The following is a 115,343-nucleotide window of genomic DNA, read 5'->3' as shown; positions in this document are numbered from 1 at the left end:
ATTTTTACTGTAAGCGGGACACTTTGTATTCACTCAGCATTAGATGACCTCTCTACGATTGAATTGTATCTCTGTTCTGAGTGGGATAATAGCTTCTTTGCTATGAATGTAAAAGTGAATGACAAAAAGGAAATTCCGTTAACGGAACAAAATATCTCAGGCTGGCGAATCACTTTGGATGAAGAAAATAATCATTTGCTAATTCACACAGCTGAAGGATTTAGGAGAAAACTAATCAATCGTCTGTTTGTTAAAAAGAATCAATAGCAGCGAAAGGTTTTACAAGAAGAAGGAGCTTGAAGATGAGAAGGATCTTTTCACTAATTTATGAAATAGACATTGAAAAAGGCGGCATTACAAGCTCTATGATGTCAAGGTCGTATACTTTTGCAGAGCATGGCCATAAAATTGACTTGGTTACACTTGATTATAAAGACAACTATGATCAGATTGAGCAAGAGCTGAAAAAGGCTGGAAGGCTGCATCCTGATGTGAATCTTATCAATATCTATGATTACTATAAAGATCAGCACACCGATATCAAAATAGGTGTTGAGCAGCGAAATGGCTATGAACAAATTCTTGAACGCTTCGAAGAATCTTATGCTGTTTTTCATAACAAGGCAAAATTAGAAACTGAATACTTCAAAAATGGTTTATATATAAAAAAGAAAAAGTGGGATGAGTCGGATCATCTTTTATATGTGGACTATTTCAATGAAAATATGCAAATCACAAAGCGGGAATATTTTAATGGTGAGTATATAAATAAAACTGTCTTCTTCGATACGAGAACAGCAAAAATAAATCAAGTTTGTTACACAGCACCTGATGGCTTTTGTTATTTAACGGAATGGTATCATTTTCAAACAGGAGCCAGCCAGGGAGTTGTACTGTTTGAACGAAATGAGAAAGAAGCTGCGTTTTTTAAAAACAAGCATTCATTTCATACACATTGGCTTGAAGAACTGTGTGAAAAAGAAACAGACCCTATTATCATCTGTGATGGAGTCGGGAGTGCTTCAAAAGTAAATGAAATGCGTGAAGGATTGGCAAAACGCTTTTACTGTGTTCACTCAAATCATTTAGATTATCCTTACACATTGGGCAGCAAAGTTCGGAAAAATCATCAATACGCTATGGAGCATATTAAAGATTACGACGGGCTGATCGTATTAACGAATGAACAAAAAGATGATATCATGAAGGATTTTGAATCAAGCAATAATATTTTTGTGATTCCTCATGCTCCAAGAAGGCTTGAAAAATTACAAACCTATGAAAAAAAGAAAAACGAATTTGTGATGGTAGCAAGATATCATGAGGAAAAAGGGATAGATAAGGTTATAAAAGCAATGGAAATCGTGAAAAAATCCCGGCCTGATGTTGTTCTTAATATATATGGAAGCGGTCCTGGCCACGAGCAGTATCAACATTTAATTGAGGAGCTTCGGCTTGATAATGTGCATCTAAAAGGCTATGTAGCCAATCCTGCTCCCTTTTACCAGCAAGCGCTTGCCACATTATTAACATCAAAATTTGAGGGGTTCAGCCTTGCCATTTGTGAATCGTTCTCTTGTGCAACCCCAGTGATTAGTTTTGATGTGAAATACAGCCCAAGAGAGCTTATAAAACAACATAAAACAGGAATACTTGTAGAACCTGATCATATTGAAATGCTTGCTGAAAGTATTATTTATCTCTATGACAATCCTGAGCAAGCGATTCAATACGGAAAGAATGCAAAGCAATTAATGGATACAGAATACAGTGAGGAACGATTGTTTGAAAGATGGGAAGAAGTATTTGAAGTGACGAAATAATACATTTCTATACCATTTTTGTTCACTATATGAGCTTTCTATAAAAAAAGAGCGGATAAGGATAGAGGTGTAATGTTGAAAATTACTGCAGCAGTACCCACATACAACTCAGAACATTTTATATCCCGCTGCCTGGATAGTCTTGTTCAACAAACCATGCCGAATGATGAATACGAAATTATTTGTATAGATGATTGTTCTCAAGATGGCACGGTTTCGATACTAAAAAAATACGGTGAACAGTATCCTAATATAAAGGTTATTGAGAGAGAAAAAAACTCGGGTGGCCCGGGAGAACCAAGAAATCAGGCAATTCGTGCGGCCAGCGGTGAATATATATTTTTTATCGATTCTGATGATTATCTCGGAATTGAAGCCTTTGAAAGAATGTATCAGTTTGCAAAGGTTCATGATTCGGACATCGTGCTTGGGAAAATGGTTGGTGTAAACGGCAGACCAGTGCCGCAAGCAATTTTTAGGGAATCGAAAGCTGAAGCTGATCTGATAAAATCACCGCTTGTCTACTCAATTGGCCCGACGAAGCTTTTTAAAGTTTCGCTGCTGAGAAAATATGACATAATGTTTCCCTCTAATATACAGGCAACAGAGGATCAGGTTTTTGTCATGAAAGCTTATTTAAAAGCAGACAAGATTTCTGTTCTTGGCGATTATGATTATTACTATGCTGTACAGCATGACGGCGAGCATATGACATTTGCATATGTTGCACCTCAAGACTATTACGGTGCTATGAAAGTCATCATTGATATGATTTATGAGAGCCGTCTTTCTCGTACCGATAAAATGAAATTTATGGCGAAGTTTTTAAATCGCCATTTTGACTTTTCCAGAACTACGGACTTTACCATAACAATTGAGGATGAACAGGAACAACTAGAGTGGATGACGGAGCTGCATCATTTTGTTGAGCGAAATATTCCGCGGGAAATTGATAAGCTTGTTCATTCGCATACACGTTTAAAATTATATTTCGTACGTAATAATGACCTAAAGGGTTTAAAGCAATTCGAATCTGATAAAGAGAATATGATTCAATTTACATCTGTTAAAAACGGGCATATCATCGCAAACTATCCTAGTATAGTGCCGTATCACTTATCTGAGAATGAACTTGTCATTGATGACAGAAACAAGATCAGTCATTACGTGAGCAAATTTCAAATCAAGAACAATTCTTTTTCAATAAAAGGGTCAGTTACTCATACAGCTTTAAAACAAGAGTATCAATCTCTGCAAAAATTATCAGGTATTTGGGTTCATCGTGAAAGAAAAATTGAAAAAATCATATCTCCGGTGTATTCAAAGGATGGCGAGTTTGAATTCCTCACGAAGTTTACTGATTTAGCTATTAATGAAGGGGATATTGGTGTATGGGATTTCTTTATCGAGTCGGATATTGATGGGTACAAAAAACGTGCCAGAATTGGCAACAGCAGAGAAAAGTACCCCTATTCCAAACATGCTAAATATATTGGAAATAACGGAAAATATGCATACAGCGCAAGGCCGTACTTTACAAAGACATTTGATAATTTGTCAGTAGAGATAAAAAAACAAGAGATGCTGAAAGTCGAATTTCGAAATCATGATTCTGACCAGTATTTAACATTCATTTTCCCTGGGAGCCAGTTGTTTTTCCCAAAGCAATCTTTATTGTTGCTTGAATGTAATAAACAAGAGTTCTTAATTCCTATAAAAAAACAAATAAGTTCGGCTGAGGGGACGGTTATACAAGTTGACCGAAACTTAGTTGAACAAAAATTTGTCCCATCTTATTTACAAAGCACAGATATCGTTTTATCAATAAATTCATACCAAACTGTACTGGTTCCTAAAAAGGATGTCAGCGTGTATTTTTGCAGTAAAAATATTGAAAAAAAACTATGGTGTTTTAAAATAAGAAAGAAAGTAGATCTATTTATACAATCAGACCAATCCAAATTCTATCTAACAGCCCGTTAAACAAAGAAACCAGGTGACAATTATGAAAAAACTAAAAGTCATGACCGTCTTCGGAACCAGGCCGGAAGCGATAAAGATGGCGCCGCTCGTGCTTGAATTAAAAAAATACCCTGAAATAGAGTCCTATGTAACGGTGACTGCCCAGCACAGACAAATGCTGGATCAGGTGCTTGAAGCGTTTCGGATTAAGCCTGATTTCGATTTGAACATTATGAAGGAGCGGCAGACGCTGGCAGAAATTACGTCCAATGCGCTTGTGAAATTGGACGAGCTGTTTAAAGACATCAAGCCTGATATTGTGCTTGTCCACGGTGATACGACGACGACATTTGCCGGAAGCCTTGCCGCGTTTTATCATCAAATTGCTGTCGGGCATGTGGAGGCCGGTCTTCGCACAGGCAATAAATATTCTCCGTTTCCTGAAGAGCTCAACCGCCAAATGACCGGTGCTATTGCTGATTTGCATTTTGCACCGACAGGACAGGCAAGAGACAACTTGTTAAAAGAAAACAAAAAGGCTGATTCTATTTTTGTAACGGGCAATACAGCGATTGACGCGCTTCGCACAACAGTTAGGGAAGGTTATTCACACCCTGTTCTTGACCAAGTGGGTGAGGATAAGATGATTTTACTGACGGCTCATCGCCGTGAAAACTTAGGCGAGCCGATGGAAAACATGTTTAAGGCCATCCGCAGAATTGTAGAGGAATATAATGATGTACAGGTCGTTTACCCTGTGCACCTTAACCCTGTTGTCCGGGAAGCGGCTCAGAAGCATTTTGGCGACTCTGACAGAGTGCATCTGATTGAGCCTTTAGAAGTGATTGACTTCCATAACTTTGCGGCAAAATCCCATTTCATTTTGACTGATTCCGGCGGAGTGCAGGAAGAAGCGCCATCGCTCGGGAAACCGGTTCTTGTGCTTCGTGATACGACTGAGCGCCCTGAAGGAGTGGAAGCAGGGACGCTTAAACTTGCGGGGACAAATGAGGAGAACATTTATCAGCTTGCAAAAGAGCTCTTAACTGACGCCGATGAGTATCAGAAAATGTCCTTTGCTTCAAATCCGTATGGTGATGGACAGGCCTCCCGCCGGATTGTAGAGGAATTGCTGTTTCACTGCGGATATCGGAATGAACATCCGGACTCTTTTACGGGTAAATAAAAAAGAAGCTTTGCACATAGGTGCGAAGCTTCTTTTTGTTTTAGCTTTTTAAGCTTTCTTTCAGTTCATTTGTGATGTCAGCTAGCTCGCTCTCATCTGCTTTATAGTAATAGACGTCATTGATTCTTGTGCCTTCGCCTTTCAGTTCGTGCTGCTTGATATGTTTTCGGGCGCCTTTGTAATCGGACTGGATATCCCACATATTATCAAACGTCAAATTGGTTTTCACATTATTTTCAACAACCTTAAACATATCTCCAAACTTTGTAACGGAAGAAATATTTGCCCCTTTGTTAATGATTCCTTCGATCACTTGGCGCTGGCGGTCCTGACGTCCGAAATCTCCTCTTGGATCTTCTTTTCTCATTCGTGTATACGCTAATGCTTCTTTTCCGTTCAGTGTGATTTCTCCTTTGCCGAATGAATAACCGTCATAGCTGAACGCAAATGTGCTGTTAACTGTGATGCCGCCGAGTGTATCAACCACGTCTCTAAAGCTTTCCATGTTGACTTTTACAAAATAATCGACCGGAACATCGAGGAAGTTTTCAACCGTGTCAACTGTCATTTGTGTACCGCCATATGCGTACGAATGGTTGATTTTATCCACCGTGCCTTTTCCGATAATTTTTGTATACGTATCACGGGGAATACTGACCATATCTGTGGTGTTCGTTTTTGGGTTAACGGTCATATAAATGAGCGTATCGGCGCGTCCTTTATCGCCTGAACGTTCATCCACCCCCATAATTAAAACAGAAAACGGGTCTTTTTTATTGATATTAACCTCTGTATCTCTCTTTTTGGATTTATCAATACTTTCATGAATACTTGCCACAGTTGAAGCGGCTTTATGCCATAAGTAGTATGCATAACCGCCTGTACAGAGGACGAACACTGCCAGTATGGTTAAAATGACAAGTAAAACCTTTCTCTTTTTCTTTCTTTTTTCAACTCTCATAAATAATGTCCTCACTTTTTTGTAATCTAGTTCGATTATAAGTTTCTTAATATTTGAAAACAACTAAAATTTGTCTGATTCTTTACAATAGACGACAGCTTGTAACAAATGTTTCGGTAATTTAAGAAAATCCGCAAAAAATTTTCGTTGTTTTGAAAGAAATCTTAAAATAAGCTTAAAATTGTCGATAAAAAGAGGAGAGGTGATATAGGAATGAAAAAAATCGCTATTTTAATGTTCTCAATGCTGCTTCTTTTATCTGCCTGTGGCACAGCTGAGAACAAAACAGGTTCAGAGACAAATTCAGAAAGCCAGGATTCGGCTGCTGAAGAGACTGTAACGAAGGAAGGCACGTTTGCCGGTTTAGCAGACAGCCATACGATTGCAGTCACTATTGATGGTAAAGAAACTTCGATTCAGGTTGGTTCAGACCTTCAGGACAAAATGAACAGCATTTCAGAAGGACAAAAAGTTGTTGTCAAATATACTAAAGGAACAAATGGCGTCTTAGAGCTTAAAGATTTAGAGACGAAGTAATTTAACTTCTTAGGGGGTTTACATGTTTTGAAAAAAATGAAGCTTTTGCTTCTATCGTCAGTCACTGCAGCGGCTTTTGCATGTCCGGCATTTATGCAGTCTGCAAAAGCCGCTGATAAAACCATTTCGGTAAAGCTGAGTAATTATGTAGGCAGTAAGTCAAGTCTGGATGTGGATATAACAGGCGGTTATGAGATCTCTGGTTCAAGAATTGCAGATACAGAGCGGTATGGGGGAGCTACTCGTTTTGATGTTGCCAATAATGTTGCTTCAGCGGGCTGGACAAACCCTACAACTGTAGTCATTGTGAACCGAGATGCCTTTGCGGATGCGCTCTCAGCAACACCGCTGGCTAAAAAATACGATGCTCCGATTCTGTTAACAGATGCGAATTCTTTAACACCTAAAACAGAAAGCGAAATTGCGAAATTAAACCCTGATAATATCCTCATTATTGGCGGGACAATAAGCGTTTCTAAAAATGTAGAAAACACATTGAAAAAATATGGTTCTATTGATCGGATTGGCGGGGCTACCCGTTATGAGGTTTCTAAAAACATCGCCGACCGCATGGGGAATTACAGTCAAGCTGTAGTGGCAACCGGCATGGTCTTTACAGACGCCCTGTCAATTGCGCCATATGCTGCAATGAACGGTTATCCGATATTACTTGCGGGAGACAATAACATCCGCAGCGATTATAAAATTCCGAGCAAGGTTACAATCGTCGGCGGTCCGTTGAGTGTCAGCACTGGCGTGGAAACCACATTAAAAAAACAAGCGACTGTGAAACGGATTGGCGGGGTTTCCCGTTATCAAGTATCTGCCAATATCGTAAAAGAATTAAATATGAAAGCGACAAAGGTTTTCATGTCGAACGGCCAAACCTTTGCGGATGCATTGACGGGATCTGTGCTTGCAGCAAAGCAGGGAAGTCCTTTATTGCTTGTTGAATCCGGCAGCCTGCCGTCACCAGTCGCTGATGTAGTGGCGGAAAAAGGGACACAGTCATTTGCTCTGCTTGGAGGAAGCATCTCCATCAGTGATTCGCTCAAAAATAACCTGGCTGATACCTTTGCGGGGACAGGTTATTCAGTTAAATTGTCCGGCGGGAACCTAGTACTCTATAAAAACAGCACTGCCATTAAAACTTTGGGCACTTCTTTTACCGCAAAGCCTAAAAAATACGCAACAACAAATTCTATTAGCTTGAATGGAACGCCGTATCTCGGAAACATGAAATTTACGATTGAGTCCGGCAAGTACGTTCGCCCGATCAACGTGGATATCCCTTTTGAGGATTATTTAAAGGGTGTTGTTCCGCACGAAATGCCGGCAAGCTGGCAGAAAGAGGCGCTAAAGGCTCAAGCTGTCGCAGCGAGAACCTATTCCATCAGCTCGGCCGGAAAAGAAGTGAAGGATACTACTGCTTTTCAGGTATACGGCGGCTATGACTGGAATTCGAAGACTTCTGAAGTGGTAGAATCTACAAGAGGAAAAGTCTTGAAATACAATGGGAATTTGATTTCAGCTACGTATTCATCAAGTAACGGCGGATATACAGAAGCAAGTAGCGAGGTCTGGAGCAGCCAGCTTCCTTATTTAATCGCCAAAAAAGATACGTACGACCCGCAAATCAGCTGGTCCCTGTCATTAAACAAAACTCAGCTGGATAAAAGCAGTCTGAATCTGAAAAGCCCGGGATCGTGGTGGAGCTCTAAAAATGAAACAAACTCTGCTTATTTAAGCGGTTTGAAAAGCTGGTTTATTAAAAATAAATACAGCAATGCCGAGTCTATCAAAATCACGAAAATTTCCAGTGTGAAATTCAGCACGGCAAAAACAGCCGGCCAGCGTCCGGAAACAGCAGATGTAACATTTTCATATTTCGCAAAAGAGAAATCAAATGGTTACATCCTTTCGAATGGAAGTTTGAGTGAAAAAACAGCGACAATTTCTGTACCGACGACACAGCTTAGAACAATGCTTGGCGCTTCAAATATGAAGAGTACATATGCGTCTGTCTCAAGCAATACAAGTGCTTTTATCATTAGCGGTAAAGGTTACGGACACGGTATAGGCATGAGTCAGTACGGGGCCAATGCCAGAGCTGCTGCCGGGCAATCATATACAACGATTTTAAGTTTTTACTATCCGGGAACGACTCTATCAAGCTATTAAAAGATTGATAGAAGTTCAGGGAGGCGCTGCTGCCTCCTTCGTTCGTTATTTGATGTATGAATCATTATCAATCTTTGGAGGGACTATCTTTGCGGATCTTTCTTAAAAGCATACCAATCCTGATATTAGGAGTCGTGTTGTTTGTACCAGATGCTTTTGCGGCCAATTCTGTCACAAGACTGGATGGGGCAAGCAGATATGAAGTTGCTGTGAATGTTTCAAAACAAGGCTGGAGCAGCGCGGGCACAGTTGTTGTGGCGAATGGAACAGCCTATGCCGATGTATTAACTGCAGCTCCTCTGGCTTATAAATACAATGCTCCTATTCTATTAACTGAATCATCTAAACTGACTGCGCCGACTAAAAACAGAATCAGCCAGCTCAAACCGAGCAAGGTCATCGTAATTGGCGGAACGATCAGTGTTTCCAACAATGTTGTAAATGAAATGAAAAACCTGGGTGTTTCCACAGTGGAACGTATTGGCGGAAGAAGCCGCTATGAGGTTGCCCAAAATATATCTAAGAAATTGTCTTCAAATTCTAAAGCAGTCATCGCCAATGGAACGGCATATGCTGACAGTCTGGCAATCGGTTCTTATGCTGCACGCAACGGAATTCCGATTTTGTTAACAACGGCAAGCTCAATCCCGACACCGACAAAAAATGCGATGAGCAGTAAAGGAACGTCATCGACTATTGTAGTCGGTGGTGAAATCAGTGTCTCAAAAAGTGTTTACAGCCAGCTTCCTTCTCCAACAAGAATCGGCGGAAACAGCCGTTTCGAGGTCGCTGCAAACATAGCGAAAAAGTATTATTCTTCATCAAAAGCCGCTTTTGTCAGCAATGGCTATACATATGCCGATGCTTTAGCGGGTTCTGTCCTGGCGGCCAAGCAAAATCGTCCGATGTTATTTACGGATGCCGGTTCACTGCCGACTGCTACAAGAGCAGCCATTGGGTCAAATAGCAAGAATACGTTCACTGTACTTGGGGGAACCATTTCAGTTACAACAAATGTTGTCAACCAGCTGAAAAATGTAATGGTAGGTAAAAAGGTATTTGTAGATGCTGGACACGGAGGATACGACAGCGGAGCGGTCGGGAACGGATTAAAGGAGAAAGACGTTAACCTTGCCGTTGCAAAGCTCGTAAACAGCAAACTTTCTAAAGGTGGAGCTATACCGATTATGGCTAGATCAACGGACGTATTCTTAGAGCTTTCTGAACGTGTTGCAAAAGCCAAAAGCAACAATGCAAACCTGTTTGTAAGTATTCACTCCAATTCAGCGAGCCCGGCTGCTACTGGAACAGAAACATACTATTATACAAAGTATGAGTCAGACAACAGTAAACGCCTTGCGACAGAAATACAAAACCGGCTCTATAAAGCGCTGAATACTCAAAACCGCGGCGTGAAAATCGGAAACTTCCATGTGATCAGAGAGTCGACGATGCCAAGCAGTTTAGTGGAGCTGGCATTCATATCAAATGCAAATGACGCTAGTAAGTTAAAGAGTGCTTTATACCAAGAAAAAGCAGCGCAAGCGATATATGAGGGAATTATCGGCTATTACTAGAAAGATAAGTACTTACTTGGATACGGCTTGTCGGCAAACCTATCAGGAATTGCTGGCAAGCTTTTTTATACGATAAAATGAATTTGAAATGAGCCTATCTTGTAAAAGTTTAACATAATTTAAACTTAGGTATATTTTTTTTGATATTTGTTTTTGCTATAATGAAATGAATCAAAATATTTATTCTGACCCAGTAGGGTAGTGAGGTAATCGATGAAAATAAGCATTGCTATACCTGTATATAATTCTGAAGATCTTATTTCTGAATGTCTTGACAGCTTAGTTAATCAAACAATGCCTAAAGAGGATTATGAGATTATATGTGTCGATGATAAATCTACGGATTCGTCTTTAGACATATTGAATCAATATAAACAGAAATATGAAAACATTGTTGTTGTTGAAAGAACGGAAAACTCAGGCGGACCAGGTGCTCCGCGGAATGACGCAATAAAAATTGCCAAAGGTGAGTACATTTTATTTGTTGATTCCGATGATTATTTAGGCAGTGAAGCATTATTGAGATGGTATAATTTTTCAAAAGAGAATCAATCTGATATTACTTTAGGAAAATTAAAAGGGATAAACGGAAGAGGAGTACCGAAATCGATGTTTAAGGAAACAAATCCGGATGTTGATTTGGTTGATTCCAAAATCGTTTTTACCCTTGGACCTCAAAAACTATTTAAAGCTTCACTTTTAAAAGAGAATCACTTAACGTTTCCTACTCACATAAAAGCAGCAGAGGATCAAGTCTTCACGATGAATGCTTATCTGAAAGCAAAGAAGATATCTGTTTCAGCTGACTATGATTATTACTATCTGGTCAAAAGAGACGGCGAACATATGAGTGTTGCTTATGTTCCTCCAGAAAATTTTTATGGAGCAATGGAAGATATTATCTCTGCAATCAAAGAAAGTGATTTGGAAGAAGAGAGAAAAATTAAGCTGATGGCAGTATTTTTAAATAGGCATTTCGATTTCTCTCGGACAAAAAATGTCACGATCAAAATGAAAAATGAGAAAGAAAGAGCAGAATGGTTTCAATATCTCTCATCATTTATTCATGCAGTACCTGAAGAGGCTGATCAGTTTTTATTACCGCATATCAAATTACGGCTTCTTTTTATTCGGAATAATGATTTACAAGGGTTAACCCAGTATGAGCGTGAGGAACAAGACATCAAAAAGTTCTGTACGGTGCATGAAGGTAATCTTATTGCACGTTACCCTAGCTTAGAGCGTTATCAAGTTTCTGAAGAGCTATTAAAAGTAAATTATAAAAACAAACTTGAACATTATCTGAAGAATATTGAATTTAGTGACCGTATGCTCAGCATTCAAGGAACAATTAAACACAAATTGTTGGATGATGAAACGAACAAAAACCAATCTCTTACTGGCGTATTTGTTCATCGCAATACTAAGGCGGAGAAGTATATTTCGCCAGTTTCATTTGATAATTCAACATTTGCATTTGAATGTCTGTTTGATGAGATTGCATCTGCTGAAGAAGATTTAGGAGTTTGGGATTTCTTCATTGAATCATCAGTAGACAGCTACAAACTTAGAGCAAGAGTAGGGAATAATCGAGCTTCTTACAAATATTCAACAAAAGCTATGTATCTGGGTCATAATGCTTTGTTTGTCTATAGCGCCAGACCATATTTTACAATGAATTATGATAATCTTTCGATTGATATAAAGAAACATGCCTATACAGAAGCTGAACTTTCTTATGAAACAGAAACAAAAGATTTATCATTTATTTTTAGCGGTAAACAAATCTGTCTGCCAAATCATTCAAAAATTATTGTAAATACCGGCCAGTCTGAAATCTCATTGCCGATAAAACGTGTTGATTTAGAGCCTGATAGCACTAAATTAACGATAAATGTTCAGGGTTTGCTTGACCAATTGTCTAATGTTAAAAAAGATCAGCAATTAGTTGAATTTGCGATAAATACATCAAATAATAAAATCAGTGCAAAAGAGGATAATCAAGCGATTATCCTAGACAAAAAGAGTGCGGAACAAAGCTTTATGTTGTTTTTTAGAAAAACGGTTGAGGTTCAATACAAGCTGACAACCTCTAAATCAAAATTTTACTTTCAATATTAAAATGCTTCTATTGAAGAGACAAATCGATGTAAAACGATTTGTCTCTTTTTTTATACAAAATGCTTAGTTTTTAAAAAAAGTGTCAAAAACAATAAAAAGTTAACAAAGAAATGTCAGAAAAAATAACAAATTCACACTTCTTAACAATCCATTTACAACCAATTAACATCCGTCTGCTAAACTGACTGGCATAGGTCATCATAACATCCCAAACAAATCGTGAGGTGTGTGTCAGTGGGTGCAGAAAAAAGCATGAATGTGAGTCGCGAATTCTCAGTGCAGCAAGCATCATTTGCATTATCTGAAAAAACGGCTCGTTATTTGGCAGTAAAGCGCGTGATGGATATTTGGTTTGCGCTGATTGGATTGGTGGTTGCGCTGCCAATGATTGCGGTATTTTCAATATTGATTTGTTTGGAGACGCCGGGGCCTGCCATCTATACGCAGGAGCGTGTAGGAAAAGGCGGGAAACCTTTTAAGCTTTATAAGCTTCGTTCCATGAAAATAGATGCCGAGAAGTCTGGGGCGGTTTGGGCGCAGAAGCAGGATCCGCGGGTGACACGAATTGGAGCATTTATCAGAAGAACGCGAATTGACGAGCTTCCTCAGCTGTTTAATGTGCTGAAAGGCGATATGAGCATGATTGGACCTCGCCCGGAACGTCCAGTGTTTACGGAAAAGTTCCAGAATGAGATTCCGGGGTTTACACAGCGTCTGGCTGTCAAACCGGGATTGAGCGGCTGGGCGCAGGTGAACGGCGGTTACGACATGACGCCGAAGGAAAAGCTTATATTTGATTTATATTACATTCGCAATCTGACTTTCATGTTGGAATTAAAAATTATGTTAAAAACTTGTAAAGTAGTCTTGACAGGTGATGGTGCAAGATAAACATCTGCATTCGCCATCAAACTGAGCTTAAAAAGAAGTAGGGAATATGATGCCAAGTATTACAAAACAAATCATGAGCGGCGCAAAGTGGACAAGTGTTTCAACAATCTGTATTACAATCATTCAAATCGTTCAGTTTGCCTTGCTTGGAAATATGATGACCTTAACGGAATTTGGACTCGTCGGCATGATCACAACGGTTACAATATTCGCCCAGATTGTGCTTGATATGGGTTTTGGCGCCGCGTTAATTCAAAGAGATGACGCCACGGAGCGCCAGCTGTCAACATTGTATTGGCTGAACATTATGACCGGCATTTTGCTGTTTGTGCTTTTATATGTGTGCAGTCCCGTCATTGCGGGATTTTATCAAAGAGAAGAGCTAGTGTTTCTCATCAGGATTTTGGGGATTATGTTTTTGGTAGCTCCGATCGGACAGCAGTACCAGTATATGCTGCAGAAGGAGCTGCAATTTAATACGTTAAGCAAAATAGAGATTTTTTCAAATGTATTGTCCTTCGGATATTTAGCGATAGCGGTTTTTATGACGGATGCGATTTTGGCGTACGTGGTTTCTCAGGTGCTGCTGCAGTCCAGTAAAGGGATTTTATTCTGGGCTGTATACCAAAAAAAATGGCGTCCATCCTTTGTTTTTGATCTAAGGGGAATGAAAGAGTTCTTCTCCTTTGGAGCCTTTCAGCTTTCATCCCGTCTTGTGAACAGGCTGGGAGCGAACATCGATATGATCTTAATCGGCCGGTTTATCGGTGCCGAAGCGCTGGGCATTTATAATCTTGCCTACCAGATTGTCACCATTCCGGTTTTGAAAATTAATCCGATTGTGACACGGGTCGCGTTTCCCATTTTCGCCAAAAACAAATACGAAAACAGCGTGATCAGAGAAGGCTTTCTGAATATGACAAAAATGCTTGCGCTTGTATCGTTCCCGCTGTTAATCGGGCTCGTATCCGTGTCAGACGCCTTTATCGCAGCTGTTTTCGGAGAAAAATGGCTTGCTGCTGTCCCTGTTCTGAATGTTCTTGCCATCGTCGGGATACTCAGGGTGCTGATGAATCCGAATGGTTCTGTGCTTCTTGCTAAAGGAAGGGCGGATTTGGCTTTTTATTGGGACTCCGGCGTCATGCTGCTGTATGGTTTGTCGCTGTTTGCAGCTGTTCAGACGGGCAATCTTCTGACTGTCGCTTGGGTATATGCCGTCATCAGCGTTTTCAATTTTCTAATCGGTCGCTGGCTGCTGGCATATGTTATTAAGCTCAATCTTTCAGCTTATTTTAAAGCCGTTATGAAGCCGTTTCTGATCACAGCGGGTATGGCCGTTATCGCATTCGGCGCGAGTTTAGGAACAGAACGCTTCAGCATGCAGGCGGAAATGAGGCTGGCAATTTCGGTGGCGGCCGGGGCGCTCTGCTATCTCTTTCTTTTGGGTAAAGCGTACCCTCAGATGAAAAGCAAACTACTAAGAAAAGGACGTTTGTCATGAAGATTTTGTGGATCACAAGCGTATATCCAAGCAGTCTGAAACCCGGCGAGGGAGTGTTTCATGAAACACAGGTGCAAGAGCTGCTGAAGCTCGGGCTGGATATCACCGTGATATGTCCAAGACCTTTTCACCCTGCGCCTGTCCGTATGCTGAAAAAGGTATACCGAAAAAAGGATGCCAGACCAGAATATGAGATACGGAAAGGAATCCCGGTTTACCGGCCTTTCTATCCCGCTGTTCCCGGCCAGCTGAAATGGGCCCAGCCACACGGGCGCATTGGGGCAGCTGTTTTAAAAACCATTAAACAGCATGACTTGAACCCTGATCTGATCCATGCGCACTTTGCTATGCCGTCGGGCGGGGCTGCGGCAGTCGTGTCAAAGACAATCGGGATTCCGTATATTTTAACTTTGCATGGAAGTGATGTGAATGTCTATCCTCACTACAGCAAAGGCGCGTTTAAAGCCTTCAAAACTGCGGTTGGTTCCGCATCCGCAGTTCTTACAGTCAGCGAAAAGCTTCAGGAAGAAACCAAAAAACTTTCTGGCTTTGACAGTACGGTTTTGCCGATCGGCATACAGCTCAGCCGTTTTCAGGAAAATGATCAGACAAAAGAAGAAATCAGAAAAAACCTTGGGCTCCCGCTTGACCAGCGCCTTGCTGTCTATGTGGGCAGGCTCGTTAAGGAAAAAGGCATTTTTGAATTGTCAGAAGCCATTGAGATGATGGAGGAAGCGCCTCGAGCTGTTTTTGTGGGAGACGGCCCCGCAAAATCTTTGCTGATGCAAAAGGGACATATTGTAACAGGCCAAGTGCCGAATCACAGGGTGAGAGAGTATTTGCTCGCCGCAGATATGTTTGTGCTCCCTTCTTATAGCGAAGGAATGCCGACAGTTGTGATCGAGGCGCTGGCACTGCGGGTTCCTGTCATCTGTACAGATGTCGGTGGAGTGGCTTCATTATTCGGAAAGCACCGGCATTTGCTGATTGAACCGAAATCAGCTCAAGCCTTAGCAAACACGATCTCTTTATACGCACAAGATCAAATATGGCAGCCGGAAGTGGCAGATGAATTATATCAAATCATTCACACTCAATATGACGCCGGGAAAAATGCCAGGGCGCTGCATGATCAGTATCAGATGGTTCTGACAACACCTGTTTAATCGTAAGTAACTGCGACCAATATAAATAGGAAGATGAATTTACAGGAGAGGGATGAGGGCTGTGAAAAAAATTGCTGTCATTGGAACAGGATATGTAGGACTCGTATCAGGCACCTGCTTTGCGGAAATCGGAAATAAAGTGATTTGCTGCGATATCAACGAATCAAAAATCAGAAGTCTGAAAAACGGAGTAATCCCAATCTATGAACCAGGGCTTGCAGATTTAGTTGAAAAAAATGTGTTAGAACAGCGTCTGTCTTTTACTAACGATATTCCGTCTGCCATTCGGGCATCAGACATTATTTATATTGCAGTCGGGACCCCGATGTCTAAAACAGGCGAAGCTGATTTAACGTATGTCAAAGCGGCTGCGAAAACGATCGGTGAACATCTCACCGGCTACAAAATCATTGTCAATAAAAGCACAGTCCCAGTCGGTACCGGAAAACTGGTTCAATCTATCATTCAAAAAGCTTCGAAGGGAAGATACTCCTTTGATGTTGTATCCAACCCTGAATTTCTTCGGGAGGGCTCAGCGATTCATGACACGATGAATATGGAGCGTGCCGTCATTGGGTCAACCAGTCATAAAGCCGCTTCCATCATAGAGGAACTGCATCAGCCTTTTCATGCTCCTGTTATTAAAACGAATTTAGAAAGTGCAGAGATGATTAAATATGCTGCAAATGCATTTTTGGCTACAAAGATTTCGTTTATTAACGATATCGCGAACATTTGCGAGCGAGTCGGCGCGGACGTCTCAAACGTTGCTGACGGCGTCGGGCTCGACAGCCGGATCGGCAGAAAGTTCTTGAAAGCGGGTATTGGGTTTGGCGGCTCCTGCTTTCCTAAGGATACAACCGCACTGCTTCAAATTGCCAAAACGGCCGGTTATCCATTTAAGCTCATAGAAGCCGTCATTGAGACAAATGAAAAGCAGCGCGTTCACATTGTAGATAAGCTCTTAACTGTGATGGGAAGCATAAAAGGGAGAACCATTTCCGTGCTCGGATTGGCCTTCAAACCGAATACAAACGATGTGAGGTCCGCTCCAGCTCTCGATATCATTCCAATGCTGCAGCAGCTGGGCGCACAAGTGAAAGCATATGATCCGATTGCCATTCCGGAGGCATCAGCAGTCCTTGGCGACCAGACCGAGTATTACACAGATGTGTATGCTGCGATGGAGGGAACCGACGCATGCCTTATTTTGACCGATTGGCCGGAAGTAAAAGAAATGGAGCTTGTAAAAGCAAAAATGCTTTTAAAACAGCCAATCATCATCGATGGCAGAAATATATTTTCACTCGAAGAAATGCAGGCTGCGGGATACATTTATCACTCCATCGGCCGTCCTGCGGTTCGGGGAACAGAACCTTCCGACCGCTACTTTCCGGCTTTACCAATGGAAGAACTGGCTAAGGATTTGGGGAGTGTCAATTTATAAAAAGAAAAAGGGTTACTTGTTTGAAGTGCCGGCTGCTTAGGCTCGGCCGCCGGCTCCTGAAACATCAGGAAAGGGGTTAAGCATGTGAGTATCAAACGTTCAGCGGTTCATACGCTTGCGTTACTGGCCGCTGTCATATTGGGGATCGTCCTATTGCTGGGAGCCATCCGCACAGATACAGGTCTTATGCAGATGGCTGCCGTTCTCGCTGTATTGGCTATCGGCCTGTTTGCGCTGACGCTTACAGCATCATTTACAACAAAAGAACAGCTGTTTATGGCCGTCATCTATATTTTGATTGCCTGCACTTTTTTAAATAATGCTTTTTTCGCGATTCATCTTGGATTCTTTAGTTTGTTTCTTTATCGGCTTTTGCTCATTGCCGCCGGCTGCCTCCATCTTGTGGGGGTACTGCGGAGCCGAACACATATTGAAAGGTGGAACGGGCTGCAAGTAAAAGGGATTTTGCTCTTTTTCGCCTTTTGGTTTTTATATGGCCTCGTTTCCTTGCTATGGGCCAAATCAGTTACAGACGGTCTGAAATATTTAGCACTGCTGGCGATGGGGATATTTTTTATTTATCTTATTGTGATGTATGTGCAAAAAATGGAACGTTTGATGATTATTTATTCTATCTGGCTGGTGATGACAGTATTTCTGATGATCATCGGTTTTTACAATCATATCACGCATCATCATCTCCCGAGTTCGACTTTGTACAGCGGACCGGAATATAAGCAGCATTATCCGACCTCAGTCTTCTTTAATCAAAATGATTTTGCGACATTTTTGTCGATCAGTTTCTTTTTTTACATCGCAATGGTGAAAAACATAAAGAACGGTTACTTAAAGGGAATTGGCCTTGTGCTCTCGCTTGGTGCATTGTATTTAATCTTTGCGACTGGTTCCAGAGCCAGCCTGCTGGGCGTTTTTGCGGGAATAGCCGTCTACATGTTTATTGTCTTGCCGCCTGTTCTGAAAAAAATCGCTATTTGGCTGTCGGCAGCAGGAATTGCGGTCTTTGCGGCTCTTTTTGCCAGCCGGATTTTCGCAGTGTTTTGGAAGCTGTTCCTGGCTCCTCAGACGTCTCATTCATTCCATGAGACGCTTCCGTCCAATGTGGCCAGAGCCAATCTGTTAAAAAACGCATGGCACTTCTTCCTTGACTCATACGGATTCGGAGTGGGCGCAGGAAATGTGTCTTATTATCTTGAGCATCATGCTTTATATGATACTGACAATGTGACAGAGGTGCACAATTGGCTGGTAGAGATTCTGGCAAACTTCGGCTTGCTTATCATGCTCGGCTATCTGGCCATTTATTTATACCTGATGTGGGTGCTTTACAAGTTTTATGAAAGAAAAATGGAAAATCAGTCAAAACTGATCACAGAAGGGCTCATCACAGCTATGGTCAGTTTCCTGGTATCCAGCATCAGCCCAAGCACTGTCTCAAATTTATTTTTCCATTGGGTATTTCTGGCGCTCGTCATCGCCGCGGTGAATGTCTTAAGGCGATCCAGGCAGCAGCTTGAGCCCATATACCGGTAAACAGACTACAAAAAAGCAGGGAGACTTATATGAAGGATATAGTGATAAGATTAGCCCGGCGCATAAAGAAAAATATCATCTGGATTATATTAGTGCCGCTTATTTTAGGTGCGGTGGGATATATACTGCCGTCCCAAATCGCGGATAAAAAGAGTTACACAGCTGAGGTTACTTTAGCTGTGGGGAGCTATGATCATCCGGTTTATAACAGTACAGAAGAGATTCCGCTCCTGCTGAGGAGTGATGCTTTTTTGAAGGAGGCGCTTCCTGACGAAAAAGATGAAGATCTTGCGGAGATCAAAGAGAAGCTCACCGTGAAATCGGAGTCTAAGTCTTTACTGTCTTTGAGCTATGCCGATCAGGATCAGGAAAGAACCGAATCGGTGTTAAACGCTGTTTCCTCCACCTTTCTCAAAAACGACCAAAAGCTGTTTGAGGAAAGAGAAGCCGTCATCCGCCGCAGCCTAGACGCGCTGGAAGGTGAATCGGTGAGCGAGGATTCCAAGGTGGATAAAGAAAGATTTTTGTATGAGCTGAAAAACACACAGCTTAATCTGAAAGCGGCCAGTGCCGTTGATTCTGAAACCGTAAGTGAGGCATCAGGCGGAGGAATGTCCCCGAAAAAGAAAGCGGTTCTGGGTGTTCTGATCGGCATAACGATTGCCTTTATGTTCGTTGTCATTCCTGAATTTTTCAGAGAGTCCTTTTAAAATCATACGATGGAGATGTGATCATGACCAACTGGAAACCTCTCGTATCTGTCATTACACCTTCTTATAATGCGCGTGACTATATTGAAGACACGATTCATTCAGTGTTAGATCAGAGCCACCCTCATTGGGAAATGATTATCGTGGACGATTGCTCAACGGACGGCACACGCGACATTTTAAAGCAGTATGAGAAGATAGATGAAAGAATTCATGTGATCTTTCTGGAAGAGAACAGCGGAGCCGCGATAGCAAGAAATAAAGCGCTGGAACATGCCCAAGGACGCTATGTGGCATTTTTGGACAGTGATGACAAATGGAAAAAAGACAAACTGAAAAAGCAGCTTAATTTTATGATGGAGCGGTCCTGTGCGTTTTCCTTTACAGGCTACAGTTTAATGTCGCAGGACGGGGTGCCGATGGATAAATTCATTCACGCTCCCGAAAGCCTGACATATGACGATGCTCTTAAAAATACCATTATCGGCTGTCTAACGGTGATGATTGACAGGGAACAGACGGGACAGATCCAAATGCCGAATATTAGAACGAGGCAAGACTTGGCAACATGGCTGTCTCTTTTAAAAAAGGGTTTTACAGCATACGGAATGAATGAGTGTTTAGCTGAATACCGGCTTGTCAATAATTCGATTTCAAGCAACAAATGGAAGGCTGCAAAAAAAACATGGTTTGTCTACAGAGAGATCGAACGGCTCCATTTAATGAAAGCGACATGGTGTTTTGTTCAATATGCGAAAAACGCGGTGAAAAAAAGACTGTAACCGCAAACAGAGAGAAAAGGTGATGAAGGTGGAAACAAAAGCAATGATTCACGTCATCGTGGCTACTGCTGAATGGGGAAAAGATCAATTGAGGTACAGACGGCATCGATTGGCTGAATTTTTAGCTGCTCAGGAAGAAACAAAGGAAGTCATCTGGGTCTGCCCGGCTCCGCGCACCCAAAGGATGGAATTGCAGCAAGTTCAATCCGGCATCCGGCAGTTTGCCGTAAAGGACTTGCTGCAAAAGAAAATGTTTCGCTTCGGACGGTATACCGATGTGTTTTATAAGCATAAGCTCTCACCTTTATTAGAAGAGCTGAAATCCGCTTCAGCCAGAGGTGAACGCTGCTGCTTATGGTACACGTTTCCCGGATTCCCGCTGCTATCTTCCCTGTATCCTTGGGATCAGGTGATTTATGATTGCAGTGACTTGTGGGCGGCGCCGATCAGCGGACGTTCCAATATGCTTTCCGAGTTCAGGCGGAAAGTCATCAAAACAGCGGAGCTGCGAATTATCGAGCGTGCCGATTCCATTACTTGTTCATCGGAGTACCTGCACAATGAAGTTGACAAAAAGCTGACAGCGGGACAAGAAAAGGTTCATACCGTTGAAAACGGTGTTGAATATGACCTGTTTTCAGAACATAAAGCGGTTCCCGATCGAAGCATCTTGCGGGGAAGAGAAGGGGCTGTACTGGGGTTTATCGGCGGGATTAAACCAAAGCTGGATTTTAAATTGATTGAAGAAGCAGCTCTGAGAAAACCTGATTGGACATTTTTATGGGTCGGCCCGGACGCCACCAATGGTGACACAGCGTTTCAAGAGCTTTTGAAGCTTTCCAATGTGATATGGACGGGGCCGGCAGATCCGAAAGAAGTTCCGCACTTTATGGAACTGATTGATGTCGGTATTATGCCTTATAAAAAGTCATCCTATAACCAAGCGGTTTTCCCGCTTAAGCTATTTGAATTTTTAGCAGCAGGAAAGCCGGTCGTCGGCTCTAACCTTCCGTCAACTTCTAAAATGCAAAAAACGTATATTTACGAATATATGGAAGGCAATGACCATAATGATTTTATAGCTGCGTGCGAGAAAGTGCTTGAAAAAGACGGAGACGAGACTTACAAAGAGATGCGGCGAAACATTGCCCGCACACAAGACTGGAATGTTTTATTCAAACAAATCATGAAATATACAGGTATTCAAAAACATGCGTAGTCCTTTAATTGGGATGCGCGTTTTTTGATTATACGTGTTTCTTTTTGATGAAGCTTGTTATAATAACTAAGGAGAAGGTATAATGGAAGGAACGGTTCTCTATATAAATAAAGACTTCATATAATTCCAAAGGAGACTTCTTTATGCTTGACGAACGCATGATTCGCATTGTTGTTGCGTTTATTGTCTCGCTGCTAACGGTTTTAATCATAACCCCAATCGTAAAAAGGATTGCGATTAAAATAGGTGCAGTTGATCAGCCCGGCAATCGAAAAGTACATGATAAAATCATGCCCCGAATGGGCGGGCTGGCCATATTTATCGGGGTGGTTACAGGCGTGCTTGTATCCGGTATATACACAGAAACAAGAATGACGGCTATCACAGTCGGGGCATTTATCATTATTGTGTTGGGAATTCTTGACGATAAATATCAATTAAGCGCAAAAGTTAAATTTATCATTCAATTAGGCGTAGCTATTATGATTGTAAGCACAGGCTTAAAAATGGACTTTTTCTCAGTGCCTTTTTTAGCTGAACGATTTGAATTGGGCTGGATGGCATATCCGCTGACTGTATTATGGATTGTCGGCATCACAAACGCGATGAACCTGATTGACGGATTGGACGGCCTTGCGGCAGGTCTTTCTGTTATCGGCCTGTCCACGATTGCAGTTATGGCGCTATCTGGCGGAAAAATACTCATTCTGTCACTTTCATTAGTTGTTATCGCAAGTACGCTCGGATTTTTGTTCTACAATTTTCATCCGGCAAAAATCTTTATGGGGGATACGGGATCACTGTTTTTAGGGTATGTCATTTCCATTCTCTCATTGTTAGGGCTGTATAAAAGCGTAACATTGTTTAGTATTGTCATTCCGATTATTATATTAGGCGTGCCGATTTTTGACACAACATTTGCAATCATAAGACGGATACTAAACAAACAGCCGATTTCAGCGCCCGATAAATCACATATTCACCATAGGCTGATGGCCTTTGGCCTTTCACATCGGATGTCGGTCATTGTCATCTATCTGATTGGATTTATTTTCAGCATCAGTGCTATCGTGCTGAAAAGCGCTACAATTTGGCTTTCCCTGTTTATTATCTTTATCTTAATTATATTTATGCAAATAATAGCAGAAGTTACGGGACTCGTGAATGAACGCTTTAAGCCATTTACAAAATTCTATAAACGTCTTGTGAAAAGAAATTAAAACACCGGCTCATAGAACCGGTGTTTTTTCTGCGAAAAAAACCCGATCCGTTAAAGGACCGGGCTTTTTTTCAATAAGATGAGTCAGTTGTTGAATTTGTTGTGCCGTTTGAGTTTGTGCTGCTGTCATTTGTGTAGCCGCTTCCGCTCGTAGTGCCGTCTGTTGCAGTGCTTCCGTCAGTGCTTGAACTGCCAGTGCTGTCTGATGTTGAGCCATCAGTACTGGAGCTGTCAGTGCTTGAACTGCTCGTATCAGGAACATAATCTAGATGTTCTTGAAGCGTTTTTCTGACGTTTTCCAGATTCGCAGCATCCGGTTCAAAATAATACGTGTTGTTAGGCCCTAAATACAAATCAGAACCAGTAATTGACAGCGTGTCAATTTTCTTGCTGGTAAAGCCGCTGTAAATTTGCTGTAAGGCTAAACCTTCAGTAATGCGAATATTGGTTTCAACGTTTTCACTGGCTGTTTCTGCGATTTTATCAATTTTTGCAATATTGCTTGCGCTGGACATCCGATCGATCAACGCGTTTAAAATTTGTTTCTGTCTGTCATTACGGCCGAAATCTCCGCGTTTATCCTGTTTTCTCATGCGGGCATACGCCAAGGCTTTTTCGCCATTTAAATGCATCTCGCCTTTTTTGAAATAAATCCGTTTGCTTTCGTCCACATCGCTTTTTTCATCAAAGTCGAAAGGTACATCTACATCAATACCGCCAACTTCATTAATAACATCTTTAAATCCGTCAAAATCGACTGTTACATATTTATCGATTGGGATTTGCAAGAAGTTTTCAACAGTTTCAACAGTCTCATCTTTTCCGCCTTTGCTGTAAGCGGAATTGATCTTTGTTTTGCTGCCGGTTGTGTCACTTGCTAATTGCACACGTGTATCGCGCGGAATGCTCAGCATTTTCATGGTTTTATTTTTTGGATCAAGGGTAACTACAATAAGAGAGTCAGATCTCCCTTTTTGTCCTTTTGTCGCGTAATCTTCGATTCCCATAAATAAAATAGAAAATGGTTTTTTCTTCATATCTACAACTTCACTGCGAAGATTTGATTTATCTCCGCGGGAAAGCGCATCGTATGAATCATCCGCAGCGTTAATGGTTTTATATAGTTTATATCCTCCGAGACCTACAACTACCAATAATGCAAGGACGAACAACAACATAATCCTTTTTAAAATTTTTCTGCGTTTGCTCTTTTTCTTTTTGCGCACACGCACTCTAACGCGTTCAGCCATTATTCAGTCTCCTTTATGTGATTGACGGCTTTTTCAAGATACGTCAACTCTCCCTCTGTAATATCACTTTTTCCATTTGTTAACTCTGTCATCCACTCAGAAAACGATTGTGTTTCTTTTTCTTCTACATATGCTTCGAATTCTACGTTTTCTGCATAATGAATTTCTTTTAATAGAAAAGGTGATTCCCTTAATTCATTTTCAATCTTGCCAAGCCAAGTATAATCTGCGGAAGTATGCATAACCCTCATAAGCTTCCGTTCTACAACACCTATATGGTTTAATCCTTCAGACACTGACTTCCCATAAGCGCGGATTAAACCGCCTGCTCCCAGCTTTATGCCGCCGAAGTAACGCGTAACAACAGCACAAGTATCCTTAAGTCCGCGTTTTTTTAGCACCTCGAGCATAGGTACTCCTGCGGTGCCGCTCGGTTCTCCGTCATCATTGGCTTTTTGGATATGATCGTTTTCGCCAATTACGTAAGCTGAGCAATTATGAGTTGCATTCCAGTGCTGTTTCTTTATTTTCTGTATAAATTCCTGTGCTTCTTGTTCGGTAGAAACACGGCTTAAATGACAGATAAAACGCGATTTTTCTATAACAATCTCGTGTTCTCCTGCTTCTTTCACAGTAAAATAGCTGTGCAGCATGCTTGCTGACCCCCTGCTAAGCATAAAAGACCGCCTATACAAATTCGTACAGTCTTTAGAATTTTTGTGCGTATTTTGTTATCATAAAGAGTAAGAAGGTACATAAAATTGTTTTTTTCTAGAATATACGCATTCTTTCATTATAATTCGACACAATTTGCAGATCAATTACATTTATAATAAAAATATATGACAACACCGTGACGGAGGGAAATTATGAATAAAACAAAGATGGATTCCAAAGTTCTGGATTCTATTTTGATGAAGATGCTGAAAACCGTTGACGGGAGCAAGGATGAGGTTTTTCAAATCGGGGAGCAGTCACGCCAGCAGTATGAACAGCTGGTCGAAGAATTGAAACAAATTAAACAGCAGGTTTATGAAGTCATCGAGCTTGGTGATAAACTTGAAGTGCAAACCCGCCATGCGCGAAACCGTTTATCCGAGGTCAGCCGCAATTTTCATAGATTCAGTGAAGAAGAAATCCGCAATGCTTATGAAAAAGCCCATAAGCTGCAAGTAGAACTGACGATGATCCAGCAGCGTGAAAAGCAATTGCGCGAACGCCGGGACGATTTGGAACGCAGACTGTTAGGCCTTCAGGAAATCATCGAACGCTCAGAATCACTAGTGAGCCAGATTACGGTCGTGCTGAACTATCTGAATCAGGATCTTCGGGAGGTTGGGCTGCTTCTTGCCGATGCGCAGGCAAAACAGGATTTTGGCTTGAGAATTATTGAAGCGCAGGAAGAAGAGAGAAAAAGAGTCTCGAGAGAAATTCACGACGGCCCTGCACAAATGCTGGCAAATGTTATGATGAGATCGGAATTAATTGAACGGATTTTCCGAGACCGAGGCGCTGAAGACGGATTCCAGGAAATCAAAAATCTCCGCCAAAATGTGCGGAATGCTCTTTACGAAGTGAGACGGATTATATATGATTTAAGACCGATGGCCCTTGATGACCTAGGCCTGATTCCAACTTTGCGGAAATATCTATATACAACCGAAGAATATAACGGTAAGGTGAAAATACATTTTCAGTGCATCGGCGATACGGAGGACAAACGACTCGCGCCTCAGTTTGAAGTTGCGCTCTTCAGACTCGCACAGGAAGCTGTATCCAATGCGTTAAAGCATTCTGGATCTGAAGAAATTACAGTCAAAGTTGAGATTACAAAGGATTTTGTAATTTTAATGATAAAAGATAACGGCAAAGGATTTGACCTGAAGGAAGCGAAAGAGAAGAAAAACAAATCATTCGGCTTGCTTGGAATGAAAGAAAGAGTAGATTTATTGGAAGGGACCATGACTATAGATTCAAAAATAGGTCTTGGGACATTTATCATGATTAAGGTTCCGTTATCTCTTTGACTATGATTTGTAAAATAGAGCCAAAAGGCATATTGACCGAATACCAGAGTATATAGAACAATAATACAAGGAGGCGTGGCTTGTGACTAAAGTAAACATTGTTATTATCGACGACCATCAGTTATTTCGTGAAGGTGTTAAGCGGATATTGGATTTTGAACCTACCTTTGAAGTGGTAGCGGAAGGAGACGACGGAGATGAAGCGGCTCGTATCGTTGAGCACTATCATCCTGATGTCGTGATCATGGATATCAATATGCCGAACGTAAATGGCGTGGAAGCTACAAAGCAGCTTGTAGAGCTGTATCCTGAATCTAAAGTAATTATTCTATCAATTCACGATGACGAGAATTATGTAACACATGCCCTGAAAACAGGTGCAAGAGGTTATCTGCTGAAAGAGATGGATGCTGATACACTAATTGAAGCGGTTAAAGTAGTTGCCGAGGGCGGTTCTTACCTTCACCCGAAGGTTACTCACAACCTCGTAAACGAATTCCGACGTCTTGCAACAAGCGGAGTTTCTGCTCATCCTCAGCATGAGGTCTATCCAGAGATTCGCAGACCATTACATATCTTAACAAGACGGGAATGTGAAGTGCTGCAAATGCTTGCAGACGGAAAAAGCAACCGCGGCATCGGTGAATCATTGTTTATCAGTGAAAAAACTGTTAAAAACCATGTCAGCAATATCTTACAAAAAATGAATGTAAACGACCGGACGCAAGCCGTGGTGGTCGCCATTAAAAATGGTTGGGTAGAAATGAGATAGCATGAAATTGGACTTGCCTTTTTGAGGCAGGTCTTTTTTTAGGCTTCTGTTTCCCTTACAATAGAGTCATAAAGTGATAAGGCAGGTAACGAAGCTATGAATATTGCAGTAGTAACAGATAGTACGGCATATATTCCCAAAGAAATGCGTGAACAAAATCATATACACATGATTCCTCTCCAGGTTGTTTTTGGGGATGAAACATATCATGAAGAAACAGAAATGGACTGGAAAAGCTTTTACCAAGAAGTGAAAAAGCATACAGAGCTTCCATCCACTTCTCAGCCTGCGATCGGCGAGCTGGTTGCTTTGTATGAAGAGCTCGGCAAGTCATATGATGCGGTGATCAGTATTCATCTTTCTAGCGGAATTAGCGGAACGTTCAGCAGTGCAGCTGCAGCGAATACAATGGTCGATAATATTGAAGTATACCCGTTTGACTCAGAGATTAGCTGTCTGGCTCAAGGTTTTTATGCTCTGAAAGCAGCTGAATTGATCAGAAATGGAGCGTCATCGCCGGAAGATATTATGAAAGAACTGGAAGGAATGAAAAAAACCGTTCGGGCATATTTTATGGTGGATGATTTAACACATCTTCAGCGAGGCGGACGATTAAGCAGTGCTCAAGCCTTTATTGGGAGTCTTCTCAAGGTAAAGCCTATTCTGCATTTTGACAATAAGGTAATTGTGCCTTTTGAGAAGATCCGCACACGCAAAAAAGCAATTTCACGGATTTACGAGCTTTTAGATGAAGACGCGAGTAAGGGCATCCCGATGAAAGCTGCCGTTATTCACGCTAATCGAGAAGAAGAAGCATCGAGTACTATTGAAGAGCTCTCTGCAAAATATCCGCATGTTGAATTTTATAACAGCTACTTTGGTGCGGTTATAGGCACTCATCTTGGTGAAGGTGCAATAGGAATCTGCTGGTGTTTTAAATAAATGATGAAATCTCCGTTTTAGAAGCGGAGATTTTTTTATATTCTTTTTTTAGCTGTTAGACAGATTATTTTCATTCCGGCATAATATCTCGCAAGGAGGCCGTACTATGCAGACTAAGACATCAGAATCGAACAGCCTATTCTCTAAAGAACTGCAGCAGCAGCTTCAGGGCCGTCATCTGCTTAGAACAGAAATCCCATTTTCTGACGAGATCATTGATTGGCATATCGAGCATGGTTATATATCTGCCGAGGAGTCTATATCAAAAAATAAATGGGGATATAGATGCAATAGATGCGGTCAAAATTATCAACAGTATTTTTCTTCGTATCATTCATCAGGAGAAGATAAAGTATACTGCCGCTCTTGTGTCATGATGGGCAGAGTGAGTGAGGATGTTTCTTTATATTCCTGGCGCAAGGAGGCAGAGGCAAACTGGAAGCCTATAAAACTGACTTGGGATGGAAAGCTTTCAAGCGGACAGCAAAAGGCCGCTGACGTCTTAATTGAAGCAATTTCGAAGCAAGAAGAGCTCCTTATTTGGGCTGTTTGCGGCGCAGGTAAAACTGAATTATTATTCCCGGGTATAGAATCGGCATTAAATCTAAGACTGCGTGTTTGTATAGCGACCCCGCGCACCGATGTTGTATTAGAGCTTGCTCCGAGACTGAAGGCTGCATTTCAGGGTGCTGATATTTCAGCTCTATACGGAGGAAGTGATGACAAAGGGCGTTTATCTCCGCTTATGATTTCCACAACCCATCAGCTTTTGCGCTATAAAGACGCATTCGACGTCATGATCGTTGATGAAGTGGATGCTTTTCCATATTCCGCTGATCAAACTCTTCAATTCGCTGTTCAAAAAGCGAGAAAGAAAAACAGCACTCTTGTTTATCTAAGTGCAACACCTCCTAAAGAATTAAAAAGAAAAACGTATAAAGGTGAGTTAAAATCCGTTCGCATACCGGCCAGATACCATCGGAAACCATTGCCTGAACCGCGCTTTCAGTGGTGCGGAAACTGGAAAAAGAAATTAACCCGAAACAAAATCCCAAATGCAGTAAAAAGATGGATAGAACAGCATGTGAAAGAAGGAAAGCCCGTTTTTTTATTTGTTCCTTCCATTTCTGATCTGGTAAAAGCTGCTTCCTGTTTTAAAAACATGAATTATCGAACAGCGGCTGTACATGCGGAAGATAAGCTCAGAAAAGAAAAAGTGCAGCAATTTCGAGACGGTCAGTTTGATCTGTTAATCACAACAACAATATTGGAAAGAGGTGTCACAGTTCCTATGGTCCAAACAGGCATCTTAGGGGCAGAATCGCCCATTTTTACGGAAAGCGCGCTTGTGCAAATCGCGGGAAGGACAGGACGGCATAAAGAACATGCAGACGGCGATGTCATTTATTTTCACTTCGGAAAAACAAAGAGTATGATAGAGGCTAGAAAACATATAAAAATAATGAATGAATTGGCTTTAAAAAATAAATTGATAGACTAGTTAATATTTAAAAACATGATACAGTATACTCATATAACTAATGAGGAGCTGTAAAAATGCTTGTCAATTCAAAAGAAATCATGATGCAAGAACTTCTTGACCGATATATGGGTCAGCTTCATATGACCTGCACTTGCCAAGTATGCAAAAATGATGTACTTGCACTTTCTTTAAACCAAGTAAGACCAGCTTACGTCACTGATTTAAAAAAGATTGCATATACGAAAGCTGAGCTGGTAGATAAACAGAAAAACACGGCTATGCTTGTGATTTTGGCTGAATCAGCTGCTGTGGTATCGGGGAATCCGAGTGATCAATGCGAAACGAGACAGGAGGAGGCTCTAAAAAACTGATCTGTCTATTATGTGATTCACAATTTTCTCAAGCTGTCTCTTGGTGCTCACTATTCTTATTAAAACCTGATGACAGGATCTGTCAGTCCTGCAGAAACAAATTACAGATCATCAAAGGGGCCATCTGTCCGCTTTGCGGCAGGCCTCAAACCGCTCATGAAGTGTGCGCGGATTGCGAGGCATGGAAATCAAGAATAGATGACGGCTTAAGGCTCAGTCAAAACCGTTCTGTTTACTTATATAATGACATGATGAAAGAAACGCTCGCCCGAATGAAATTCAGGGGAGATGCAGCGATAATAAGCGCTTTTAAAAATGACTTTTCCTCAGAATTCTCTGCTGTCTATCCAGATAAACGCCTTGTGCTCGTTCCCATTCCGTTAAGCGAAGAACGGAAAGCAGAACGCGGCTTTAACCAGTCACAAATGCTTGCTGAATGCTTAAACCGGCCCATCCTCAATCCTCTCATCCGCCTGAATAATGAAAAGCAGTCTAAGAAAAAGAAAACGGAGCGCCTGCTTTCAGAGCATGTTTTCGAAACAAAAAACAGCTCCGTTGAGGGTATGGATATCGTTTTAATCGACGATCTTTATACTACGGGCGCCACTTTGCACTATGCTGCCCGCTGTTTATTGGAGAAAGGCAAAGCTGGTTCTGTGTCATCTTTTACCTTAGTGAGAAGCTAAATGATTCAATTTTTGTGCCGATATAATGTCTAGAAATTACTGCAGGCATATTAATGAATAAGGAGTAAACATGATGGGTGAACTGGCGAATTGTCCGAAATGCAATGCTTTATTTTTAAAAACAAAGCTGCAAACCGTGTGTCAGGCGTGTATTAAGGAAGAAGAAAAATCATTTGAGACTGTCTATAAATTTTTAAGGAAACAGGAAAACAGGCAATCAACACTGAGCCGCATAACTAAGGAAACAGGTGTGGAGGAAGAGCTGATTTTAAAATTCATCAGGCAAAAGCGAATCCAAATCACTCATCTGCCGAATTTGGCATACCCTTGTGAAAGGTGCGGGACATCGATTAGGGAAGGCAAGATCTGCAAGGCTTGCCAGTCCGATATAAAGGATCAAATAGATCATCTGAACCAAGAATCCGCATTGAAAACAGAACGGGAAAATAGTAAAAAAGACACATACTATGCCTATAATACCAAAAACAGCTGATTCCCTAAACTAACTGAAAACGCAGTCGATAAAAGGGTTAGATTGTTTAAAGACTGCAACGGAAAGCGAGAGGAATCCTATGAAAATCAATCAATTTGGAACACAATCCGTTAATCCATACCAAAAAAATTACGAAAAGCAAGCAGTGCAAAAAAATGCTGCACAGCCTAAAGATAAAATCGAAATTTCATCGCAGGCTAAAGAGCTGCAAAATGCATCCGACGCAGTCACTGGTTCACGCCAGGAAAAAATCGCGCAGCTAAAAGCGCAAATTGAAAACGGGTCATACAAAATAGACGCAAATCATATAGCAAAAAATATAATTAATTTTTATAAAAAGCAGTAAAAAAGGAGAAAGCCATGTCAGCAAAGCCAATTATCGAACAATTGAAGCGACTTTGCGTTCTGCATGAGCATTTGCTCACGCTGTCTGAGGAAAAAACGGAAGCGCTCAAAGCCGGCAAAACAAAAGAGCTTTCTAACATTTTGACAAAAGAACAAAAATATATTCAAGCAATCGAACAGACAGAAGATGACCGGATTAAAGCGGCTTCCGCTTTTCTTGGATACAGCGAAAATAACACTATTTCTGCTTGTATCGCCAAAACTTCAGGCCGTGAAAAGGAAGAGCTTGAACTTTTGTTCGAATCTCTTACTAAAGTTCTCGGGTGTCTAAAAGAAGTGAATAAGCTGAATAGACAGCTGACAAGAGATGCGCTGCAATTCATCTCTATTTCGTACGATATGCTGGTTCCTAAGGAAAATAACTTTAATTACAGCAGATCAATTAAAGCTGAGCTTCCGAAGAACAGCCGAATGAAACTATTCGATTCGAAAGCTTAGCAGAAAGGAATTCAGAATATGACATCTACCTTTATGGGGCTTGAAACTGCAAGGCGGGCGTTAAGCGCCCAGCAGGCAGCGTTAAGCACGACTGCAAATAACGTGGCAAATGCCAACACTGACGGTTATACAAGACAGCGAGTCTCGTTGGAGGCAACTGACTACTTCCCTGCTGTATCAAAAAACGCAGAAAAAACCGCGGGGCAAATGGGAACGGGCGTTCAAGGGAAGTCAGTTGAGAGAATAAGAGATATCTTTCTAGACTACCAATACCGTCTTCAAAACAATAGTGCCGGATACTACGACACGAAGGCTAAAGCTCTCTCCCAAATGGAAGGCATCTTAAATGAGACGGACGGCAGCGGCTTAAACAGTGTACTCAATTCGTTTTGGAATTCCCTTCAGGAATTATCGAATAATACAAACGAAGACAGTGCGCGTTCTGTTGTCGCTGAAAAAGGAAAAGCTCTAGCAGAAACGTTTAATTATCTTTCCGAATCACTTGCAAATGTTCAATCGAACTTAAAAGCAGAGCTAGATACTACGGTGTTGGATGTCAATTCGGTGCTTTCCCAATTAAACAGTTTAAATAAGCAAATAGCTCAAGTAGAGCCGGTCGGGCTTCTGCCAAATGGTTTATATGATCAGCGAGATTTGCTGATCGATAAATTATCCTCAATGGTTGATATTAAAGTCAGCTATAACAAATCAGGCGGTAATGCACTTGCTTCTGCCGAAGGAACCGTATCAATTGAAATCCTTGATAAAAATAAACAGTCGCTGGGAACTGTTTTGGACGGTGAAAATTACGAGGTTTCAGAACTTGCAGCCAACTATGATAATGAAACTGGTTTAGTATCAAGTATTTCAATCGGAAACACTGCTCTACAGGCTGAGTCATTCAGCAGTAAGGGATCTCTTTTAGGATTTATAGAGTCTTACGGGTATGTATCAGCAGGCGGTGAAGAAAAGGGCATATATCCGGACATGCTATCTGATCTCGATAATATGGCACTTGAATTCGCGAAAACTTTCAATGAGGTGCACCGAAATGGTTTGACCAAGAGCGGCGAACAAGGCGGGGACTTTTTTGATTTTACCGGCGGTGAAACTGAACCGGCAAAAGGAGCGGCGGGCAAGATTAAAGTAGCTGCCAGCATATCAGATTCAAGCGGCGCGAATATTGCTTTCTCACTGACTGGTGCAGCCAACGATAATTCAAATGCAACAAAATTAGCGAATGTGTTAACAGGTGATATAACCATTAATGGTAAAAAGACAAGTGTGCTAGATTACTATTCAGGTCTGATTGGCGAGCTGGGAATTAAAGCGCAAGAAGCAAATCGGCTTTCGTCTAATACAGAAACACAGCTGAATGATGCAGACATAAACCGTCAGCAAATGAGCGCTGTTTCTTTAGATGAAGAAATGACCAATATGATTCAATTCCAACACGCATACAATGCTGCCGCAAGAATGGTAACGTTACAAGACGAAATCCTTGATAAAGTAATTAATGGCATGGGTGTCGGGGGAAGGTAGGTAGATCAAATGAGAGTAACACAAGGGATGATTCAGCAAAACTCATTGAGATATATCGGTTCAAGCTACTCAAAGCTGGATAAACTTCAATCACAGATTTCTTCCGGAAAAAAAATCTCAAAAGCTTCCGATGATCCAGTAGTAGCTATGAAAAGCTTAAAGTACAATACGCAATTATCTCAAGTTCAGCAATACCAAAGTAATGCTTCTCAAGCCTTTACTTGGCTTGAAAACACAGAAACAAACATTACTGAAGGAATTGACATTATGTCAAAGGTCAGAGAGTTAGCTGTTCAAGCTAAGAATGACACAAATGGTGGAGCAGAATTGCAAGCTATTGGTGTAGAAGTAAAACAATTAAAAGAACAGCTCTTAAATATTGCTAATACACAAGTGAACGGCAGATATATCTTCAATGGCACTAATTCAGATACACCTCCAGTTAAAGACAACGGTGACGGAACTTATACGATTTCTGATACGGCTGACGTTATTGTCAATATATCGGATAATATGTCATTAAAGGTAAACTCAGATCCGAAGGCAGCCTTTGGCGGTACTTCTGGAAGCGGACAAAATGTGTTTGAAATGCTAAATTCATTTGAGACAGCACTTAATTCAGGTTCTTTGGACGGTATAGACAGCGTTTTAGATGATATTGATCAATTTTCTGACGGTATGAGCGGAGAACGATCTGATCTCGGAGCGAGATATAACCGTCTTGAACTGATTAACACAAGACTTGCATCTCAAGAAGAAACAGCTACAAAAGTATTGTCTGACAATGAAGATGTAGAACTGGAAGAAGTCATAACGGAATTTATTGCCCAGCAAAGTGTACATAGAGCTACCTTAGCTGTAAATGCGCAAATTGTTCAGCCTACATTGATCGACTTTTTAAAGTAAGCGGCTCTCAGGAGTTCGCTTTTTTTATAGTTTAGGAGGTAGAGTGATGCAAATTCCCAGATTGATTATGCATAGTGTTCAAGGGAAAATTGGTTTAACAACGACGCCCGCCAGCTTAAAAATGGAGCAGCCGCAAGCCGATCTGGAGATTGAACAGCCAAGCGCGGAAATGGAAATATCGGTGACACCTGGAAAACTTACGATTGACCAAACGCAAGCATGGGAAGAATTAGACAGAAAGCATGTATTCAAAAGAATCGAAGAAGCTGCCCAACAAGGGCATGAGGATGTAATGGAAGGGATAGCCCGTACTGCAGAAGAAGGCGACGAGCTTATGAGAATTGAAAATAAGGGGAACCCAATCGCTTCACAAGCAAAGAGGAACTCTGAGATGCACCAAATTCAATTAGGCGAACATTATGCTCCTTCTCTTTCAAGGGTGAAAATACAATATACCCCGTCACAGCTTGATATTCAGATTACGCCGCGAAAGCCTGTTATTCAGGCTGAACCGCATAAACCGATTGTTGAATATACGCCGGGAAATGTTAAGGTTGACATGCTCCAATACCCTGATTTAAATATAGAGGTAGAAAACCTAAAAGAATCACTCGAAAAGTAAAAAGAAAAGGATCGTGAACAATGATCATTCATACTAAATACCATGGCCAAATGAATGTAAAAGAAGAACAAATCATTCTTTTTGAAAACGGGATTCCGGGCTTTTTAGAAGAAAAACAGTTCGTCATTCTTCCGCTTTCAGAAGACTCTCCATTCGTGGCGCTGCAGTCCGTCACTTCAGAGAATCTTGCGTTCATCGTTGTAAGTCCGTTTATCTTTTTTAAGAATTATGAATTTGACCTTGATGAATCAACTGCTGAACTTTTGGATATCGATAATATTGAAGACGTAGAAGTCATGACATTATTGACCATGGCAGAGCCATTCGAAAAAACTACTGCTAATTTATTGGCTCCTATTATTGTGAATCGCAAGAACATGCTGGCTAAGCAAGTCGTTTTACACGACTCCCCATATACGACAAAGCATCCGATTGGAGGAGAATCATGCTAGTTTTATCTCGAAAAATGAACGAAGCGATTCAAATAGGTGCTGATATTGAAGTGAAAGTGATTGCGGTTGAGGGTGACCAAGTGAAAATTGGAATTGAAGCCCCAAAGCATATTGATATTCACAGGAAAGAAATTTACTTGACCATTCAGGAAGAAAATAACCGTGCGGCAGCGTTATCCAGCGATGTGATCTCCGCATTATCCTCACAAAAAAAGTGAGGATTTTTTTTTATTTTTGTATTAACAAAATCAGAGACAATCCGATATTAATGATGTAGCCGGGAGGAGACGCAAACACTCCGCCAGTTACAAAAAAACAAGGCACAAGGACGTGCCTTAACAACATATTCAGGGAGGAACAAAACAATGAGAATTAACCACAATATCGCAGCACTTAACACACTAAACCGTTTGTCTTCAAACAACGGTGCTAGCCAAAAGAACATGGAGAAGCTTTCTTCTGGTCTTCGTATCAACCGTGCAGGAGATGACGCAGCAGGTCTTGCGATCTCTGAAAAAATGAGAGGACAAATCAGAGGTCTTGAAATGGCTTCTAAAAACTCTCAAGACGGAATCTCTCTTATCCAAACAGCTGAGGGTGCATTGACTGAAACTCATGCTATCCTTCAACGTGTTCGTGAACTAGTTGTTCAAGCAGGAAACACTGGGACTCAGGACAAAGCAACTGACTTGCAGTCTATTCAAGATGAAATTTCAGCTTTAACAGATGAAATCGATGGTATTTCAAATCGTACAGAATTCAACGGTAAGAAATTGCTAGATGGCACTTACAAAGTTGACGCAGCTACTCCTGCAAATCAAAAGAACTTGGTTTTCCAAATCGGAGCAAATGCTACACAGCAAATCTCTGTAAATATTGAGGATATGGGTGCTGATGCTCTTGGAATTAAAGAAGCTGATGGTTCAATTGCAGCTCTCCATTCTGTTAATGATCTTGATGTAACAAAATTCGCTGATAATAAAGCAGATGCAGCTGATATTGGTTTCGATAATCAATTGAAAATTGTTGATGAAGCGATCAACCAAGTTTCTTCTCAGCGTGCTAAACTTGGTGCGGTACAAAACCGTCTAGAGCACACAATCAACAACTTAAGCGCTTCTGGTGAAAACCTGACAGCTGCTGAGTCTCGTATCCGTGACGTTGACATGGCGAAAGAAATGAGCGAGTTCACAAAGAATAACATTCTTTCTCAAGCTTCACAAGCTATGCTTGCTCAAGCGAACCAACAGCCTCAAAACGTACTTCAATTGTTACGTTAATTTTGAAAAAGACCTTGGCGTTTGCCGGGGTCTTTTTTTATATTTCTAACTCCACATCTTCCCCCTGGCTGTCTATAACTCGTGATATAATAATCGGATTCTCCACTAACCTATAAAAGTATTTCCAAACAAGAATTCTAAAACAGATGAGTTTTTTTCCATAAATATGTGTAATCTTATCTCGACTTAGTCGATATAAACGATAGATTGGGACATAGGGGATGATCAATTGAACATTGAAAGACTCACTACGTTACAACCTGTTTGGGATCGTTATGATACTCAAATACATAATCAAAAAGATAATGAGAAGAGTCAGGTTCCCGTTCATCAAGTTTCATATACCGACCTTACTGAAATGGTAGAAGAAACGAACAAGCTTTTGGAACCTTCGCAAGTCCACTTGAAGTTTGAGCTCCATGAAAAACTAAACGAATACTATGTAAAGGTAATAGAAGACTCTACAAATGAAGTTGTCCGCGAGATTCCGCCCAAACAATGGCTTGATTTTTATGCGGCTATGACTGAATTTCTTGGGTTATTTGTTGATGAAAAAAAGTAGATTAGGAGTGGTTTGAAATGGTCACGAGAATAACAGGTCTGGCGTCAGGTATGGATATAGATGATATAGTATCAAAGCTGATGCAGACAGAAAGAGTGCCGCTTGATAAACTAACGCAAAAAAAGCAGCTCCTTGAATGGCAGCGTGACAGCTATCGAGAAGTCAACTCAAAAATAAAAGAATTGCAGGATTATATGTCTAAAAATACAATGACATATCCGAGTGTGTATCAGAGCAAAACTGTAACAAGCTCAAATGAATCTGTTCTGACTGCTACAGGAAGTGCAAGCGCGCCGAACTCTTCCTCTACTGTCGAAGTAGCAAGCTTGGCAACTGCTGCGACATATAAGGCAAGCAATTATTCGGGATACACACAGGGCGATTATAATTTGACGTTTAACGTGGTTGCTCCTGGCGAGACAGCAGCGAAATCAGTGAATATAAGTGTGACGAGTGCCGATACAATTGATAACGTTATTTCTAAGATTAACAGCTCGGATTTAGGAGTATCAGCATTTAAAGATAAAATTTTTAATGGCACAGAGTATGTAGAAACGATTGCATTTTCTTCAAAAGCGACAGGCGCAGGAGGCAGCATCCAGGCAGCAGACGCGGCAACGGCAGACTTTATGTCTGGCCAGCTGGGCTTTTCATTAGATACTAATAATAAGCTCACTGCTTACAAAGAAGGAACAAATGCAAAAGTCACGATTAATGGCTTTGAAATGGAGAAGCTGACAAACAACTTTACGGTTAACGGCGTAACCTACTCAATTAAAAATACAACCGCTGCAACAGGCCCCGTTACTACATCTGTTTCTACCGATGTTGACGGTATTTATAACAAAATTAAAGATTTTGTAGATAAATATAATGAGCTGGTTGACAGTCTGAATGAAAAGCTGCAAGAAACGAAATACAGAGACTATACGCCACTGACGAGTGAGCAAAAAGAAGCAATGTCTGATAAAGAAGTAGAGCTCTGGGAAGAGAAAGCGAAGAGCGGTTTGCTTAGAAATGATACTAGTATAAGCACCGGGACAAACCAGTTGCGGACTGATTTTTATTCTCAAGTAAATGCGAATGGTGAATCCTATCAATTGACACAATTCGGCATTACCACTTCAAGCGCTTATCTCAAACGGGGTCATTTAGAAATAGACGAGGATAAACTAAAAGCAAAAATAGAAGAAGATCCGCAAAGTGTTGCTAATTTGTTTACGAGCGGATCGAGCGAAAGCAACTATAGTGATAAAGGTATTATGAAACGTATCGGCGACACACTGAGAAGTACAGTGAAAAGCATTGAAGCAAAAGCCGGCAATTCAACAATGGGAGCAAGCGACTATTCAATTGGGAAGAATTTGCGTTCCATCAGTACTGAAATCACCGATATGCAGGACCGATTGAACACAGTAGAAAACCGTTATTATAAAAAATTCAGTGCAATGGATTCTGCGATTCAAAAAATGAACGAACAAGCGTCCTATTTATCACAGCTACTTGTACAATAAATGTAATTTGGAGGATGACACATGGCGATCCAAAATCCTTATGCAGCTTATCAGCAAAATTCAGTGAATACCGCTACGCCCGGGGAGCTGACCCTTATGCTGTATAATGGCTGTTTGAAATTTATAAAACTTGCATCTCAGGCCATTGAGAATAGTGATATTGAACGTAAAAATGAAAATCTGATTAAAGCGCAAAATATCATTCAGGAATTAAATGGTACGCTTAACCGCAACATAGAGCTTTCTGGTTCAATGGGTGCGATGTACGATTATATGTATCGAAGACTGGTAGAGGCAAATATGAAAAATGATAAGAGCATACTGGAAGAAATTGAGGGGTATGTGACAGATTTTCGCGATGCTTGGAAACAAGCCATGCAAAGTGAACGAAAGGACCGGCACGGATCAGGCGGGATCGCATGAAAAACATAGATCAACTATACACTGAGACGGAGAGTATGCTGTCACACATACAAAATACACCGGAAAGCGATGAACTTTTAAAGCAAATTGAAGACTTTGTGTCTAAACGGTCTGAACTTATTCAGGGGATATCTCTGCCGCTTTCAGAAGAAGAGCGAAAGCAGATGAAGCTTGTCTTGACATGGGATCAGCTTATTGTGAAGGAAATGGAAAGACTGAAGCAGTCAATCGCAGCAGAACTTCAGCAGGTGAAAAGAAAACGTGCGATGCATACGACGTATTTAAATCCTTATAACAACATCACGATTGACGGCAGATATTATGACAAGCGTAAATAGGTGAGTGCCTTGAAGAGCATTGAGGATTATACGCTTTTATCAGCTTATTATCATCTTCTTTTTACCATTGAGGAAGGGCTGTGCTATTTGATAGAGGCGGAACAGAATTTATCAAAAACAGAAGGGGATCGGATCTACCAAGATCTGATCCAAGCCTTTTTTTATTTGGATTCAACCCATTCAACTCTTCTTTTCGTGATGAACACACGGTGCGCAGAAGTATGCGTTAAGGCTTTTGACGAGATTTTTGCAGAATTTGATCAATTGGTTTCTTTCTCATTCCCCTCTCATGAATTCTGCGAGTATTTAAAAGGACATTTTCTGATTCACTATAGGAAATGGATGCTGTCCATTCATCGATGTATGGAGCCCTTTGTGATCAATTGACTTTGAGTAAGGTATTTTTTCTTATTGCCAGCATATACATATACCTCCCGTAACCATAGGAACATCAGCATAAAACGGCATAATTCGACAAAGTTCACTGAATTTTCACAAAAGGTTTACGTTTCAGCAGGAATTGTAAAGGGTAAAGGAGAAATAGATACATATCCTTAATAAAAGGGAGGCGTTCTTTGATGAACTATAACATCAGAGGAGAAAATATTGAAGTGACACCCGCGTTAAAGGATCATGTCGAGAAGAAGATCGGCAAGCTGGAGCGTTATTTTGAGCATAGTGTAAATGCCGATGTGAACGTCAACTTGAAGTTTTACAATGACAAGGAGTCCAAGGTTGAGGTTACGATTCCGATGACAGATCTGGCGCTTCGGTCTGAAGTGCATAACGAGGATATGTACAATGCAATTGATCTCGCTACAAACAAGCTGGAACGTCAAATCCGTAAGCATAAAACAAAAGTAAACCGCAAATTCCGTGAGCAGGGTCTTCCGAAATCTTCAGTGGCAAACGGCCTCGGCTCTGATACAGATATTGCGGTTCAGGACGAAATAGAAGAAGATGAAAGCTTAGAAATCGTCCGTCAGAAGCGCTTTAATTTAAAGCCGATGGATAATGAAGAAGCGATCTTGCAAATGAATATGCTCGGCCATAACTTCTTTGTTTTCACAAATGCGGAAACAAACCTTACAAACGTCGTGTACCGCAGAAATGACGGGAAATATGGCCTGATTGAACCGACTGAATAATGAAGAGCAGCCTTCCGTGATTTTCGCGGAAGGTTTTTGTTTTTTCTTATTTGCAAATTCTTTGGAAATAAGAGAAGGTATGATATGATAATGAGAGGTATACATGGACTAGTAAATTATTTATACATGCTTGTCAAACAGGCATGTGATGATAGAGGAGCGTTATAAATGCTTGGAATTTTAAATAAAATGTTTGATCCAACAAAACGTACGCTGAATAGATACGAAAAAATAGCTAACGATATTGATGCGATTCGGGGAGACTATGAAAATCTCTCAGATGATGCGCTGAAACATAAAACAATTGAATTTAAAGAGCGCCTTGAAAAAGGGGCGACAACTGATGATCTACTTGTTGAAGCATTCGCAGTAGTTCGGGAAGCTTCTCGCCGCGTAACCGGCATGTTCCCGTTTAAAGTCCAGCTTATGGGGGGCGTGGCTCTTCATGACGGAAATATCGCGGAGATGAAAACAGGGGAAGGTAAAACATTAACGTCTACTCTGCCTGTTTATTTAAATGCCTTATCTGGAAAAGGCGTGCACGTCGTGACAGTCAATGAATACTTGGCGAGCCGTGACGCAGAGCAAATGGGGAAAATTTTCGAGTTTCTCGGCTTAACTGTCGGACTGAATTTGAACTCAATGTCCAAAGATGAAAAACGGGAAGCTTATGCGGCTGACATCACTTATTCTACAAACAACGAGCTCGGTTTCGACTATTTGCGAGACAACATGGTTCTTTATAAAGAGCAAATGGTGCAGCGTCCGCTTCATTTTGCGGTAATTGATGAAGTCGACTCTATTTTGATTGATGAAGCGAGAACACCGCTTATCATTTCAGGACAAGCTGCAAAATCGACAAAACTGTACGTACAGGCAAATGCTTTTGTACGAACGTTAAAAGCAGAAAAAGACTATACGTATGATGTGAAAACAAAAGGTGTACAGCTCACAGAAGAAGGAATGACAAAGGCTGAAAAAGCGTTCGGCATCGACAACCTGTTTGATGTGAAAAATGTGGCGCTCAACCACCATATCAACCAGTCCTTAAAAGCGCACGTTGCCATGCAGAAGGACGTTGATTACGTAGTAGAAGACGGTCAGGTTGTTATCGTTGACTCTTTCACGGGTCGTTTAATGAAAGGCCGCCGCTACAGCGAAGGGCTTCACCAGGCGATCGAAGCGAAGGAAGGGCTTGAAATTCAAAATGAGAGCATGACCTTGGCGACGATTACGTTCCAAAACTACTTCCGGATGTATGAAAAGCTGGCTGGTATGACGGGTACGGCTAAAACAGAGGAAGAGGAATTCCGCAACATCTACAACATGCAGGTTGTGACGATTCCGACAAACCAGCCGGTTGTTCGTGATGACCGTCCTGATTTAATTTACCGTTCAATGGAAGGAAAGTTTAAGGCCGTTGCTGAAGATGTTGCCCAGCGATATATGACAGGACAGCCCGTTCTTGTCGGTACAGTTGCGGTTGAAACGTCTGAATTGATTTCAAAGCTTCTCAAAAACAAGGGTATCCCGCATCAGGTATTAAACGCCAAAAACCATGAGCGAGAAGCGCAAATCATTGAAGAGGCCGGTCAGAAGGGCGCTGTGACGATTGCGACAAACATGGCGGGGCGCGGAACAGACATTAAGCTTGGCGAAGGAGTAAAAGAGCTTGGCGGACTAGCCGTTGTCGGAACGGAACGCCATGAATCACGCCGGATTGACAATCAGCTGCGAGGACGTTCAGGACGTCAGGGTGATCCGGGGATCACACAATTTTATCTTTCTATGGAAGATGAATTGATGCGAAGATTTGGTGCTGAGCGGACAATGGCAATGCTTGACCGCTTTGGTATGGATGACTCCACTCCGATTCAAAGCAAAATGGTATCCCGTGCGGTTGAATCATCTCAAAAACGCGTTGAAGGAAATAACTTCGATTCACGTAAACAGCTTCTTCAATATGATGATGTTCTTCGCCAGCAGCGTGAGGTTATCTATAAGCAGCGTTTCGAAGTCATCGACTCTGAAAACCTGCGTGAAATCGTAGAAAATATGATCAAATCTTCTCTCGAGCGGGCAATTGCGGCCTATACACCAAGAGAAGAGCTTCCTGAGGAGTGGAAGCTTGACGGTCTTGTTGAGCTTGTTAACACGACTTACCTTGACGAAGGCGCGCTTGAAAAGAGCGACATCTTCGGCAAAGAGCCGGATGAAATGCTTGAGCTCATTATGGATCGCATCAAGACCAAATATAATGACAAAGAGGAAAAATTCGGCGAAGAACAAATGCGCGAATTTGAGAAAGTCATCGTGCTTCGCGCCGTCGATTCAAAATGGATGGATCATATCGACGCAATGGATCAGCTTCGCCAAGGGATTCACCTTCGTGCTTACGCGCAAACAAATCCGCTGCGTGAGTATCAAATGGAAGGCTTTGCGATGTTTGAGCATATGATTGAATCCATCGAGGACGAGGTTGCCAAATTTGTGATGAAGGCTGAGATTGAAAATAATCTGGAGCGTGAAGAGGTTGTACAAGGCCAAACCACGGCTCATCAGCCGCAAGAAGGCGATGAAAACAAAAAAGCAAAGAAAGCGCCGGTTCGTAAAGTGGTTGATATCGGCCGAAATGCGCCATGCCACTGCGGAAGCGGAAAAAAATATAAAAATTGCTGCGGCCGGACTGAATAGTTCGTTCGGGCAAGTTTGCTGACCGCGGCGCCTTGAGCGCCCGCGGATCTTTTAATGAGGTGAATGGAATGGAATTATCAGAAATCAGAGTTGAGCTCGAAAATATGGCTTCTCGTTTAGCGGACTTTAGGGGGTCTCTTTGACCTCGAATCAAAGGAGACCCGCATTGCTGAGCTAGATGAGCAAATGGCTGATCCGGAATTCTGGAATGATCAGCAGAAAGCTCAAACGGTCATCAATGAAGCAAATGGTTTAAAGGATTATGTCAATTCCTATAAAAAATTGAATGAATCCCATGAAGAACTGCAAATGACTCATGACCTTCTGAAAGAAGAGCCGGATCAAGATCTTCAGCTTGAGCTTGAAAAAGAGCTAAAGGCTTTAACGAAGGAGTTCAATGAGTTTGAGCTTCAGCTTCTTCTCAGTGAGCCGTATGATAAAAACAACGCAATTTTGGAGCTGCACCCGGGTGCGGGCGGCACTGAGTCACAGGATTGGGGCTCTATGCTTCTCAGAATGTACACCAGATGGGCTGAGCGCCGCGGCTTTAAAGTGGAAACGCTCGATTACCTTCCTGGTGATGAGGCCGGTATTAAGTCAGTCACATTACTGATTAAAGGGCACAACGCTTATGGATATATCAAGGCGGAAAAAGGCGTCCATCGTCTCGTGCGGATTTCTCCGTTTGACTCATCAGGCCGCCGCCACACTTCATTCGTATCTTGTGAAGTTATGCCTGAATTCAACGATGAGATCGATATTGATATCCGTACGGAGGATATTAAAGTTGATACGTACCGTGCAAGCGGAGCAGGCGGACAGCACGTCAACACGACAGACTCAGCTGTTCGGATTACCCATTTGCCGACAAACGTGGTTGTGACATGTCAAACAGAACGTTCACAAATTAAAAACCGTGAAAGAGCGATGAAAATGCTGAAGGCAAAGCTGTATCAGCGCAGAATTGAAGAACAGCAGGCCGAGCTGGACGAAATTCGCGGTGAGCAAAAAGAGATCGGCTGGGGAAGCCAAATCCGCTCTTACGTATTCCATCCGTATTCCATGGTAAAAGACCATCGGACCAATACAGAAATGGGTAACGTTCAAGCCGTAATGGACGGAGATATTGACGTGTTTATTGACGCATACCTTCGTTCTAAACTTTCATAAGCAGGAAACACACCTGGTGTCTACAGGTGTGTTTTTTTATTGCCTGCATATCCTTGCTTTCACTGCTGCTTTAGCATATTACCACTGTGTTTGGGTGTTATTTACATCTAATCAGGGAAGGATTAAAATGCTATCGGAGAGCATAGGAAGAAACGGAGGAAGGTTGTAATGATGGATGTACGGAATAAAAGTCTTCGGGTTATAAGGGATTATGTATACATACTGATAGGGGCAGCAATTACAGCAGTGTCCTTTAATGTCTTTCTGCTTCCTAACAAAATAGCCGCAGGCGGTGTCAGCGGGATCAGTACCATTTTACAGTCATATGGTTTTGAAGCGGCCTATGTGCAGTGGATCATTAATATTCCCTTATTTATTGCCGGTATCATTTTGCTTGGCGGTAAATTTGGACTCAAGACACTCGCGGGTTCTGTCTTTTTGCCGCTTGTCGTGTTTTTGACGAGAGACATTCAGCCTGCTACACATCATGAGCTTCTGGCGGCGATTTTTGGCGGCGTCGGCATCGGGATTGGAATCGGCATTGTTTACTTAGGCAAAGGATCAACCGGGGGAACGGCATTAGCGGCTCAAATCATTCATAAGTACACAGGTCTCTCATTAGGGACGTGTCTCGCGATCATTGACGGTTTGATTGTTGTTACGGCGATGATCGTATTTAATATAGAGCAGGGGCTGTATGCCATGCTCGGGGTGTATGTATCAAGCAAAACTATTGATGTCGTCCAAGTCGGCTTCAACCGCTCTAAAATGGCGCTTATCATTACAAAACAGGAACAGGCCGTGAAGGAAGCTGTTTTTAAAAAAATTGACAGAGGCGTTACGAAAATTTCTGCAGTCGGCGGATATACTGACGATGAACGACCGATTTTAATGTGCGTGGTTGGCCAAACTGAATTCACGAAATTGAAACAAATCGTCAAACAGATTGATGAGACTGCTTTTGTGATTGTAGCAGATGCAAGCGAGGTGCTGGGCGAGGGTTTCAAACGCGCTTAAACGAGGTTATAATGTGGAAGAGATCGTAAAGGAGTTGTGCTTCTCAACATGAAATCAAAACTATCGATACTAATGCTTGTATTTGCCATTTCTGTCCTGCTGGCTGCCTGCGGTTCTAACGATGCAAAAGAAGAGAAGACAGACAACGGCAGCGAAACAGAAGCCTCTGCGTCTGAAGGGGAAGAATTATATCAGCAGAGCTGTGTAGGCTGCCACGGCAAGGATTTAGAAGGTGTGTCAGGACCTAATCTCCAAGAGGTTGGGGGCAAATACGACGAAGAAAAAATTGAAAGCATTATTAAAAACGGACGGGGCAATATGCCGAAGGGGCTTGTAGATGATAAGGAAGCCGCTTCAATTGCCAAATGGCTGTCAGAGAAAAAGTAAGATGAGAAAATCTTTGCCGCGATTCGGGCAAGGATTTTTTTATGCCGAAATCATGATGAATGAAAAGAAACTGTAATAGTATTATGTCTAAATTTGACGTATAATGAAGTGTGTTCAAAATCAAAATTTCAGATTTTTCATCTTTTTACAAATGAATGGGTCATAAACTGTCGAATGCTTTCGAAGAGTATGACCGTGCGACATAAAATGATATAAAAGATTAGGTGATTTCATGATAGAGATGAAAGAAGTATACAAAGCCTATCCGAACGGTGTAAAGGCGCTTAACGGGATTTCAGTTACCATTCATCCCGGAGAGTTTGTTTATGTTGTCGGACCGAGCGGAGCGGGTAAATCTACTTTTATTAAAATGATATACAGAGAAGAAAAGCCGACAAAAGGGCAAATTTTACTCAATCATAAAGATCTCGCATCGGTTAAAGAAAAAGAGATTCCTTTCGTGCGGCGTAAAATAGGTGTAGTTTTCCAGGACTTCAAGCTTCTTCCGAAACTTACTGTGTTTGAGAATGTGGCTTTTGCCCTTGAAGTAATTGGAGAACAGCCGTCTGTCATTAAAAAACGGGTGCTTGAAGTGCTTGATTTGGTGCAGCTGAAGCATAAAGCGAGACAATTCCCTGACCAGCTTTCAGGCGGGGAACAGCAGCGTGTCTCTATAGCCAGATCAATTGTGAACAGCCCTGATGTTGTCATTGCAGATGAACCTACGGGAAACCTTGATCCGGATACGTCTTGGGAAGTCATGAAGACGCTGGAGGAGATTAATAACCGCGGAACAACAGTCGTAATGGCGACACATAATAAAGAAATCGTAAACACCATTAAGAAACGTGTCATTGCAATCGAAGATGGTATCATTGTGCGTGATGAGTCAAGAGGGGAGTATGGTTCTTATGATTAAAATTCTCGGGCGCCATTTGCGTGAGAGTTTTAAATCTCTCGGGAGAAACACATGGATGACGTTTGCATCCATTAGTGCAGTAACCGTTACGCTGATTTTAGTCGGCGTGTTTTTAGTGATTATGCTGAATTTGAATAACATGGCTACGAATGCAGAAAAAGAAGTCGAAATCAAGGTATTGGTTGATCTGACTGCAGATAAGAAGGCGCAGGACAAGCTGCAGAACGAGATAAAAGACCTGAACGGCATTCAAAGTGTCACTTTTTCATCTAAAGAAAAAGAGCTTGACCAGTTAGTTGACAGTTTTGGAGACAGCGGAAAATCCCTGACGATGCAGGATCAGGAAAACCCGCTGAATGACGCGTTTGTCGTGAAAACGACCGATCCGCATGATACGCCAAGTGTCGCGAAAAAGATAGAAAAAATGGATCATGTTTATAAAGTTACTTACGGAAAAGAAGAGGTCAGCCGTTTGTTTAAAGTGGTCGGCGTTTCCCGCAACATCGGAATCGCGTTAATTATCGGCTTATTGTTTACGGCGATGTTCTTAATTTCCAACACCATCAAAATTACGATTTTTGCAAGAAGAAAAGAAATTGAAATCATGAAGCTTGTTGGTGCGACGAACTGGTTTATCCGCTGGCCGTTTTTCCTTGAAGGATTGCTGCTCGGCGTATTCGGTTCAGTCATTCCGATCGCGCTTGTATTGAGCACTTATCAATATGTTATCGGATGGGTCGTTCCGAAGGTTCAAGGATCATTTGTCTCTCTTCTTCCATATAATCCGTTTGTATTCCAAGTCTCGCTTGTATTAATTGCGATCGGCGCAGTGATTGGAGTATGGGGAAGCCTGACTTCCATCCGCAAGTTTTTGCGGGTATAAACATAAGAAAAGCCATCCCGATTGCGGGGCGGCTTTTTTCTTTTGCCTTCTTTTTCTTCTATGATTACATGAAATCTCCATCCTTTACATATACTATCTCTAGGTTTTGCAAAGACAGTCTGGCATACAGGAGGAGTAAAGGATGAATCAAAAAATAATCGCTGTGATAGCGGCGGGGAGCATGCTGTTCGGAGGCGCCGGCGTATATGCGGGAATGAACCTGCTGGAAGCCGAAAAGCCCGAAGCCGCAGCTGTTGCCGCAACGGCTCAAGCTGACTCTGATCGGGCTGCAGCTATGGATAAAATTGAAAAAGCATATGAATTGATTTCGAATGAATATGTAGAAAAGGTTGATAGAGAAAAGCTGCTTGAAGGAGCCATTCAAGGGATGCTGTCTACATTAAACGATCCTTATTCCGTCTATATGGACAAGCAGACGGCAAAGCAATTTTCTGATTCTCTTGATTCCTCTTTCGAAGGCATCGGGGCTGAGGTTGGAGTGGAAGAAGGCAAAATCATTATTGTATCTCCATTTAAACAATCTCCTGCGGAAAAAGCCGGGCTGAAGCCGAATGATGAAATCATCAGTATTGATGGAGAATCGATGGCGGGCAAGGATTTAAATGACGCTGTCTTAAAAATAAGAGGAAAGAAAGGTTCCAGCGTGTCAATAAAGATTCAGCGGCCCGGGACGAAGAAGCAATTGTCATTCCGCATTAAAAGAGCTGAAATTCCGCTTGAAACGGTGTTTGCTTCAGAGAAAAAAGTGCAAGGGCATTCTGTCGGGTATATTGCCATTTCTACTTTTTCTGAGCATACGGCGAAGGATTTTGCAAAAGCATTGGGCAAGCTTGAGAAAAAAGGAATTGAAGGCCTCGTGCTGGATGTTCGAGGAAACCCGGGAGGATATCTTCAAAGTGTTGAAGAGATTCTTAAGCATTTCATTACAAAGGATCAGCCGTACATTCAGATTGCTGAACGCAATGGAGATAGAAAACGTTATTTTTCAACATTGACCCATAAAAAAACATACCCTGTCAATGTCATCACAGATAAGGGGAGCGCCTCTGCTTCTGAAATTCTTGCAGGCGCATTAAAAGAAGCGGGGCATTATGATGTTGTAGGTGACACGTCGTTCGGAAAGGGAACTGTTCAACAAGCTGTACCGATGGGAGACGGCAGCAATATTAAATTGACGCTTTACAAGTGGCTGACGCCAAACGGGAATTGGATTCATAAGAAGGGTGTTAAGCCGACCATTGCGATAAAGCAGCCTGATTATTTCTCCGCAGGTCCATTGCAGCTAAAAGAGCCTCTTAAAGCTGATATGAACAATGAAGATGTGAAACATGCACAGGTTTTGCTGAAAGGACTCAGTTTTGATCCGGGTCGGGAAGACGGCTATTTCAGCAAAGAAATGAAAAAAGCGGTTTTGGCCTTTCAGGATCAAAACAAGCTCGCAAAAACGGGTGTGATTGACAATCGCACCGCGGAGAAAATAAATCATTTAATTGAAATGAAAAAATCAGATGAAAAAAATGATTTGCAGCTTCAAACGGCGCTTAAATCATTATTTGTCAATTAAAGGAGATGGTGTTCCATCTCCTGTTTCTTTGTGCTTAATGAATAAATAATCCATAAGTCACATAAAAATTGAGTTTTTGACAAGATATTAAAAAATTTTTCACAAATAAACATTTATAAAGGACCGAGATTACCCGATATCAATATATGAGAGAGACTTTCTAACGAGAAAATATGCATTTAAAATGAAACTTTTGCAAGTTGCCTAGTCTTTGTTTACTTCATACAATATAAGAAGGTTCTAAAAAGAACAGTAATCAGGTTTATGGCAGCTGAACTACAGGTATTTAAAAGAGAAACGTTAGCGAGAATGCTTGTTAGCACTCCAGTACTGCTGCTTATACTGGCCCGTGCTTATCTGTACAAAGAAAATGGGGGTTCACAATTGAAGAGGGCAAGTATTGTGCGTGAAAAAAAATATTATGAATTAGTGGAACAATTAAAAGACAGAACACAAGACGTAACATTTTCAGCTACAAAAGCACTAAGTCTTCTTATGCTGTTTAGCAGGTACCTAGTGAATTACACAAATGTTGAATCGGTCAATGACATTAATGAAGAATGTGCCAAGCATTATTTTAATTACTTAATGAAAAACCATAAACGATTAGGAATCAATCTGACAGATATAAAGAGGTCGATGCACCTGATCAGCGGGTTATTGGACGTTGATGTAAACCATTATTTAAAGGATTTTTCACTATCGAATGTCACGCTGTGGATGACGCAAGAGAGATAAACCCTCCTGAGGATATCCAAGCCATTTAATATTTGATAGAATATGAGTAATATGTTTGGCTTGAGGCGGTGAAAGATAGTGTCTGTTCAATGGGGATTTGAACTGTTAAAAAGTGCGGGCCTGTTCTTTTTGCACCCGCTATTCTGGTTTTTTGTCATTGTAAGTCTGGCTTTCGGATATGTAAGGATCAAACGTGAGCGAAAAACCTTTCATACAAGAATAGCAGACATTTATGATGAACTGAAATTTACATATACAAAAGGGTTAATTCCCGGTATCCTTTTGTCTATTGTTTTAGGGGTACTCGGAATTTCTATTCCTCTCGGTATGCTTGCAATTATTGCCGTTATGACTGCAGCGGCAGCGCTCACTCTTCGCGCAAACTGGATGTCTGCTGCATATATCGTCAGTGTGAGTATGCTGATAGGTTTTGGACTGCAAGTGAATCAGGCTGAACCTTTTCTGGATCGGTTTCCGCAAGGCTTTGCGGTCATGTGGCCGGCCCTGGCGGTGTTTTTGGGTTTATTGGTTATCGCTGAAGGAGCGGTTGCATATCGTTCTGCCCATGTGAAAACATCACCGGGATTGGTCGTCAGCAGCCGCGGTTTGCCGATCGGTCAGCAGCTTGCAAACCGTATATGGCTTTTGCCGCTGTTTATTCTTGTACCTGGCAATGGATTAGAATCACACCTCAGCTGGTGGCCTGTGTTTTCTGTCCCCGGAGGGTCATTCCATTTTCTGTGGATACCCTACTTTGTCGGATTCGGCCAAAGGGTGCAGGGTTCCCTTCCTGAAACCAGTATAAGAATCACAGCGAAGCGAGTCTGTATACTCGGGCTTATTGTCTCCGCTCTCGGTGCAACGAGTTTGCTGTGGACGCCGCTTGCGGTTGCAGCTGTCTGTGCGGCTGTATTAGGACGTATTTTTCTGTCCGTGAAGCAAAGGGTAAACGACAATGCAGCTCCGTTTTATTTCTCCAAGCGTGATCAAGGCTTAATGGTGCTTGGCATTATACCAAATACACCGGCTGAAGACTTGGAATTAAAAATCGGAGAAATTATTACGAAAGTCAACGGCGTGCCCGTTAAGCACGTATCTGATTTTTATGAAGCGCTCCAGCGCAACCGTGCGTATGTGAAGCTTGAAATTATCGGTCTGAACGGTGAGATTCGCTTTGATCAGCGTGCGTCTTACGAGGGAGAACATCATGAATTGGGCATTCTGTTCGTGAAGGATGACCGTGAAGATGAGGCAGCTGCTTTGCCTGGATCATAAAAAACAGCCCGGCACCACATATTTTGTGTGGCGCCGGGCTGTTTTGTTTTACGCTGAATTTTGTTCCATGCGTGCCGTTTCGTCAGATTTGATGCCTAACGAAACAAAAACACCAATGATGGATACCGCGAAGAGAATAATAAATAACGTGTGATACCCAGAAATCAGGCCAATTAAGGCTGACGAAATAATGCTTCCGAAATAACGGAAGGTCGAGAAAATGCCGGAAGCCACTCCGGACATCGCGGGCTCTACTGTGGCAAGGGATGACACCTGCATGCTGGTCAGTCCGACTCCGGATGCAAGCCCTCCGAGAATAAGAGAGATCATCAGGAAGAAAACGGAATGGGAGCTGCTTAAGAGCAAAAATAACAAATTGGCTCCGGCCATCATCGCAAATGAGAGAAATATGATTTTTTTCGCACCCCATTTATGATGGAGCTGAGCGCCTGCCCAATTGCTCGCCGACATAAATATCGAAAAGACGGAAAGCGCCATGCCGCTGTTAGACGTATTAAGCTCAAACTGGTTTGTCATGAATAACGGCATAATCAATAAGACGGCATACATCATTAGATTGCTTAACAAGACGGATAGATTGGCATTTGTAAAGGTTGAGCTTTTAAACAGCGCAAAATCAATGATTGGGTGCTGTGTGCGTTTTTCCCGTCTGAAAAAAAGCGGGACAAAAAGCAGTATCAATATGCTGTATAATGCATAGCCCCATGAAGACTCATTTTTCGTCAGCAGGATAATCGAAACGATGCTGCCTGCCAGCAAGAGAGAGCCGATGATATCCAGCGGCGCCTCTGATTTGTTTTCTTTATATTGAGGAAACATGGTCAATGCTGTAAATAAAGCAATGGCGAGAAACGGGATGTTGACCCAAAAAATCGAATGCCAGCTGAAGCTGTCAATCAAAAGAGAGCCGATAAACGGCCCGAGAGCGGCGCCCAGACCCGCGCCGAGCCCGAAATAGCCAAATACTTTCGGAAGGCGTTTCTCTGATACAACGTGCCGGATAATGGCAATGCTGTTTGGCGTGAGCAGTGCCCCGCCGACAGCCTGCAAAGCCCGAAATACAATTAACAAAAACAGGCTCGGCGATAGAGCGCAGCCTAATGAAGCAATCAGAAACAGGCCGACGCCCCATAAATACATGGTTTTGTTGCCGTACATGTCACCGAGTTTTCCGGCTATTGGCTGTGTGACGGCCATGACGATTAAATAAACAGTAACCACCCAAGTGATGCTTGCGATGGATTCGTTATACGTATGTGATATAGATGAAAGCGCGACTGCGATCATCGTTGAGTTAATGGGAACCAGGATGGCCCCCAATAAAAGTGAGACGATCAGCGCCCATTCTTTTTTTGAGCTCATTGGGATCCTCCTTTTGTTTTGCCAAGGAGCTAACGGGCAGTAATTCCTTTGACGAATACAGCTGTACTATGCTCCAGCATTTTTTCCTGGGGCATTGAAATCACTCTGTCTCCTAAATGAAGACGGTGTACAAAGTAACCGAAAATCATCGAAATAAATACATCGGCATGTTCCGATTCATCTCCTGTCTGGATAGCCCCTTTCTCACCCATGCTTGTGAGATAATCAACTAAAAGCTGTTTCATTGATTGGGGATATTCAGTCACATGGTTGATGACATCCTGAAACATGGCCGGTTCACGAAAGCTGATTTTAATTATATCTTTTCTTTGTTCAAGCTCTTCCAGCAGACAGGTTCCGATATGCAGCAGATCTTTATACAAATCACCCTCTGTTTGCTCAAAGATGCGATTTCGATTTGCAGAATGCTGAGAAAGCAGAGCCTCGACAAGCCCCTGTTTGTTTTTAAAATTCCTGAAAATCGTCGCTTCACTTACGTTTGCTTTTTCTGCAATTTCTTTTGTCGTCGTTGAACGATATCCTTTTTTGACGAGCAGCTGCATGGCAGCGTCAAGGATTCTGCGGTTTGTCGGTCTCAATACGTTTCACCTCACGAATATACTGGCAGGACAAGTATACACCTGCCCCGCTTGTATAATAAAGAGGGTGGGCGCATCAGGACCGGCTGACAACTGTGATTTTGCCGCTGTTTCCGTCTACCGTGACGATGTCTCCATCTCGAAGCCTTTCTGTCGCTGCACGTGTGCCGAGAACAGCGGGAATGCCGTATTCCCGTGCGATAATCGCTGCGTGAGACAAGATTCCTCCTGTGTCTGTAATAATGGCTTTGGCATCTTGAAACAGGCTGGTCCATAGCGGTGTCGTCATTTTGCAAACCAGGATGTCTCCAGGCGCGAATTGAGAAAACTCACTGGCATCCCGAATCAATTTAACCGGCCCTGTTGCGATACCGCTTGATGCTGCAATTCCGAAAATATCATTCTCCGTGTTTTTTTCATCTTCTATGACAGCACCGACAATTTCTTCAGCCGCTTTCAGCTGCGCTTTTGTCGGTGTACCGAGATAAGCAGGCGCCTGTGCCAGCTCATACTCATGAAAGATTTGTCTCCGTTTTTCAGCCTTCTCTTGAAGGGATACGGGATGAAGGAGCGCGTTTTCCACCTCGTCATCATATAAGAACCAAAGGTCTTCTCGATCTCGGATCACACCGCTTTTTGCCAGCAATTCTCCTACCTTCAGCAAAAAGACCCTCGCCTTGGCATCCAGCATAGCATCAATGTAAAAATGATGATCATCCTTAATATTGGACGAATTCAGCGTCCATTGATAATAACGTTCAAATTCTTTCTGCAAAACGGGATCCTCAATGCTTTGCAAGAATTCATTGTACAACTTCTCACGTTTTTCAATGGTCTTCTTAAATTCGTTGTCAAAATGATAGCCATTGCGGACGTAGTTTTGAATATGAGTCAATGCGTAATATGGATTCTCTGCCCAAGTCTGTTCAATCAGATCGTGGCTTTTTACAGATCGCCATCCGTATTCCTGTAAAAATTCATTGACTTTTTGCAGGAAACGTCTGCCCTCGTCGATTTGTTCTAATTTCTTCTGCAGCTGTTGCGGCTCGGTATGCTCAAAAATGGCTGTCAGATTCGGATTTTCTCGTGCTTCAACGGAGAATTGCCATAGGCGGCGGTCTGTTTCCAGCGATTTGTTCATGACTCCTGTCAGCATTTCATAAAAATGTGAGTTTTCAGCTTCACCCTGAATGTTTTGATACATTGCTTGCAGTTTGTTCGTCAACAGAATTTGCGGGAAAACGATATTGAAGTGTTCCTCATAGGCCGTGAGATAAAAGGCCTTCAGTTTTTTAAAGGCATCCAGCGCACTTTCCGGAGTGTGTTCCGTTTGTGCGAGTTGGTCCAATGTCCGGTAAAACGGAAGGTACGTATTATGAATGATATCGTACATGCGCTCGGCCAATATCGGAAAAAGCTCTTCGGCACTGTCCTCAGGAGGCTGTTGTTGTCCGCCTTGATTTTTTGAATAAATATGTCCCCGGTAAACTTTTACTTCATCGACGATGACACCGATCGGAAACTGCTGCATACTTTTCTTTAAGCCGTATTCAAGTGCCGGCACAATAAAAGATGAAAATAGCGGACTGACCGGGCCTTCGATGTTGGACTCCATATTGAGCCAAAAATCATCCATATCCTCGCCGGTAATCATGAAGTTCCGTTCTTCCTCAGCTGCTTTTTTATCCTGTTCAATGGTGGTAATTGGCCGTGCCTGCAGAAGGTACAGTTTATGATCGGCGATCCCGAATTCTAAATCAACAGGATATCCGTATAGGGCTTCGGTTTTTTTGGTGATTTCAGTCAGCTCAATTACCTGTTCATCTGTAAGGCAAAAACGGCTGCGCATATCTTCGCTCGTTTCTTTTTCGGCAATGCCTTCTGCTGCGGACTCCATGTAGATCTCTTTTAAACCCATTTCTTTCTGAATCTCAAATGAAGCTTTATGAACGATATACGTGTCAGGAGTGACGCTTCCTGATACGACAGCTTCTCCCAGGCCGTAGCTGGCGCTGATTAATAACTCTCTATCATCATGGGTAACGGGATTTTGGCTGAAAATCACACCCGATATTTCTGAATTAATCAGGCCCTGCACCACAACACCCATTAACGGCTCTGCGATTTGATTGTTCATTTTCTTCTTATAGCGGCTGACCCTGCCTGAGAAAAAGGAGGCCCAGCATTCTTTCACCTTAGCCAGAAATTCCTCTTCTGTTTTTATATTTAAATAGGTTTCATATTGACCGGCGAATGAAGCGCCCTCTAAATCTTCTGAGGCTGATGAAGAGCGGACGGCCACGGAACGATATGATTCTCTCAGCTCGTAAAAGGAGCTCGTCAGCTCGTTCTTTAGCTCATCTGAAAATGCTCCGGCAATAATGGCATTTTCGATATTTTCGCTTGAATCATGAAGCTGATTATCCTCCATAAAACGGGCGAGAGCGTTCGTTTGAATGATAAACCCATCTGGAACAGGAAGTCCGTGTTTGGTCAGTTTAATCAGATTCATGCCTTTTGCTCCAGCCAGCTGACTGGATTCTTTAGCTTGGCGAAATAACACAGAGTACATGTTTAAAACCCCTCTTTCCTTAGTATTTTTCTCTCTATCTTTTATTTTTGGGAGCCAATGTTCAAAAAAATGATAGTGAACACTATCACTCAATTGTAGGTTTAAAGGAAAATGCTGTCAAACGCAAAAAGCCCTAAATAAAATGAATATTTAAGTTAGTTAGATGATCATGAAAAATAAAACTGAAGCGGGTCTGTTTGCTTATTTTTTCGTATTCGCAAATCGTTTCACTGAGCTTTCAAATCACTGTTGGCCAAGCTTCCTTCATTAAACGAGACTTAATACCTATCTTCCTGTTGATTTGACAATCAGTACAGTTTCAGCTCTCATTCAGCCGCACTAAAATCAATTTCTCTTTATATTTGATACCGTCCCTTTTGCTTTTGAACCGAATACGTAAAATTATCATTGCTTGTTTAAGAGAAGAGTTTTGCGGCAGAAACCATGATTGAATTGAGCTGAAAAAGGGTATGGTGTAGAAAGAGGGAACCATTGCACGATTGTCCGATTCTTCATTTTTTACTATAATCAAATCAGATGAAGAATCCCTGAGGAGGGTTTTTGTGATTACAAAAGCCGTTTTTGCATTATTTTTCCCTTTTATGCTTGTCGTCCTATTTACGAGAGTGACCTTTAACCATTACGTGGCGATCGCTCTTACAGCTGCATTGCTGTTTGCTTCTTATTTAAAAGGCTATACAGAAACGTATTTTATTGTAGGATTAGATGTTGTCTCCCTTGTGGCCGGCGGACTTTACATGGCCAAAAAAGCTGCTGAGAAAAAAGAAGAATAAACCGGACATAATGAATATAAAGATGAATTCCTGCTTTTACGTTTTAAAAGCAGGTTTTTTATACATGAAAATAGCTGGAAATAAAAAACCACCGAACTTTAGTTCGTATTTTTGGTGATTTTGCTTTCCATTGTGTTACTATATCTATAGGAAGATTTCGTTAAAGAAACGGAGGCTTATTTGTGAAAGATCGCTTTGAGTTAGTCTCAAAATACCAGCCCCAGGGAGATCAGCCGAAAGCCATTGAAAAGCTTGTCAAAGGCATTCAGGAGGGCAAGAAGCATCAGACTCTGCTGGGTGCAACAGGAACGGGCAAAACATTTACGGTGTCCAATTTGATTAAAGAAGTCAATAAGCCGACACTCGTCATTGCCCATAACAAAACACTTGCCGGACAGCTTTACAGCGAGTTTAAGGAATTTTTTCCGAACAACGCTGTCGAGTATTTTGTCAGCTACTATGATTATTATCAGCCGGAGGCGTATGTGCCTCAAACGGATACATTTATAGAGAAAGATGCCAGCATTAATGATGAAATTGATAAACTCAGACACTCCGCTACATCGTCTCTGTTTGAACGGAGAGATGTGATTATCATTGCAAGTGTGTCTTGTATTTACGGTCTCGGTTCGCCTGAAGAATACCGTGAAATGGTTGTGTCATTGCGTCCTGAAATGGAAATTGAGCGCAACGAGCTGCTTAGAAAGCTTGTTGACATTCAATATGCCCGCAACGACATTGATTTTCAGCGCGGTACGTTTCGTGTGCGCGGAGATGTAGTGGAAATTTTCCCGGCATCCCGTGATGAACACTGTGTAAGAGTCGAGTTTTTCGGAGATGAAATTGAACGGATCAGGGAAGTGGACGCCCTGACCGGAGAAATTTTAGGCGACCGTGAACATATCGCGATTTTCCCGGCATCCCACTTCGTTACGCGGGCCGAAAAAATGGAAAAAGCGATTCAAAATATCGAGAAGGAGCTTGAGGAGCAGCTGAAGGTCATGCATGAAAACGGCAAGCTTCTGGAAGCGCAGCGCTTAGAGCAGCGGACGAGATATGATCTTGAAATGATGCGGGAAATGGGATTCTGCTCCGGCATTGAGAACTATTCAAGACATTTGACGCTTCGCCCGCCGGGTTCAACGCCGTATACGCTTCTCGATTATTTTCCTGACGATTTTATGATTGTGGTGGATGAGTCGCACGTGACGATTCCTCAGGTGCGCGGCATGTTTAACGGAGACCAGGCGAGAAAGCAGGTGCTTGTGGATCACGGATTCCGTCTTCCGTCAGCGCTTGATAACCGCCCGCTCCGGTTTGAAGAATTTGAAAAGCATATGCACAATATCGTCTATGTGTCAGCCACACCAGGGCCGTATGAAATTGAACATACAGATGAAATGATAGAGCAGATCATCCGTCCGACAGGGCTTCTTGACCCGCTTATTGACGTGCGGCCGATTGAAGGCCAGATTGATGATTTAATCGGTGAAATTCACGCGAGAGTTGAACGGAATGAACGGGTGCTTGTAACGACTTTGACGAAGAAGATGTCAGAGGACCTAACCGATTATTTAAAAGAAATCGGCATCAAGGTTAATTATCTGCATTCAGAAATTAAGACGCTTGAACGGATCGAAATTATTCGTGATTTGCGTCTCGGCAAGCATGATGTGCTCATTGGCATCAACCTCCTGAGAGAGGGGCTTGATATTCCGGAAGTATCCTTGGTTGCGATTTTGGATGCGGATAAGGAAGGCTTCCTGCGTTCGGAGCGTTCGCTTATTCAGACGATCGGACGGGCGGCGAGGAACGCGGAAGGCCGTGTCATCATGTACGCCGATAAAATGACGAAGTCTATGGAAATTGCAATTAATGAAACGAAACGCCGGCGCGAGCAGCAGGAGCGGTTTAACGAAGAGCACGGCATTACGCCGCAAACGATTAATAAAGAAATTCGTGACGTGATTCGTGCGACTGTGGCTGCTGAGGACAAAGCGGAGTATAAAACAAAAGCTGCGCCGAAGCTGTCGAAAATGACGAAGAAAGAGCGTCAAAAAGTCGTCGAACAAATGGAGCACGAAATGAAGGAAGCCGCCAAGGCGCTTGATTTTGAAAGAGCCGCGGAGCTTCGCGATTTACTTTTAGAGTTAAAAGCGGAAGGATGATGAAAGAATGGCTATGGATCGGATTGAGGTGAAGGGAGCAAGGGCGCACAACCTGAAAAATATTGATGTGACCATTCCGAGAGATCAGCTTGTCGTTGTTACAGGACTGTCTGGATCAGGGAAATCCTCCCTTGCCTTTGATACCATATATGCAGAAGGGCAGAGACGATATGTTGAGTCGTTATCCGCCTATGCCCGCCAGTTTTTAGGGCAAATGGATAAGCCTGATGTCGATGCGATTGAAGGACTTTCTCCTGCCATCAGCATTGACCAGAAAACAACGAGTCGAAACCCGAGATCTACTGTCGGTACGGTAACGGAAATTTATGATTATCTGCGTCTTTTGTATGCGAGAGTAGGGAAGCCGCATTGCCCGGAGCACGGAATCGAAATCACGTCACAGACCATTGAGCAGATGGTGGACAGGATTTTGGAATATCCGGAGCGGACGAAGCTTCAGGTGCTGGCGCCGATTGTGTCCGGCAGAAAAGGCGCTCATGTAAAGGTGCTTGAGCAGATCAGAAAACAAGGCTATGTCAGAGTCAGAATTGACGGCGAGATGGCCGAGCTTTCTGATGAGATCGAATTAGAAAAGAATAAAAAACATTCAATCGAGGTTGTCATTGACCGGATTGTGGTAAAAGAAGGCGTAGCAGCCCGTCTGTCGGATTCATTGGAGACAGCGCTTCGATTAGGTGAAGGGCGTGTCATGATTGATGTGATCGGTGAGGAAGAGCTGATGTTCAGTGAGCATCATGCCTGTCCGCATTGCGGATTTTCAATCGGTGAACTTGAACCGCGGCTTTTTTCATTCAACAGCCCATTCGGAGCGTGTCCAACGTGTGACGGTCTCGGTATGAAGCTCGAAGTTGATGCAGATCTTGTCATTCCCAATCAAGATTTGTCATTGAAAGAGAATGCAATTGCCCCTTGGACGCCGATCAGCTCACAATATTATCCGCAGCTTCTTGAAGCGGTCTGCACCCATTACGGCATTGATATGGATGTGCCGGTAAAGGATCTGCCGAAGCATCAGCTGGATAAAGTCCTTTATGGAAGCGGAGATGACCTGATTTATTTCCGTTACGAAAATGATTTCGGGCAAATACGCGAAGGTGAAATCCAATTTGAAGGCGTATTGCGCAACATTGAAAGACGTTACAAGGAGACAGGCTCGGATTTCATCCGTGAGCAGATGGAGCAATATATGTCCCAAAAGGCTTGTCCGACTTGTAAAGGGTATCGGCTAAAGAAAGAGGCGCTTGCGGTACTGGTCGACGGACGTCACATCGGAAAAATTACCGAGCTTTCTGTCGGAAATGCCCTTGATTTCTTCAAAGGCCTTACGCTTTCTGAAAAGGATATGAAGATTGCCGATCTGATTTTGCGGGAAATTGTGGAGCGTTTAAGCTTTCTGGATAAGGTCGGACTTGATTATCTGACACTGAGCCGGGCAGCGGGAACATTGTCCGGGGGAGAGGCGCAGCGGATCAGGCTGGCCACTCAAATCGGTTCGCGGTTATCCGGTGTGCTTTATATTTTAGATGAGCCATCAATTGGTCTGCACCAGCGTGATAACGACCGTTTAATCAGCGCGCTGAAAAACATGAGAGACCTGGGGAACACACTGATCGTCGTAGAACATGATGAGGATACGATGATGGCAGCCGATTATTTAATTGATATCGGCCCGGGTGCCGGCATCCACGGAGGACAAGTTATTTCCGCGGGAACTCCGGAAGAAGTCATGGCAGATCAAGATTCGTTAACAGGCAGCTACTTATCAGGGAAGAAATTTATCCCGCTGCCTCCCGAGAGAAGAAAACCAGACGGCCGCTATATTGAGATTAAAGGCGCTTCAGAAAACAATCTGAAAAAGGCAAATGCCAAGTTTCCGCTAGGGACGTTTACAGCGGTTACGGGCGTTTCAGGATCGGGGAAAAGCACCCTCGTCAATGAAATACTTCACAAGGCATTAGCGCAAAAGCTTCATAAAGCAAAAGCGAAGCCCGGCAGCCATAAAGAAATCAAAGGCCTCGAACATTTAGACAAAGTCATTGATATCGATCAGGCGCCGATTGGAAGAACGCCGCGGTCAAATCCTGCGACATACACCGGTGTTTTTGATGATATTCGCGATGTGTTCGCACAGACAAATGAAGCGAAAGTCCGCGGCTATAAAAAAGGCCGTTTCAGTTTTAACGTGAAGGGCGGCCGATGTGAAGCCTGCCGCGGTGACGGGATTATAAAAATTGAAATGCACTTCCTTCCTGACGTATACGTGCCATGTGAAGTGTGCCACGGCAAACGCTACAACCGGGAAACGCTTGAAGTGACGTACAAAGGAAAAAGCATTTCTGACGTGCTTGATATGACGGTCGAAGATGCTCTTTCTTTCTTTGAAAATATCCCGAAAATTAAGCGCAAGCTCCAAACCCTGTACGATGTTGGTCTTGGTTATATTACGCTCGGCCAGCCGGCGACTACCTTGTCAGGCGGTGAAGCGCAGCGGGTGAAACTTGCATCTGAACTGCATAAACGCTCTACCGGTCGCACGCTGTACATTTTAGATGAACCGACAACAGGTCTGCACGTCGACGATATCGCCAGACTTCTTGTCGTGCTTCAGCGGTTGGTTGATAATGGGGATACAGTGCTTGTCATTGAGCATAATCTTGATATCATCAAGACGGCTGATTATATTGTTGACCTGGGGCCCGAAGGCGGAGCCGGAGGCGGCACCATTGTCGCATCGGGAACACCGGAGGAAATCACTGAAGTCGAAGAGTCGTATACAGGGCGTTATTTGAAGCCTGTTATGGAGCGTGACAAAAAACGCATGAAGTCACTCTTGGAAGCGAAAGAAACTGCAACATCTTAAAACCCTCTTTTCAGAGGGTTTTCACTTTTCTTTGCAGTATTTATTAAAACGTCTTCTTATACAGCTGCCGGCTCACATTCATTAAATCTTGAACAATATGAGTGCTGCTGCTGTCCAGGAGAACTTTTATATATTGAATGTCATGAGAGATGGGAAGAGGCCCGTGAATCTGTTCAAGCTCGGCTAACATTTCACGGTTCATTCTTTTTTGTTCATGAATCAGTTTTAAAACGGATTCTTGTGTTACTGTATAGTCACTGAGATCTTTCTCCATTGCTTGTCCAGCCTCCTTGATTGCCGTAAGCTTTTTACATATTGTAATCGGTACGGATGAAAGATTCTACTTCTAAAACTTTTTAAAATCCAATTTCCGTAAATGGAAGCATGTCTAAAGGATGATTTTGAAACCTCTGGAGGTTTTATACGTATATCTATCTGAGTAAAACGTCCTGACTTATTGTCACGGATGATTAACGATGGGAGTTGAATAAATTGAACCGTAATCAAGCCATAATTGCATCACTTTGTTATTTCAGCGTCTTTATCGCGCCGGTCATTGTGCCGATTGTCGCTTATTTTGTTGTTGATGAGAAAGAGACAAAACGTCACGCGATACGTTCTCTGCTTTCTCACATTGTTCCTTTTGCCGGCTGGCTGGTCTTATTTATCGCTTTTCTTGGCGGGGCTATTGCCATAGATGGGGACAGTGTGATGCCTGTATTTGTGATGATTGGCGGCACAATCGTATATTTCTTGTTGTGATTGGCATTATGATTTGGAACGTCATTCAGGGCATTAAGGTGCTGCATGCAGCATAAGTAGATCATAGGGAGGAGATCGAATGAAGCAGGAAAAGGAACGAATCCTCAAGCTTGTGGAGGAAGGAAAGCTGACGGCACAGGAAGCACTGACGCTGATTGAAAAGCTCGACAGCGACTATAAGGAAAAAGAAGAAAAAATCACGGCTCTGTCAGTTAACGTTCATGAAGAGGATGAGCCATTCACAGCGTCCAAAAAGGATGGCAACAAGCCGTCTTTAGGGGCGAAGCTGTTCGATTGGATTGATTCTGCTGTGAAAAAGGTTAAAGAAGTTGATCTTGATTTAAACTTCGGGCACTCGTTTGACGTACAGCATATTTTTCAATTTAAGGATACTGATTTTTCCAGTGTAGAGCTCCAGATCGCAAACGGCAGCGTAAATATTGTTCCGTGGGAAGACGAGGATATCAGAGCGGAATGCCAGGCGAAGGTATATCGCACTGACAGCCAAGAAGCAGCAAGGGACGCTTTTCTTCAGCATATTGAATGTGAAATCAAAGGAAATAAGTTTTTTATCCGTACAGAAAAGAAAACGATGAAAACCAATGTCACATTGTATATTCCTCAGAAGGAGTATGATAAGATTCGGGTGAAGCTGTTTAACGGACCGATCAGAGGGGAACATTTACATGTAAAAGAGTTCTCGGCGAAAACGACTAATGGCGTGCTGTCGTTCTCGAATTTGACGGCTGAAAAAGCTTCGGCAGAAACGGCGAACGGCCAAATTAAGCTAGCCAATCACAATTGCGGCACAATAGAAGCGGAAACCATTAACGGGCTGATTGATCTGCGCGGAAAAAGCGAATCCATTGATGTTCAAAGCTTTAACGGAAATATCGCGATTACTGTAACAGAATCAGACTGCCGCTCGATTTACACAAAAACGACGACTGGAAATGTGGAGCTGTCGATTCCGGATGATCTTGCGGTGAAGGCTGAACTGAAAAGCAATCTCGGTTCGCTGTCCCACGAATTAATAGATGTTGACATGCTGAAAGAAAAAAATGATACCATTCAAAAAGAAATGATGTTCACTTCTAATCAAGCACATGATCAAAACATCGCCGTTTTCTCCGAATCATTAACTGGCGCCATCAAATTAAAGTATACACAGAGGTGATCGAATGAATAGATTATATCGTTCAGAAAAAAACAGGAAAATGGCCGGCGTCATCGGCGGCCTGGCGGAGTATTTCAACTGGGATGCGTCACTCCTCAGAGTGATAACCGTCATTTTAGCCGTTATGACAAGCGTTATTCCTGTTCTGCTCATATATATCATTTGGATTTTTATTGTTCCGTCAGAAAGGGATATGAAGTAACATGGTCAAATGGGCAGTCAGCATTTTAGTAAATGCTTTATTATTAATCGTCATTGACGGTTACATTGATTCCATTCATATCAGCAGCATCGGGGCAGCGATTATTGCCAGCCTCATTTTATCAATCTTAAACGTGCTGATTAAACCGCTCTTGATTATCTTTACGCTGCCTGTCACAGTTGTGACGCTGGGTCTCTTTTTGTTTGTGATTAATGCCATCACCTTGATGATGACAGCGTCCATTATGGGTGACAGTTTTCAAATTGACGGCTTCGGATCAGCCATCTTGGCATCTGTTGTCCTGTCGGTGTTCCATTTACTGATTCAAAAAGGCATTTTAGAACCGCTTCGAAAAAAATAAAAGCTGCCATGCAAATGGCAGCTTTTTTACATAAGATGTTTTTCTTGTTTGATGTCATGTTTCGCCTGATGCATATACGGCAGAAGGCAAAAGCTCAATATGGCAAATGCGATACCCAAAAGGCCAAATGACATGACAGACGGCATCCGTGTCAACAGATAAGCTGATATCATCGGGCCGGCCGCCATACCTGTATATCTGACAAAGTTAAAGATTCCGATCGCGCTCCCCCTGTTATGTTCAAACTCATTGGTGATCATCGTGGAATACAGGGGAGGAATAACCCCCATCGAGACACCGAACAGCGCCAATGTGAGAGCCATGAGAATGATCGAGACGGAATGGGTAAAAGCAAATGAAATGATGCTGACCACTGCAATTGCATTGCTGTAGACAAACAATGTACTTAGAGGAACTTTTGCCTGTATGTTTTTAAACAGAAAGGTACCAGCGATTGTGCTTAATGCCAGAGGCAAATATAACAGTCCCGCTATTTGTACATCCATATGATAATGTTCCGTCAGCAATATCGGAAGATAGACAATAACCGCAAAATAAATGAAAAAGAGAAAAAAGCTTAAGGTCAGAATGACATTTCCAGCTCTGTTTGTGAAAATGGATTTATAATGAGTAAGCAAACTGCCTGATTTTGCATCTTGCTTTGGTGCGCTATGAGAATCCTTAGGGAAGAAAATGCTGTTTGTTGCTAATAAAATAACAGAGATCACCGTCAGCATCCAAAAGATCCCTTCGTGTCCGAAAGCCCCGCCGAGAAGTCCCCCGAGAACAGGAGCAATAGCCGGGGCGGCCGAAAGAAGCATTTGATACGTACCCATGGCATTTCCGCGATCACTGCCTGTAAATAGCTGGCCGATTGTGGTGGCTGCAATGAGAGGGAGTGCTGCGGAACCGGCTGCCTGTACGATTCTAAAAATAAGAAACAAAGTAAAATCAGTGGTGACGGCACACCCGAAACTGGCTGCCGCCGTTGCCAGTATTCCAGCAAGCAAGACATAACGCGCGCCTTTAAAATCGATGATGGCGCCCAAAATAATTTGCATAATGGCTGTCACAATCATAAAAACTGAAACTGACAGGTTCACGAGGGTTACAGAGACATGGAATGATTCTTTAATAATAGGGATGATTGGTGAATATATATTTTGGCTTAAAGAAGCAAAAAATGCGCTGAAACAAACAATATACAAGGTCAGCATTGCTTTTGATTTCGTTTGAGCCATAAAGAACACACCGCCTTTTTTACTTTACAGGTTTCTCTGAAGTAACATCTGTTTGCTCAGCTTCGAGTCTGGAGGTAAGCTGTTCTAAAAATTTCAATACAGCATTCTGTTCATCTTGCGAGAATGAATCAAGGAATTGGTAAAATGCCAACTCCTTTTTTTTGTGCAGTTTTTCATGCAAATCAAAAATCTGTCTGCCTTTACGGGTTAATTTGAAATAGACTTCTTTTTTGTTATCAGACAGCTGATAGCTATTGATAAATTCCTCTTTGATCAGTTTTGTGCTGATTTTCGTTACGTTCGCTTTGGATAAGTTCATTTTTTTGGCAATTCCCGTATTATTAATCGGTTCATGTTGGCCAATACAGTCAATGACATGGATGCTAGTCATGTTTTTGGGAACATCAATCACATCTTCTTCTGCGGCCTCCTTAAAGAACTGCCGAAGTGAAATATTCGCTTTTTGTTCATTAAGATGCAGGAGCCGAACGTATATGTCGTATATCAGCTGTTTTGTCAGACCGGACATAGGCTACCTTCTTTCTTTGAATGAATGGTTTACCAGGAAATAATAAAAATTGTTTACTGGTGAACGATTTGATTTTATCTGTTCTTGTTTTTGTTGTCAATTGCTAATGCTTAAGGAAGCGAAAAATGACCAGTAAAAATAGTGTGGAAACCATGGCATTTACACTTATTTTCAATTTTCTAGGGCTGATGATATTGACACATGGAAGAATAAGGGATGGAATGACCGATGTTTACTGGTAAACATTAATTAAGATAATCGTCTATGAAATGAAAAAAGGTTATTACTGAAAATGATCCGTTGAAACTTTAAGTGCTGTCTATCAATAATCCATCTCATTTTAAGAGGTGAATGAGATGGAAGCTGTACCGTGCTTATCGCTTTTTAATGCGAACTCTTGTATCGCTTGAATCATTCATTATGAATGCTGTTATTCATCAATCTGCCTCTCTGATTTTATCGTTTACCGGTTTAACTTCAAGAGGCGGATGTCTTTTTGTTCTTTTTGTACAAAAATTAACTCATAAGCTTCCCTGTTCAGACGCAAAATACGTAAAAGGGAGGTGTCGTGATGAGAAAATACACAGTCATAGCTTCTTTATTATTGTCTTTTCTGTTTGTTCAGTCTGGCGGCCATCATGAAGCGAAGGCCTTGCCCGTTATAAAGCAGGAACCGTTCCAAACGCCTCATTACATACCCTTGCTTGAAAACCCTCCTCAAATTGAAGTGAAGGCTGAAATGAAGGGCAACCTGATCATTCAGGCGCATGTGCGTGACAGTGAGTATCAATCGTTTTCTGCCTTTTTGTTTTATAAACAAAGCAATGAACTGGGCTATAAAATGGTGCCGATGGACCCAACCCCTGGAGCCATCCGCCAGTTTTTGGCGCAAATTCCGAAGAGGTCAATCTGGAATAGCGAGCTCGAGTATTACATTGTGTTCTCGAATGGAAAGCAGCGGGTGGAGTCAGAAACGAAGACACTGAAGCTGGATGGATTTCAGGCTGATCTCGCCCATATCCCGGAGCTGCTGATCACCGAGCTTGCGGTTGATACAAAAAATACCGGGCGTACAGACGGTTATGAATTTATTGAGGTATATAATACAACCGACAGAACAATTGATTTTAAAGACTATCACATCCGCTATCGCTATCCGAAGGAAGGGCCGGACTCCGACCTGATTTGGAGACCTGATCAGCGGGTCGTCATTCCTTCAGGCGAAACCTGTGTATTTTGGCTCAAGCCTGCCGGACATCCTGAATTGACATCGGATGATTTTAACCGGCACTATCAGACACATTTGAGAGAAGGGGAAAATCTGTTGGTACTGGAAGGAACAGAGGGCATGGCGAATACCCGGCCACGTGCGGTTGCGATATCGACGAATACAGGGAAGGATATTTCAGTTGCGCACTACCGAAAGCATGCGATGCGCCGCCTGTCGTCTGTGCTTTATAAATATCCTCTCGATGGAACAGCGGAACTGCTCAGCATTTCAATAGCGGAAAAAAATCCGTCGCCAGGCTCGGTTTTACAGGCGCAGGTTCCAGAGCAAAAACGAAAAATGATGCTTGATAAAGAAAAGCCGGTTATAGAAGATTTAACAGACCGCAAGCCTGTCCGCCCGGCTGAAAGCATTGAACTGCGGGCTGACATACGTGACCGCAGTTTAGTGAAAACGGCAGCCTTTTATTATCGGACAGATGAAAACAAACCGTTCAAACGCATTTTCGCTGAAAAAGACCGCAACGATCATTTGTACCATTATATTGTCTACTCACCTGAGCTGATCGGGAAGGATCAGCTTGAGTATTACGTCGTAGCCGGTGACGGGATCAATGAAGCGAAGACGCCTGTCAAAATGATTGATATTAAGCAAACAAGCAAGTCGCACGGTTTGCGGATGAATATAGAAAACAGAGATACACTTTCGGGGACACAGTTTCTCAAAGCGACTACGGATGGGCGGACTGACAGCATTAAGCTGTGGATTGACGGAAAAAAACAACTGACAGAGCCCGCCATGGAAAAAGAAGTATATTTTGCGTTCGATACCCGAAAAACGAACCTTTACTTTAAAAATGCTGTAACGATGGACGGCAAGGTGCTAAAAGTCTTCGATGATACGACAAATAAATACCGTACCTATTCTGTCCCTTTGCCGGAGACGCTGCTTCAAAAAGGGAAGCAGCTGCAGCGTATCACGATACGATCGGGTTCAAAGGTATCTCCGTTTGATACGGCTGAAAACCGTGATGACTTTTTAGTCAAAAATGCCCGATTGGTATTATCGGATGGAACAGTGATCAGGGATGAGCGTATTTCTCCCGAGAAGGAGCTTTTTATTGGGGATAATCAGCGCTCAAATAAAAGTTGGCCGTTTCAATTTCATTTGCCTGACGGACTGTTTACGTCACAGCTGCTGAAGTGGGATACAAAGAAGCTGACTGAAGGAGCCCATCATATTGCAGTAAGCGACGGGAATGAAAACCTGAGTTTTGTAGTGCGGATTGATAATTCAGGGCCGCACATCGAACCGAATGTGACGGACGGACAGACGTATAAAGGAAGCCTGGTTCTGCAGGCAGATATGTTTGATAAATGGAGCAAAATAGAGGAAACAGAGGCATTTTTAGATGGTGACAGCATTACGCTCCCGTATCATACGTCAACTTCTGAGCTGTCTCCGGGCAAACACACGCTGAAAGTCTCAGCAACAGATTTGGCTGGCAATAAAACGGTTATTGAGCGGACATTTAAGACAGAGCGGGAGCATCCGGACCAGCCGGAAATCGTAAATAGCGATGCCGATACGCACAAAGCCAAGCTTTCGGTGCGGGTGAAAGATCCGACGAATGACGCGATGGATGTGTCTTTTTACAGAGGCTTTCAATATACGGCGCAAAACAGAAATAATGTGAAAATTTTCAAGCATGCGTCACTGACTGAACCTCCGAAGAGCTTTGTCCCGGAAAGTGAGACGCCGTTTACTAATGAAGAAATGAATCGGGTGTCAGGAGCTGACGGAAAAACAGTATCAACTGAAGAAAAGGAACTTTTTCCTTATCACCGTTTTGAAGTGACGGTTGACCCCTCTGTTGATGAGAATGATTTAGCTGAAGCCGTTTGGAGAGGAAGCTCTCTGCCGGGGAGAAAAGTGACAATGTACGCTTGGAATTACCGGACAAGCCAGTGGCAGCCGATTGACAGCTTCGTTGCCAAAGATGACAAACAGTTCACGCTAAAGGCGTCTGTCATCGCTTCCGATTATGTTCGGAAATCTAAGATGAATATCATTGTTCAGGACGAAATTCCTCCTGCGAAGGATATGTATACCTTTGTCTGGATGTCAGACACGCAGTATTATGCAAAAAGCTATCCGCATATTTTTGATAAGCAGACTGCATGGATCAAAAATAACCAAAGGAAGCTGAATACGAAATACGTGTTTCATACAGGGGATATTGTAGATGATTCCGCGGATATCAGACAGTGGAGAAACGCTGATCAATCAATGCGTGTCCTGGACAACAGCGGAATTCCTTACGGCGTGCTGGCCGGAAACCACGATGTCGGTCATAAGGACGGCTCCTACAGGGCGTTTGGCAAATACTTTGGCAGCCACCGTTTCGATAAGAGACTGTATTATGGCGAATCGTACAAAAATAACCGCGGGCATTATGACCTCATATCAAGCAGCGGCAATGATTATATCATGCTGTACATGGGCTGGGGCATCACGGACGAAGACATCGCATGGATGAATCAAGTGCTGAAGAAGCACCCTGACAGGACAGCTGTCTTAGCTTTTCATGAATATTTACTCGTAAGCGGAAACAGAAGCCCGATCGGCGAGAAAATTTTCAAGAAAGTTGTCAAGCCGAACCCGAATGTCGTGATGGTGTTAAGCGGACATTATCACAGCGCGATGAGAAAAACAGACGAGCTGGATGATGACGGAGACGGAAAACCGGATCGTCTCGTACATCAAATGCTTGCTGATTATCAGGGCGGGCCCGAGGGCGGCCAGGGTTATTTGCGTTTGATGCAGTTTGACCAGGCAAACAATGTGGTGCATGTATCCACATACTCTCCGTATTTGGATGATAAAAACTTTTATGATACAGATAGTTACGGCAACAAGGATGAGTTTACGCTTGAGCTTGATCTGAAGCCAAGAATGAAAAGAGTAGAAACCGATTATTTTGAATGCAATGTCTATACAAACGAACAGCTCGGAAAACGCGATAAAGTGAAAAGCGGGGAAACCGCCGAATTCCTTTGGGAGAATCTAGAGCCGAATTCTGTGTATTATTGGTACACCATTGTGGAAGACAGCTTCAACGGAAAAACGAAATCACCGATCTGGAAGTTCAAGACGAAAAAAGAAACCTATCGTCCAGCGCCAGACCAGTTTGATTTTCGCCGTGTCTCCAATCCTTAAAAAGGGGTTGGAGATTTTTTTATGACAGCCGATCCATGTAATGAACAAAAGTATAACGGTCGCCCCTGTATACAGATTTTACATGCTCAAAAGCAGTTCCGTTCTGCAAATACGTTGTTCGTTTAATCAACAGGACTGGCGCCCCCTCTTGGATGCCGAGCATGCTTGCTTCATCCTGTGTTGCGGCGCTCGGTTCAAGCTCTTGTTTGGCGCGGGAAATCGGCGTGCTGTTGTACCTTTCGATATGCTCGTAAATCGACGACTTGAAATGAGACTGATTTAATTCACCTGCCAGCTCAAATGGGATGTGTGAGGCTTCGATCGCCATAGGAATATCATTCGCCAGCCGAACCCGTGTGATTTTGTGGATGCGGGACGGGTGCCCGCATCCTAGTATGGCGGCCAGCTCCTCAGTCGAATCGATAAGCTGATAATCGATGAGCCTGCTGCTCGGCCTCATGCCGCGGCTTTTCATATCTTCGGTAAAGCTTGTAAGCCCTTGGAGCGCTTGCTCCATTTTTAGCTTGCTGACAAAGGTGCCCCGGCCTTTCTGGCGATAGAGAAAACCTTCATTGACCAAATTAGAAAGCGCTTGGCGCACTGTCATCCGGCTGATCCCGAATTGCTCGGCATATTCCCGCTCGGAAGGAAGCAGCATATCCGGCTTCAGCTCTTCGCTCTTTATTTGGGCTTTTAATTGCTCCATAATCTGATAATAAATCGGGATAGGAGATTGTTTATCGATATTCATAGCGAAAATCCTTTCAATACCTGAATCCCGCGGCTTCTTGATCAATCAAAACCGAAACGTTAGGATGCAGGTGCAAAGCAGACGCAGGGAATTCCTCGCTGACTTGTCCGTCCAGCAGCCTTTTGGCAGCTTCGGCTTTGCTTGTGCCGGAGATAAGCAGAAGAATCTGCTTGCTTGAGAGAATCGTTTGAATCCCCATTGTAACGGCTTTTTTTGGCACACTGTCAATGGAGGAAAAATATCTGGCATTGGCCTGACGGGTTTGTTCATTTAATGCCACGACATGTGTGCGGGACTGGAATGATGTACCTGGTTCATTAAAGCCGATATGCCCGTTCCGGCCGATGCCGAGAAGCTGAATGTCCGCTCCGCCAAGTGATTCAATCAATTGTTCGTAGCGTTTGCACTCGGCTTCCAGGTCACCTGCGTTTCCATCAGGAATAAAATGCCGGCTCGGTTGACTGTCGATATGCTGAAAGAAACGGTCATTCATATAGCGGTGATAGCTGTTTGGGTCATCACCGGAAAGCCCGGCGTATTCATCTAAATTAATCGTGGTGATGTTTTGAAAAGAAAGATTCTCTGTTTGGTGCAGGCGGATCAGCTCGCGGTACGTGCCTTCCGGTGTCCCGCCTGTCGCTAAACCGAGAACGGCATCAGGCTTTTCCCTGACTGTTTCAGCCACAATGCCGGCAGCTTTTTGGCTTAATGCCTCATACGATTGACATTCGATTACTTTCATATATGATCAGCCTCCTTGGATTTAAATGCAATGTTTCCGCGGCAAACGGTGAGAAGCACCTCACATTCACTGCTGACAATTACAAGATCCGCATCTTTTCCCTCTGTTATACTGCCTTTTCGGTCAAAGATGCCAAGCTGTTTGGCCGCGTTTGCTGAAGTTATATTTGCTATATCCGTCCAAGAGCAATTCGTAAACGCGCGCATATGCCGGGCGCCTTCATTCATTTTTAAAATCGAACCGGCAAGCGTCCCGTCCGGAAGAAGAGCTGTTTTTCCCTTTACTGTCACACTTTGTCCGCCGAACTCGTAGACTCCGTCTTTCAGTCCTTTCGCCCGCATCGAATCGGTGATCAAGATAAGCTGGCTGCTGCCTTTTGCTAGAAAAGCAAGCTTTGCCGCTAACGGATGGGAGTGGATACCGTCAGCAATAAGCTCTGTGACATAACCCTCATGGGCAAGGGCTGTTCCGATCACTCCGGGTTCACGATGATGAAACGGACTCATCGCATTGTATAAGTGAGTCATATGGCTGGCGCCTGCTTCAAAGGCTTCCAAAAGTAATGCGGAGTCTGCGTCCGTGTGTCCCATTGAAGCGATAATCGACTCATCCTTTAAATAACGGATCAGCTCAAATTGCTGATCCTCCTCCGGCGCAAGCGTGACGATTTTGATCAGTCCGCCTGCCTCCTGCTGCCACTTCTTGAAAAGTGCAAGATCTGAGGGCCTGATCCATTCCTTTGGCTGCGCTCCGGCCCTTTTAGGTGATACAAAGGGACCCTCCAAATGAATTCCGATCAATTCCGCACCTAAGGAAGAGGATTTCTCCGCAGACATCCAATCTCTCGCATTTACCAGAGCTTGAGAAATTTGGCCGTGCTCCTGTGTGATGGTTGTCGCTAAAAAACTCGTTGTGCCTTCCTCAGGCAGTCTTGAGGACATGGCATCGAGCGCGGAAAAGCTCGCATCCATTGTATCTGCGCCATAGCCGCCGTGAATATGAATATCAATCATCCCCGGAAGCAATACGGCATCCTTTGGGCCTTGAATTTCCTTTGAGTATTGCTCTTTTGGCCGTTCTGTTGAGACAGCGCTGATTTTTCCGTCCTTGACCCCAACATAGCCGTTTTTGATCACTTCATTTTCTGTCACGATACTGATTCCGCTGAGAAGAAGACTATCTGCCATAAATGATCCGCCTTTCTGGAATATGAATACGTTTATTTTACTCTTTTTCAGACTAGTGATCTAGACCAGCTGACACGTTTGCCAGTCTTTTATAAAATCTGTTTTAGGTTCAAGCCCGAAAGTGATAAAATGAAATTATTGTTGAGCAAGCTCGGGTTATCCCGGAACAGGAGGAACATATCGTGGCAAAGGTTCGGACAAAAGATGTAATGGAACAGTTTCATTTGGAATTGATCAGCGGAGAAGAAGGAATTAACCGCCCGATTACGATGAGTGATTTATCAAGACCAGGCATTGAAATTGCCGGATATTTTACATATTACCCTAGGGAGCGCGTACAGCTTCTGGGGAAAACAGAGCTTTCTTTCTTTGAACAGCTGCCGGAAGAGGATAAAAAGCAGCGCATGGACTCTCTATGCACGGATGTAACACCAGCTATTATTCTGTCTAGAGATATGCCTATCCCGCAGGAGCTCATTGACGCTTCCGAGAAAAACGGCGTGCCTGTCCTCAGATCGCCTTTGAAAACGACCAGACTGTCAAGCCGATTGACCAACTTCCTAGAAAGCAGACTTGCGCCAACCACAGCCATTCACGGTGTGCTTGTCGATATATATGGCGTAGGGGTGCTGATCACAGGGAAAAGCGGCGTCGGAAAAAGTGAAACCGCGTTGGAGCTTGTGAAAAGAGGCCACCGCCTTGTTGCTGATGATTGTGTTGAAATTCGGCAGGAGGATCAGGATACCCTTGTCGGAAACGCCCCTGAGCTCATTGAGCATCTGCTTGAAATTAGAGGTCTCGGCATTATAAACGTCATGACGCTGTTTGGTGCCGGTGCGGTCAGAAGCAATAAACGAATTACTATTGTGATGAATCTTGAACTCTGGGAGCAGGGCAAGCAATACGACCGTCTTGGACTCGAAGAAGAAACAATGAAAATCATTGATACAGAAATTACAAAACTCACGATCCCTGTCCGTCCGGGACGAAATCTCGCGGTCATTATTGAAGTGGCTGCTATGAACTTCAGATTGAAGCGGATGGGCTTAAACGCCGCTGAGCAATTTACCAACAAGCTGGCGGATGTCATTGAAGACGGTGAACAAGACGAATAGGAGTTGGCAATAAATGAATGAAGCGATAGAACCACTCAATCCGATAGCGTTTCAGCTGGGGCCGTTAGCCGTCCATTGGTACGGAATCATTATCGGCCTCGGTGCTTTGCTGGGGCTTTGGATTGCCATGAGAGAAAGTGAGAAACGAGGACTGCAGAAAGATATTTTTATCGATCTCGTCCTTTTTGCGATCCCAATCGCGATTATTTGCGCACGGATTTATTACGTTGCATTTGAATGGGATTATTATGCCGAACATCCGGGGGAAATCATAAAAATCTGGAAGGGCGGCATCGCGATTCACGGCGGCTTAATCGGTGCCATTTTGACAGGCTATGTCTTTTCGAGAGTGAAAAACATTTCTTTCTGGAAGCTTGCGGATATCGCGGCGCCAAGCATTTTGCTCGGTCAGGCGATCGGCCGCTGGGGAAACTTTGTCAATCAAGAGGCACACGGGGAGACGGTCAGCAGAGCCTTTTTAGAAAACCTGCACCTGCCTGAGTTTATCATCAATCAAATGTACATCAACGGCCAATATTATCATCCTACTTTTTTATATGAATCACTATGGAGCTTTGTCGGCGTTATGATGTTGCTGCTTTTGCGCAGAGCGAATTTGCGGAGAGGCGAGCTGTTTTTAACCTATATCATTTGGTATTCAATCGGAAGGCTCTTTATTGAAGGAATGCGGACTGACAGCTTAATGCTGACGAGTTCGCTTCGCATCGCTCAGGTGATCTCAATCGTATTGATTGTTTTGGCTGTAGCAGCCATCATCTTCAGACGCGTCAAGGGGTACTCGGCGAAGCGTTACGCAGAGTAGACGGTAACAAAGGGGGATGAGGGATGAAGAAGATTTTTCTGGCCGGTATTGCGGCAGGTCTTCAAACAACATGGACACTCGGCAAAGTCATTTTTCCGGTAACGCTGGTGGTCACTTTGCTTCAGCATACGCCTGTCATGGATTGGCTGGTACGGCTGATTACACCGGTGATGGGCCTGTTCGGGCTTTCCGGTGAAGCGGCGATCCCGCTTGTTCTTGGGAATATGCTGAATCTGTACGCGGGGATTGCCGGGATATTGACACTGGATTTATCCGTGAAGGAAGTTTTTATCTTAGCGGTGATGCTTTCATTCTGTCATAACTTGATTATCGAATCGACAGTCGCAGCAAAGGTCGGGATCAGGATTGGCATCATATTGGCAGTGCGCATTGGTTTGGCAGCTGTTTCTGCAATCGTCATCAATCTCATCTGGCATGGCGGGCAGGAAACGGCGCAGTACGGTTTTATCGCTGCAAAGGGTGATGCGCCTGACGGCTGGCTGTCGATGCTGGCCGAGGCTTTCATGAAAGCCGGTCTTGGCGTTTTGCAGCTGGCGGCAATTGTGATCCCGCTGATGATCATCATTCAATTTATGCGAGACCTAGGCTGGCTGCACACGTTTTCGAAGTGGCTGTCTCCGTTTACGCAGATGCTCGGCATGAATAAAAATACCTCGATGACAATGGTTGCCGGCTTGACAATCGGTCTGGCCTACGGAGCGGGTGTCATGATTAAGGCAGTCGAAGATGACGGCGTTGGCAGGCGCGACATGACACTGGCCTTTATTTTTCTCGTTGCCTGCCATGCCGTCGTTGAAGATACACTTGTCTTTATTCCGCTTGGCATTCCAGTTTGGCCGCTTTTGCTGATCCGGGTCACTACGGCTGTGCTGCTGACAATGGCTATATCGTATACGTGGAAAAAATGGAAACCCTCAGCGGTTGGAAAGGAAGCAGTATGACTGATAAACAAGTTACGACAATTCTGTTTGATTTAGACGGGACCCTTATTAATACGAATGAATTAATTATCGCGTCATTTTTGCATACGCTGGAGCATTATTACCCGAGCCGCTATAAACGTGAAGATGTGCTTGCGTTTATCGGCCCGTCTCTTTTTGAAACGTTTTCTTCAATGGATGCTGAGAAAACTGAAGATATGATCAGCATGTACAGAACATACAATCACCAGATGCATGACACACTTGTCACCGAATATGAAACGGTTTATGAAACGCTGGATGAACTAAAAAAAGCAGGCTTTACATTAGGAATTGTGACAACAAAATTAAGAGATACTGTCAATATGGGCCTTAAGCTGACAGGCATCGGCGAATTTTTCGAAACCGTTGTTACACTTGATGACGTCACGATGGCAAAGCCTGATCCCGAGCCTGTTCTGCTGGCGCTGAAACAGCTGGGAAGCGAGCCTGCGGAAGCCATCATGGTCGGCGACAACTATCACGATATTCTGGCGGGTAAAAACGCCGGCACAAAAACAGCCGGGGTCGCTTGGACGATTAAAGGCCCGGAAGCGCTGGCGAAACATGAGCCTGACTATATGCTTGAGAAAATGAGTGATCTATTACAAATCGTTGGAGTGAAGTAATCTGTGAGAAAAACAGACCGGCATCCGGTATCAGGTGCTAACTCACTGTGGCATGTCTATCAAACGGTGCCTTTTTTGAAGGTAGTGAAGAATTTCATGATTATTCAAATCGCGAGATACACACCGTTTATAGGGATGAAAAACTGGCTGTACCGTACATTTTTGCGGATGAAGGTCGGAAAGCAGACATCCTTTGCCCTCATGGTGATGCCCGATATTATGTTTCCGGAAAAGATCTCAGTCGGAACGAATTCAATCATCGGATACAATACGACCATTTTGGCCCATGAGTATTTAATTCAGGAGTATCGAACCGGTAAAGTCCTGATCGGAGACGAAGTGATGATCGGAGCCAACACGACCATTCTGCCAGGCGTGGAAATAGGGGATGGCGCAGTCGTGTCCGCCGGAACGCTTGTCCATAAGGATGTGCCAGCCGGGGCATTTGTCGGCGGAAATCCGATGAAAATCATATACACAAGGGAAGAAATGCAGGAAAGAATAAAAAGCCCGCTGAATAAATAGCGCGGGCTTTTTCTGCATATTAAAATTGGGTATTGTTTTTTTCCGTTACGTGCTGGACGCCGATCCATTTCTTGCCGACGTTGGAGTATCTTGTGTTCGTCATGGTGACAGTGCTCGTTTTACTGTCCGTACGGAAAATCGCTTCCTTCATGTTTGTGATGGTGCATCTGTCGATAATGACATCGGTATGGAAGGTCGACCCGCCCAGCTGTCTAATAAACTTTCCGCCGTTATCCGCAGTGAAGTTTTTCACTGTAAACGTGCTGGCTTTATTGATTTGAAAGATTTTATCAGAAGCTTTTTGAGCAGAACCGCCGTCAATGGTTACTTTTCCTTCCTTCTTCACAGTTAACGCGTCCTCACCGACATCTTCCCACGTCACATTCTGAATGTTAACGTTTCCATAAGTGTGCACGCCATCAGCAGCAGGAGCTCCGAGCACTACATTTTTCAGAGTTGCTCCGTCTTCCACATGAAAAACAGGCTTTTGGTTTTCGGATTGGCTTCCGTCACCCAATTCTTTTCCTGCTACAAACCGCTGTCCCTTCCCGTCATATGTTGTATTTTTTGGCACGATAATTGTTTCATGAACCACTTTGTCAGCTGCAAAAGCAGTTGATGTCTGAAACTGGCTGAAGCCCATAATCAAACTGAACATAAATAGGATAGACACGATTTTTTTCAATGATAAAATCCTCCCCGATATCTTTAGTTTTGTAAGAGAAGCGTCAGCATCTTGCACCGGCTTCTCTCACATAGATCGGGGCAAGGCTGAATCTGTTTTAATCATAAAAATAGCCAGCCAGAAAGTAAAGACAAATTTGGATGGAAAATGGAAAATGCGCCATTGTTACCTGATTTAAACATCAAGCATGAATATTGGCGTATTTGCTCAGGAGAGAGCATAAGAAAAGCTAGTGAAAGCGGGCAGCTTTACTTTTGAACGACGATGGCTTGGCTGCCCATTTGCACCCACGCTTTTTCGAAGCTGGTCCGGTCTGTTTTTCTGTTTTTATAGCCATAAGGGTCATTCACATACACGTAATTTTCATCATAACCCGTGACGGCGACACTGTGTTCGCTGTACGTGATATCGATCGTTCCGTTTGGCGTTTTCCATGTCTGCATGTTGTCAACCGGCGTAAAGTTGGCTGTCGTGATCACCCAAACCGGGTTGCCTTTCTCAAGTTGCTCATAAACAGCAGAGATGCTTTTTCCTGTCAGATCAGAAACGCTGTCCCCCGCATAGGTTTTAGCGAGCTGATAGATCGGGCCGTGATAGACACCTAGCCCCGGGCCGTTCGCCATATCACCGACAAATCCGTCATTCGGATCACCTTTTAATCCGCTGCTGTATGTCAAAGGCACTGTTGCGATCTGGTTTGCCAATGTATTCTTTGTCACGTTGTATCCCGCATAGTTCAGCACCATTGCAAGGCTCGTCACCTCACAGCCATTATAGAGCTTTGGGGCATCCATCTGATTGAAAAGCATGACGTCCATCGGCTCAGCGCTTCCTTTCAGTTTCTTCTCTTTGTTTGCTGCTTCAGATTCATTCTTCGTTGCACCTAAATCAATTTTGAAAAACGAAATATCTATATCTTTTGCATATATTTTGATGCCGAAGAAAATGACAGCAGAAAGTATGATCAGTACACATAACGTTCGCAGTGTTTTCATCTTTAACTCCTTGTTCTCTATTTGATTTGTATTATAGCATGCCAAACATCAAGAATTTGAGATATGACCTACCTTTCATCATTTATTCATGACTTTTTCATATTTAGGAGGAGGATTTCTGAACGAAAAAGATTCGTGCGAAAGTTAAGCATTGATTTCTATTCTTTCATCTGCTAACATATTATCATATTAGCGAACTAAAGGATTCGGAATTTTCCTTCAAACAATTACGGAGGTGCTCGGGTTGATGTTTATGTTTGAAAAACCGCACGGCATGAGAGATACACTGCCCGGTTTATATGAAACGAAAAAAAAGGTGAGGCAATCGTTAACCGATATGATAGATAAATGGGGCTATCAATTTATGGAAACACCGACGCTGGAGTTTTACGATACGGTTGGTGTGCAGTCAGCAATTGAAGAGCAGCAGCTGTTTAAGCTTCTGGATCAGGATGGAAAGACACTGGTGCTTCGCCCGGATATGACAGGGCCGATCGCAAGGGTGGCGGCATCAAAGCTGCTGAAACATGATCATCCGCTCAGAGTCGGCTATGCGGCAAATGTGTTCAGAGCCCAGGAACGTGAGGGCGGACGTCCTGCCGAGTTTGAGCAGGTTGGAGTGGAATTGATCGGTGATGGCACAACAAGTGCGGATGCAGAGGTCATTGCCTTAGTAGTCGGTGCGTTAAAAAATGCCGGCTTGACTTCATTTAAAATTGCAATCGGCCACGCAGGCATTGCAGATGCCCTGTTTGTCGAGGTGCTCGGGAATGTTGAACGAGCGGACGTGCTGCGGAGGTTTTTATATGAAAAGAATTATGTCGGCTACAGAGAGCACGTCAAATCTCTTCCGCTTTCCTCCATTGATAAAAACAGATTGCTTGAGCTTCTCGAATTGCGAGGGAGCATAGAAGTATGCAGACGTGCTGAAGAAATCGTCGATTCAGCGCAAGGTAAAAGTGTGGTTGATGAATTGAAGGCGCTGTGGGAGATTCTTGAGGACTACGGATGTACGGAAAATGTCCGTCTTGATCTGAATATGGTCAGCCATATGAGCTACTACACTGGGATTTTATTTGAAGTGTACGCGGATAATGTCGGCTTTGTGATTGGCAGCGGCGGCCGTTATAACAAGCTTCTGGGACATTTTAATTCACCGGCGTCGGCGACGGGTTTTGGGCTTCGGATTGACCGGATGATTGAAGCGCTCCATATGAAAGATGAACCTTGTGAAATGGATGCTGTCATTTTCAGCAAAGAACAGCGGGTGCAGGCCATCGCTTTTGCGAATGAAGAGCGTTTGAAAGGTAAAAAAGTTGTTCTTCAGGATTTACTGGGGATTGAAAATATTGATCAGATGACAAAATCATTTGCGAATGTCACCTATTTTATCGGTGCCAGAAAGGAAGAGCAAAATGGGTAAGTTACTCACAATGGCAATGCCGAAGGGGCGAATATTTGAAGAAGCAGCAGGGCTGCTGCGGCAGGCGGGATACAAGCTGCCGGAGGAGTTTGAGGATTCCAGAAAGCTGATCATCGACGTGCCGGAGGAAAATCTCCGCTTCATTTTGGCAAAGCCGATGGATGTCACCACATATGTGGAGCACGGCGTGGCAGACGTCGGAATTGCGGGGAAGGATGTCATGCTGGAGGAAGAACGCGATGTATATGAGGTACTGGATTTGAAAATCAGCAAATGCCATCTGGCGGTTGCCGGACTTCCAGATACAGACTGGAGCGGCGTCGCGCCGAGAATCGCCACAAAGTATCCGAATGTGGCTTCCAGTTATTTTAGGGAGCAGGGAGAGCAAGTCGAGATTATTAAACTGAACGGCTCTATCGAATTGGCACCTCTTATCGGGCTTGCGGACAGAATAGTCGACATCGTATCAACGGGACAGACGCTCAAAGAAAACGGACTCATTGAAACAGAGCATATTTGTGATATCACCTCCCGCTTTATCGTCAACCCAGTAAGCTATCGCATGAAGGACGATGTCATCGACGAAATGGCGTCCCGTTTATCTCTTGTTGTGGAAGGAGAAACGGCAAAATGAAAATCAAAACGATCAGCGGCGCGGACCGGCTTTCTCTCAAGCGGTCAATTGATGCCGGAACGGAAGAACAAAGAAAAGCGGTCCGATCCATTATTGAACATGTAAAAGCAAACGGTGATCAGGCCGTTCGTGACTACACGGCCAAGTTTGACGGCATCAAGCTCGACAGCGCATTGGTCACAACAGAAGAAATTGAAGAAGCATACAGCTTGCTGGATCCCCAGCTGCTGCAGGTGATCAGGCAGGCGATCAAAAACATTACTGAATATCACGAAAGGCAGCTTCAGTCTTCCTGGTTTTATCACAGAAAGGATGGCACAATGCTGGGACAGAAAGTGACAGCACTTGACTCTGCCGGCGTTTATGTGCCGGGCGGAACTGCCGCATATCCGTCATCTGTTTTGATGAATGTCATTCCGGCGCTTACAGCGGGCGTGGAAAGAATTGTTCTTGTCACACCTCCGGGAAAAGACGGACGGCTGTCTCCGGGAGTCTTAGCTGCAGCTGCCGAGCTGGGCATCAAAGATATATACAAAATGGGAGGGGCTCAGGCAATTGCGGCGCTGGCGTACGGAACAGAAACCATTGAGCCGGTGGATAAAATCACAGGCCCGGGAAATATTTATGTCGCGCTTGCCAAACGAGAGGTGTTCGGTGATGTCGATATTGATATGATTGCCGGACCGAGTGAAATCGTCGTCCTGGCTGATGAAACAGCTATCCCGCGGGAAATTGCCGCCGACCTGCTGTCACAAGCGGAACACGACATGCTCAGCTCATGTGTGCTTGTCACAGATTCCATGCCGCTGGCTGAGGCCGTTTCAGCCGAGGTGAACGAGCAGCTTAAAACCTTGCCGCGCAGAGATATTGCGGAAGCTTCAGTGAGAGATTATGGATCTATTTATGTGGCTGAAACGATAGATGAAGCGGTCAATACAGTCAATACGCTCGCCCCGGAGCATTTAGAAATCATCACACAGTCTCCCGAAGCTTTGCTTGGCAATATCAAGCACGCAGGTGCGATTTTCTTAGGCCGATACAGCCCTGAACCGGTCGGAGATTATTTTGCCGGGCCGAACCATGTGCTCCCCACAAATGGAACAGCCAGATTTTCAAGCCCATTAAACGTCACGGATTTTCAAAAGAAATCGAGCATTATTTCATACAGCCAATCAGCCTTTGAAGAACATGCGGATAGCATTGCGGCCTTTGCCAGACTGGAAGGATTAGAAGCGCATGCGAGATCAATCGAAGCGAGAGAACGGAGGAATTCAAAATGAGAAAAGCGGAGCGCGCCAGAAAAACAAACGAAACGGATATAGAGCTGTCATTCGCAATAGACGGTGAAGGACAAACAGAAATCAAAACAGATGTGCCGTTCATGACGCATATGCTGGATCTGTTCACAAAACACGGGCAATTTGATCTTTCCATTCATGCAAAAGGCGATGTCGATATTGATGATCACCATACAACTGAAGATATCGGCATTTGCTTAGGGCAGGCTTTGCTTGAAGCACTAGGCGATAAAAAAGGAATTAAACGCTACGGATCAGCGTTTGTTCCGATGGATGAGGCGCTTGCTCAGGTGGTGGTTGATTTAAGCAATCGGCCGCACTTGGAAATGCGTGCTGACTTTCCGGCAGCGAAAGTCGGAACTTTCGATACTGAGCTTGTACATGAATTTTTATGGAAGCTGGCGCTTGAAGCACGAATGAACTTGCACGTGATCGTTCATTACGGCACAAATACGCACCATATGATAGAAGCTGTATTTAAAGCATTAGGACGCGCGCTTGATGAAGCGACAACGATTGACCCGCGTGTCAAAGGGATTCCGTCAACGAAAGGGATGCTGTAAATGATCGGTGTGATAGATTACGGAATGGGCAATTTATACAGCGTCTCAAAGGCGCTGGAGCGTGTCGGCGTGCCGTACTTTGTTTCTGGCATGCCAGAGGAGCTGAGGAAAGCCGATGCTTTCATTTTGCCGGGAGTCGGGTCATTTGGGGATGCGATGGACAATTTGCGCAATGCCAAACTCGATCAATTCATTCACGATATGGTATCAGAGGGGAGACTGCTTCTTGGGATCTGCCTTGGCATGCAGCTATTGTTTGATGATAGCGAAGAGCATGGAACCACTGCAGGCCTCGGTTTGTTAAAGGGAAAAGCGGTCAGGCTGAAGCCGGAAGATCAGGAGGGAAACAAGCTGAAGGTTCCGCATATGGGATGGAACCGCCTTTCCTTTCATAACGAATCTCCGCTGCTGGCAGGAGTGGAGGAAGGCTACGCTTATTTTGTCCATTCCTATTATATTGACGGAATGGATGACGGCGCGCTTTTAGTAAGCGCCGAGTACGGTGTGCGGGTGCCTGCGGTTGTCGGAAAAGAGAACATCTTCGGCGCCCAATTTCACCCGGAAAAAAGCAGCACGGTCGGAATGTCTATCTTAATCCAATTCACAAAAATGGCAGCAGAACAGAAGGTGAAAAAATGAGTGTTTTTACATTATACCCGGCCATTGATATGAGAAACGGCAAATGCGTACGCCTCGTTCAAGGTGATTACAGCAAGGAAACTGTATACGGTGATTCACCGTTCGACATGGCCTCTTTATTTGCGAGTGAGGGTGCTGAATGGATTCATCTTGTTGATCTTGACGGCGCGAAGGAAGGAAAAAAAGTAAATGACCGTCATGTCATCGAAATTGTACAAAAGCTCAATCTGAAAGTCGAAATCGGCGGCGGCATTCGTTCGGAAAGCGACGTCTACGATTACTTATCGGCAGGAGTCGATCGCGTGATCCTGGGAAGCTCTGCTGTTTCTGATCCGCCGTTTGTAAAAAAAATGCTGAAAGAGTATGGCGAAAGGATAGCCATCGGGCTGGACGCAAGAAACGGCTTTGTTTCAACAGAAGGGTGGCTGGAAACATCAAGTCTTAAGGCGGCTGAACTCGGCAAAGAGCTCGCCAACGAAGGCGCAGAAGTTTTTATTTTTACTGATATCGCGACAGACGGGATGCTGTCAGGCCCCAATATTGAAAGCACAGTGGAACTCGCAAAGGAAACCGGAAAATCAGTCATCGCCTCTGGCGGAGTCAGCTCCGTTGCGGACCTTGAAGCTCTTGCCCGTTATCATGCGAATGGGGTTTCTGGAGCCATTATCGGAAAAGCACTGTATACCAACCAGTTTACACTTGGCGAGGCGCTTGAAAGGATGAAGGGGAAATGATAACAAAACGGATTATCCCATGTCTTGATGTGAAAGAAGGGCGCGTTGTCAAAGGGATTCAATTTCTTGAGCTGAAGGATGCCGGCGACCCTGTCGAGCTGGCGGAAGTATACGATCAGGAAGGCGCGGATGAACTGGTGTTTCTTGATATTTCTGCCTCGCATGAAGGCCGCAAAACGATGGTTGACGTCGTAGAGCAGGTTGCTGCAAAGCTTGCGATTCCGTTTACAGTCGGAGGCGGCATCAATCAGCTTAGCGATATGAAAACGATTCTGCGTGCCGGCGCGGACAAAGTTTCTGTAAACACGGCAGCTGTTCTCCGTCCCGAGCTGATTACCGAAGGCGCGGAGTTTTTCGGCTCTCAATGTATCGTACTTGCCATAGACGCCAAGTACGACGAAGAGTCTGACACGTATAAGGTTTACACGCATGGCGGCAGAAAGAAAACGGATTGGGAAGTTACAGCATGGGCGAAGGAAGCTGTCAAACGCGGAGCCGGAGAAATCCTCCTGACCAGCATGGACTCAGATGGGGAGAAAAAGGGCTTTGACCACAGGCTGACAAAGCTCGTGTCAGAAGCTGTTCCGGTTCCTGTCATCGCCTCAGGGGGAGCAGGAAACGCGCAGCATATGCTCGAGGCTTTTACAAAAGGGGAAGCGGACGCCGCGCTGGCTGCCTCCATTTTTCATTATAAAGAAACATCAATTAAAGAAGTGAAATCATATTTGAAAGAGCACGGGGTGAATGTGAGATGAAACAGGCAGATGAACTGCGTTTTAACGAAGACGGATTAATCCCTGCCATCGTACAGGACGCGGCAAGCAAAGAAGTGCTGACACTTGCATATATGAACAGGGAATCGTACGAAAAAACACTGGAAACGAAAGAAACGTGGTTTTACAGCCGCTCGCGGCAAGAGCTATGGCACAAGGGAGAAACATCGGGGAATACGCAAGCCGTCAAGGGCATTCGATATGACTGCGACCAAGATGCACTGGTCGTGCTTGTAGAGCCGTCCGGTCCGGCATGCCACACAGGCAGCTACAGCTGTTTTACAAAGGAACAGACAGAAGAACAAACTTCCGGCCGATTTGACATCTTAAACGAGCTGGAGCGCGTCATCGCAGAACGCCAATCTGAAATGCCTGAAGGAGCTTACACCACTTACCTTTTCGACGAAGGCGTCGATAAGATTTTGAAAAAAGTCGGTGAAGAAGCATCAGAAGTCATCATCGCCGCCAAAAACCGTGATCACGAGGAACTGAAATGGGAAGCGGCAGACCTGCTGTATCATCTCCTTGTCCTGCTCAGAGAACAAGCATTGCCGCTAGATGATGTGCTGGAAGTGCTGAGAAAACGCCATTCTGAATAGTAAATGAAAAGAGCCTATGGATAACGGCTCTTTTTTTATTGTAAGAAAAATGTAATGGGTATTTAGTAATACAATAGGTGTTTCTCATTCCGAATTGATAAAAGAAGGTCAAAACCAAGTCTGATTTCCTATTTATCCAAATTCCGCCATGATGTAACATGGAAAAGGATCATATAATCACCCCGCAACCGGGTCAATAGTATTACTTTTGAAAAATAGAATGATCTCACAAAACCCTTGGAGGTTCGTAATGAAAAAGATTATCTTTATTTGCTTCAGCTTATTACTTGCCCTGACAGGAGGATGCAGTATGAACGACAATGAAAAAAACAGCAAAAACAATGAAAATAAAACTGAAGCCGTAAAACCAAAAGACATGGATCCAAAAGACCTGCCGCAAGTTCCGGCGTTTCAGGACGAGAAAACGAGAGAATACATGGTGTCAACGAAGGAAGAGGAGCCTGGGTACTATTTGCTTGAGTCTAAGCTGAAAGGATTTAGGATGTTGTTTCCGGAGGATGGGGAATACGTACCTGATATTTCCAGCACAGGAGACAATGAAGAAACAATAGTATTTGATAGTTTTAATAAAAAAACTAACATTCAATATGATGGTCAACTGGATTATCATCAAGACAAAAGTTTTGCAAATGACAAGGATACAATGCTTGACATCGTAAGCGGAAGAAACGGTTATAAAGGAAAATACGGAGAAAGAGAGCTATTTGATAAAATTGTATATTCTGCTCAAAAGAAAAGTGTTTTTGATGACGTAGACGGAAAGAACAATTATTCTTATAGATTTTTTGGCTATGTTAAATCTACCAAAAAGGATTATCTAGGAATAGAATATTCCTTTAGATTTGCTTGTTATAAAGATGAAGAACCTTGTTCATTAAAAGAAGAAGAAGCCAGACAAAAAGTTCAAAAAATAATAGACTCCATTACCTTTTTAAAAGTTAAAAAGGAGAAATAGAATGGAAAACAAAAATATATTTGAAAATGAAAATGTGAAACTCCGTTTAATTAACTTAGAATACGATTATAAAGAAAAATTTGCTTCTGATAATGAGCATGAAACAAAGAAGGCTAAAGCCGATTTTGAAGCTGAGGTCCGAAGAATTTATAAAGAAGAAACACACCAAGAGCTTCCGAAAAACGTGGAAATATATACATCAAATGAACTTATTAAAAAAAATTCAAAAGTAGATACATCAATAAGAGAGTCCGGATATGATGGTACAGCTATTTATATTAAGGATGACAAACAACACATTAATCAACTTCATATTATTTCAGAGGGTAGTGCTGATAACGAGGACTGGTCATACAATTTCTTCGGTCTCTTTTTAGGGATAGATGACAGCCAGTATCAAGCGACAAAAGAGTTTACAAGAAATGCAAAAAAAGAAACAAAGGATTCTAATGATTTAAAGACCTTTGCTATGGGTCACTCACTGGCTAATAATAATCAGGTGATGGTTCAATTAATTGATGGGGAATTTGATGAAGTTTATGGAGTTAACGGAGCTCAAATAAGTGTTGATCACCTATTAGCAACTGATTTGAATTTGAGAGATAAGATAATGCATAAATTTCATATTAGACGCTTAAAAGATATTAATGATATCCCATCAGAAAAGTTAAAAAAAGAAATCCAAAAATACTATGAAGACAAAGGCGTAACAGCAAACATCACCCAGCGCATCTCAAAAGATGACCCGCTGTACGGAGTCAGCGGCAAGGCGGATTTCATTACATTCGGTGATGTGAAGATGGCGGATACAAACACAAGTGTAAAAGGCATCAGAAATATTATGGATGGGGTCCCTGATGAAGATGTGAGGGCGATTCAAGAATTCCTTCAAAAATATAAGGATGACTATGAAAAGGACGGCTTGAACGGTTTTATAAAGGCAGCCAGCGGGATAGACATAGATTTGATCGAAAAAGTGAAATACACAGACGGTGCTTTAAAGAAAGTAAGTGTCCTATATGAAAATTTTGATGATGTTAAGCAAATGTATGAACGAATTAAAGAGGAACTTCCAGCCTTTTTAGGGTTTCTTCATACTTTATTGAGAAACAGCGGCCCGGTCGTAGATCAGCTTGCTGAAAATGGGTATATTGATGGAACGCAAAAGAAAGTGATCAAAAAAGAATTAACGAATCTTAATGCGAGTATGAGAGGTATAGAATCGCGATACGAACATTTCATTGATCATTTAAAGCATGGTCAATTTACGCAAGCTTTAAAAGACGTTGGTGAAATAGTGGAGTATGTAAAATCAATTTTGTCCTCGATAGAAACACTCGACAAAGAAACAAAAGACGCATTAAAACTCATCGTCGACGGCCACAGCATCGTTCAAATGCTGAACGCGTTATCAAAGGAAAAAGGCTTCAGCTATAAAGGCTCCGATATTTACTTTACAGGGAAGGGCGGCTCGGGAGAAACGATTAAAGTCAATATCTCTTCCGCTGTCAGAATCTATCAAAACGGCATGAAGATCGTTGAAGATATGGAAGATGCGATTTCCGCGTACCAAAAGGTATTCCGTCAGGAAATCGATGAAGAGTTTATAGACAAAAAACAGGCAATCATCACGTCGATTCAACATATGGAAGAAAACCCTTCGCATTATGCCTTCGATCTTCAATTCCGGCTTGCGGCCGGTTTCAGTCACACATTCGATAAATTAGAGAAAATATCTGTTCATGAATCGTTCCATACAGGTGCTCTCCCTGCTAATGACGGAATTGTTGCAGAACTAAAAAAACAGACATTGGAAAAAAAGAATTTTATCAAAAATATCCGCGAGAGCATCGAAAAGCTATTTGAAAAAGAAGAAATGATCTCACAGCTATTCGATTTTCAGCCTTAGGAGGAATAGACAGAGTGACTTCCTTATTTTCAGAAAGTGAAACAGAAGTTGTATCAACCACCTATATGTTTCTAACCCATGACGAAATGAAGGGGAAAGCAGGCAGTCTCAATAAACCCATCAACGACATTCTCAGCCTGACTAAAAAATTTGAGACTGCATTAAAAGAAGAAATCAAAGGGCAAAAAGGAATGATTGTCAAAAAAATAAAAGAAGAGCTTGAATCGAAAAGCGAAAAGCAGAAAACTGCACTTCAAACGATAAAAGAAGAGCATACTGCAAAGGTTGACCGGTTCAAAATGATCATTGAAGACCTGAGGCAGCAAGAGGTTACCTTAACGTATCGAAAAAAGAAGCCTGAAAAGGATCTATAATATGAAACGTCTCCTATTCGAGTCATGAATAGGGGATTTTTATTTTCAGTGTACAAGAAAAATATACTGAAAAAGTCTCTCTCCATTGTTATGATTTAGAAAGAGTAAAAATAATCCTATTATATTCCGTTCAACCTTGCTGACCGCGTAAAGGGATTGAAACAGGGGGAAAAATACTATGTCAACACAGCAACCTAATAGAAAATTCAAAGCCTTTTTTGCATTAGTGAAACAGACAAACCCATCCTATGGAAAGCTCGCTTTTGCGCTGATTCTCAGTATTGTGACAACACTGGTCAGCCTGCTGATTCCTTTATTAACGAAACAGCTTGTCGACGGTTTTTCCATGTCAGCGCTGTCCGGCACGCAAATCGGGCTGATCGCGCTCGTTTTTCTTATTCAGGCCGCTTTAAGCGCCTACGCTACTTACGCGCTAAACTATAGCGGGCAAAAAATCATCTCTGGGTTAAGGGATTTATTATGGAAGAAATTAATAAAGCTTCCTGTTTCTTATTTCGATACTAACGCTTCAGGTGAAACTGTCAGCCGGGTCACGAATGATACGATGGTAGTAAAAGAGCTGATCACCAGCCATATCAGCGGATTTATAACAGGCATCATTTCGGTCATTGGATCACTCACCATCTTATTCATTATGAACTGGAAGCTGACGCTGCTTGTTTTAGTTGTTGTTCCATTAGCTGCGCTGATTTTAGTGCCGATCGGCCAGAAGATGTTCTCCATTTCTCGGGAAACTCAAGATGAAACCGCACGTTTTACAGGGTTGCTCAATCAAATACTTCCGGAAATCAGGCTTGTGAAGGCTTCAAATGCAGAGGAAGTCGAATACAAACGCGGAAAGCTGGGGATTTCTTCATTATTCCAGCTGGGGGTTCGTGAAGCGAAGGTGCAATCGCTTGTCGGGCCGCTTATTTCTCTCGTATTAATGGCCGCACTCGTGGCTGTTATTGGATACGGCGGTATGCAGGTGTCATCAGGCGAATTGACGGCCGGAGCACTCGTGGCTTTTATTTTATATTTGTTTCAAATCATTATGCCGATGGGCCAGATTACAACGTTCTTCACACAGCTGCAAAAATCAATCGGTGCAACGGAACGGATGATTGAGATTTTGGCAGAGGAAGAGGAAGATACCGTCACAGGAAACCAAATTGACAACGCACATCTGCCTATCCGGCTTGATCAAGTGTCCTTTGGCTATAAGCCTGGGCAGATGATCTTGAAGGATATCAGCGCCGTGATTGAAGCGGGAAAAGTAACAGCAATTGTTGGGCCGAGCGGCGGCGGGAAAACCACGCTGTTTAAGCTGCTTGAACGTTTCTATTCTCCGACTGAAGGGACCATTCGGCTGGGAGACGAGCCGGTGGATACGTATTCGCTCGAATCGTGGCGTCAGCATATCGGCTACGTGTCACAGGAAAGTCCGTTAATGTCGGGAACGATCAGAGACAATATTTGTTATGGGCTGGAACGTGAGGTAACGGATGCCGAAATCGAAAAAGCAGCGGAGATGGCATACGCTCTTAATTTTATACTGGAGCTGCCGAATCAGCTTGATACTGAAGTGGGCGAACGCGGCATTATGCTGTCGGGCGGACAGAGACAAAGAATTGCGATTGCCAGGGCGCTTCTCCGTGATCCGAGCATCCTGATGCTTGATGAAGCTACATCCAGCCTCGACAGCCAATCTGAAAAATCAGTGCAGCAGGCACTTGAGGTGCTGATGGAAGGCCGGACAACAATTGTCATCGCTCACCGCTTATCGACTGTTGTAGATGCTGATCAGCTATTATTTGTTGAAAAAGGGGAAATTACGGGACGCGGCACGCACCATGAATTAATGGCTTCCCATGACCTTTACAGAGATTTTGCTGAACAGCAGCTTAAAATGAATGCGGATTTAGAAAACAAAGCCGGGTAAATTCTGGTCGATTCAGCCAGTAAAAAAAAGAGGAGGGATTTTCCCAATCCTTCCTTTTGAACTATTGAGGGGATTACGATTTATGGTATACTACTGACGGTAATATTGTATAAAACGGAGGGTAGTTGTGGGAAAACACACTTCTGAACATAAAAATCACGCACAAATTGTCCAGCTGCTTCAAGATGGACATTATTTTTTTCATAAAGGTTTGAAAGCGTATAAAGAACGCAATCTGAAGCGGGCAAGCAAACTGATCCAGCGCGCGGTTCATTTGGAGCCGAAGGATTCAGAGATGCTTTCGCAGCTTGCGGTCATTTATTCTGAGATGGGGCAATACCAGGAATCAAACGATTTGCTTGATTATATTTTGGCGAATCTTGAGACGGAAATGCCGGAATGCCATTATTTTAAAGCAAATAACTTTGCCCATCTGGGACTCTTTCAGGAAGCTTATAAAGAAGCTGCCGCTTATTCAGACGCTGATCCGGACGGTGAATTTTCCGAAGAGAATGATAGTCTGCTTGAACTGCTTGATTTAGGAGACGGAGGGCCTGAGGATTCTTTATATGATCAGGATGAATTGCTTATCAAACAGGACCGGGCGAAGTCCTTGCTTGAAAGCGGTCAGCTTGCTGAAGCCGTTGCGGCCCTTGAGGAAATCACACACGAATATCCTGAGCTTTGGTCCGCTTATAATAATCTCGCCCTTGCCCACTTTTATTCCGGCAATGTTGTGAAAGCGAAACAAACAGCTTATCTAGTGCTGAATAATAATGAAGGAAATCTTCACGCATTATGTAATCTTCTCGTTTTCTACTATTATGAAAGAGAAGATGAAAAGGTGGCAGAGCTGAGTGATCAGCTTTCAAATGTATATCCGATGTTATTTGAACAGCGCTATAAACTGGGTGCCACTCTGTCGCTTGTCGGCCGGTATGATATCGGGTACAAATGGCTCAGATCACTATATAAAAGCGGTTTTGAAGGAGACGACACATTCTACTACTGGCTCTCGTGCTCTGCTTACTTTACGGGCCATAAAGAATTTGCCGAAACGGTATGGAGAAAAGTTGAATCGCAATATCCAGGAGCAGACCGTCCGGCTCCATGGATTGAGCGGCGGGAAGTACTTCCTTCGTCAGTAGAACAGCGATTGGCGGCCTATTATATCAGCAGCACCAAGGGTGAAACGGAGCATCTTGAAGCCGTGATACGCTCGAAGCGCATCACCGCTCCTTTTGAAAACCATTTTGTTAAGCTGCTCTTAAACGGAGATTCCGCAGCAGCAGATGTGTCAGAGGATGCGCTTTTCGCTTATCAAACGGTCAAATTGCTCGAAGAAGCAGAACAAGATGAGATGAAAACAGAAGTCATGAGCTGCTGGGTATTCCATGTGATACAGCAAATCCGCGCAGCGGGGCCGCTAAAAAATGAGAGAGGCTGGGCAGCGGCAATCTCTTATATTTGGAAAGAAGCTCACGGCGAAAAGGTTAATAAAAAAGATATATCTGATAAATTTTGTATTTCGCCAAGCACGTTAATCAAATATATTAAACAAATTGATGCAATTTTAGAATCTTAATAACAAAAAGAGGCTGTATTTAAACAGCCTCTTTTTGTTATTTTCTATTTATTTTGTGTAAAGATGGAGTCTGTAATCCAAAATACTAAAGAACTGATTAATGTAGTGAAAATAACCTCTTGGATATCTCTTGTAGAACTGAAAAATGTTAATAGTACATTTATCAAGATTGATACCAAAAAGTAAATAGATAGGTATTTAGGATTTAATTTTTTCGGTTTAGTGTTCAGTATAACTTGTACAGGAAGAGCAAAAACAGCATAGAAAATTAAGAAAAATAAAAAATAGACTTCAAAATAAGAAAAAGAAACACCATTTTTCAAAAATAAAAATATAGATACAAAGATATCAAGAACTATTGAGCTAGTAATCAAAGTAAGAATTAACCTGATTATGAAACTAAATGAAAATAATAAATTTTTATTCCTCATATGTAAATCTCCACCTTAGTAATTGTTGCCAATACGTATAGTACTATGTTAATATATTATCCGTTATAAATCAATAATCAACTGGAGGTTTCACATGAAAAAGTTTCTAGGTTTATTACTTTTATTTTTAATGATTTCATTTTCAAAGAGTGCAATTGCAGCTTCGAATCAAGATGTCATTATTAATAAAGATAATAGTATTGCTAACATAACAGTGCAAGAAAAAGGGGACTATTTTAAGGTTTATGATGAAAAAAACAAATTAATTTATAATGGTTCTTCTAATAAATTGAAGGTTAATATCAGTGAAAATATTCAAAAGTATAAAATAGGTGTTTATAACAAAAAAAAATTATCAAAAGTAATTGCGATTAAAATTGATAATAGTTCTAAAATTCAACAAGAAAAACCAAAAGCTCAGTCGGAAGGGTTTACAATTTTAAGCAAAAATAGTGATCTTGAAAATAAAAAATTGGAATACAATAAGGATATTAATGAATATCCCGAACAGAAAAGCGTTGACAAATCGATAGAACAAAACGGTTTGCAAGTTCAATCTAGTTCTGATGGGGTCTCTCTGTCTTGGAATAAAATCACAGGAAGCAATAATGTTTATAAAATATATAAAAATGAGAAGCTTATTAAAGTAACTAAAAATTTAAACTATCGTGATACAAATGTTAAAACTGGAAAAAGATATACATATACGGTAGAAACAAAAGTTCCACTTGGCAAGACATCAATTAATAAAGTCAATAAAAAATTAAAAAAACAAAAGATTGATAAGAAAAAATTAAGTATGGATGAAAAAGATAATTTATATAATATAAGTGCAGTTTTATCCAGCATTGTTGATGTGCCAGAAGTTTCAGAAGAGTCATTAAAAACTCAAAATCAACTTGTTGAAACTAGTAACGTAAAATCTCAAAAAGGATCGTCTAGTTTAGTAAAAGCGCAAAGCACATATTCTAAAACAGATGCGTTTAGTATTATTTATAATACTTTTATTCCTTATAAAACTGTAGCAGATCCCAATTTTATTAAAGGGGGCTATTTAAAAGGCGACAATAGAGGCTTTAATAGAGATGCTTCAAGTAGTCGTACTCATTCTATGGTTAATTTGCAATTTCAAAACCCAACATCAATACGGTTAGCTGAAAAGAAAATAGGAAAATCGTATAGATGTTCAGATAAGAATTGCAATAAAGTTCTTGAAAGCAATGTAGCCTCAAACAAGGGAATTTTTATCGATGTCGGCGCTGCTTCAAGTAAAAAACTCTCTTTCACTTTTTATCATACTGCAAAAATTCCTTTTGGAACAGGAGTTCCAGGAGTTTCTTATCCGTCAATTGATTCTCGTTGGACTTTAACAATGACAAATTCTTCACTTGTAATTAGTGGGCAACATGACAAAGCACCGAATCATGAGATTTATTTAGTATCCATGGCAGGTAAGGCTCAAACTCTTTATAGATTTTCTGTTTCAGGAACAGGTTCTTTTAAATACCTAGTAGATGTATTTCCTAAACAATCATTTAAAAAGACCTTCTAATTAGATAAAACCCCGAGTCAATTCAAACTCGGGGTTTTATTATTTAAATCATCTCATCTAACTAATCAAATCTATGTTGGTTTACCAAGATCCCAAGTTTATTAGATAAAATGACAAAAAAACAAGTGCATGAAATGTGTTTGAAACACAAATGTAATAAAATTTATCGCTAATTTGTCGAAACTTGATGGTATAATGATTCTCGTACATAAGGAATTAGTGTTTTTTACATATGATGTGAAATAAACGCTATACACCCAGATTAAGAGATGCACAGAATAATTAACCATAAACAATCATCATTCCTCGTAGAGTATGAGGAACGAAACTTGATGTTCAAAATACAATTCCAAATGAGAACAGGTTCACAGTAAAAGGGAGGATATAAAAAGTGAGAAAGAGTTTATTGACACTTGGTTTGGCTTCCGTCATCGGGACAAGCAGTTTTTTGATCCCATTTACAAGTAAAACTGCATCGGCGGAAACATTAGATGAAAAGAAACAAAAAATCGAAAGCAAGCAATCTGAGGTTGCTTCCAGCATTGAAGCGAAGGAAAAAGAATTAACTGAGCTTCAGGGAAATCAATCAAAGATTGAAAAAGAACTGAAAGACATTAACGCGAAGGCGCTCGATACAAGCAACAAAATTGAAGATAAAAAAGAAGAAAACGATAAAACAAAAGAAGAAATCAAAAAACTGAAAAAAGAAATTAAAGAGACTGAAGCCCGCATCGAAAAACGCAATGAAATCCTGAAAAAACGTGTTCGTTCTTTACAGGAAAGCGGCGGATCTCAAGGGTACATAGATGTCCTTTTAGGATCAACGAGCTTTGGTGACTTTATCTCTCGCGCGACTGCGGTTTCATCTATTGTGGATGCAGACAAAGATTTAATCAAGCAGCAAGAGCAGGATAAAGCGAAGCTTGAAGATTCGGAAGCGGATTTGAATGACAAGCTGAAAGAAGTTCAAGCTGCACTGGCTAAATTAGAAACAATGCAAAAAGACCTTGATAAACAGCTTGATGAAAAAGACAAGCTTTTCGACGAAGCAAAAGAAAGCCAGAAGAAAACGGCTAAAGCGATTTCTGAATTAAAATCAGAAGCGTCTGACCTTGCAAACCAAAAAGCAGATACTGAAGAAGAACAAGCGCGTATCAAAAAACAACAAGAAGCTGCGGCTGCCCTGATTAAAAAGCAGGAAGAAGCACAAAAAGCATCTGATGAAACACAAACAGATGACAGCCAAACGGCTACAACTGAAACAGCAAAAGCAAGCTCATCTGATGATGATTCTTCAGACAATTCTTCTAAGGGTTCATCTAACAGTTCGTCTAACGGCTCATCTTCTAAGAAGAGCAGCAGCTCAAGCAATAACTCAGGCGGCACTGTCATCAGCAACTCAGGCGGAATTGAAGGCGCGATCAGCGTTGGTTCAAGCATTGTCGGACAATCTCCGTACAAGTTTGGCGGCGGACGCTCTCAGTCTGATATCAACAACCGTATTTTTGACTGCTCATCATTCGTTCGCTGGGCTTACGCTTCTGCAGGTGTCAACCTTGGACCTGTTAGTGGAACCACTACTGACACATTGATCAATAAAGGAAGAGCTGTAAGCGCGTCAGAAATGAAACGCGGAGACCTAGTCTTCTTTGATACTTACAAGAAGAATGGACACGTTGGTATTTATTTAGGAAACGGTACTTTCCTAAATGACAATACATCTCATGGTGTGTCAATTGATTCTATGAGTAACCCTTACTGGAAAAAATACTTCAACGGCAACGTAAGACGTGTTGTTCAATAATAAATAAGACAAGGGCCTTCTATGGACAGAAGGCTCTTTCTTTATTAATATACATACCCTTTTGAAATACATTTAATCGCGTTTCGAAAAAAATGAGCAAAAAAATGGCGTATCACCATGAGATTTTATAGGATATGGGTAAGGAATACGTTTGATGGGGATTCTTATCATATAAGGAAGAGCCCAACTCGAAAAGACGTTTTAAGGAGTGAATGAGTGTGTCAGAAGAAAAAATATATGACGTGATTATTATCGGCGCGGGTCCCGCTGGGATGACGGCCGCTGTATACACATCTAGAGCAAACTTATCGACATTAATGATTGAAAGAGGAATTCCGGGCGGCCAAATGGCAAACACGGAAGATGTGGAGAACTATCCTGGTTTCGAAAGCATCCTCGGACCTGAGCTTTCCAACAAAATGTTTGAACACGCGAAGAAATTCGGCGCGGAATACGCTTATGGCGATATTAAAGAAATTGTGGACGGCAAAGAGTACAAAGTTGTGAAAGCCGGTTCAAAAGAATATAAAGCACGTGCTGTTATCATCGCCGCAGGTGCAGAGTATAAAAAAATCGGCGTGCCTGGCGAAAAAGAATTGGGCGGCCGCGGTGTTTCGTATTGTGCAGTATGTGACGGCGCTTTCTTTAAAGGCAAAGAGCTGGTTGTTGTCGGCGGAGGAGACTCAGCGGTTGAAGAAGGCGTGTACTTAACACGTTTCGCTTCAAAAGTAACGATTGTACACAGACGTGACAAACTCCGTGCGCAAAGCATTCTCCAAGCGAGAGCGTTTGATAATGAAAAAGTAGATTTCTTATGGAATAAAACCGTGAAGGAAATTCATGAGGAAAACGGCAAAGTCGGCAAAGTGACGCTTGTGGATACGGTAACTGGTGAAGAAAGTGAATTCACAACAGACGGCGTATTCATTTATATCGGTATGCTTCCTCTGTCTAAACCGTTTGAAAACCTTGGCATCACAAATGAAGAAGGCTACATCGAAACCAACGACCGAATGGAAACAAAGGTTGAAGGGATTTTCGCAGCCGGAGACATTCGCGAAAAATCATTGCGCCAAATCGTAACGGCTACAGGTGACGGAAGTATTGCGGCACAAAGCGTACAGCATTATGTCGAAGAGCTCCAGGAAACGCTGAAAACCTTAAAATAAAAAGGGCTGTCATACGAGTTTCACATAACGTTACTGGGTTTTAATTCCGCTGTAACAGTTGTGTAAAACTTATCGGTTATGATTAATAAAGTAATTGACCCCCTTTTTATAATGAATACACTTTTGGCACGGATTCTCCAGTTATCCGTGTCCTTTTTTTGTCCAAAAATAAAAGACAATTTCCTTTCACAATAAAATCATCTGAACGCGGGAAAGAATATGCTGTAAAATAGAAGAAAAGATTGTCAATGTCTCTTCATTGTGAGAGGCATCTTGAAACGGTATAATAAAGAGACGATGACAGGACGAGAAGGTTAGGTGACGTACTTGCAAAGAGTGACAAATTGTGTTCTCAAGGCGGATGACAAAGTTCTTCTTCTTCAAAAGCCAAGACGCGGCTGGTGGGTTGCGCCGGGAGGCAAGATGGAGAGCGGAGAATCAGTCAGGGATTCCGTCATCAGAGAATTCAGAGAAGAGACTGGTATCTATATCATAAATCCCCAGCTAAAAGGCGTTTTTACCTTTATTATTAAAGACGGTGACCACATTGTGTCTGAGTGGATGATGTTTACGTTTGTTGCTGATTCCTATACGGGAGAAAATGTGTCTGAATCAGAAGAAGGCATTTTACAGTGGCACAATGTGAAGGATATTCAAAACCTGCCTATGGCCCCGGGAGACGGCCATATCCTCGACTTTATGATGAAGGGACAAGGGCTGCTGCACGGCACATTTACGTATACACCGGAGTTTGAGCTGCTCAGTTATCGTTTAGATCCGCAGTACATCAAATAGAAAGACAAGTCAGGGGGGAGAAAGATGAGTGTTAGTGAATCACATGATATTCAGCTTGTCATTATAACCGGCATGTCGGGCGCGGGAAAAACCGTTGCGATTCAAAGCTTTGAGGATCTCGGCTATTTCTGCGTCGATAATCTGCCGCCTTCATTGCTTCCGAAATTTTTAGAGCTGATGAAGGAATCAAATTCGAAAATGAGCAAGGTCGCGCTTGTTATGGATTTGCGCGGCCGTGAATTTTTTGACCGGCTGATTGAGGCGCTGGATGAAATGGCGGAAAATCCGTGGATTACACCGCGAATTTTATTTTTAGACGCGAAGGATTCGATTCTCGTGACAAGATATAAAGAAACGAGACGTTCGCATCCGCTGGCAGTGACTGGTCTTCCGCTCGAAGGCATCGCGCTGGAACGTGAGCTGCTTGAGGAATTAAAAGGCCGCTCTCAAATGATTTATGATACATCAGACATGAAGCCGCGCGATCTGCGCGAGAAAATCGTAAAGCATTTTGCGACAAACCAAGGAGAGACATTTACGGTAAATGTCATGTCATTTGGTTTTAAATACGGTATTCCGATTGATGCCGATCTCGTCTTTGATGTCAGATTTTTGCCGAATCCATATTATATCGAAAGCATGAGGCCGCTGACCGGAAAAGATGAAGAGGTATCCTCTTACGTCATGAAATGGAATGAAACACAAAAGTTCAATGAAAAATTAATCGATTTACTCAGCTTCATGCTGCCGTCCTACAAAAGAGAAGGAAAGAGCCAGCTCGTCATTGCGATCGGCTGCACAGGGGGCCAGCACCGCTCTGTGACACTTGCCGAGTATTTAGCTGACTATTTCAAAAAGGATTACTATACTCATGTTACTCACCGGGACATTGAAAAGAGAAGCCGGAAATAAGATGGGACAAAAACCGAAAATCGCAATCTTTGGCGGCGGCACAGGCCTTTCTGTATTGCTTCGGGGCTTAAAGCATAAACCCGTTGATATTACGGCGATTGTCACAGTTGCTGATGACGGAGGTAGCTCGGGGCGGCTGCGGAACGAACTGCAAATCCCGCCACCAGGAGACATCAGAAATGTACTTGCCGCTTTATCCGATGTGGAGCCGCTAGTTGAAGATCTCTTTCAGCACCGTTTTAATAAAGGGAACGACTTAACGGGTCATTCACTCGGAAATTTAATTTTGGCAGCGATGACGAATATAACCGGTGATTTTTTTCACGCTGTCACAGAAATGAGCAAGGTGCTGAATGTAAGAGGAAAGGTGTTGCCGGCAGCCAATGCCAGTGTTGTTCTGCATGCCGAAATGGAGGACGGCCGCGTTGTCTCAGGCGAGTCCACTATTCCGGAGTACGGCCAGCGTATTAAGCGCGTTTTTCTGACGCCTGAAAACATTGATCCGCTGCCGGAAACGATAGACGTGATCAGGGAAGCGGATCTGATTATTATCGGACCGGGAAGCCTTTATACCAGTATTCTTCCTAATTTGCTCGTCCCGAAAATTGGAGAAGAAGTGATCAAGGCGCCGGCGAAAAAAGTGTATATCTGCAACGTGATGACACAGCCCGGAGAAACGCTGCATTATACCGCTGCCGATCATGTGAAAGCGCTCAATCAGCATATGGGCTGCGGCTTTATCGATACCATACTGGTTAACAGTGAAGACATTCCTGACGAAATAAAACGTAAGTACGCAGTAGAATCGGCGCGTCCTGTTGATTTTGATATCGAAGAGCTGAAAGCGATGGGGCTTGAAGTTATCAGAGATCAAATCGTAACACATAAAAATGACGTAATTCGTCACGATACACATAAAGTGGCTTCTCTTCTTGTCGATTTACTGAAAGAATGAAGCCTTGAAATGAGGTGGCTATATGTCATTTGCATCGGAAACAAAAAAAGAATTAACGAACCTGGAAGTGAAGGACTGCTGCATTAAGGCAGAGCTGTCTGCACTTATCCGAATGAATGGATCTTTATCATTTGCTAACCGCCATCTCGTACTTGATGTTCAAACTGAAAATGCAGCGATTGCCCGCCGCATCTATACATTGCTGAAAAGACAATATGATGTGTCGGTTGAGCTGCTGGTCAGAAAGAAAATGCGGCTGAAAAAGAATAACGTCTATATTGTGCGTTTTTCAGAGAATGCAAAGTTCATCTTAGAGGATTTAAAAATACTCGGCGAGAATTTTGTGTTTGAGCGAAATATTTCAAAAGAGCTTGTCAAAAAGAGATGCTGCAAGCGTTCTTACATGAGAGGGGCATTTTTGGCGGGAGGTTCAGTCAATAACCCGGAAACCTCCTCGTATCATTTAGAAATTTTTTCTCTCTATAAAGAGCATAACGACTCATTATGCGACCTGTTAAATGAGTTTCATTTAAACAGCAAAACGCTCGAACGGAAAAAAGGCTATATCACTTACTTAAAAGAGGCAGAAAAGATTACTGAATTTCTGAACGTAATCGGCGCACATAATTCGCTGCTGCGTTTTGAGGATGTCAGAATCGTCAGAGACATGAGAAATTCGGTTAATCGCCTTGTCAATTGTGAAACAGCCAACTTAAACAAAACCATCGGGGCTTCGCTCAGACAGGTAGAAAATATTAAATACATCGATGAAAGAATCGGCTTGGAGGCGCTTCCTGAAAAACTTCGGGAAATCGCGCAGCTGCGGATTGATTACCAGGAAGTGACGCTGAAAGAGCTGGGGGAAATGGTAGCGAGCGGAAAAATCAGCAAATCAGGGATCAATCACAGGCTGAGAAAACTTGACGAAATCGCAGAACAGCTGCGGACAGGGCAAACCGTCACTTTAAAATAACCGTAAAGAAAAGGGGAGATCTTATGGTTCAGCAGAAAGTGGAAGTTCGATTAAAGACAGGACTGCAGGCGCGTCCTGCTGCTTTGTTTGTACAAGAAGCAAACCGGTTTACGTCAGATGTGTTTCTTGAGAAGGATGGGAAAAAAGTAAATGCGAAAAGCATCATGGGACTGATGAGCCTTGCAGTAAGCACAGGCACAGAAGTCACATTGATTGCCGAGGGAGAAGATGAACAAGAGGCGCTGGAAAAGCTTTCGGCGTATGTTCAAGAGGAAGTTTAGGTGATACAAAATGAATGATTTTCTGAAAGACTGTTTTAAGAAAATCGGCTGGAAGAAGGATCATGTCAGCTTCGACGATCTTCCCCTTTTTCTAAAAGCAATGGCGTACCGATACCCTTTTGAAAACCGGGCAGTTCTTGCAAAAGAGAATTATAAGGTAACCAAAGAGGAGCTTTGGCGCCGTCTGATCAAAGAGCAGCATGGGGGACTATGCTACGACCTGAATGGTTTTCTTTACTATGTCTTACGCGATGCCGGTTTTCATGTGAAGCTCATTCGCGGAACAGTTTATGCAGGAAAGCAAGAAGAGTGGGCATTAGAAGGAACCCATGCTGCTGTATGGCTGTCAGCAGAAAAGGGAGATTACATCGTTGATATTGGTTTTGGCATCAACCTGGCGCTGGAGCCGATACCGCTTTCCGGAGAAACGGTACAATCTCCTGTGGGAGCCTTCCGAATCAAGGAAAAAGCGACGGAAATGGGCACCCATCTTCTGTTGATGGACAAAGGAGAAGGCTGGCAAATCGGTTATGCCTTTACCCTTGAAGAGAGGGATCCCGGTGATTTAGATGACATGAAGGACCTGATTCATTCTCATGAAAAATCGCCCTTTAACAAATCACTGCTCGCCTCAAAGTTGACACCGAATGGGCGGATGGTCATGTCAGACCGCCATTTTACGATTCATGAAAACGGCGGAGAAGGCCAAAAAAGTGACATCGCCCCTTCAGAGTTTGAAGAGAAATTAAACACTTATTTTTTGTAATGTGAAAAGCTTGCAGACATACTGCAAGCTTTTTCTTATGAACAAGTATTGATTACTACATCAAATGCATCTTCCGGGATATACAGTTTCTCTTTTTCATATTGATAAGGAATGTGATTCTCTTTAAAGCACTCTTTTTCGTATTCAGTCAGTGAATCTCCAATTTCTATGTATTCCCCGGTATAGTTCGGCTGGCATGCTGAAAGAGTTGACGTAATGGTTACAAGTAGCATGATTATCTTCATAATGACACCTACTTATTAGGAAATTTTTACCTTTTTTCATTCTACCATAACGAATAGAAAAAGACCGATTTACTATCCCCCACATGCTATAATGAATTTTGGAATCTTCTAGAAAAATCACCGTGCTAGACATATAAGGGGGATAAATGTGTATCGGATCTTACTCGTGGAAGATGATGAACGGATTGCTTCATTGCTGGGCGGCCATCTTCAAAAATACGGATATGAAGTCAAAATAGCTGAACAGCTGAATGATATAAAATTTGAATTTGCAGAAATGAAGGCGGATCTTGTGCTGCTTGATATCAACCTGCCTTTTTTTGACGGGTTTTATTGGTGCAGGCAAATCCGTACCATTTCCAATGCTCCGATTATTTTTATCTCGGCGCGGACTGATGAACTGAATCAGGTGATGGCGATTGAGAACGGGGGCGATGACTATATCACAAAGCCGTTTCACTTAGAAGTCGTCATGGCCAAAATCAAAAGCGTACTGCGCCGGACTTATGGTGAGTATTCTCCTTCTTTGTCTCAGGAATCAAGACTGGTGGAGCTTGGCGGTCTAACGATATATCCAGATCAATATGAAGCGGAGTGGAAGAACAGCCGCATCTCGTTTTCACAAAAAGAATTTCAGCTGCTTTCGATTTTCATAAGAGAGCATAAAAAAATTGTCTCGCGTGATGAATTGCTGGAGGCATTATGGGACGACGTTGATTTTGTTGATGATAATACATTAACGGTTAATGTAAACCGGCTGCGGAGAAAGCTGGAGAATGCCGGATTGAAAGACGCCATTGCAACCATCAGGGGACAGGGCTATGTATTTGAAGTCAATCGGAAGGATGAACGGGAGTGTTAAAGACTTATATCATCGACCGATTAGCCATTATTCTTTTTTCCTTATTAAGCATAGGTGCCGCCATGTTTATTGCCTATTTAAGCATTATAGAGAGCGGTGCCGAGCCTTCTGCAGAAAATATGATGTACATATGGGTTCTGCCTGGTGTCCTTTTGGCGGCTGGTTTTACTGCCGATTACATCCGGCAAGTGTCCTTTCTGGCATTTTTGAAAAAACTGGCCGACCAGGCACCCGCTTCAAATGACATAGGGCGCTCGCTTGAAGCCCGCAAGCCAAGAACAAGAGAGCAAGCCCTCTGGACAAAAATGATTAACGCGCTTGGTGATCAATATGCCGGAAAGCTCTCACAATATATTAATAAACAAAAACAGCATTATACATTTACGAATCAATGGATTCACCATATGAAAACACCCGTATCCGTCATTTCCTTAATGATTCAAGAAGGAAAGAACGGGACCGCTTCTTCCTTTCAGACATTTTTAGAGGAGCTGGAAGATGAAAATGAACGGTTTCGCCACGGGCTGGATATGATGCTGCAAACAGCCCGGCTGGAGGAGTTCGCTTTTGATGTAAAACCAGAAACCTTTGATTTGACAGAGCTTGTTCGCTCATTGATCAATCAGGAAAAACGGCAGTTTATTAAACGGCGGCTTTTTCCGAAATTACATGTGCCGTCAAACGCCGTCCAGGTTTCCAGTGATCAAAAGTGGCTCTCCTTTGTTGTGGAGCAAATCCTTTTCAATGCCCTGAAATATTCAAAGCAAGGCGTTGGGGACCATATTACCATCCGGATTGAAACGCAAGGCCATGAAACGCGTTTATCAGTTGCAGATGACGGTATCGGCATTCCGGCGCAGGATCTTCCCCGGATTTTTGATCCGTTTTTTACTGGTGAAAACGGGCGAAGCATGACGCAGGCGACAGGAATGGGCCTATATTTGGCAAAAGAGGTGTGCAGCCAGCTGGGCCATAAACTGTACGCGCAATCAAAAGAGGGAGCGGGCACCGTGATGACAATCGTCTTTTCAAGTGACACTCTGGCGAATGTGACAGCATTGTAAGGTTCGAAAGCGAGATTGAAAGAAAGTTCGATGGGAGGCTGCTGACTTCCTTTTTATAATAAAGAAAAAAGGAGGATCAGAGGCATGAACGTGCTGCAAACAACGAAGCTGTCAAAAACATATTATTCAAATAAAGGAACGATGTCATATCAGGCGCTTAGCGATTTTGACCTCAGTGTAAATAAAGGAGAATTTGTCGGCATCATGGGGCCGTCAGGAAGCGGAAAAACCACGCTCCTGAATTTGCTGGCCACCATTGATAAGCCGACCCAGGGCGAGATGATGATCAACGGCATTCAGCCGAAAACGTTAAAGGATCAAGAGATGGCTCTGTTTCGCAGAAGAGAGCTGGGCTTTGTCTTCCAGGACTTTAATTTGCTTGATACGCTGACGATTCGGGAAAACATCCTGCTTCCGCTCGCGTTGGACAAGGTAAAGCTGAGTGAAATGGAAAACCGCTTAGATGAACTGGCAGATACATTGCAAATCAAACATATTCTGGACCACCGTACATACGAAGTGTCCGGAGGCCAGCAGCAGCGTGCGGCCTGTGCAAGAGCCATTATTCATAATCCGGCTCTGATATTGGCGGATGAACCGACAGGCAACCTTGATTCAAAATCTGCAAAACAGGTCATGAACACGCTGGCTCAGCTAAATGAAGAAAAGGAAGCAACGATACTATTGGTTACGCATGATGCCACAGCGGCAAGCTTCTGTAAACGGATCGTCTTTATTAAAGACGGAAGATTTTTTTCAGAGATCCGCAGGGGAACGAATCAGCAGGTGTTTTATCAAAGTATCCTAGATACCCTGAGTGTGTTGGGAGGCGATTTTCATGAATTTGAGAACCATCGCCCGTAAGAACATTATTGGGAATCTGCAAAGATATGTTGCTTACTTTTTAAGCTGTGTGTTTGCCGTCTCGGTTTTTTTCGTCTTCACATCTTTTATTTTTCACCCGGATGTGACGGAAGACAATGTATATGGCGGAAGCCTTGTGAAAACGTGTTTGAGCGCGGCTCTTATCGTCATTATCGTGTTTTGTATATTCTTTATTTCTTATTCAAATTCAGCATTTTTACAAGCGAGAAAGAAAGAATTTGGCTTGTTTACGCTGTTCGGGACATCAAAGCAGCAGCTCCGAAAGATGATTTATTATGAGCAGTCGCTGATTTCTCTTGCGGCGATTGCGGCCGGTATCGGCACAGGGCTGTTATTTTCAAAACTGTTTTTTATGGTCATGACATGGATGCTCAGTGTGAAGGTGCCGATCTCGTTTGCGATTGTACCGAAAGCATTTGTGCTGACGGCGGTCGGTTTTCTCATATTGTTTCAAGTCCTGCTTATTTTATCGCTGGGGCAGATTCGCAAGCTCGAAATCATAGATTTGATTAAATCAGCTCAAAAACCTAAAAATTTACCGGCCTATTCAAAATGGCTCACTGTGCTGTCTTTGCTTTGTCTGGCTGGCGGTTATTATCTGTCTGCCACAGCCAATGCGATCGACATGATGTTTCGTGTCTTTCCGATTTTGATTTTAGTGTTAATCGGCACGTATTTCTTTTTTACACAAAGCAGTGTCGCGTTTTTCCGCATGCTGTACAGAAAGAAACACAGCTTTTACAAAGGAACCAATATCATTGTGCGTTCCAACATGATATTCAGGCTGAAAGATCACGCACGCATGCTGTTTTTAACCTCTGTGATTACTGCAGTCATTTTAACCGCTACAGGTGTGATCTATATGTTTTATGCTGATTTAGAAAGGCAGGAGGAGCAAAGCATTCCTCAATCTGTTGCCTGGGTGGAAAAAGACGCTTCCCGCTTTCAGGTTATGAAGCCTGAGACGGCTGAGAATACATTGAAAAGAGCAGATGCTGAAATTAAATATAAGGTGAATGCCACAGGTATTCCTGTTACATTTCAATCAGACTTGCCGTATGGAAACAGGAAAGCGGAAGCAGAGGCCTTGCTGATCTCAGAGAAAATATATAATCAAGTCGCAAAGGAAAAAGGTTTTCCCGTTATTCATTTACAAGAAAATGAAGCGTTTATCAATGTTCCGTTTCAAATGATGGTGAAAGATACGTTCGGGGAAGGGGAAAAAGCAGCGTTTCATATGAAGTCAGGAAAATCACTTTCCTATGTCATGAAAAAGCAGCAAAACAAAGGGATATTGATGTCAGTCGGAGGAGTCAGCCGTTTATTGGTTGTCAGCGAAAAAAGCTTTGACAGCCTGACACAGGAGGTGCCGCTGAAGGATCAGACGAGAGTGGTAGGCTACGAGCTTGAGCATTGGCAGGAGACGGTGGACGTCTCTGAGAAGCTTGAAAACATGGTGCCGAAAGAACATACATCTGATTTTCAAACGCGTGCTCCGAGTTTTCAAGTTGTGAAGCAGGGAGTCGCATTAATGATGTTTATCGGTCTGTTTGTCAGCGTGCTGTTTTTTATCGTTCAAGGAAGCATGCTGTATTTGCGGATGTTTACTGAAATAGAAGATACGAGAGTGCAAGTGTTAGCATTAAAGAGAATGGGGATTACGGACAAAGAGATTCACTCTATCCTTGGAAGACAAATTGGATTTTTGTTCTTCATCCCGTTTATCGCGGGCACGATTCACGCCGGTTTTGCGTATGTGGCGTTAAGCAACATGCTGAATGCTAACTTATTTCTTGAGGCCGTGATTGTCATCTTCATTTATTTTGTGTTCCAGGCTGTTTATTATATCGTCACTCGTCATATTTATAAGCGTGCTGTTCTCCAGCATATGTAATATGAAATCCGGTCTTCATCAGACCGGATTTTTTAATTTACTGAAATTCTCTTGTCAGATTTTTCGGTGTTTCCCCTTTGATAGCTGCGATCATGTTTTCAGCGGCCTGTTTACACATATTGAAGCGCACTTTCGCTGTTGCTGACCCAATATGCGGCAGTAGGGTGACATTGTCGAGCTGCAAGAGCGGGTTGTCTTTTGCGACAGGTTCTTCTTCGTACACGTCTAAACCGGCACCGCGAATCCAGCCTTCTTGAAGAGCGCGGATGAGGGCTTTTTCATCAACCGTCTTTCCCCGGGAAATATTGACGAAAATTGCGGAATCCTTCATCAGTTTAAATTCACGTTCCCCGATCATGTGATACGTTTCGTCAGTCAGCGGAGTAATCAGCAGAACAAAATCTGATTGCTCCAGCAGTGTGTCAAGCTCAGCGTATTTGACGCCGATGCTTTCTTCAGTTTCTTGTTTGCGATGGCGGTTATGATAAAGCACGTCCATATCGAAACCGAATTTGGCGCGTCTGGCCGCTTGCTCGCCGATTCTGCCCATGCCGATAATGCCTAATGTTTGATGATGGACGTCAATGCCGAAAAGGTCTTCTTCTTCAACCGTACCCCATTTACCGGCCCGGACGAAACGGTCCAGTTCAGCAACACGTCTGGCCGATGATAGAATTAAAGAAAAGGCCAGATCGGCCACTGTGTCATCCAGTGTATAAGGCGTATGAGTGCCGACGACGTTTCTTTCTTTCATCGCTTCTATATCAAAATTATCGTAGCCGACGGATTGATTGCTGACGACCTTCAGCTTAGGAGCATGTTCAAGCAGCTCACTGTTGATGGACGGCCCAGATGTTCCAGTAGTTAAAAGCCCTTCAGCATCTTTCATTTTTTCGAATAGCACCTCTTGCGGAAGTGTATCCTCCTGCCATATCTCATAACGGCAATGCTCACTGATCATGTTTTCAATCTCTTCAGGAATCGGTTTGGTGATAAATACAAATGGTTTCAACAAGGCTCCCCCTTTATGGCTGTTGTCTATTTTATTATATCGGAAAGAAATAGAAGTTAGAAATATTGCTGCGTTTGTTGAAATTTCTGGTTCTTTTGAACTTAAAATGATCGCAGTGATTGAAAAAATAGCAGCCTCTGCTTAAATAAGTTTTTTAATTATCTGAATTCGCCTATATTTTTTGTCAGACAAATCACCAAAATATCAGCAGAACCTGGATTATAGGATTCAATAAATATAAATTTTATTATCTTTGAAAGATATAAATTTTTGAGTTTTTATTTTACAGTCCAATTAGATCGTCTTTTGTTGAAAGCCTTTTCGCGGCCTGTTCCTATGCTATAATTCCTTACTGTAAGCTGGGTAAGAAGGCTTGCAAAAACATATGGATGGGAGATGAATTAGAATGGTTTCTTTAACATCAATTTTGGAACACAATCAGCAGTTTGTCAGAGAGAAGAAGTACGAACCCTACAAAACGACAAAATTTCCTTCAAAAAAGCTCGTTATTGTTACCTGTATGGATACAAGACTCACAGAACTTCTTCCGCAAGCAATGGGGCTTAAAAACGGCGACGCTAAGATTGTAAAAAACGCGGGAGCCATCGTTTCTCACCCATTTGGAAGTGTCATGCGCAGCATATTGGTCGCCATTTATGAATTGCAGGCTGAAGAGGTTTGCATTATCGGCCACCATGAATGCGGGATGTCAGGCCTGAATGCGGCCTCGATTCTTGAAAAAGCAAAGGAACGCGGGGTAGAAGCAAGCTGCCTGAGTTTGCTTGATAGCGCCGGATTAGATTTAAAAACTTGGCTGACCGGCTTTCACAGTGTGGAAGAAAGCGTTTCCCACAGTGTCAATATGATCAAGAATCATCCGCTGCTGCCAAAAAAGCTGCCGGTTCACGGGCTTGTGATACACCCGGAGACAGGCAAACTTGATGTCGTGATTAACGGTTATGAAACTGAGTTCATAAAGACTAGTTCATAAGGGAGGTTTTAACAAAATATGCGATTCTCTGGGAGATTCAAGGGATATAATTTGCAGAAATTTCAGAAAGACCTAATTGCAGGTATCGTAGTAGGAGTCGTGGCAATTCCTTTAGGGATGGCGTTTGCCATTGCCTCGGGAGTCGAGCCTGAATACGGGCTGTATACTGTTGTCGTGGCGGGGATCTGTATTTCTTTGTTCGGGGGATCTAAATATCAAATTGGCGGTCCGACAGGCGCGTTTGTCCCGATTTTATTCGGTATCGTGATGCAGTACGGTCTGGAAAATCTGCTGATAGCGGGGTTTATGGCAGGCGTCATGCTGGTGCTGTTCGGATTGTTTAAGCTCGGCAAAATTATGAAGTACGTGCCGAAGCCAGTTATCGTCGGGTTTACGGCTGGCATCGCCGTGTTAATCTTCACTGAACAAATCGCTAATTTTCTCGGGTTGAAAAACGTAGAAAAACATGAGAACTTTCATCACAACATGTTTGAAATTGCACAGAAGCTCGGCACCTTTAACGGATATGCCATTTTGACAGCAGTCATCGGACTTGTCATTTTGCTTGTATCCGCCAAAGTGATGCCAAAGATACCCGGAGCTTTATTGGCTCTTCTCATTTCTACGCTTGTTGCGGTTGTGTTTTTCCCTGACCGCATGGCAACGATTGGCTCAACCTATGGAGAAATTCCTCGCCATTTGCCGGAATTTCAGTTTCCGGAGCTGACAATAGATAAAATGGTCATGCTGTTTCCGGCAGCGCTTGTCATCGCGCTTCTTGGCGGCCTCGAGTCAATATTATCCGCGATGGTTGCCGATAATATGAAAGGGTCAAAGCACGACAGCAACAAAGAGCTTGTCGGCCAGGGGATTGCGAATATGGCCGCGCCGCTGTTTGGCGGAATCCCGGCTACCGGAGCGATTGCGCGGACGGCAACCAATATTAAAAACGGAGCGGTTTCACCTGTCTCAGGTGTCGTTCACGGCGTTGTGGTTCTTCTTGTACTGCTTGTATTCGCGCCTTATGCTTCCCACGTTCCGCTTGCAAGTATGGCGCCGATATTAATGGTTGTCGCATGGAATATGAGTGAGCGGAAGGAAGTCGCAAACATGCTGAGATTGAAAAACGCCGATTCCTTCATTTTAGCCGCTACCTTTGCCCTGACGGTTTTGTTTGATTTAATCGTCGGTGTGGCGACCGGATTGCTGCTCGCATTTGTGTTCTTCATCAGAAGAATGAGTGAAGCGACCCGTATTCACAATCAGGAGTCTCATCCAGCTCTTGCGAAAGCGGCTAAGAGGGAGCAGGGGACAGATCCTTCTGTCAGCATGTACTCTATAGAAGGACCGCTGTTTTTCGGATCGATTGATTCGCTTGAATCGTCACTGTTAGAGCATGTACAGAAAAAGCCGAAGACCCTCATTTTACTCATGAATAAAGTGCATTACATGGATACGTCCGCAGAAGCGGTGCTTGTGAACATCATGAACAGAATTAAGCGCCACAACGGAAAGCTGATGATCGTAGGGCTGCAGTCTCAGCCTAAAGAGCTCCTGCATAAAACAGGCCTCTTTCACAAAATAGGAAAGCAGCATTTCTTTGATCATCATGATGAAATCACAGGATGAAAAAAACGGCCGACTGCGGCCGTTTTTTTATGCATGCTCAAATCGCTTTGTCAGTTTTTCTTGGTGGGCTTTCATCACGTCTTCTAAAGAAACACCGTACATATCAGCAAGGATGGCGATATTTCCGATGACGTCTCCCATTTCTTCAATCAATTCTTGTTTTTGCTCAGCTCGTGTCGATTCTTTCTCATCCGGCCGGTCTCTGCCGATTTCATACGCTCTGACAGCCCGTGCCAGCTCTCCGGCTTCCTCCATTAAAAATCCGACTCGAATAAACGGTCCGTATTCCGTCCAGCCCCTTTTTTCGTAAAACTCTTTCATCCATTTTTCAGCATCAGCCAGCTGCAACATCATCACTCCTGCATTCTTTATGTATTTCATATTGATATTATCACATGAAGATGGGACAATATATAGTGTGTTTTTTGAATGTTAACACGATATATAGATGCGGAGATGACGAGATGAAAACAATTTGTGTATTTGCGGGCTCAAACCCGGGGGGAAATGAAGCGTATAAAAGAAAAGCGACAGAGCTTGGCGTGTATATGGCAGAGCAGGGAATCGGCCTGGTATACGGGGGCTCTCGTGTAGGGCTGATGGGCGCGATTGCCGATGCGTTAATGGAAAACGGCGGCACCGCAATTGGCGTGATGCCAAGCGGCCTGTTCAGCGGAGAGGTTGTCCATCAAAATCTGACAGAGCTGATTGAAGTCAACGGCATGCATGAACGGAAGGCAAAAATGAGCGAACTGGCTGACGGCTATATCGCCATGCCGGGCGGTTTCGGTACATATGAAGAATTATTTGAAGTGCTTTGCTGGGCGCAGATCGGCATTCATCAAAAGCCGATCGGACTGTATAATGTCAACGGATATTTTGAACCGATGATGAAAATGGTCAAATACAGCATTCAAGAAGGATTTTCTAACGACTCTCATCTTAAACTGATTCATAGCTCTTCACGGCCCGATGAGTTAGTTGAGCAAATGAAGAACTACTCATATCCGATTTTAGAGAAAAAGTGGACAGAAATTTAAAAAAGAGCCCTCCGAAAGGAAGGCTCTTCTCGTTTTACTTTTGCTCTTCAGTGTTACGAGTCAGAATTTTGTCAATCAGGCCGTATTCAAGCGCTTCTTCAGCAGACTTGAAGTTATCACGGTCTGTGTCGCGTTCGATCACTTCAAGCGGCTGGCCAGTACGTTCAGCAAGCACTTTGTTTAATTTGTCGCGAAGCAAGAGAATACGTTTCGCGGCAATTTCAATTTCTGTAGCTTGACCTTGAGCTCCGCCAAGAGGCTGGTGAATCATAACTTCACTGTTCGGAAGCGCATAGCGTTTGCCTTTTTCTCCGGCAGCAAGCAAGAACGCGCCCATTGACGCAGCCATACCGATACAAATTGTAGATACCTTCGGCTTAATAAACTGCATGGTATCATAGATCGCCATACCGGCTGTGATAGAGCCGCCCGGGCTGTTGATGTAAATAGAAATATCTTTTTCAGGGTCTTCCGCTTCTAAGAATAAAAGCTGTGACACGATGGAGTTCGCAACGTTGTCATCAATCGCAGATCCAAGCATGATGATACGATCCTTTAATAAACGAGAATAAATGTCATACGCTCTTTCCCCGCGGTTCGTTTGTTCAATGACTGTAGGTATTAAATTCATAATGCTCCTCCTTCACCTTTTAGGTAAGTATGTAGTTACATGATACATTTTTGGTCAATAAAGGTCAAACAAAAAGCTGGCTTGACATGCAAACTCTTCTCTTTTTCCCATTTTCCCCAAAAATACAATGGTTCAAACCATCGTATGAGAGCTTCTGAAAGAAGATGATGTGTCTTCTAAAAAAAACAGCCCTTTAAAATAGAGGGTTGTTATTTCGGCTGAAATGCCGTATAATGAGTTATGCTGACGTTATCATCACGCAGTGAAAATATGTCAATATGCGCTCGTAGCTCAGTTGGATAGAGCGGTGGTTTCCGGTACCACGTCTGCCGGGGGTTCGAATCCCTCCGAGCGCGTCCAATAGAACAACAGGAAAGACAAGGGTTTGGCATTTGCCGCTCTTGTCTTTTTTGTATGAAAAAATTGGAATTGCAAACCTTCGAGTTTCGAAATAAATTTCAAATCAATCATTATCGATTGCATTCTTTAGTTTGAACCACCATTATCAAAAGAAGAAGCATGAATTTATTCATTCGTCTTATTAGCTTGTGATGAACAAACCTTAAAAAGAAATCCAGTTCTTACTGATACTTTACAAAAAAAGTTGTTTACTTGTTGGAATCTAAGGAGACATTACACTTCGTAATCAACTTTATTGTCAAAACACAGAAGAAACAAAATTCTTTTTACCCATTGCCTGTATTTATTTCGAGAATGCTTTTCTCAGAGAAAAGTTGTAAGTTAAGGAAATGTAATTGAGAATAGTTCTAAAATAACCTCCAGTTCTTCTCTATAAATTGGATCGCAGGTTGTAAGTTGGTTTTGTTCGCAATCTCAATGAGAGCGGGAACCACGGTAGGATCCGTTTTGGAGAAGTTAGGAATCCGCGGATCTAACCGAAAAAAGCGATCTCCCAGAAGATTCGCACTGACCATGGATTCATAGTAACCATTTCCGCCAGAGATCATCTGAAGAAATGGCAGTAAAGGTTCATTAGGCGACCTGTCCAAAAGGACTCCCCAATTTGGAGGAAGGTTCTTGAGGTTTTCAGGACGTATGTTATCTGCACTTACCATTCCCCACCCCCTCGTATCTCTTCTTAACCGAGTCGGGGCTTCACCTGTTCCAATGGATAATGCCGCAATTTGATCCAATGGTACGTTGGCTTTACCAACTGCAAACGCGATACTGGCTGTACTAGGGTTCGTTGCTACCACATATCCGTCCACGTAGTTTTGATAGGCGCGTTGCGTCGCGGGAGCACCGCTGCTCCGCAATATGACATCACTCACTTTCTCATCTAAATAGGGAGAGCCGGGAAAGTTGTGAAATAATACAGGAGTCCAACGATCCAGTTTTGGAGAGTATAATTTGAATGATGGGACAACAATTCGTTTTCTTAAATCTATAAGATGAAGATCTGCTGGGAAAAAATTTCGTACCGCTTTAATAAAACCGGAATATGGTAATTGCTGATTGAAAACAGGTCCGCCCGGCCGAGACATGCTGAATGCGGGCAGGATTTCATCCTCAAAATACTGAAGTGTTTCCTTCGGAGATCTTCCGCTTGCTAATGCAAGGGCAGTAAATGAACCGATTGAATTTCCCGAAAATACATGAGTTCGACTTATTACTGTTGGATTTTGTTTAGCCAGTCTGTTCAACAGCTGTAAACTTAAAGCGCCTAAGGTACCTCCCCCATCAAAGGTCATGATCCGATATTTTGCCAAAGCTGATTTCTCCTTTCTAAATAAAACTATCTCATTATATGTTTATCTAGAATCTGTTGTATGGATGAATGAGCCACCTCTTCTTCTATACATTGTTCGATTTATCAATCATCAGCGATTTTTTATACTAATGAAAATAGGAATGAAATCAATGAAAAAGTTCAGTGAATTTATATTTACTGAACTTTTTTGTTGGAAAATTGTCCTAAAATGTGTTGGTTAATCAAAATACTAGTCCAAGCTACAGTTTTTTATATACATAATATGTAGAGATTCAAAAATATGAAAAGGAGTGATCGTTATGTCTAATTACTATTATGACGAAGATCAATGGTATGTTCATAAGAAAAAACACTACAACGAAGACTGTGACCTTGACCATGATCTTGTTGACGAGGAAGCAGAAGCATTAAGACGAGACGCAGCAAGAGCAAGAGCAGAAGAAGCGGAAAGATTAGCAGCAAGAGCGAAGTATAAAGAACATCAAGATAGAGAACTGGTTTGCAAATGTATATGCAAGAAGAGAAAAAATAAATATTAATTTAATCATTTAATAGAAGCGATTCAAAATGTAAACATACATATTGAATCGCTCTTTCCAAACAAATATTTACACTGGCAAAAATCCGTACATGGCTATAATAAGAAAATACGATTCTTGCTGAGGATCTGACAGGAAGATTGCTCAAAAGCTTTATTAAAAAATGATCAACTGGATTCTCAGCAGAACTCACCGCCGAAAAAGGCTTAACAGGCAAACATAAAGTGAGGGAAGACAAGAGTTTTAGCAACTTGCTATCCTTGTCTTTTTTGTATGTTTTTAAGTGAATAGATCATTTGTCTAAGAATTTATCCAGATCCTACATATGCTGATATCGGAATCAAATTTTATTGGGAGTGAAATATATGGGATCAACACAGTTAACAGGGCGTGTAATCTTCAAAGGGGACCCCGGCTATACACAGGCAGTTAAGAATTGGAACCCTTATGTTGATGTCTATCCTCTTGTCTTTGTTTTTGCACAAGATTCATACGATGTAAGTAATGCTATTAAATGGGCTCGTGAGAATAATGTGCCCTTACGTGTCAGAAGTGGTCGCCATGCTCTAGATAAGAACCTTTCAGTAGTAAGTGGAGGAATTGTTATTGATGTGAGTGACATGAATAAAGTTTTCTTAGATGAAGAAAACGCGATTGCAACCGTTCAAACTGGCATTCATGTTGGCCCGCTTGTAAAAGGATTAGCTCGAGATGGTTTTATGGCTCCGTTTGGAGACAGCCCAACAGTTGGAATCGGAGGAATTACGATGGGCGGTGGATTTGGAGTAGTCTCACGATCGATTGGCCTTATAAGTGATAACCTTCTCGCACTGAAAACGGTAGATGCAAAAGGCAGGATTATTCACGCAGATCAATCTTGCAATGAGGATTTACTATGGGCTTCTAGAGGTGGCGGCGGAGGAAATTTTGGATATAATACCCAATATACTTTCAAAGTTCATCGTGCCCCTAAAACAGCAACTGTCTTCAATATTATTTGGCCATGGGAACAATTGGAGACGGTTTTT

The 115,343-nt window shown here is 42.8% G+C and carries 111 protein-coding genes, 1 tRNA gene and 1 pseudogene (2 of these 113 running past the window's edge); 93 read left to right on the top strand and 20 right to left on the bottom strand.

Translation table 11 applies throughout. The features are described from left to right. The 4 genes from WA325_RS13210 to wecB form a co-directional block, all read left to right on the top strand. A protein-coding gene (locus WA325_RS13210) for an alpha-glucosyltransferase N-terminal domain-containing protein (protein ID WP_336183777.1) crosses the window boundary here: on the top strand, positions 1-267 show its 3' end. 1,104 nt of this gene lie to the left of the window's left edge; 267 of the gene's 1,371 nt are visible here — the last part of the coding sequence; its start codon lies beyond the left edge, outside the window; its stop codon occupies positions 265-267. Between the two features lie 35 nt (positions 268-302). Next, positions 303-1,823 carry a glycosyltransferase gene (locus tag WA325_RS13205; protein ID WP_202852869.1) on the top strand — a complete coding sequence of 507 codons (1,521 nt, stop codon included), beginning with the start codon at positions 303-305 and terminating at the stop codon, positions 1,821-1,823. A 72-nt stretch (positions 1,824-1,895) separates the two neighbouring features. Beyond that, positions 1,896-3,806 carry a glycosyltransferase gene (locus tag WA325_RS13200; RefSeq protein WP_336183754.1) on the top strand — a complete coding sequence of 637 codons (1,911 nt, stop codon included), beginning with the start codon at positions 1,896-1,898 and terminating at the stop codon, positions 3,804-3,806. 22 nt (positions 3,807-3,828) lie between these two features. Next, entirely contained in the window at positions 3,829-4,971 is a 1,143-nt protein-coding gene (gene wecB, locus WA325_RS13195; protein ID WP_336183752.1) for a non-hydrolyzing UDP-N-acetylglucosamine 2-epimerase, read from the top strand. 40 nt (positions 4,972-5,011) lie between these two features. On the opposite strand, the gene tagU is transcribed toward wecB, so the two are convergent. Next, positions 5,012-5,932, bottom strand: coding sequence for a polyisoprenyl-teichoic acid--peptidoglycan teichoic acid transferase TagU (tagU, locus tag WA325_RS13190; RefSeq protein ID WP_105954029.1), 921 nt, complete (start codon positions 5,930-5,932; stop codon positions 5,012-5,014). A 213-nt stretch (positions 5,933-6,145) separates the two neighbouring features. Here tagU and WA325_RS13185 point away from each other — a divergent pair, with 213 nt between their 5' ends. The 13 genes from WA325_RS13185 to WA325_RS13125 all read left to right on the top strand — a co-directional run bounded on the left by WA325_RS13185 (position 6,146) and on the right by WA325_RS13125 (position 22,835). Next, positions 6,146-6,469: a hypothetical protein gene (locus tag WA325_RS13185; protein ID WP_105954028.1), complete on the top strand. Its 324-nt coding sequence runs from the start codon at positions 6,146-6,148 to the stop codon at positions 6,467-6,469. A gap of 27 nt (positions 6,470-6,496) precedes the next feature. Next, complete coding sequence (locus tag WA325_RS13180; RefSeq protein WP_336183750.1) at positions 6,497-8,650, top strand: SpoIID/LytB domain-containing protein; 2,154 nt, start codon at positions 6,497-6,499, stop codon at positions 8,648-8,650. Between the two features lie 89 nt (positions 8,651-8,739). Beyond that, positions 8,740-10,227 (top strand): N-acetylmuramoyl-L-alanine amidase, encoded by a 1,488-nt coding sequence (locus WA325_RS13175; protein WP_336183749.1) that lies wholly within the window; start codon positions 8,740-8,742, stop codon positions 10,225-10,227. A 213-nt stretch (positions 10,228-10,440) separates the two neighbouring features. Then, positions 10,441-12,348, top strand: coding sequence for a glycosyltransferase family 2 protein (locus tag WA325_RS13170; RefSeq protein WP_248338524.1), 1,908 nt, complete (start codon positions 10,441-10,443; stop codon positions 12,346-12,348). A 234-nt stretch (positions 12,349-12,582) separates the two neighbouring features. Next, on the top strand, positions 12,583-13,239 hold the full coding sequence (locus tag WA325_RS13165) for a sugar transferase (protein WP_024123040.1): 657 nt from the start codon (positions 12,583-12,585) through the stop codon (positions 13,237-13,239). Between the two features lie 49 nt (positions 13,240-13,288). Continuing rightward, entirely contained in the window at positions 13,289-14,740 is a 1,452-nt protein-coding gene (gene tuaB, locus WA325_RS13160) for a teichuronic acid biosynthesis protein TuaB (RefSeq protein WP_105954137.1), read from the top strand. Further along, positions 14,737-15,906, top strand: a complete 1,170-nt coding sequence (tuaC, locus tag WA325_RS13155; protein ID WP_105954024.1) for a teichuronic acid biosynthesis protein TuaC — start codon at positions 14,737-14,739, stop codon at positions 15,904-15,906. Before tuaB ends, tuaC begins: the two co-directional genes overlap by 4 nt. A gap of 61 nt (positions 15,907-15,967) precedes the next feature. Continuing rightward, positions 15,968-17,353: a UDP-glucose 6-dehydrogenase TuaD gene (tuaD, locus tag WA325_RS13150; RefSeq protein ID WP_105954136.1), complete on the top strand. Its 1,386-nt coding sequence runs from the start codon at positions 15,968-15,970 to the stop codon at positions 17,351-17,353. An 84-nt stretch (positions 17,354-17,437) separates the two neighbouring features. Beyond that, positions 17,438-18,904, top strand: a complete 1,467-nt coding sequence (gene tuaE, locus WA325_RS13145) for a teichuronic acid biosynthesis protein TuaE (RefSeq protein WP_336183748.1) — start codon at positions 17,438-17,440, stop codon at positions 18,902-18,904. A gap of 29 nt (positions 18,905-18,933) precedes the next feature. Beyond that, a complete protein-coding gene (gene tuaF / locus WA325_RS13140) occupies positions 18,934-19,614 on the top strand; it encodes a teichuronic acid biosynthesis protein TuaF (protein WP_105954022.1) in 681 nt (226 codons plus the stop codon). Between the two features lie 23 nt (positions 19,615-19,637). Continuing rightward, the gene (gene tuaG, locus WA325_RS13135) at positions 19,638-20,396 is read left to right on the top strand and encodes a teichuronic acid biosynthesis protein TuaG (protein WP_044159485.1); all 759 of its coding nucleotides are present in this window, start codon (positions 19,638-19,640) and stop codon (positions 20,394-20,396) included. Between the two features lie 28 nt (positions 20,397-20,424). After that, positions 20,425-21,615 carry a teichuronic acid biosynthesis protein TuaH gene (tuaH, locus tag WA325_RS13130; RefSeq protein WP_336183776.1) on the top strand — a complete coding sequence of 397 codons (1,191 nt, stop codon included), beginning with the start codon at positions 20,425-20,427 and terminating at the stop codon, positions 21,613-21,615. A gap of 143 nt (positions 21,616-21,758) precedes the next feature. Then, positions 21,759-22,835, top strand: a complete 1,077-nt coding sequence (locus WA325_RS13125; RefSeq protein WP_105990885.1) for a glycosyltransferase family 4 protein — start codon at positions 21,759-21,761, stop codon at positions 22,833-22,835. A 70-nt stretch (positions 22,836-22,905) separates the two neighbouring features. Here WA325_RS13125 and WA325_RS13120 read toward each other — a convergent pair whose 3' ends face one another. Beyond that, positions 22,906-24,084: an LCP family protein gene (locus WA325_RS13120; RefSeq protein ID WP_336183747.1), complete on the bottom strand. Its 1,179-nt coding sequence runs from the start codon at positions 24,082-24,084 to the stop codon at positions 22,906-22,908. Beyond that, positions 24,084-24,737: a YigZ family protein gene (locus tag WA325_RS13115; RefSeq protein WP_044159478.1), complete on the bottom strand. Its 654-nt coding sequence runs from the start codon at positions 24,735-24,737 to the stop codon at positions 24,084-24,086. Before WA325_RS13115 ends, WA325_RS13120 begins: the two co-directional genes overlap by 1 nt. A 216-nt stretch (positions 24,738-24,953) precedes the next feature. On the opposite strand from WA325_RS13115, the gene degS reads away from it, so the two are divergent. The 30 genes from degS (at position 24,954) to WA325_RS12965 (ending at position 51,156) form a co-directional block, all read left to right on the top strand. Beyond that, entirely contained in the window at positions 24,954-26,111 is a 1,158-nt protein-coding gene (gene degS / locus WA325_RS13110; RefSeq protein ID WP_024123030.1) for a two-component sensor histidine kinase DegS, read from the top strand. A gap of 82 nt (positions 26,112-26,193) precedes the next feature. Continuing rightward, positions 26,194-26,883, top strand: a complete 690-nt coding sequence (gene degU, locus WA325_RS13105) for a two-component system response regulator DegU (RefSeq protein ID WP_003219701.1) — start codon at positions 26,194-26,196, stop codon at positions 26,881-26,883. A 96-nt stretch (positions 26,884-26,979) separates the two neighbouring features. Then, the gene (locus WA325_RS13100; protein ID WP_105954021.1) at positions 26,980-27,825 is read left to right on the top strand and encodes a DegV family protein; all 846 of its coding nucleotides are present in this window, start codon (positions 26,980-26,982) and stop codon (positions 27,823-27,825) included. A 106-nt stretch (positions 27,826-27,931) separates the two neighbouring features. Beyond that, positions 27,932-29,326 (top strand): ATP-dependent helicase ComFA, encoded by a 1,395-nt coding sequence (gene comFA, locus WA325_RS13095; RefSeq protein WP_105954020.1) that lies wholly within the window; start codon positions 27,932-27,934, stop codon positions 29,324-29,326. A 56-nt stretch (positions 29,327-29,382) separates the two neighbouring features. Continuing rightward, on the top strand, positions 29,383-29,679 hold the full coding sequence (locus WA325_RS13090; protein WP_105954019.1) for a late competence development ComFB family protein: 297 nt from the start codon (positions 29,383-29,385) through the stop codon (positions 29,677-29,679). Further along, the gene (locus WA325_RS13085; RefSeq protein WP_142391634.1) at positions 29,643-30,365 is read left to right on the top strand and encodes a double zinc ribbon domain-containing protein; all 723 of its coding nucleotides are present in this window, start codon (positions 29,643-29,645) and stop codon (positions 30,363-30,365) included. The genes WA325_RS13090 and WA325_RS13085 overlap by 37 nt, the downstream gene beginning before the upstream one ends. Before the next feature lie 73 nt (positions 30,366-30,438). After that, positions 30,439-30,858, top strand: a complete 420-nt coding sequence (locus WA325_RS13080) for a TIGR03826 family flagellar region protein (RefSeq protein WP_305935021.1) — start codon at positions 30,439-30,441, stop codon at positions 30,856-30,858. A 79-nt stretch (positions 30,859-30,937) separates the two neighbouring features. Then, the gene (gene flgM, locus WA325_RS13075; protein ID WP_024123025.1) at positions 30,938-31,204 is read left to right on the top strand and encodes a flagellar biosynthesis anti-sigma factor FlgM; all 267 of its coding nucleotides are present in this window, start codon (positions 30,938-30,940) and stop codon (positions 31,202-31,204) included. A gap of 14 nt (positions 31,205-31,218) precedes the next feature. Then, entirely contained in the window at positions 31,219-31,701 is a 483-nt protein-coding gene (flgN, locus tag WA325_RS13070; protein WP_105954017.1) for a flagellar protein FlgN, read from the top strand. An 18-nt stretch (positions 31,702-31,719) separates the two neighbouring features. Beyond that, entirely contained in the window at positions 31,720-33,243 is a 1,524-nt protein-coding gene (flgK, locus tag WA325_RS13065; RefSeq protein ID WP_105954016.1) for a flagellar hook-associated protein FlgK, read from the top strand. Positions 33,244-33,252: 9 nt separating this feature from the next. After that, entirely contained in the window at positions 33,253-34,149 is an 897-nt protein-coding gene (gene flgL / locus WA325_RS13060; RefSeq protein ID WP_105954015.1) for a flagellar hook-associated protein FlgL, read from the top strand. Between the two features lie 46 nt (positions 34,150-34,195). After that, on the top strand, positions 34,196-34,771 hold the full coding sequence (locus WA325_RS13055) for a DUF6470 family protein (RefSeq protein WP_105954014.1): 576 nt from the start codon (positions 34,196-34,198) through the stop codon (positions 34,769-34,771). 20 nt (positions 34,772-34,791) lie between these two features. After that, positions 34,792-35,223: a flagellar assembly protein FliW gene (fliW, locus tag WA325_RS13050; RefSeq protein ID WP_024123020.1), complete on the top strand. Its 432-nt coding sequence runs from the start codon at positions 34,792-34,794 to the stop codon at positions 35,221-35,223. Continuing rightward, positions 35,217-35,441 (top strand): carbon storage regulator CsrA, encoded by a 225-nt coding sequence (gene csrA, locus WA325_RS13045; protein ID WP_059292441.1) that lies wholly within the window; start codon positions 35,217-35,219, stop codon positions 35,439-35,441. The genes fliW and csrA overlap by 7 nt, the downstream gene beginning before the upstream one ends. Before the next feature lie 147 nt (positions 35,442-35,588). Next, a complete protein-coding gene (gene hag, locus WA325_RS13040; RefSeq protein ID WP_103671260.1) occupies positions 35,589-36,503 on the top strand; it encodes a flagellin Hag in 915 nt (304 codons plus the stop codon). Positions 36,504-36,732: 229 nt separating this feature from the next. Further along, positions 36,733-37,065, top strand: a complete 333-nt coding sequence (gene flaG, locus WA325_RS13035; RefSeq protein ID WP_105954013.1) for a flagellar protein FlaG — start codon at positions 36,733-36,735, stop codon at positions 37,063-37,065. A gap of 17 nt (positions 37,066-37,082) precedes the next feature. Beyond that, the gene (locus WA325_RS13030) at positions 37,083-38,579 is read left to right on the top strand and encodes a flagellar hook-associated protein 2 (RefSeq protein WP_336183745.1); all 1,497 of its coding nucleotides are present in this window, start codon (positions 37,083-37,085) and stop codon (positions 38,577-38,579) included. Positions 38,580-38,600: 21 nt separating this feature from the next. After that, positions 38,601-39,002 (top strand): flagellar export chaperone FliS, encoded by a 402-nt coding sequence (gene fliS / locus WA325_RS13025; protein ID WP_105954011.1) that lies wholly within the window; start codon positions 38,601-38,603, stop codon positions 39,000-39,002. Next, on the top strand, positions 38,999-39,340 hold the full coding sequence (locus tag WA325_RS13020) for a flagellar protein FliT (RefSeq protein WP_024123014.1): 342 nt from the start codon (positions 38,999-39,001) through the stop codon (positions 39,338-39,340). Before fliS ends, WA325_RS13020 begins: the two co-directional genes overlap by 4 nt. Positions 39,341-39,349: 9 nt before the next feature. Continuing rightward, the gene (locus tag WA325_RS13015) at positions 39,350-39,727 is read left to right on the top strand and encodes a hypothetical protein (protein WP_024123013.1); all 378 of its coding nucleotides are present in this window, start codon (positions 39,350-39,352) and stop codon (positions 39,725-39,727) included. Between the two features lie 191 nt (positions 39,728-39,918). Further along, positions 39,919-40,488 (top strand): ribosome hibernation promotion factor, encoded by a 570-nt coding sequence (gene hpf / locus WA325_RS13010; RefSeq protein WP_044159437.1) that lies wholly within the window; start codon positions 39,919-39,921, stop codon positions 40,486-40,488. Between the two features lie 168 nt (positions 40,489-40,656). Beyond that, positions 40,657-43,182 (top strand): preprotein translocase subunit SecA, encoded by a 2,526-nt coding sequence (gene secA / locus WA325_RS13005; protein WP_213418032.1) that lies wholly within the window; start codon positions 40,657-40,659, stop codon positions 43,180-43,182. 68 nt (positions 43,183-43,250) lie between these two features. Beyond that, a protein-coding gene (prfB, locus tag WA325_RS13000; protein WP_099043490.1) for a peptide chain release factor 2 occupies positions 43,251-44,352 on the top strand; the annotation gives its coding sequence in 2 pieces (ribosomal slippage) (positions 43,251-43,322 and positions 43,324-44,352; 1,101 coding nt in all). A 171-nt stretch (positions 44,353-44,523) separates the two neighbouring features. Further along, positions 44,524-45,369, top strand: a complete 846-nt coding sequence (locus WA325_RS12995) for a YitT family protein (RefSeq protein WP_024123009.1) — start codon at positions 44,524-44,526, stop codon at positions 45,367-45,369. A 48-nt stretch (positions 45,370-45,417) separates the two neighbouring features. Then, positions 45,418-45,756 (top strand): cytochrome c551, encoded by a 339-nt coding sequence (gene cccB / locus WA325_RS12990; protein ID WP_336183744.1) that lies wholly within the window; start codon positions 45,418-45,420, stop codon positions 45,754-45,756. Positions 45,757-45,988: 232 nt separating this feature from the next. Then, the gene (gene ftsE / locus WA325_RS12985) at positions 45,989-46,675 is read left to right on the top strand and encodes a cell division ATP-binding protein FtsE (RefSeq protein WP_010332047.1); all 687 of its coding nucleotides are present in this window, start codon (positions 45,989-45,991) and stop codon (positions 46,673-46,675) included. Continuing rightward, the gene (gene ftsX, locus WA325_RS12980) at positions 46,668-47,558 is read left to right on the top strand and encodes a permease-like cell division protein FtsX (protein WP_024123007.1); all 891 of its coding nucleotides are present in this window, start codon (positions 46,668-46,670) and stop codon (positions 47,556-47,558) included. The genes ftsE and ftsX overlap by 8 nt, the downstream gene beginning before the upstream one ends. A 142-nt stretch (positions 47,559-47,700) precedes the next feature. Further along, positions 47,701-49,143, top strand: coding sequence for a carboxy-terminal processing protease CtpB (gene ctpB, locus WA325_RS12975; protein WP_024123006.1), 1,443 nt, complete (start codon positions 47,701-47,703; stop codon positions 49,141-49,143). 384 nt (positions 49,144-49,527) lie between these two features. Beyond that, positions 49,528-49,881, top strand: a complete 354-nt coding sequence (gene swrA, locus WA325_RS12970; protein ID WP_015251121.1) for a swarming motility protein SwrAA — start codon at positions 49,528-49,530, stop codon at positions 49,879-49,881. A 78-nt stretch (positions 49,882-49,959) separates the two neighbouring features. Next, on the top strand, positions 49,960-51,156 hold the full coding sequence (locus WA325_RS12965; RefSeq protein WP_105954008.1) for a S1C family serine protease: 1,197 nt from the start codon (positions 49,960-49,962) through the stop codon (positions 51,154-51,156). A gap of 48 nt (positions 51,157-51,204) precedes the next feature. Here WA325_RS12965 and WA325_RS12960 read toward each other — a convergent pair whose 3' ends face one another. The 3 genes from WA325_RS12960 to WA325_RS12950 form a co-directional block, all read right to left on the bottom strand. Next, a complete protein-coding gene (locus WA325_RS12960) occupies positions 51,205-52,539 on the bottom strand; it encodes an MFS transporter (RefSeq protein ID WP_105954007.1) in 1,335 nt (444 codons plus the stop codon). A 29-nt stretch (positions 52,540-52,568) separates the two neighbouring features. After that, the gene (locus WA325_RS12955; protein WP_105954006.1) at positions 52,569-53,138 is read right to left on the bottom strand and encodes a TetR/AcrR family transcriptional regulator; all 570 of its coding nucleotides are present in this window, start codon (positions 53,136-53,138) and stop codon (positions 52,569-52,571) included. Positions 53,139-53,214: 76 nt separating this feature from the next. Further along, positions 53,215-55,710 carry a PEP/pyruvate-binding domain-containing protein gene (locus WA325_RS12950; protein WP_202852890.1) on the bottom strand — a complete coding sequence of 832 codons (2,496 nt, stop codon included), beginning with the start codon at positions 55,708-55,710 and terminating at the stop codon, positions 53,215-53,217. A gap of 563 nt (positions 55,711-56,273) precedes the next feature. On the opposite strand from WA325_RS12950, the gene WA325_RS12945 reads away from it, so the two are divergent. The 3 genes from WA325_RS12945 (at position 56,274) to uvrA (ending at position 61,553) form a co-directional block, all read left to right on the top strand. After that, positions 56,274-56,504 (top strand): CsbA family protein, encoded by a 231-nt coding sequence (locus tag WA325_RS12945; RefSeq protein ID WP_003228053.1) that lies wholly within the window; start codon positions 56,274-56,276, stop codon positions 56,502-56,504. Between the two features lie 182 nt (positions 56,505-56,686). Beyond that, a complete protein-coding gene (uvrB, locus tag WA325_RS12940; protein WP_010332039.1) occupies positions 56,687-58,672 on the top strand; it encodes an excinuclease ABC subunit UvrB in 1,986 nt (661 codons plus the stop codon). 7 nt (positions 58,673-58,679) lie between these two features. Beyond that, on the top strand, positions 58,680-61,553 hold the full coding sequence (gene uvrA / locus WA325_RS12935) for an excinuclease ABC subunit UvrA (RefSeq protein WP_227598886.1): 2,874 nt from the start codon (positions 58,680-58,682) through the stop codon (positions 61,551-61,553). A gap of 43 nt (positions 61,554-61,596) precedes the next feature. On the opposite strand, the gene WA325_RS12930 is transcribed toward uvrA, so the two are convergent. Continuing rightward, positions 61,597-61,827: a hypothetical protein gene (locus tag WA325_RS12930; protein WP_336183743.1), complete on the bottom strand. Its 231-nt coding sequence runs from the start codon at positions 61,825-61,827 to the stop codon at positions 61,597-61,599. Between the two features lie 218 nt (positions 61,828-62,045). Here WA325_RS12930 and WA325_RS12925 point away from each other — a divergent pair. The 4 genes and pseudogenes from WA325_RS12925 (at position 62,046) to WA325_RS12910 (ending at position 64,055) form a co-directional block, all read left to right on the top strand. Then, positions 62,046-62,371 (top strand): annotated as a pseudogene (locus WA325_RS12925) (hypothetical protein). Between the two features lie 23 nt (positions 62,372-62,394). Then, on the top strand, positions 62,395-63,492 hold the full coding sequence (locus WA325_RS12920) for a DUF4097 family beta strand repeat-containing protein (RefSeq protein ID WP_105954002.1): 1,098 nt from the start codon (positions 62,395-62,397) through the stop codon (positions 63,490-63,492). A gap of 4 nt (positions 63,493-63,496) precedes the next feature. After that, a complete protein-coding gene (locus WA325_RS12915; RefSeq protein WP_024122997.1) occupies positions 63,497-63,694 on the top strand; it encodes a PspC domain-containing protein in 198 nt (65 codons plus the stop codon). A gap of 1 nt (position 63,695) precedes the next feature. Further along, entirely contained in the window at positions 63,696-64,055 is a 360-nt protein-coding gene (locus WA325_RS12910; RefSeq protein WP_010332033.1) for a phage holin family protein, read from the top strand. Positions 64,056-64,081: 26 nt separating this feature from the next. On the opposite strand, the gene WA325_RS12905 is transcribed toward WA325_RS12910, so the two are convergent. Next, positions 64,082-65,296 carry an MFS transporter gene (locus WA325_RS12905; RefSeq protein WP_336183742.1) on the bottom strand — a complete coding sequence of 405 codons (1,215 nt, stop codon included), beginning with the start codon at positions 65,294-65,296 and terminating at the stop codon, positions 64,082-64,084. A 19-nt stretch (positions 65,297-65,315) separates the two neighbouring features. Continuing rightward, positions 65,316-65,825: a MarR family transcriptional regulator gene (locus WA325_RS12900; protein ID WP_336183740.1), complete on the bottom strand. Its 510-nt coding sequence runs from the start codon at positions 65,823-65,825 to the stop codon at positions 65,316-65,318. Positions 65,826-66,396: 571 nt separating this feature from the next. On the opposite strand from WA325_RS12900, the gene WA325_RS12895 reads away from it, so the two are divergent. After that, entirely contained in the window at positions 66,397-70,272 is a 3,876-nt protein-coding gene (locus WA325_RS12895; RefSeq protein WP_202852898.1) for a metallophosphoesterase, read from the top strand. A 19-nt stretch (positions 70,273-70,291) separates the two neighbouring features. On the opposite strand, the gene WA325_RS12890 is transcribed toward WA325_RS12895, so the two are convergent. The 3 genes from WA325_RS12890 to nagA are packed head-to-tail and all read right to left on the bottom strand — an operon-like array spanning position 70,292 to position 72,952. Further along, complete coding sequence (locus WA325_RS12890; RefSeq protein WP_202852899.1) at positions 70,292-71,023, bottom strand: GntR family transcriptional regulator; 732 nt, start codon at positions 71,021-71,023, stop codon at positions 70,292-70,294. Positions 71,024-71,036: 13 nt separating this feature from the next. Continuing rightward, entirely contained in the window at positions 71,037-71,765 is a 729-nt protein-coding gene (gene nagB / locus WA325_RS12885; protein WP_105990910.1) for a glucosamine-6-phosphate deaminase, read from the bottom strand. Further along, a complete protein-coding gene (gene nagA, locus WA325_RS12880) occupies positions 71,762-72,952 on the bottom strand; it encodes an N-acetylglucosamine-6-phosphate deacetylase (protein ID WP_202852900.1) in 1,191 nt (396 codons plus the stop codon). Before nagA ends, nagB begins: the two co-directional genes overlap by 4 nt. A 182-nt stretch (positions 72,953-73,134) precedes the next feature. Between nagA and hprK the strand changes: the two genes are divergently transcribed. Genes hprK through hprF form a run of 5 tightly spaced genes read left to right on the top strand, consistent with a single transcriptional unit; the run spans position 73,135 to position 77,024 of the window. Further along, positions 73,135-74,067 (top strand): HPr(Ser) kinase/phosphatase, encoded by a 933-nt coding sequence (hprK, locus tag WA325_RS12875; RefSeq protein ID WP_010332023.1) that lies wholly within the window; start codon positions 73,135-73,137, stop codon positions 74,065-74,067. 13 nt (positions 74,068-74,080) lie between these two features. After that, positions 74,081-74,890: a prolipoprotein diacylglyceryl transferase gene (lgt, locus tag WA325_RS12870; RefSeq protein ID WP_336183739.1), complete on the top strand. Its 810-nt coding sequence runs from the start codon at positions 74,081-74,083 to the stop codon at positions 74,888-74,890. 23 nt (positions 74,891-74,913) lie between these two features. Then, positions 74,914-75,852 carry a nucleoside recognition domain-containing protein gene (locus WA325_RS12865; protein WP_105953994.1) on the top strand — a complete coding sequence of 313 codons (939 nt, stop codon included), beginning with the start codon at positions 74,914-74,916 and terminating at the stop codon, positions 75,850-75,852. Further along, positions 75,849-76,499 (top strand): pyrophosphatase PpaX, encoded by a 651-nt coding sequence (gene ppaX / locus WA325_RS12860; RefSeq protein WP_024122986.1) that lies wholly within the window; start codon positions 75,849-75,851, stop codon positions 76,497-76,499. The genes WA325_RS12865 and ppaX overlap by 4 nt, the downstream gene beginning before the upstream one ends. A 3-nt stretch (positions 76,500-76,502) precedes the next feature. Then, positions 76,503-77,024 (top strand): heptaprenylglyceryl phosphate O-acetyltransferase, encoded by a 522-nt coding sequence (gene hprF / locus WA325_RS12855; protein WP_095712936.1) that lies wholly within the window; start codon positions 76,503-76,505, stop codon positions 77,022-77,024. Positions 77,025-77,043: 19 nt separating this feature from the next. Here the strand turns inward: hprF and WA325_RS12850 are convergent, their stop codons facing one another. Further along, positions 77,044-77,709: a pectate lyase gene (locus tag WA325_RS12850; RefSeq protein WP_105953993.1), complete on the bottom strand. Its 666-nt coding sequence runs from the start codon at positions 77,707-77,709 to the stop codon at positions 77,044-77,046. A gap of 248 nt (positions 77,710-77,957) precedes the next feature. Next, on the bottom strand, positions 77,958-78,704 hold the full coding sequence (locus tag WA325_RS12845; protein ID WP_105953992.1) for a C39 family peptidase: 747 nt from the start codon (positions 78,702-78,704) through the stop codon (positions 77,958-77,960). Positions 78,705-78,951: 247 nt separating this feature from the next. Between WA325_RS12845 and WA325_RS12840 the strand changes: the two genes are divergently transcribed. From WA325_RS12840 to WA325_RS12780, 13 genes are all read left to right on the top strand, one after another. After that, on the top strand, positions 78,952-80,127 hold the full coding sequence (locus WA325_RS12840; RefSeq protein ID WP_336183738.1) for an ATP phosphoribosyltransferase regulatory subunit: 1,176 nt from the start codon (positions 78,952-78,954) through the stop codon (positions 80,125-80,127). After that, positions 80,120-80,761 (top strand): ATP phosphoribosyltransferase, encoded by a 642-nt coding sequence (gene hisG / locus WA325_RS12835; protein ID WP_326326974.1) that lies wholly within the window; start codon positions 80,120-80,122, stop codon positions 80,759-80,761. Before WA325_RS12840 ends, hisG begins: the two co-directional genes overlap by 8 nt. Beyond that, entirely contained in the window at positions 80,758-82,041 is a 1,284-nt protein-coding gene (gene hisD, locus WA325_RS12830; RefSeq protein ID WP_202852903.1) for a histidinol dehydrogenase, read from the top strand. Before hisG ends, hisD begins: the two co-directional genes overlap by 4 nt. Beyond that, the gene (hisB, locus tag WA325_RS12825) at positions 82,038-82,622 is read left to right on the top strand and encodes an imidazoleglycerol-phosphate dehydratase HisB (protein WP_227598872.1); all 585 of its coding nucleotides are present in this window, start codon (positions 82,038-82,040) and stop codon (positions 82,620-82,622) included. The genes hisD and hisB overlap by 4 nt, the downstream gene beginning before the upstream one ends. Further along, the gene (gene hisH / locus WA325_RS12820) at positions 82,623-83,261 is read left to right on the top strand and encodes an imidazole glycerol phosphate synthase subunit HisH (protein WP_336183736.1); all 639 of its coding nucleotides are present in this window, start codon (positions 82,623-82,625) and stop codon (positions 83,259-83,261) included. It begins immediately after the preceding gene. Next, positions 83,258-83,995, top strand: coding sequence for a 1-(5-phosphoribosyl)-5-[(5-phosphoribosylamino)methylideneamino]imidazole-4-carboxamide isomerase (gene hisA / locus WA325_RS12815; RefSeq protein WP_024122979.1), 738 nt, complete (start codon positions 83,258-83,260; stop codon positions 83,993-83,995). Before hisH ends, hisA begins: the two co-directional genes overlap by 4 nt. Next, positions 83,992-84,750 (top strand): imidazole glycerol phosphate synthase subunit HisF, encoded by a 759-nt coding sequence (hisF, locus tag WA325_RS12810; protein ID WP_044159350.1) that lies wholly within the window; start codon positions 83,992-83,994, stop codon positions 84,748-84,750. Before hisA ends, hisF begins: the two co-directional genes overlap by 4 nt. Further along, positions 84,747-85,367, top strand: a complete 621-nt coding sequence (hisIE, locus tag WA325_RS12805; protein ID WP_336183735.1) for a bifunctional phosphoribosyl-AMP cyclohydrolase/phosphoribosyl-ATP diphosphatase HisIE — start codon at positions 84,747-84,749, stop codon at positions 85,365-85,367. The genes hisF and hisIE overlap by 4 nt, the downstream gene beginning before the upstream one ends. A 250-nt stretch (positions 85,368-85,617) precedes the next feature. After that, the gene (locus WA325_RS12800; RefSeq protein WP_227598867.1) at positions 85,618-86,343 is read left to right on the top strand and encodes a lipoprotein YvcA; all 726 of its coding nucleotides are present in this window, start codon (positions 85,618-85,620) and stop codon (positions 86,341-86,343) included. Position 86,344: 1 nt separating this feature from the next. Then, the gene (locus WA325_RS12795; protein WP_336183734.1) at positions 86,345-88,252 is read left to right on the top strand and encodes a DUF6792 domain-containing protein; all 1,908 of its coding nucleotides are present in this window, start codon (positions 86,345-86,347) and stop codon (positions 88,250-88,252) included. A gap of 14 nt (positions 88,253-88,266) precedes the next feature. Further along, positions 88,267-88,626 (top strand): hypothetical protein, encoded by a 360-nt coding sequence (locus WA325_RS12790; RefSeq protein WP_105990921.1) that lies wholly within the window; start codon positions 88,267-88,269, stop codon positions 88,624-88,626. 178 nt (positions 88,627-88,804) lie between these two features. Beyond that, positions 88,805-90,568 carry an ABC transporter ATP-binding protein gene (locus WA325_RS12785; protein ID WP_336183733.1) on the top strand — a complete coding sequence of 588 codons (1,764 nt, stop codon included), beginning with the start codon at positions 88,805-88,807 and terminating at the stop codon, positions 90,566-90,568. A 127-nt stretch (positions 90,569-90,695) separates the two neighbouring features. Next, complete coding sequence (locus WA325_RS12780) at positions 90,696-92,153, top strand: tetratricopeptide repeat protein (RefSeq protein WP_336183732.1); 1,458 nt, start codon at positions 90,696-90,698, stop codon at positions 92,151-92,153. Positions 92,154-92,197: 44 nt separating this feature from the next. Here the strand turns inward: WA325_RS12780 and WA325_RS21460 are convergent, their stop codons facing one another. Then, positions 92,198-92,584, bottom strand: a complete 387-nt coding sequence (locus WA325_RS21460) for a UPF0715 family protein (protein ID WP_198098056.1) — start codon at positions 92,582-92,584, stop codon at positions 92,198-92,200. Positions 92,585-92,678: 94 nt separating this feature from the next. On the opposite strand from WA325_RS21460, the gene WA325_RS12775 reads away from it, so the two are divergent. The 9 genes from WA325_RS12775 (at position 92,679) to WA325_RS12735 (ending at position 101,791) form a co-directional block, all read left to right on the top strand. Further along, positions 92,679-94,136: a hypothetical protein gene (locus tag WA325_RS12775; protein WP_198098055.1), complete on the top strand. Its 1,458-nt coding sequence runs from the start codon at positions 92,679-92,681 to the stop codon at positions 94,134-94,136. A 391-nt stretch (positions 94,137-94,527) separates the two neighbouring features. Then, positions 94,528-95,940 (top strand): C40 family peptidase, encoded by a 1,413-nt coding sequence (locus tag WA325_RS12770; protein ID WP_198098054.1) that lies wholly within the window; start codon positions 94,528-94,530, stop codon positions 95,938-95,940. A gap of 218 nt (positions 95,941-96,158) precedes the next feature. Next, the gene (trxB, locus tag WA325_RS12765) at positions 96,159-97,109 is read left to right on the top strand and encodes a thioredoxin-disulfide reductase (RefSeq protein WP_044159317.1); all 951 of its coding nucleotides are present in this window, start codon (positions 96,159-96,161) and stop codon (positions 97,107-97,109) included. A gap of 318 nt (positions 97,110-97,427) precedes the next feature. Then, positions 97,428-97,904, top strand: a complete 477-nt coding sequence (locus tag WA325_RS12760) for an 8-oxo-dGTP diphosphatase (RefSeq protein WP_336183731.1) — start codon at positions 97,428-97,430, stop codon at positions 97,902-97,904. 24 nt (positions 97,905-97,928) lie between these two features. Next, on the top strand, positions 97,929-98,816 hold the full coding sequence (gene rapZ, locus WA325_RS12755) for an RNase adapter RapZ (protein ID WP_059334990.1): 888 nt from the start codon (positions 97,929-97,931) through the stop codon (positions 98,814-98,816). Position 98,817: 1 nt separating this feature from the next. Further along, the gene (gene mgfK, locus WA325_RS12750) at positions 98,818-99,771 is read left to right on the top strand and encodes a gluconeogenesis morphogenetic factor (protein ID WP_105954130.1); all 954 of its coding nucleotides are present in this window, start codon (positions 98,818-98,820) and stop codon (positions 99,769-99,771) included. Positions 99,772-99,793: 22 nt separating this feature from the next. Beyond that, entirely contained in the window at positions 99,794-100,744 is a 951-nt protein-coding gene (gene whiA / locus WA325_RS12745; protein WP_024122966.1) for a DNA-binding protein WhiA, read from the top strand. Between the two features lie 23 nt (positions 100,745-100,767). Continuing rightward, on the top strand, positions 100,768-101,025 hold the full coding sequence (locus WA325_RS12740) for an HPr family phosphocarrier protein (RefSeq protein ID WP_024122965.1): 258 nt from the start codon (positions 100,768-100,770) through the stop codon (positions 101,023-101,025). A 10-nt stretch (positions 101,026-101,035) separates the two neighbouring features. Continuing rightward, complete coding sequence (locus WA325_RS12735; RefSeq protein ID WP_024122964.1) at positions 101,036-101,791, top strand: arylamine N-acetyltransferase family protein; 756 nt, start codon at positions 101,036-101,038, stop codon at positions 101,789-101,791. A gap of 35 nt (positions 101,792-101,826) precedes the next feature. Here the strand turns inward: WA325_RS12735 and WA325_RS12730 are convergent, their stop codons facing one another. Continuing rightward, positions 101,827-102,036, bottom strand: coding sequence for a hypothetical protein (locus WA325_RS12730; protein WP_105953981.1), 210 nt, complete (start codon positions 102,034-102,036; stop codon positions 101,827-101,829). Positions 102,037-102,184: 148 nt separating this feature from the next. Between WA325_RS12730 and WA325_RS12725 the strand changes: the two genes are divergently transcribed. From WA325_RS12725 to WA325_RS12710, 4 genes are all read left to right on the top strand, one after another. Then, positions 102,185-102,898, top strand: coding sequence for a response regulator transcription factor (locus WA325_RS12725; protein ID WP_105990924.1), 714 nt, complete (start codon positions 102,185-102,187; stop codon positions 102,896-102,898). After that, a complete protein-coding gene (locus tag WA325_RS12720; RefSeq protein WP_105953979.1) occupies positions 102,892-103,962 on the top strand; it encodes a HAMP domain-containing histidine kinase in 1,071 nt (356 codons plus the stop codon). The genes WA325_RS12725 and WA325_RS12720 overlap by 7 nt, the downstream gene beginning before the upstream one ends. Positions 103,963-104,046: 84 nt before the next feature. Further along, complete coding sequence (psdA, locus tag WA325_RS12715) at positions 104,047-104,826, top strand: lantibiotic ABC transporter ATP-binding protein PsdA (RefSeq protein ID WP_024122961.1); 780 nt, start codon at positions 104,047-104,049, stop codon at positions 104,824-104,826. Next, positions 104,801-106,741, top strand: a complete 1,941-nt coding sequence (locus tag WA325_RS12710) for an FtsX-like permease family protein (protein ID WP_248338583.1) — start codon at positions 104,801-104,803, stop codon at positions 106,739-106,741. Before psdA ends, WA325_RS12710 begins: the two co-directional genes overlap by 26 nt. Positions 106,742-106,778: 37 nt before the next feature. Here the strand turns inward: WA325_RS12710 and WA325_RS12705 are convergent, their stop codons facing one another. Next, positions 106,779-107,756 (bottom strand): 2-hydroxyacid dehydrogenase, encoded by a 978-nt coding sequence (locus tag WA325_RS12705; protein ID WP_248338584.1) that lies wholly within the window; start codon positions 107,754-107,756, stop codon positions 106,779-106,781. On the opposite strand from WA325_RS12705, the gene WA325_RS12700 reads away from it, so the two are divergent. The 3 genes from WA325_RS12700 (at position 107,731) to WA325_RS12690 (ending at position 110,373) form a co-directional block, all read left to right on the top strand. Next, complete coding sequence (locus tag WA325_RS12700) at positions 107,731-107,898, top strand: hypothetical protein (RefSeq protein WP_181185720.1); 168 nt, start codon at positions 107,731-107,733, stop codon at positions 107,896-107,898. The two genes, WA325_RS12705 and WA325_RS12700, sit on opposite strands and share 26 nt — an antisense overlap. A gap of 261 nt (positions 107,899-108,159) precedes the next feature. Further along, positions 108,160-108,744 (top strand): beta-class carbonic anhydrase, encoded by a 585-nt coding sequence (locus tag WA325_RS12695; protein ID WP_305934989.1) that lies wholly within the window; start codon positions 108,160-108,162, stop codon positions 108,742-108,744. Positions 108,745-108,762: 18 nt separating this feature from the next. Beyond that, positions 108,763-110,373, top strand: coding sequence for a SulP family inorganic anion transporter (locus WA325_RS12690; RefSeq protein WP_105953976.1), 1,611 nt, complete (start codon positions 108,763-108,765; stop codon positions 110,371-110,373). Between the two features lie 27 nt (positions 110,374-110,400). On the opposite strand, the gene WA325_RS12685 is transcribed toward WA325_RS12690, so the two are convergent. After that, positions 110,401-110,721 (bottom strand): MazG nucleotide pyrophosphohydrolase domain-containing protein, encoded by a 321-nt coding sequence (locus WA325_RS12685; RefSeq protein ID WP_003219846.1) that lies wholly within the window; start codon positions 110,719-110,721, stop codon positions 110,401-110,403. A 116-nt stretch (positions 110,722-110,837) separates the two neighbouring features. Here WA325_RS12685 and WA325_RS12680 point away from each other — a divergent pair, with 116 nt between their 5' ends. Beyond that, complete coding sequence (locus tag WA325_RS12680; RefSeq protein ID WP_024122955.1) at positions 110,838-111,413, top strand: TIGR00730 family Rossman fold protein; 576 nt, start codon at positions 110,838-110,840, stop codon at positions 111,411-111,413. A gap of 34 nt (positions 111,414-111,447) precedes the next feature. On the opposite strand, the gene clpP is transcribed toward WA325_RS12680, so the two are convergent. Further along, positions 111,448-112,044 carry an ATP-dependent Clp endopeptidase proteolytic subunit ClpP gene (gene clpP / locus WA325_RS12675; RefSeq protein WP_003219849.1) on the bottom strand — a complete coding sequence of 199 codons (597 nt, stop codon included), beginning with the start codon at positions 112,042-112,044 and terminating at the stop codon, positions 111,448-111,450. 280 nt (positions 112,045-112,324) lie between these two features. Here clpP and WA325_RS12670 point away from each other — a divergent pair. After that, positions 112,325-112,400 (top strand) — tRNA-Arg (locus tag WA325_RS12670). Between the two features lie 411 nt (positions 112,401-112,811). Here the strand turns inward: WA325_RS12670 and cotR are convergent. Beyond that, positions 112,812-113,774 (bottom strand): sporulation hydrolase CotR, encoded by a 963-nt coding sequence (cotR, locus tag WA325_RS12665; protein ID WP_336183730.1) that lies wholly within the window; start codon positions 113,772-113,774, stop codon positions 112,812-112,814. A gap of 301 nt (positions 113,775-114,075) precedes the next feature. On the opposite strand from cotR, the gene WA325_RS12660 reads away from it, so the two are divergent. Together WA325_RS12660 and WA325_RS12655 are read left to right on the top strand one after the other, a co-directional pair. After that, positions 114,076-114,315 (top strand): hypothetical protein, encoded by a 240-nt coding sequence (locus WA325_RS12660; RefSeq protein ID WP_105953974.1) that lies wholly within the window; start codon positions 114,076-114,078, stop codon positions 114,313-114,315. 365 nt (positions 114,316-114,680) lie between these two features. Further along, positions 114,681-115,343 carry the beginning of an FAD-binding oxidoreductase gene (locus tag WA325_RS12655; protein ID WP_227598859.1) on the top strand. It continues 681 nt past the right edge of the window, so the window shows 663 of its 1,344 coding nt (coding positions 1-663); it begins with the start codon at positions 114,681-114,683; its stop codon lies off the right edge, out of view.

Source organism: Bacillus sp. 205(2023), assembly GCF_037027485.1.
GTDB lineage: Bacteria > Bacillota > Bacilli > Bacillales > Bacillaceae > Bacillus > Bacillus halotolerans.
Note: the sequence above shows the minus strand (reverse complement) of the source record. Positions and strands in the feature narration are given on the sequence as shown.

What these genes read in the sequence shown, in the direction of transcription:
- WA325_RS13120 (WP_336183747.1), bottom strand. Translation starts at nt 24,084, where the DNA reads ATGGCTGAACGCGTTAGAGTGCGTGTGCGCAAAAAGAAAAAGAGCAAA.
- WA325_RS12915 (WP_024122997.1), top strand. Translation starts at nt 63,497, where the DNA reads ATGAATAGATTATATCGTTCAGAAAAAAACAGGAAAATGGCCGGCGTC.
- WA325_RS12735 (WP_024122964.1), top strand. Translation starts at nt 101,036, where the DNA reads ATGAATGATTTTCTGAAAGACTGTTTTAAGAAAATCGGCTGGAAGAAG.
- psdA (WP_024122961.1), top strand. Translation starts at nt 104,047, where the DNA reads ATGAACGTGCTGCAAACAACGAAGCTGTCAAAAACATATTATTCAAAT.
- tuaC (WP_105954024.1), top strand. Translation starts at nt 14,737, where the DNA reads ATGAAGATTTTGTGGATCACAAGCGTATATCCAAGCAGTCTGAAACCC.
- ppaX (WP_024122986.1), top strand. Translation starts at nt 75,849, where the DNA reads ATGACTGATAAACAAGTTACGACAATTCTGTTTGATTTAGACGGGACC.
- hisF (WP_044159350.1), top strand. Translation starts at nt 83,992, where the DNA reads ATGATAACAAAACGGATTATCCCATGTCTTGATGTGAAAGAAGGGCGC.
- fliS (WP_105954011.1), top strand. Translation starts at nt 38,601, where the DNA reads ATGGCGATCCAAAATCCTTATGCAGCTTATCAGCAAAATTCAGTGAAT.
- hisB (WP_227598872.1), top strand. Translation starts at nt 82,038, where the DNA reads ATGAGAAAAGCGGAGCGCGCCAGAAAAACAAACGAAACGGATATAGAG.
- comFA (WP_105954020.1), top strand. Translation starts at nt 27,932, where the DNA reads ATGCAGACTAAGACATCAGAATCGAACAGCCTATTCTCTAAAGAACTG.
- nagB (WP_105990910.1), bottom strand. Translation starts at nt 71,765, where the DNA reads ATGAAAGTAATCGAATGTCAATCGTATGAGGCATTAAGCCAAAAAGCT.
- WA325_RS12895 (WP_202852898.1), top strand. Translation starts at nt 66,397, where the DNA reads ATGAGAAAATACACAGTCATAGCTTCTTTATTATTGTCTTTTCTGTTT.
- mgfK (WP_105954130.1), top strand. Translation starts at nt 98,818, where the DNA reads ATGGGACAAAAACCGAAAATCGCAATCTTTGGCGGCGGCACAGGCCTT.
- WA325_RS12710 (WP_248338583.1), top strand. Translation starts at nt 104,801, where the DNA reads ATGAATTTGAGAACCATCGCCCGTAAGAACATTATTGGGAATCTGCAA.
- WA325_RS12695 (WP_305934989.1), top strand. Translation starts at nt 108,160, where the DNA reads ATGGTTTCTTTAACATCAATTTTGGAACACAATCAGCAGTTTGTCAGA.
- WA325_RS12680 (WP_024122955.1), top strand. Translation starts at nt 110,838, where the DNA reads ATGAAAACAATTTGTGTATTTGCGGGCTCAAACCCGGGGGGAAATGAA.
- lgt (WP_336183739.1), top strand. Translation starts at nt 74,081, where the DNA reads ATGAATGAAGCGATAGAACCACTCAATCCGATAGCGTTTCAGCTGGGG.
- WA325_RS13085 (WP_142391634.1), top strand. Translation starts at nt 29,643, where the DNA reads ATGCGAAACGAGACAGGAGGAGGCTCTAAAAAACTGATCTGTCTATTA.
- WA325_RS12840 (WP_336183738.1), top strand. Translation starts at nt 78,952, where the DNA reads ATGTTTATGTTTGAAAAACCGCACGGCATGAGAGATACACTGCCCGGT.
- WA325_RS13055 (WP_105954014.1), top strand. Translation starts at nt 34,196, where the DNA reads ATGCAAATTCCCAGATTGATTATGCATAGTGTTCAAGGGAAAATTGGT.
- WA325_RS12785 (WP_336183733.1), top strand. Translation starts at nt 88,805, where the DNA reads ATGTCAACACAGCAACCTAATAGAAAATTCAAAGCCTTTTTTGCATTA.
- flgM (WP_024123025.1), top strand. Translation starts at nt 30,938, where the DNA reads ATGAAAATCAATCAATTTGGAACACAATCCGTTAATCCATACCAAAAA.
- WA325_RS12865 (WP_105953994.1), top strand. Translation starts at nt 74,914, where the DNA reads ATGAAGAAGATTTTTCTGGCCGGTATTGCGGCAGGTCTTCAAACAACA.
- WA325_RS12905 (WP_336183742.1), bottom strand. Translation starts at nt 65,296, where the DNA reads ATGGCTCAAACGAAATCAAAAGCAATGCTGACCTTGTATATTGTTTGT.
- hisA (WP_024122979.1), top strand. Translation starts at nt 83,258, where the DNA reads ATGAGTGTTTTTACATTATACCCGGCCATTGATATGAGAAACGGCAAA.
- degS (WP_024123030.1), top strand. Translation starts at nt 24,954, where the DNA reads ATGAATAAAACAAAGATGGATTCCAAAGTTCTGGATTCTATTTTGATG.
- WA325_RS12910 (WP_010332033.1), top strand. Translation starts at nt 63,696, where the DNA reads ATGGTCAAATGGGCAGTCAGCATTTTAGTAAATGCTTTATTATTAATC.
- WA325_RS13125 (WP_105990885.1), top strand. Translation starts at nt 21,759, where the DNA reads ATGCTTGACGAACGCATGATTCGCATTGTTGTTGCGTTTATTGTCTCG.
- WA325_RS13100 (WP_105954021.1), top strand. Translation starts at nt 26,980, where the DNA reads ATGAATATTGCAGTAGTAACAGATAGTACGGCATATATTCCCAAAGAA.
- ftsX (WP_024123007.1), top strand. Translation starts at nt 46,668, where the DNA reads ATGATTAAAATTCTCGGGCGCCATTTGCGTGAGAGTTTTAAATCTCTC.
- WA325_RS13200 (WP_336183754.1), top strand. Translation starts at nt 1,896, where the DNA reads ATGTTGAAAATTACTGCAGCAGTACCCACATACAACTCAGAACATTTT.
- tuaF (WP_105954022.1), top strand. Translation starts at nt 18,934, where the DNA reads ATGAAGGATATAGTGATAAGATTAGCCCGGCGCATAAAGAAAAATATC.
- WA325_RS13030 (WP_336183745.1), top strand. Translation starts at nt 37,083, where the DNA reads ATGGTCACGAGAATAACAGGTCTGGCGTCAGGTATGGATATAGATGAT.
- WA325_RS12845 (WP_105953992.1), bottom strand. Translation starts at nt 78,704, where the DNA reads ATGAAAACACTGCGAACGTTATGTGTACTGATCATACTTTCTGCTGTC.
- hisG (WP_326326974.1), top strand. Translation starts at nt 80,120, where the DNA reads ATGGGTAAGTTACTCACAATGGCAATGCCGAAGGGGCGAATATTTGAA.
- WA325_RS12890 (WP_202852899.1), bottom strand. Translation starts at nt 71,023, where the DNA reads ATGAATATCGATAAACAATCTCCTATCCCGATTTATTATCAGATTATG.
- tuaG (WP_044159485.1), top strand. Translation starts at nt 19,638, where the DNA reads ATGACCAACTGGAAACCTCTCGTATCTGTCATTACACCTTCTTATAAT.
- WA325_RS12730 (WP_105953981.1), bottom strand. Translation starts at nt 102,036, where the DNA reads ATGAAGATAATCATGCTACTTGTAACCATTACGTCAACTCTTTCAGCA.
- WA325_RS13170 (WP_248338524.1), top strand. Translation starts at nt 10,441, where the DNA reads ATGAAAATAAGCATTGCTATACCTGTATATAATTCTGAAGATCTTATT.
- flgN (WP_105954017.1), top strand. Translation starts at nt 31,219, where the DNA reads ATGTCAGCAAAGCCAATTATCGAACAATTGAAGCGACTTTGCGTTCTG.
- WA325_RS12690 (WP_105953976.1), top strand. Translation starts at nt 108,763, where the DNA reads ATGCGATTCTCTGGGAGATTCAAGGGATATAATTTGCAGAAATTTCAG.
- whiA (WP_024122966.1), top strand. Translation starts at nt 99,794, where the DNA reads ATGTCATTTGCATCGGAAACAAAAAAAGAATTAACGAACCTGGAAGTG.
- WA325_RS13115 (WP_044159478.1), bottom strand. Translation starts at nt 24,737, where the DNA reads ATGCTGCACAGCTATTTTACTGTGAAAGAAGCAGGAGAACACGAGATT.
- secA (WP_213418032.1), top strand. Translation starts at nt 40,657, where the DNA reads ATGCTTGGAATTTTAAATAAAATGTTTGATCCAACAAAACGTACGCTG.
- WA325_RS13090 (WP_105954019.1), top strand. Translation starts at nt 29,383, where the DNA reads ATGCTTGTCAATTCAAAAGAAATCATGATGCAAGAACTTCTTGACCGA.
- WA325_RS12800 (WP_227598867.1), top strand. Translation starts at nt 85,618, where the DNA reads ATGAAAAAGATTATCTTTATTTGCTTCAGCTTATTACTTGCCCTGACA.
- nagA (WP_202852900.1), bottom strand. Translation starts at nt 72,952, where the DNA reads ATGGCAGATAGTCTTCTTCTCAGCGGAATCAGTATCGTGACAGAAAAT.
- WA325_RS12900 (WP_336183740.1), bottom strand. Translation starts at nt 65,825, where the DNA reads ATGTCCGGTCTGACAAAACAGCTGATATACGACATATACGTTCGGCTC.
- tuaB (WP_105954137.1), top strand. Translation starts at nt 13,289, where the DNA reads ATGCCAAGTATTACAAAACAAATCATGAGCGGCGCAAAGTGGACAAGT.
- WA325_RS13185 (WP_105954028.1), top strand. Translation starts at nt 6,146, where the DNA reads ATGAAAAAAATCGCTATTTTAATGTTCTCAATGCTGCTTCTTTTATCT.
- tagU (WP_105954029.1), bottom strand. Translation starts at nt 5,932, where the DNA reads ATGAGAGTTGAAAAAAGAAAGAAAAAGAGAAAGGTTTTACTTGTCATT.
- hisD (WP_202852903.1), top strand. Translation starts at nt 80,758, where the DNA reads ATGAAAATCAAAACGATCAGCGGCGCGGACCGGCTTTCTCTCAAGCGG.
- WA325_RS12960 (WP_105954007.1), bottom strand. Translation starts at nt 52,539, where the DNA reads ATGAGCTCAAAAAAAGAATGGGCGCTGATCGTCTCACTTTTATTGGGG.
- wecB (WP_336183752.1), top strand. Translation starts at nt 3,829, where the DNA reads ATGAAAAAACTAAAAGTCATGACCGTCTTCGGAACCAGGCCGGAAGCG.
- fliW (WP_024123020.1), top strand. Translation starts at nt 34,792, where the DNA reads ATGATCATTCATACTAAATACCATGGCCAAATGAATGTAAAAGAAGAA.
- WA325_RS12740 (WP_024122965.1), top strand. Translation starts at nt 100,768, where the DNA reads ATGGTTCAGCAGAAAGTGGAAGTTCGATTAAAGACAGGACTGCAGGCG.
- WA325_RS21460 (WP_198098056.1), bottom strand. Translation starts at nt 92,584, where the DNA reads ATGAGGAATAAAAATTTATTATTTTCATTTAGTTTCATAATCAGGTTA.
- flgL (WP_105954015.1), top strand. Translation starts at nt 33,253, where the DNA reads ATGAGAGTAACACAAGGGATGATTCAGCAAAACTCATTGAGATATATC.
- WA325_RS12950 (WP_202852890.1), bottom strand. Translation starts at nt 55,710, where the DNA reads ATGTACTCTGTGTTATTTCGCCAAGCTAAAGAATCCAGTCAGCTGGCT.
- hisH (WP_336183736.1), top strand. Translation starts at nt 82,623, where the DNA reads ATGATCGGTGTGATAGATTACGGAATGGGCAATTTATACAGCGTCTCA.
- hisIE (WP_336183735.1), top strand. Translation starts at nt 84,747, where the DNA reads ATGAAACAGGCAGATGAACTGCGTTTTAACGAAGACGGATTAATCCCT.
- flgK (WP_105954016.1), top strand. Translation starts at nt 31,720, where the DNA reads ATGACATCTACCTTTATGGGGCTTGAAACTGCAAGGCGGGCGTTAAGC.
- WA325_RS13080 (WP_305935021.1), top strand. Translation starts at nt 30,439, where the DNA reads ATGGGTGAACTGGCGAATTGTCCGAAATGCAATGCTTTATTTTTAAAA.
- ctpB (WP_024123006.1), top strand. Translation starts at nt 47,701, where the DNA reads ATGAATCAAAAAATAATCGCTGTGATAGCGGCGGGGAGCATGCTGTTC.
- ftsE (WP_010332047.1), top strand. Translation starts at nt 45,989, where the DNA reads ATGATAGAGATGAAAGAAGTATACAAAGCCTATCCGAACGGTGTAAAG.
- WA325_RS13205 (WP_202852869.1), top strand. Translation starts at nt 303, where the DNA reads ATGAGAAGGATCTTTTCACTAATTTATGAAATAGACATTGAAAAAGGC.
- uvrA (WP_227598886.1), top strand. Translation starts at nt 58,680, where the DNA reads ATGGCTATGGATCGGATTGAGGTGAAGGGAGCAAGGGCGCACAACCTG.
- clpP (WP_003219849.1), bottom strand. Translation starts at nt 112,044, where the DNA reads ATGAATTTAATACCTACAGTCATTGAACAAACGAACCGCGGGGAAAGA.
- hpf (WP_044159437.1), top strand. Translation starts at nt 39,919, where the DNA reads ATGAACTATAACATCAGAGGAGAAAATATTGAAGTGACACCCGCGTTA.
- csrA (WP_059292441.1), top strand. Translation starts at nt 35,217, where the DNA reads ATGCTAGTTTTATCTCGAAAAATGAACGAAGCGATTCAAATAGGTGCT.
- WA325_RS12930 (WP_336183743.1), bottom strand. Translation starts at nt 61,827, where the DNA reads ATGGAGAAAGATCTCAGTGACTATACAGTAACACAAGAATCCGTTTTA.
- WA325_RS12920 (WP_105954002.1), top strand. Translation starts at nt 62,395, where the DNA reads ATGAAGCAGGAAAAGGAACGAATCCTCAAGCTTGTGGAGGAAGGAAAG.
- hag (WP_103671260.1), top strand. Translation starts at nt 35,589, where the DNA reads ATGAGAATTAACCACAATATCGCAGCACTTAACACACTAAACCGTTTG.
- WA325_RS13020 (WP_024123014.1), top strand. Translation starts at nt 38,999, where the DNA reads ATGAAAAACATAGATCAACTATACACTGAGACGGAGAGTATGCTGTCA.
- WA325_RS12795 (WP_336183734.1), top strand. Translation starts at nt 86,345, where the DNA reads ATGGAAAACAAAAATATATTTGAAAATGAAAATGTGAAACTCCGTTTA.
- WA325_RS12660 (WP_105953974.1), top strand. Translation starts at nt 114,076, where the DNA reads ATGTCTAATTACTATTATGACGAAGATCAATGGTATGTTCATAAGAAA.
- WA325_RS12995 (WP_024123009.1), top strand. Translation starts at nt 44,524, where the DNA reads ATGGATGTACGGAATAAAAGTCTTCGGGTTATAAGGGATTATGTATAC.
- WA325_RS12775 (WP_198098055.1), top strand. Translation starts at nt 92,679, where the DNA reads ATGAAAAAGTTTCTAGGTTTATTACTTTTATTTTTAATGATTTCATTT.
- rapZ (WP_059334990.1), top strand. Translation starts at nt 97,929, where the DNA reads ATGAGTGTTAGTGAATCACATGATATTCAGCTTGTCATTATAACCGGC.
- cccB (WP_336183744.1), top strand. Translation starts at nt 45,418, where the DNA reads ATGAAATCAAAACTATCGATACTAATGCTTGTATTTGCCATTTCTGTC.